The following is a 115343-nucleotide window of genomic DNA, read 5'->3' as shown; positions in this document are numbered from 1 at the left end:
GTCACCTTCTTCGACACCGCCGACGTCTACGGCGACGGGCGCAGCGAAACGCTCATCGGGCAGTGGATGCGCGCCAACCCCGACTCGGGTGTGACCGTCGCCACGAAAATGGGCCGGCGGATGCCGCAACTGCACGCCAACTACACCCTCGAACACTTCCGCGCCTGGACGGATCGGTCGCGGAAGAACCTCGGTGTCGACACCCTCGACCTCGTGCAACTGCACTGCCCGCCGACGACCGTCTACGGCGACGACGCCGTCTACGACGCCCTCGACACCCTCGTCGACGAGGGGGCGATCGCCGCATACGGGGTCAGCGTCGAACGCGTCGAGGAGGCGCTGGCCGCCATCACCCGCCCGCACGTCGCGACCGTGCAGATCATCCTGAACGCGTTCCGGCTGCGGCCCCTCGAACTCGTCCTGCCGTCGGCGGCCGCCGCCGGCGTCGGCATCATCGCCCGCGTGCCCTTGGCAAGCGGGCTGCTGTCGGGCCGCTTCACCGCCGACACCGTCTTCGCCGCCGACGACCACCGCACCTTCAACCGGCACGGCGAAGCCTTCGACGTCGGCGAGACCTTCTCCGGCGTCGACTACGACACCGGCATCGCCGCCGCAGCCGAGTTCACCGGGCTCGCCGCCGCCGTGCCGGGCGCGAGCCCCGCCCAGGCCGCCCTCGCCTGGGTCGCCGCCCAGCGCGGCGTCTCGGCCGTCATCCCCGGCGCCCGCACCCCCGACCAGGCTCGCGCGAACGCCGCCGCCGGCTCCGTCGAGCTGCCGCCCGGCTTCGCCGACGCCGTCCGCGACCTCTACGACCGCCGCATCCGCGCCGACGTCCACGGGCGGTGGTAGGGGAAGCAATGCCGCAGGACCGCGGGCCGCTTTCGACCGGCGTCGTGCAGGCCCGCTCCGGTACTCGGTCGGCAAATGTAACGGAGTATCATCGCGTATAAGGATTTTTATACGACCTTAGAGAGTGTTATATGGCGCTTCCGACTCCCAACCCGTTCCGCCCGGGCGCCGGGCGAGTGCCGCCCGAACTCGCGGGCCGCGACGCCCTGGTCTCAGAGGTGCAGACTTCGCTCGACGAGGTCGTGCACGAAGGCGAAGGTGGCCGCCCGGTCATCATCTCCGGGCTTCGCGGCGTCGGAAAGACGGTGCTCCTCAACGAGTTCGTCCGCACGGCACAGGACTCGAAGCGCTGGATCGCGATCAAGCTCGAGGCCGTCGCCGGCAACAGCTTGCAGCTTCCTCTCGCGCGTGCCATCCACCAGGAACTCCGCAGCCTGATGACGACAGGCGAGGTCGCAAGAGAGAAACTCATGCGAGCGCTCGCCGCATTCAAGTCGTTCCAGGTGAAGGTCGACCCGTCTGGCACGTACGCCTTCGGGTTCGACGTCGAACCCGTACCGGGTATTGCCGATACCGGTGATTTCCAACAGGACGTCTTCGATCTGCTCGACCAGCTCGGTCGCACCGCTCGCGATCTCGGCATGGGGGTCCTGCTCGCCATCGATGAGTTGCAGAGCGCTCCGAAGTCAGATCTCAACGCCCTGAACGTGGCCCTGCACAATCTCGGGCAGGATCCTCGCCCGGTGCCGGTGAGCTTCATCGGGACGGGGCTGCCGTCACTGCCGTCCGTGCTCTCGGATGCGACGAGTTACGCCGAGCGGTTGTACGACTATCGCACGATCGGCTTGCTCGAGGATGCGGAGGCGCGGGATGCACTCGCGCATCCGGTCGAGCGTCGCGGAATCGTCTGGGAGCCGGCGGCGCTCGACGAAGCTCTGCAGAGCGTGGGCGGTTATCCGTACTTCACGCAGGCGTGCGGGAAGCATGTCTGGGACGTCAGCACCGGCACCACGATCACACGCCCCGACACCCTGATCGGGATCCAGAAGGCTCGTGACGAGGTCGATCGCGGTCTCTACATGTCGCGATGGGATCGAGCAACGCAGGCACAGCGGGCCATGATGAAGGCGATGGCCGAGGATGACGACCGGCCGTCTGCAATCCAAGATCTCGTCATCCGGCTCGGGAAGTCACGCACTAGCGATTTGTCGGTGTCGCGCAAGGAGCTGATCAAGTCCGGCCACATCTACGCGGTCGATCGCGGATTCGTGGCGTTCACCGTTCCTGGCATGGCCGATTTCATCCGGCGTCGGATAGGGGACTTGGAAAGTCGGATAGGGGACTAGGAAAACCGCCGCCGCGCGACACCCGCGACCGCGAGGCTCACGAGGGCGAAGGCGGCGACGACGAGCATCGCGGGCCGCGCGCCGGCGCGATGAGGGGTTCCTCGATCAGTCTGCTCGTGCGATCCCGCCCAATTGGCGGGCGAGCGTCTGCGCACGCTCCGCGGCGCGGTCGATGAGTGTTGCGGCGAAAGCGGCGTCGTCGCCGTGCAGCTGCGCTTCCTCGGCGGCTGCGCTGAATGCATCCGGGAGCCGACCGACGAGATGGCGTGCGCGGTCGATGACCCATTCCTCGGGGAGTGCGAGACCGGCGGCCTCCTGCACGATGTGCCGCGGTTCGATTTCGTACGCCCGGTAGTGCCCCGCGTATGACATCGCGAGTTTCGCCTTGCGGGTGTTGATCTCCGGATAGGCCAGTGCCGAGCCCAGATCGTAGAGCGGCGCGAGCATGGGCCGCCGCCTTCCTGAGACAGGATGCACCAGCGCGTAGTTCTTGGCATGTGCGTCGGTGCCGAGTGCCGCCCAGTTGAACATGGTCGCTTCGAAGAATCGTGCGACCTCTGCGTTGGCCGCCGAGCCGAGGTGCTCGTTCATCGCGGCTCCGATCGCGGCGATACCCGGCCCGCCCTCATTCTGGTATTTCGAAGCCGGATGCACTCCGGTGGCCTGGGCGAAGTCCTCCTGGTGGCGTCGCACGACCGAGTCGCCGGCAGGCGCGCGGTCACGATCGAAGCGGGTGACGACGATCGCAGTTTCCGTGCCGAACCGCATCACCCGGCTCTCGGCCACCCGCAGTCCGAGGACGTGTGCCGCGCGCATGGTCAGATGCTCGTTCAGGTCGCTCCGCGCGAGCCCGGTGATGCCGGGCTTGACGATGTGGGTCGACGCGGTGCGGCCCGTGGCGATGCCCCACCCCGTGTGCGTGCGCACGAGGGTGAACTTCGACTGAGCGCCGGCGAGGGAGAAGTATCCGGCGTCTTGGCCGGGTGCCACCCATGCCGTCGGGTCCCTCCGGAGTTCGCGCAGATGCACGCCGATCTGTTCGTCGCTGATCGGTTCGATGCCGCCGTCTTCGGTGAGTTCGGGCCGGTCGTATTCGTCGCTGTCGAGCAGCTGGACCGCACCGGCGGCATCCAAGCCGACGTTCGCCAGGAGGCCCATCGGCTGGCGGGACGAGACACCGAATCGGCGAGACCAACGTTCGAGGACGTCGCTGTTGTCGGGAAGGAGATTCCACAGATAGTTGCCCGGAGCGCCGCCGCCGTGGCGTCGGCGGCTCTTCGGCATCGACCACGACAATTCCAGGCGCCCGGCGCCGGCCTGCCACGCCCGATCGTATTCGAGCGTGATCTCGCCGCCGTTCGGCAGCTCGAACCAACCGGCACGGTGCCCGTTCAGATATGCGGTGAGTCTCATCGTTCGACCCCGCCCGCTGAGGGTGCGTCCGTGAAGAGGGGATCGGGGTCGGCGGAATCGTCGGCGACAGCGAGGTCCACTTCGAGCTCGAGGACGTCGAGCAGCTTGACGAGACTGTCGAGGTTCGAGCTGCCGGCGTGCCCGGATTCGAAGCGCACCACCCACTGGCGTGCCTTGCCGATGCGTTCGGCGAGGTCGCTCTGGGTCATTCCGAGATCGATGCGCCGGTCGCGCACGATATTGCCCCAGTCGCGTGGCGTGTTGACGAACATCTTCACCCCCGATGCGAGTGTACGACGACTCGTACACATCCGATCATGTACGAATACTCTGACATCGGGTGCGGTGTACGTCAAGTCGTACACGCATCCGCGTCACCCCTGAGCCCCGGTCAGCGAGGGCGCGAACACGAAGAGCGCGACGCCGGCGAGCACCGCGATGCCCGAGGCGCGGAGCACGCTCACCCGGCCGAAGCGATCCACGAGCCGGGTTCCGAAGAAGCGGATCACGGTCATCGCCGCGACGAACGACCCGAAAGCGAGCGCGCCGGTGGCCTCTTCGGCGGCGAAGCCGTCGACGACGGCGAGCGAGAGCCAGGTGTTCGCGGTGCCCTCCGAGAGGGATGCGGCCACGAGCACGAGGCCGAGCAGCAGGGTGCGGGGTTCGATCCACGCCGAGAACGCCGTGCGCAGCGCGGTGCGGCCGCTGACCCGGCCGCCGTGCTCGCCGGCGGTCGGTTCGGTCGCCGGCACGAGCAGCACGAGCCGCAGCACGCCGTCACATCCAGATCGGCGCGGATCGAGGGCATCCGGCTCGTCCACGAAGCGACGACCAGGCCGAACATCGTGAACTGGGTCACCAGGGCCCAGCGGGCGCGGGCGGCCTGGCGGGCCTCGGGGTTCTCGGGCATCGATCCCGAGCGTAGTGGCTGCCGAGACCCCCACCCGGCCGAATACCGCCACCGCTACGCGCGCGGGAACGCGGTGATCCACTCCGGGTCTTCGCCGTGCTCGATGGCGTACGCCCGCGCGTCCTCGCGGGCCTGCTGCCACTCGGCGGCCAGGGCCCCGCCGTCCTCGTCGCTCAGGCCCGTGCGTTCGAGGGCGTCGAGGGCGAGCCGGTACCGGTCGAGGCCGTTCATGAGGAGCATGTCGAACGGGGTCGTCGTCGTGCCGCGTTCGGCGTAGCCGTGCACGTGCAGCTCGTCGTGCCCGTGCCGCCGATAGGTCAACTGGTGGATGAGCGACGGGTACCCGTGGAAGGCGAAGACCACCGGCCGGTCGGCGGTGAAGATGCGGTCGTACGCCTCGTCCGACAGGCCGTGCGGGTGGTGGCGCGGATCCTGCAGCCGCATGAGGTCGACGACGTTCACGACGCGCACGCGGAGCCCCGGCACGCGGTCGGCGAGCAGCCGGGCGGCCGCGATCGTCTCGATCGTGGGCACGTCGCCGGCGCAGGCGAGCACGACGTCGGGGGAGCGGCCCGGGTCGGGGGGCGCCGCGGCATCCACCGGGTGGATGCTCGGGGCGCCCGAAGCGGCCCGGCCCTCCGTCCCGGCCCACTCCCACACCCCGACGCCGGCCGCGCAGTGCTCGCGCGCCTCGTCGAGGCTCAGCCACTGCGGCTGGGGCTGCTTGCCGGCGACGACGACGTTCACGCGGTTGCGGGTGCCGAAGACGTGCCGCATCGTGACGAGCAGCGTATTCGCGTCCGGCGGCAGATACACCCGCACGACCTCGGCGCTCTTGTTCACGACGACGTTCAGGAACCCCGGGTCCTGGTGGGTGAAGCCGTTGTGGTCCTGCCGCCACACATGCGACGACAGCAGGTAGTTCAGCGAGGCGATGTCGCCGCGCCAGTCGACGCCGGCGGCCTGCTCGATCCACTTCGCATGCTGGTTGAACATCGAGTCGACGATGTGGATGAAGGCCTCGTAGCTCGTCAGCAGCCCGTGCCGGCCGCTCAGCAGGTACCCCTCGAGCAGCCCCTGCATGAGGTGCTCGCTGAGGGCCTCGATGACGCGGCCCTCGCGGGCGAGGTGCTCGTCGAGGGGCACGAGCTCCTCGCGCCACACGCGTTCGGTGACGGCGAAGACGCCGCCGAGCCGGTTCGAGAGCACCTCGTCGGGGCCGAAGAGGCGGAACGTGTCGGGGTTGCCGCGGATGACCCGGGACAGCCAGTCGCCGAACACACGGGTGGCTTCGCCGCGGCCGCCGCGGTCATCGCGGTCGACCGCGACGGCGTCGTCGTCGACCGGCGGAAGCGCGAGGGGTTCGCCGAGGCCCGCGTTGGCGTGCGGGCTCGCGCTCATCCGCAAACCTCCGTGGGGGCGGATGCCGCCGAGCGAGGCGACCGGCCGCCCGTCCGAGCCGAACAGTTCCTCGGGGCGGTACGAACGCATCCACGCGTCGAGCATCCGCAGATGCTCCGGGTTCTCGCGCACGCCCGCGAGCGGCACCTGATGGGAATGGAAGGTGCCCTCGACCTGCACGCCGTCGACGATCCGCGGCCCCGTCCACCCCTTCGGCGTGCGCAGCACGATCATCGGCCGGCGCGGCGGCCGGTCGCCCTCAGTGCCGGCGGATGCACCGGATGCACCGCCCCGGGCATCCGCCCACGCCTCCTGGATGCGGTCGTACGCGGCATCCACCGCGGCCGCCATGCGCTCGTGCACCCGCGCCGGCTCCTCGCCGTCGAACCCGCCCGTGACGAGGATCGGCTCGTACCCCGAACCGCGGATGAACTGCACGAGCTCGTCCTCGGGGATGCGCGCGAGGATCGTCGGGTTGGCGATCTTGAAACCGTTCAGGTGCAGGATCGGCAGCACCGCGCCGTCGCGTTCCGGGCTGAGGAACGCGTTGGCCCGCCAGCTGGCCGCCAGCGGGCCCGTCTCGGCCTCGCCGTCGCCGATGACGCAGGCGACGACGAGCCCCGGGTTGTCGAGCGCCGCACCGTAGGCGTGCATGAGCGAGTAGCCGAGTTCGCCGCCCTCGTTGATCGACCCGGGCGTCTCGGGGGCCGCATGGGAGGGGATGCCGCCGGGCGTCGAGAACTGCCGGAACAGGCGGTGGATGCCGCTCGCATCCTGCGACACCTCGGGGTACAGCTCCGAGTACGTGCCGTCGAGCCAGGCGTTCGCGACCACCGCGGGGCCGCCGTGGCCCGGCCCGCACACGAACAGCGTCGGCGTGCCGCGCTCGGCGATGACCCGGTTCAGATGCGCCCACACCAGGTTCAGGCCGGGGCTCGTGCCCCAGTGGCCGAGCAGGCGCGGTTTGATGTCGCCGGGCTCGAGCGGATGCCCGAGCAGCGCATTGCCGCGCAGGTAGATCTGCCCGACGCTCAGATAGTTCGCCGCACGCCACCAGGCGTCGACCGTCGCGAGTGCTTCCCCCGTCGTCCCCACGTTCCGAGCCTACGTGCGCATCGGGTCGGTCGCACCCGCCGAAACGGTTACGCTCGAAGGCGATGTCAGCCCCCACCCCCTCCGCCGCATGATCGGCATCCTCACGGGCTTCGCCGTCATCGGCCTCTCCGTCGTCGTCGGCTACATCACCGGTCGCAGCGGCATCCTCGGCCCGCACGCGAAACCCGTGCTCGCCAAGCTCACCTTCAACGTCCTCGCACCGTTCCTCTTGTTCTCGGTGCTGGCGACGGCCGACGTCGGCGCGCTGTTCTCGAACCTGCTGCCGGTCTCGGCGATCACCGCGATCGTCATCATGCTGATCTCGGGGCTCGTCTCGCTCGCGATCTGGCGCCGCGGGCTGCCGAAGGCGCTCATCTCCGCGCTCTCGGCCGGCTACGTCAACGGCAACAACTTCGGCATCCCCATCGCCGTGTACATGCTGGGCGACGCCGCCTATTCGGCGCCGATCGTGCTGCTGCAGCTGCTCCTGTTCGCCCCCGTCACCCTCGCCGTGCTCGACGCGACCGTTCGCGGCCGCACCTCGGTGCGCGCGATCGTCGTCGGAACGATCACGAACCCCATCATCGTCGGCTCCCTCGCCGGCCTCATCGTCGCCCTCTCGGGCCTCGAACTGCCGGCGATCGTCCTCGACCCCATCGAACTGATCGGGCATGCGGCGGTGCCGGTCATCCTCATCTCCTTCGGCATGTCCCTCACCGGGCAGCGGCTGCTGGAGCCCGGGACCGGGCGCCGCGACGTGCTCTTCGCGAGCGCCCTGAAGCTCTTCGCGATGCCCGTCGTCGCCTACCTCGTCGGCCGCTTCGTGTTCGGCCTCGACCACCATGCGCTGTACGCGGTGACGGTGCTGGCCGCCCTGCCGACGGCGCAGAACGTCTTCAACTTCGCCCAGCGTTACGAGACGAACGAGGTCGTCGCCCGCGATACCGTCTTCATCACCACGATCGGCTCGCTGCCCGTGCTGTTCGTGATCGGCCTGCTCTTCGCCGCCTGAGGCGGCATCCATGCGGCAGACTCGAACGATGGAACTCCTGGATCGCGCGCCGCACCCGTACGACGCCGACGCGATGTACGACGCGTTCGTGGAGTGGGCCGAGTCGCGCGGGTTCGCCCTCTATCCCGCGCAGGACGAGGCCGTGATGGAGATCGTCGGCGGCTCGAACGTGATCCTGTCGACCCCGACGGGCACCGGCAAGTCGCTCGTGGCCGTCGCCGCGCACGCCACGGCCGTCGCCCGGGGCGGGCGGTCCTATTACACGGCGCCGATCAAGGCGCTCGTCAGCGAGAAGTTCTTCCAGCTCGTCGAGATCTTCGGCGCCGCGAACGTCGGCATGGTCACCGGCGACAGTTCCGTGAACGCGGATGCGCCGATCGTGTGCTGCACCGCCGAGATCCTCGCGAACCTCGCCCTGCGGCAGGGCGAGCACGCCCCCGTCGACCAGGTCGTGATGGACGAGTTCCACTATTACGGCGACCCGGAGCGCGGCTGGGCGTGGCAGGTGCCGCTCATCACGCTGTCGCATGTGCAGTTCGTGCTCATGTCGGCCACGCTCGGCGACACGACGGCCATCGCCGAGGACCTCGAGCGCCGCACGGGCCGGGCCACCGCCGAGGTCACGGGCGTCGAACGGCCGGTGCCGCTGCATTTCTCGTACGCGAAGACGGCCGCGCAGGAGACCGTCGAGGAGCTCCTGGAGACCCGGCAGGCGCCGATCTACATCGTGCACTTCTCGCAGGCCGCCGCCCTCGAACGCGCGCAGGCGCTCTCCTCGATCCGGGTCGCCACCCGCGAGCAGCGCGACGAGATCGCCGCCGCGATCGGCGACTTCCGGTTCACGACCGGGTTCGGCAAGACGCTGTCGCGGCTGGTACGGGCGGGCATCGGCATCCACCACGCGGGCATGCTGCCGCGCTACCGTCGGCTCGTCGAGACCCTCGCCCAGCGCGGCCTGCTCCGCGTCATCTGCGGCACCGACACCCTGGGCGTCGGCATCAACGTGCCGATCCGCACGGCCCTCATCACCGCCCTCGTGAAGTACGACGGGCAGCGGATGCGGCAGCTCTCGGCGCGCGAGTTCCATCAGATCGCCGGGCGTGCCGGCCGCGCCGGGTTCGACACCGCCGGCACCGTCGTCGTGCTCGCCCCCGAGCACGAGATCGAGAACGAGCACGCCCGCAAGAAGGCCGGCGACGACCCGAAGAAGCTGAAGAAGCTCGTCCGCAAGAAGGCCCCGGCCGGGCAGGTCACCTGGACGGAGGCGTCGTTCGACCGCCTCGTGGATGCCGACCCCGAGCCCCTGCAGCCGCAGCTGACGATGACGGCGGCGATGCTCATCAACGTCATCGCGCGCGGCGGCGACGCGCTCGGAAACATCCGCCGCCTCGTCTTCGACAACCACGAACCGCGGGCCCGGAAGTTCGCGCTCGCGCGGCGGGCGATCGAGATCTTCCGTACCTTGAAGACGGCGGGCGTGGTCGAGTTCGTGCCCCGAGCGGATGCCGGGGCCCCCGCCGACGAGCCCGCACCCGGCCTGGGCATCGGCGTCCGCCTCACCGTCGACCTGCAGGCCGACTTCGCGCTCAACCAGCCGCTGTCGCCGTTCGCGCTCGCCGCGATCTCGCTGCTCGACCCGGAGGAGCGGGCCGGGGCATCCGCACCCGAACCCGGCGGGGTCGGCACCGGCCACTACGCGCTCGACGTCGTCAGCGTCATCGAATCGACCCTCGACGACCCGCGCGCGATCCTGTCGAAGCAGGAGTTCCGGGCGCGCGGCGAGGCGGTCGCGGCGATGAAACGCGACGGCATCGAGTACGACGAACGCATGGAACGCCTCGAGGAGGTCACGTACCCGAAGCCCCTCGCCGAACTGCTCGAGCAGGCCTTCGAGACCTTCGCGGGCGGCCAGCCGTGGGTGCGCGACTTCGAGCTCAGCCCGAAGTCGGTCGTGCGCGACATGTTCGAGCGGGCGATGTCGTTCACGGAGTTCGTCTCCTTCTACCAGCTGGCCCGGAGCGAAGGCCTGGTGCTCAGGTACCTCTCCGATGCGTTCCGCGCGATCCGGCAGACGGTGCCGGAGGAGGCCAAGACCGAGGAGCTGCACGACGTCATCGAGTGGCTCGGCGAGCTCGTCCGGCAGGTCGACTCCTCCCTCGTCGACGAGTGGGCCGAGCTCGTCGACCCGTCCCGGCATGTGGATGCGGGCGGCGTCGTCGTGCCGCCAGCGCCGCCCTCGGTCGTCGGCAACCGGCGCGCGTTCACGGTGCTCGTGCGGAACGAGCTGTTCCGGCGCGTGCAGGCGGCCGCGTTCGAGCGGGAGGAGGAGCTCGCAGGGCTCGACCCCGACTTCGACTGGCCGGGCGCCCTCGACCGCTACTACGCCGAGCACGACGGGATCGGCATCGACGCGGCGGCGCGATCGGCGGCCCTCGTCGCGATCGACGACGCGGATGCCGCCGACGGCGTCTGGCGCGTCGAGCAGACCATCGCCGACCCGGCCGGGGATCACGACTGGCGGCTGCGGGCGGTCGTCGACCTGCCGGCGTCGGAGGAGGCCGGCGCGGCGGTCGTGCGCACGGAGGCGTTCGTGCGGTTGTGAGGGGCGCCCGGCTGCGGGTGCGGATGCCGTGGGGCGCCGCCGCGGCATCCACCGGTTGCGGTGCTCGCGGCATCCACTCGCCCCGCTGCTCATCTGCGCAGCAGCCCAGTGCGCGACTGCTCATGCGTGGAAGCACGTGAACGGGGCGTGAAATCCGGCCCGACCCCCTTCCGCAGTGTCGGAGGCCCCTCATAGGCTACGGTCAGCGTCCCCTCACCGCGCGTGCACCCGGCGCGCGAGGGGCGGCCGACCCGAACTCCCGAGGAGATCCCCAATGGAGCAGCGCAGCATCCGTCGTTCGTCCGTCGCCGCGGTCATCGCCGCCGGTGCCCTCGCCACCGGCCTGCTCGGGGCGCCACCGGCCTTCGCGGCCGAACCGACCCATACGATCGCCGAGGTCCAGGGCACCGGCGACGCGACCCCGCTGGCCGGGCAGACCGTCACCGTCGAAGGCGTCGTCACCGCCGACTTCCGCACGGGCGGGTACCGGGGCGTCTACCTGCAGACCGCCGGTTCGGGCGGGGTGGATGCCTCCCGCACCGCCTCCGACGGCATCTTCGTCTTCCTCGGCTCGCGCACGCTCGACGCCGACCCGGGCGACCTGGTGCGCGTCACGGGCACCGCGACCGAGTACAACGGGCTCACGCAGATCTCCCTGACGTCCTCCGAAGTCGTCTCCTCCGACGCCGAGCAGCCCGTGCCGACCCCGCTGCCCGAAGACGTCGTCGGCGACGCCCGCGAACTGCTCGAGGGCATGCTCGTCGAACCCGCCGGCGAGTACCGCCTCGCGTCGAGCCACAACCTCTTCAGCTTCGGCGAGCTCTGGCTCGACCCGGGCGAGGAGTTGCCGGTCAAGAGCACCGAGGCCTTCCGGCCCGGCCCCGAAGCGGATGCCGTGGCCGCCGCGAACCGGGCGTCGCGCATCCTGCTCGACGACGGCTGGTCGATCCGGGTCGACAACGCGGCCCACCCGAACGACCAGCCCTACTTCACCGAGGGCACCGTGGTGCGGAACGGCGACCGCGTCGACTTCCCCGACGCCCCCTACGTGCTCTCCTACGGCTTCGACGAGTGGCGCCTCCAGCCGTTGCTGCCGGTCGACAGCGAGAGCGACGAGTCGCTGAAGCCCGGCTTCGAGTCGCTGAACCCGCGCACCGATGCGCCCGAGGACGTGGGCGGCGCCGTCGAGGTCGGCGCGTTCAACGTCTACAACTACTTCACGACCTTCCGCGACGAGGATTCGAACGCCCGCGGCGCCGCGAACGCCGCCCAGTTCGCGATCCAGCAGGAGAAGATCGGCCGGGCCATCCACGGTCTCGGCGCCGACGTCGTCGCCCTGCAGGAGATCGAGAACTCGGTCAAGCTCGGCAAGCCGATCGACTCGGCCCTCGCCGCGCTCGTCGCCCACCTGAACGAGACCGGCGACGAGGAATGGGCGTACGTGCCCACCCCCGCCGTCCTCGACGATGCGGCGATCACCGACTACATCACGAGCGCGATCATCTACCGCGCCGACCGGGTCGCCCCCGTCGGCGACAGCCTCGCCCTCGTCGACGAGACGGTGTGGGACATCGCCCGCGAACCCATCGCGCAGGCCTTCGAAGGACCCGACGGCGAGATCTTCTCCGTCGTCGCGAACCACTTCAAGTCGAAGGGCGGCGACGGCGATGAGCCGGCCGACGGCCAGGGCCACTTCAACGCCGAGCGCGTCGCGCAGGCCGAATCGCTCCTCGGCTTCACCGACGACGTCGCCGAGGCCGCCGGAAGCGACCGCATCTTCCTCATCGGCGACTTCAACTCCTACGCGAACGAAGACCCGATCCAGGTGTTCGCGGATGCCGGCTGGGTCGACCTCGTGCCCGAGCGCACCGACGAGTTCACGTACACCTTCGACGGCGAGCTCGGCTCGCTCGACCACGTGATCGCGAGCCCCTCGGCCGCCGAGCAGGTCCGTGGGGTGGATGTCTGGAACATCAACTCGCCCGAGTGGAGCGACCGCGGCTACGCCTACGGCGCCGCCGATGCGTCGAACCCGTTCCGCTCGAGCGACCACGACCCGATCCTCGTCGGCGTGGGCGGCCCCTCGGGCGAACCGGCCGGCGCCGTCGACATCGACGTCGTGACGATCAACGACTTCCACGGCCGCATCGAGCAGTCCGCTCCGTCGGCCGGCGCCGCGGTGCTCGCCGGGGCCGTCGAGTCGATCCGCGCGGCGAACCCGAACACGATCTTCGCGGCCGCCGGCGACCTCATCGGCGCCTCGACGTTCACCTCGTTCATCCAGCACGACGAGCCCACGATCGAGGCGCTGAACGCCGCCGGGCTCGAGGTGAGCGCGGCCGGCAACCACGAGTTCGACCAGGGCTGGGCCGACCTCCGCGACCGCGTGCAGGGCCTGGCCGACTTCGATTACATCTCTTCGAACGTCTTCCTCGACGGCACCGACGAGACCGCCCTCGCCCCGTACTGGACGAAGACGCTCGACGACGTGACCGTCGGCTTCATCGGAGCCGTCACCGAGGAGCTGCCCTCGCTCGTCAGCCCGGCCGGCATCGCCGAACTCGAGGTGCGCGACATCGTCGACTCCGTGAACGCCGCCGCCGCCGACCTCACCGACGGCGACGACGCGAACGGCGAGGCCGATGTCCTCATCCTCCTCGTGCACGAGGGCGCGGCGACCACGGCGATCGACTCGGCCCTCGGCGACACCCCGCTCGGCCGCATCGTCTCCGGCGTCACGCCCGAGGTCGACGCGATCGTCTCGGCGCACACGCACCTGGCCTACAACCACGTCATCGACGGCCGCCCGGTCGTCTCGGCGGGGCAGTACGGCGAGCGCTTCGGCGTCATGCGGCTCTCGGTCGACCCCGGCACGAAGGAACTGCTGTCGATCTCGAACGAGATCAAGCCGCTGCTGGATGCCGGAGGGGCGCCGCTCTATCAGGCCGACCAGGAGGTCGCCGGCATCGTCGCCGAGGCGAAGGCGGTGGCCGATGTGCTCGGTGCCGAGAAGGTCGGCGACATCACCGCCGACTTCAACCGGGCGCTGCAGCCGGGCACCGATCAGCAGGGCAACCCGACTCTCGTCGAGAACCGCGGCGGGGAGTCGACCATCGGCAACTTCGTCGCCGATGTGCAGCTGTGGGCGGCCGAGCAGACCCGCGATGTCGACGTGGCGTTCATGAACCCGGGCGGCATCCGCACCGATCTGAAGTTCGCCGGCAGCGGCGAGGGCGACGCCGACGGCAACGTCAGCTACCGGGAGGCTGCGAACGTGCAGCCGTTCGCGAACACCCTGACCGTCATGGAGCTGACGGGTGCGCAGATCGTGCAGGTGCTGGAGGAGCAGTGGCAGCCCGCCGAGGCGAGCCGCCCGTTCCTGAAGCTCGGCGTGAGCGAGGGCCTCGAGGTCGTCTACGACCCGGCCGCGGCGGCCGGCTCGCACATCACCTCGGTGCGCCTGAACGGCGAACCGCTCGATGCATCCCGGTCGTACTCGGTGGTCGTGAACTCCTTCCTCGCGGCCGGCGGCGACAACTTCGGCACCTTCGCCGAGGGTGCGAACCGCGCCGACAGCGGCCTCGTCGACCTGCAGTCGATGGTCGACTGGTTCGATGCGCACGCCGATGCGCCGGCCTCGCCCGATCTGCGGCAGCGCTCGGTCGGCATCGCCGTCTCCGAGGCTCCCGCTGGCGGCTTCCGGCCGGGCGACCCGATCACGGTCGACCTCTCCTCGCTCGACTTCTCGACGACCGAACTGCACGCCGACTCCGTGTCGGTGACGATCGGCGGCGTGGAGATCGGTTCGGCCGAGGTCGACAGCGAACTCGTCCCCGCCTCGGACGAGGTCGGCCGGGCGACCGTGACCGGCGTCATCCCGCCCGCGCTCGCCGGCGAGCAGCTTCTCGAGGTGCAGGTCGCCCCGACCGGCAGCCGCGCCGCGCTGCCGATCACCCTCGCCCCCGCCGATCCGGCCGCCCCGACGATCTCGATCGACGTCGACTCGGTGAAGCCGGGCGAGCCGATCACGATCTCCGGCGCGGGCTTCGCCCCGGGCACGGAGGTCGGCGTCGAACTGCACAGCACGCCGGTCGCCCTCGGCACCGCCACGGCCGCCGCCGACGGTACCCTGTCGCTGACCGCGACCGTGCCGCTCGACGTCGCCGCCGGCACCCACACCGTGTACGCCTTCGTCGACGGCATCGCCGTCGCCTCGGCGACCCTCGTGGTCGAGGCCCTCGCCCCGGTCGACCCGACGGACCCGGCCGGCCCGGCCGGCCCCGGCACGGCCGGCACCGGATCGGGCGCGGGCCTCGCCTCCACGGGCGTCGAGCTCGGGTGGGCGGCCTTCGTCGCCCTCCTCGCCCTCGGCTTCGGCACGGCCTTCGCCGCCCGCCGTCGCCCCGCCCGCCGCTGACCGCAGGTGCGAGCCCGGGCCTCCGCCCGGGCTCGCACCTGCACTCGCCCCTCCCGAAGCGCCGCCGTCCCGGCGGCGCTTCGTCGTCGTCCCCGGGCTGCGCCCCGTGTCCACGTTGGAGGTCGGCTCTCCCGTGAGAGGGGCGCGGACTCCCGTGCTCCATAGGGAGGGTCGACCTCCTTCGTGGGGCCAGCGCGCCGGCGCGGCGCGGCAGCGCTCTCGCCAGACCCGACGCACCGCGAGGAGTGCCCGTTTCTCGCCGGATCGGGCGTCTGCCGAATGGCGCACCTCAGGAGTCCCGGTCTCCCGTCGGAATACGAATCTCTCGCGCAGCGCGCCCTTGGAGTGCCGATCTCCCGGACAGCGCGCCCTTGGAGTGCTGGTCTCCCACCGGAGTGCCGATCTCTCGGACGGCGCGCCCTTGGAGTGCCGATCTCCCGCGTAGCGCGCCCTTGGAGTGCCGATCTCCCGTGGGAGTGCCGATCTCCCGGACGGCGCGCCCTTGGAGTGCCGATCTCCCGCGGGAGTGCCGACATTCCGGCACTCCAGCGGGAAATCGGCACTCCTGCGCCGCGGCGCGTCGCTCTTCGCGCCTCCCCAACGGCACTCCTGTGCCCGGCGGCGTGCGGACGGGACGCGCGGCGACGTGGGCATGTGAGCGCCTAGGCTGGAGGCATGCCGCAGTCGACGAACACCCGGGCGCGCCGAGCGCTCCGCGGGCTCTTCGTCGCCGGTGCGGCGGTCGTCTTCGCCTCGGTCGCGCACACGCTCGGCGGCGGCCGTGCCCCGGGCCTCGTCGTCATCGCCCTGACGCTGGCCGCGGCGGTGCCGATCGCGATGCTGCTCGCCCGCCCCGGCCGCCCGGCGCGGCGTCGGCGCACCGTCGTCGCGGCGCTCCTCGCGCAAGCGGCCCTGCACACCCTCTACTCGCTCGGCGGCGGCGGCGGCGGCGGCAGCGGCGGTAGCAGAAGCAGCGGCAGCGGAGGCGCGGGCACCACCGCCGAGCTCGGTGCGGCCACGCTCGGGGCGCCCGCGGCATCCGCACACGTGCACGACCCGCTCGCGGGCCTCGACGCAATCGGCGGCGCCGCACCGTCCGTGTCGGCGGCGGGCGCGCTCATGCTCCTGGCCCACGCGGGCGCCGCGGTCCTCGCGGTCGTCGTCCTCCTGCGGGTGGATGCCGCACTCGATGCCGCGGCCGGCGCCCTCCGGGCTGTCGTCGCCCGCGCGCGTCCGGTGCTCGCGCCGCCTCCGCAGGCGGCCCCGCGCGCCGCATCGCCCGCCGCGCCCCGTCGCGCGCACTCCCTCGTCATCCTGTCCGCTCATCCGCATCGGGGGCCGCCGGCGTTCGTCCCCGCGCACTGACGCGAGCCGATCCGCACCCGTGAACGGGGAGCGGCCGCTCGTGCCGCAGCGCGAGACGACCACTCGACCGGCGGCTCGGCACCCGTGTGCAAGCCGACGGCACCCGATTCCGGACAGATCTAAGGACACACCCATGCACATCTCCCTTCGCCGTACCCTTCCGCTCGGCGCCGCAGCGCTCGGCGCGGGCGCCCTCCTCGCCCTCGGCACGCCGCTCGCCGCGAGCGCGCATGTCACCGTCGACCCGTCGAGCACCGCGGCGGGCGGCTACGCCGTGCTCGATTTCTCGCTCGGCCACGGCTGCGAGGGGTCGCCGACGACGACGCTCACGATCGACATCCCCGAGGGCATTGAGTCGGTGACCCCGCAGATGAACCCGAACTGGACCGTCGAGAAGGTCGCCGACGGCGACGCCGTCCGCCAGGTCGTGTACCGGGCCGTGACGCCCCTCGAAGACGGCTTCCGCGACACGGTTTCGGTGCAGGTGCGCCTGCCGGAGGACGCGGCGGGCGAGACGCTCGAGTTCCCGGTGCTGCAGGAGTGCACCGAGGGCGAGACGAACTGGAACGAGCCGTCGGGCGACGGCGCCGAGCCCGCGTCGCCGGCGCCGGTCGTGCACGTGACCGAGGCGGTGGCCGACCCGCACGGCGGCCACGGTGCGGCGGGTGCCGGCAGCACGGATGAGGCGACGGCCGGCACGAGCGAGGCGGCGGACGAGACGCCGGTGGATGTCTTCGCCCGCGTCGCCGGGATCGGCGGCCTCGTGCTCGGGGTCGTCGCGCTCGTCGTGGCGCTGACTTCACGCCGCCGCGGGGCGGCCTTGTGAGCGGCGGGGCCCGTCGGTTCGCCGGTGCGAAGCCGCGCGGCATGCGCGCGCCCGCGGGGCGTGCCCGCGCGAACCGCCGCACGGCGAATGGTGACCCGGTCAACCACGACGCGGCGAACGGCGACTCGGCGGACGGCGACCCGGTGAACCACGACTCGGCGAACCACGACTCGGCGAACCGCCACGCAGCGAACCCCACCCGGGCCGACCGCGACCCGGCGAACCATGCTCCGGCCGGCCCGCCGCGGGGCGGCGCCGTGATGCATACCGCCTGGCGGTCGCTGACCGCGGGCCTGCTGCTCGGCGCGGTCGTGGCCGCGGCGGGCCTGGCGATCGCGGCGATGCCGGCCCTCGCCCACAATTCCCCGGTATCGTCGTCGCCGGCCGAGGGCTCGACGGTCACGGCGCAGCCGGGCACGGTGAGCCTGACGACGAGCGATGTGCTCCTCGACCTCGGCGACGGGGGAGCGGGCATCGACGTGGTGGATGCCGCGGGCCTCCACTATGCGACGGAGTGCGCCGTGATCGACGGGCCGACCGTCGAGGCGGCTGCGGCGCTCGGCGAGCCGGGGGAGTACACGGTGAAGTGGCGCGTGGTCTCGGCCGACGGGCATCCGATCTCGGGCGAGTTCGCCTTCGACTGGCGGCCGGCGGCGGGCGTGGAGCTCGCCGAGGGTTCGACGGAGCCGGCGTGCGAGGTCCTGCGCGACGGTGCGGGCGACGGCGGTGCGGGCGACGGCGGCGCCGATGACGCGGTGGATGCCGGTGACGCGGCGGATGCCGGCGACTCGGCCGACTCGGCCGGCATCCCCGGCGAGGTCTGGTGGATCGGCGGCACCGTGCTCGCCGTCGTCGTCGCCGGCGGGGTGACGTGGATGCTCGCCCGCCGGCGTGTCGGCGGTGATGGTTAGGCTCGGGGGGTGACTTCGATCCCCCTGCCCGAGCCCTGGGACCCGGATGCGTTCGCGCCCCCGGAGGACGAGTTCGCGCCGCCGCCCGACGACTGGGACGCGCCGCCCCCGCCCGACGACCGGTTCGACACGGTCGCCGCAGGGCCGGGCGGCGGTCCGGGGGCCGGCGGCGCGGCATCCGCTGCGGGAGGCCGAAGCCCGGGCCGGGCGGCCCCCGCCCGCTTCGGCACCGCCCTCGAGGCGCTGCACACGGTCTTCGGGTACGAGTCGTTCCGCGGCGAGCAGGCCGAGATCATCGCTCAGCTGGCCGGTGGCGGCGACGCCGTCGTGCTCATGCCGACGGGCGGCGGCAAGAGCCTCTGCTACCAGATCCCGGCGCTGCTGCGCGAGGGCACGGGCGTCGTCGTGTCGCCCCTCATCGCGCTCATGCACGATCAGGTCGAGGCGCTCACGCGCAACGGCGTGCGCGCCGCGTACCTGAACTCGAGCCAGCACCCGGGCGATCGAGCCGAGGTCGAGCGGGCGTTCCTCGCGGGCGAGCTGGATCTGCTCTACATCGCGCCCGAGCGACTGAACACCGAGGGGGCGAAGTCGCTGCTGTCGCGGGGGCGCGTCGCGCTGTTCGCGATCGACGAGGCGCACTGCGTGTCGCAGTGGGGCCACGATTTCCGGCCCGACTACCTCGCGCTCGGCGAGCTCGCCGAACGCTGGCCGGACGTGCCGCGCATCGCGCTGACGGCGACGGCGACGGAGGCGACGCACCGCGAGATCACCGAGCGGCTCGCCCTCGGCGACGCGAGGCATTTCGTGGCGAGCTTCGACCGGCCGAACATCCAGTACCGCATCGCGCCGAAGGCGGAGGTGCGCAAGCAGCTGCTCGATTTCGTGCGCAGCGAGGGGCGCGACGCCGACGGCAACCCGGTTTCGGGCATCGTCTACGCGCTCTCGCGGGCGAGCACGGAGAAGTTCGCGGGCTACCTCGCCCAGCACGGCGTCGATGCGATGCCGTACCACGCGGGCCTCGACGCCGAGACGAGGCGCCGCACACAGGATCGCTTCCTCCGCGAGGACGGCGTCGTGATCGTCGCGACGATCGCGTTCGGCATGGGCATCGACAAACCCGATGTGCGCTTCGTCGCGCATGTGGATCTGCCGAAGTCGGTCGAGGGCTACTACCAGGAGACGGGTCGCGCCGGCCGCGACGGTGCGCCGGCGACGGCATGGCTGGCCTACGGGCTGCAGGACGTCGTCCAGCAGCGCCGCATGATCGACCAGAGCCCGGGCGACCTCGCGTACCGGCGCCGTCTGCAGTCGCATCTCGATACGATGCTCGCCCTGTGCGAGACGGTGAGCTGCCGCAGGCAGAACCTGCTGGCCTATTTCGGTCAGCGTTCCGAACCGTGCGGCAACTGCGACACCTGCCTCGAGCCGCCCGCGTCGTGGGACGGCACGATCCCCGCGCAGAAGCTCCTGTCGACCGTCGTGCGCCTGCAGCGCGAGCGCGGGCAGCGGTTCGGCGCCGGCCACCTCATCGACATCCTCCGCGGCAAGCGCACGGCGCGCGTCGAGCAGTACGGGCACGATGCCCTGTCGACGTGGTCGATCGGCGGCGACCTGTCGGATTCGCAGTGGCGCAGCGTCGTCCGGCAGCTCCTCGCGCAGGGGCTGCTGCAGGCGAAGGGCGAGTACGGCGTGCTGGAGATCACGCCCGATGCGACGCCCGTGCTCGCCGGCGAACGGCAGGTGTCGCTGCGCACCGAGCCCGAGCGGCAGGTCCGGTCCGAGCGGCGCAAGGCGCCGGCCGCGGTGGATCTCGAACCCGCTCAGCTGGAGCTCTTCGAAGCGCTGCGCGCCTGGCGGGCCGGCGAGGCGCGCGAACAGGGCGTGCCGGCGTACATCGTCTTCGGGGATGCGACGCTGCGCGCGGTCGCCGTCGCGAAGCCGGCGAGCCTCGCCGAACTCGACGGCATCACCGGCATCGGTGCGAAGAAGCTCGAGGCCTACGGCCAGGCGCTCGTCGACACGGTCGCCGGGCACGCCTGACGCTCCGCCCCGGCGCCGCAGGCGGCGCCCCACCATCGCGGCGGGCGCCGCAGAGCACCGCCGCGGCGGCGGGTGCGCTGCCGGATCGGATGCCCGCGGCATCCACTCGCGATACGATCGGGAGCAACGCAGGCGATCGGGGGGATCGATGAGCGGGATACTCGGGCCGACGCGGCCGATCGGGGTCACGGTCGTGGCCGCACTCGTCTGGATCGGCGCCGTCATGGACGTCGTCGCCGGCATCCTCGTCTTCGCGCTCCTCGGTGCGCCCGAGCTCGCCGAGGAATACGGCGGCACCGGCGGGCTCGTCTCGCTGGCGATCGCGTCGATCCTCTTCGGCGTCGCCGCGTTCATCGTGGGGTTCGGGCTGCTGGCCGGCAACCCGGTCGCCCGGCTCGCGATCACGGTGCTCGAACTGTTCTCGATCGGGATCTCGGTGTGGCATTTCGCGATCGACCCGAACGCGGTGTGGAGCGAGCTCGTGAGCATCCTCATCGCGATCGCGATCGTCGGGCTGCTCTGGGTCGGGGATGCCGGCCGCTGGTTCCGCCAGCTCGCCCCCGACGAGCCGGACGATCCGAAGCTGCGGTGACGCAGACGCAGACGCAGACGCGGGCTCGGCGACAGGGCGCCTCGGCATCCACCCGCCTTGTCGATGACATGACAGCGCGGCGGCCTCGACTTGTGCGGATCCTCAACGCTGTGCGAGGCGTTCCGCCGCCCGTTTGTCGCCGCCGCACCGTTCGCTACCGCCTCCGAAACACCGGGCATAGCGTGGAATGACCTCCTCCAGATCTCAACGAAGGGCAGACACCGACGATGGTTGACACGGCCTCACGTCCCACCGGCGCCCAGGGCGCCACGGCATCCACGACCCCGGCGAAGGGCTCCCGGCCCGGCCCGAAGGTCGACGTCGAGGCGCTCGGCCGGCAGCTGCTCGGCACGTGGGCCGACATCCGCCTCGCCTCACGCGAGCGGGCCGCGATGCCCGAACTGCAGCGCATCGAGGGCCAGAGCATGGAGGAGCACCGCGAGCGCGTGCTCGCCCAGCTGCAGATCCTCGTCGACATGGGCGCCATCAGCCGCGCCTACCCGAAGGAGCTCGGCGGCGAAGACGACCACGGCGGCAACATCGCCCAGTTCGAAGAGCTCGTCATCGCCGACCCGAGCCTGCAGATCAAGGCGGGCGTGCAGTGGGGCCTGTTCGGGGCCGCGGTGCTGCACCTCGGCACCGAGAAGCACCATAAGAAGTGGCTGCCCGACATCATGAGCCTGAAGCTGCCGGGCGCGTTCGCGATGACCGAGACCGGTCACGGCTCCGACGTCGCCGCGATCGGCACGACCGCGACCTACGACGAGGAGACGCAGGAGTTCGTCATCGACACCCCGTTCCGCGGGGCGTGGAAGGACTACCTCGGCAACGCCGCCCTGCACGGGCAGGCCGCGACCGTGTTCGCCCAGCTCATCACGAAGGGCGTCAACCACGGCGTGCACTGCTTCTTCGTGCCGATCCGTACCGCGAACGGCAACTTCAAGAAGGGCGTCGGCGGCGAGGACGACGGGCTGAAGGGCGGACTGAACGGCATCGACAACGGTCGCCTGCACTTCACGGGCGTCCGCATCCCGCGCGAGAACCTCCTGAACCGTTACGGCGACGTCGCCCCCGACGGCACGTATTCGAGCCCCATCGCGAGCCCCGGCCGCCGCTTCTTCACGATGCTCGGCACGCTCGTGCAGGGTCGCGTCTCGCTCGACGGCGCATCCACCGCCGCGTCGGCGATGGCCCTCACGATCGCGATCACGTATGCGACGCAGCGCCGCCAGTTCAATGCCGCGAGCGAGACCGACGAAGAGGTGCTGCTCGACTACCAGCGCCACCAGCGCCGCCTGCTGCCGAAGCTCGCGACGACGTATGCGCAGACCTTCGCGCACGACGAGTTCCTGCAGAAGTTCGATGCCGTCTTCAGCGGCAAGGCCGACACGGACGCCGACCGGCAGGACCTCGAGACGGTCGCCGCGGCCCTGAAGCCGCTGTCGACGTGGCACGCGCTCGAGACGCTGCAGGAGGCCCGCGAGGCCACGGGCGGCGCCGGCTTCCTCGCCGAGAACCGCATCGTCGGCCTCCGTCAGGACCTCGACATCTATGTGACCTTCGAGGGCGACAACAACGTGCTCCTGCAGCTGGTCGCCAAGCGCCTGCTGACCGACTACTCGAAGAAGTTCGCGAAGGCGGATGCCGGGGCGCTCGCCCGCATGGTCATCGCCCAGACCGCCGAGAAGGCCTACCACGGCTCGGGCCTGCGCCGCCTCGGCCAGTCGGTCTCGGACTTCGGCTCGACCGGCCGTTCCGTCAAGGAGCTGCGCGACCCCGAGATGCAGCGGGAGCTGCTCACCGACCGGGTCGAGACGATGATCGCCGGCATCGCCGGTCGCCTGCGCAACACGAACAAGATGTCGCCGGCCGCTGCGGCCGCCGCGTTCAACCGCAACCAGGACGAGCTCATCGAGGCCGCCCGCGCCCACGGCGAGCTCCTGCAGTGGGAGGCGTTCACGCGCGGCCTCGCAGAGACGAAGGATGCCGGCACCAAGCAGGTGCTCACGTGGCTCCGCGACCTCTTCGGCCTCGGCCTCATCGAGAAGCACGCCGCCTGGTACCTCATCAACGGCCGCCTCTCGGCGCAGCGCGCGCAGTCCGTGACGGCGTACATCAACCGTCTGCTGGAGCGCCTGCGCCCGTACTCCCTCGACCTGGTCGACGCGTTCGGCTACTCGCCGGAGCACCTGCGGGCGAAGATCTCCTCGGGCGCCGAGCAGGAGCGCCAGGACGAGGCGCGCGCCTACTACGCCGAGCAGCGTGCGAACGGCACCGCCCCGATCGACGAGAAGACCCTCGTCAAGAAGGCCAAGAAGAAGTAACGCTCGAGACAGCGGCCCGCTCTCTCAGGGGGCGGGCCGCTTCGTCGTGCGGCGGGTGCCGCGGGGTGCGGATGCCGGGGGTCGCCGCGACCGGCGGGGTGCGGATGCCCTGGGTCGCCGCGACGTGGCGGGGTGCGGATGCCCCGGCGCGCTCAGTCCTGGGCGGGCGGCTTCATGATGGCGCCGGCCGCGAGGCCGACGGCGAGGCCGGCGGGCAGCCAGAGCCAGAACTGGGTGACGAGGCTGATGACGACGCCGACGATCGCGCCCACGACGACGCCGGCGATGATCTGACGGCGGCGCGCCGCCGGGTCGGGCTGCGAAGATGCCATGCCACAAGCCTACGTGCCGCATCCCGGGCGGGTCGCCGGGCGCGGCCTGCGCCGCGGAGTGCGGGGCCGGGCTCAGTGCTCCGCGGCATCCACTCGCGGACTCAGATGAGGCCGAGGGCCCGCACCGCTTCGCGTTCCTCGGCGAGTTCGGCGACGGAGGCCTCGATGCGGGCGGCCGCGAAGGCGTCGCGTTCGACGCCCTGGACGATGTGCCAGGCGCCGTCGAAGGATTCGACGGGGAACGAGCAGACGAGCCCCTCCGGCACGCCGTAGGAGCCGTCGGAGACGACGCCGGCGCTCGTCCAGCCGGCTTGCGTGCCGGCCGTCCAGTCACGCATGTGGTCGACGGCGGCGGATGCCGCCGACGCCGCCGAGGAGGCGCCGCGCACCTCGATGATCTCGGCCCCGCGGTTCGCGACGCGGGGGATGAAGGTCTCGACGAGCCATTCGCGGGCGCCGTCGGCTCCTTCGAAACGGTTCTCGAGCAGCCCGGTGACGGGGTCGCCGGCCGCGGTTGCGTGGGCGAGGTCGGGGTACTGGGTCGCGGAGTGATTGCCCCAGATCGCGACGTCGCGGATGCCGCCGACGGGGGTGTCGAGGGCGATCGACAGCTGCGCGAGGGCCCGGTTGTGATCGAGGCGCGTCATCGCGGTGAAGCGGTCGGCGGGCACGTCTGGGGCGTGGGCGGCGGCGATGAGCGCGTTCGTGTTCGCCGGGTTGCCGACGACGAGCACGCGCACGTCGTCGGCGGCGTGGTCGTTGATGGCCTTGCCCTGGGGGCCGAAGATGCCGCCGTTGGCTTCGAGCAGGTCGCCGCGTTCCATGCCGGCGGTGCGCGGGCGGGCGCCGACGAGCAGGGCGACGTTGGCGCCGTCGAAGGCTCGCGCCGCGTCGTCGTACACCTCGACGCCGGCCAGCAGCGGGAATGCGGAGTCCTGCAGCTCGAGGGCGGTGCCCTCGGCGGCCTTGACGCCCTGCGGGATCTCGAGCAGCTGCAGGCGCACCGGCGTGTCGCCGAACATCGCTCCGGAGGCGATGCGGAAGAGCAGCGCGTAGCCGATCTGGCCTCCCGCGCCCGTGATGGTGACCGTGATCGGGTGACTCATGTTCCGAGCCTACGCCGGGCGGCCCTGGCGGGGAACCGCGCACGGCACCGGGGTCGCGGAACGCCGCAGCCCCGACGGCGGTGCCCGCGGAACGGCGCGGCCCCGGCGGCGCGGCTCTTCCCCGCATCCACCCCGCTCGGTAGCGTGAGCCTATGCGAGACATGTATCCGGAGATCGAGCCTCTCGAGACCGGCATGCTCGACGTGGGGGACGGACAGCACATCTATTGGGAAGTGTCCGGCAACCGCGACGGCAAGCCGGTCGTCTTCCTGCACGGCGGCCCGGGGGCGGGCACAGCGCCTGCGCACCGGCGCCTGTTCGATCCGGAACGCTACCGGATCGTCCTCTTCGACCAGCGCGGCTGCGGCCTCAGCATTCCGCATGCGAGCGAGCCGGGCGCGGATCTGTCGACGAACACGACGTGGCATCTCGTGGCCGACATGGAGCGGTTGCGCGAGCATCTCAGCATCGACCGCTGGCAGGTCTTCGGCGGGTCGTGGGGCAGCTCGCTCGCGCTCGCCTATGCCGAGACGCATCCGGAGCGGGTGACCGAGCTCGTGCTGCGCGGCATCTTCACGCTGCGGCGCGAGGAGCTCGACTGGTTCTACGAGGGCGGGGCGTCGGCGGTGTACCCGGACCTGTGGGAGGACTTCCTGGCGCCGGTGCCGCCGGTGGATCGCGCCCATCTCATCGACGCGTACGCGCGGCTGCTGACCGACCCCGACCCTTCGGTGCACCAGGGTGCGGCGATCGCGTGGGCCAGATGGGAGTCGTCGACGATCACCCTGCTGCCGCAGATCGAGACGGTCGCCCGCTTCACGGCGCCTGAGTATGCGACGGCGTTCGCGCGCATCGAGAACCACTACTTCCGCCACGGCGGGTGGTGGGAGGAGGGGCAGCTGATCCGCGATGTGGATCGCATCCGCCACATCCCCGCGGTCATCGTGCAGGGCCGCTACGACATGTGCACGCCGATGATGACGGCCTGGGATCTGCACCTGGCCTGGCCCGAGGCGCGGTTCGAGGTCATCGCCGATGCGGGGCATGCGTACGACGAGCCGGGCATCCTGGCTGCGCTGATCGCGGCGACGGACCGCTTCGCGGGCGAGGGAGCGGCGATGGCGGACGAGGATGCGGACGAGGACGTTGACGAGGACGCGGACGAGGAGGCGGACGAGGAGGAGCGCGAGGACGACGTCGACCCGGATGACGACGACGAAGGCGAGCGCGAGGACGACCTCGACCCCGACGAAGACGACGAAGACGACGAAGACGAAGATGACGATGACGATGACGACCGTGATGACGACGATCGCTGACGCGGCCCGGGGGTGCTGAGGCGGCCGGCCATGACGTTCGATCCGAACGCCGACATCAGCCGGGGGCGGGTCTCCAGGCGCGGCCGCACGGCCGGAATCACGGCGGCCGGCGGCGGCATCGGCGTCGTCGTGATCTTCCTGCTCTCGCAGCTGTTCGGGGTGGATCTCAGCGCCTTCGTCGGCGGAGGCCAGGCCGGCGGCGGGGCGACGGGCGGCGAGGAGATCGCCCTGGAGGAGTGCCGCACCGGCGCCGACGCGAATGCGAGCGTCGAGTGCCGGATGAAGGGCGCGGCGGCCTCCCTCGACCAGTACTGGGCGGCCGCGGCCCCCGAGGTCGGCATCGCCTACGCCTCGCCGCAGAACGTCGTGCTGTTCGAGGATCAGGTCTCGACGGGGTGCGGGGCGGCGAGCGCGGCGACGGGCCCGTTCTACTGCCCGCCCGACGAGACGATCTACATGGACGTCGATTTCTTCGGGGAACTCCGCACCCGCTTCGGGTCGAGCGGCGGGCCGCTCGCGGAGATGTACGTCGTCGCGCACGAGTGGGGCCATCACGTCCAGAACCTCGCCGGCATCCTCGACGCGACTCGCGACGGGCTGACCGGCGCCGATTCGAACGCGGTGCGCACGGAGCTGCAGGCCGACTGCTTCGCCGGCGCGTGGGCGGGCGACGCATCCGACCCGCGCGAGGTGGGCGGCACGCCGCTGCTCGAGCCGGTCACCGAGGCGCAGGTGGCGGATGCCCTGAGCGCGGCCGCCGCGGTCGGCGACGACCGCATCCAGCAGGCCGCGCAGGGCGAGGTCTCCCCGCACACCTTCACGCACGGCACGAGCGAGCAGCGTCAGCGCTGGTTCACCGCCGGCTACGAGCGGGGTGCGGCGGCGTGCGATACCTTCTCGGTGCCGGCCGGCGGCCTGTAGCCGGTGGATGCCCGGGCGCCCCGGCCTCAGCGTTGCTCGCGGCGGGCGGCGCGCCGTTTGGCGAAGACGTAGCCGACCGCGCAGCCGGCGGCGAAGACGATGAGGGCGACGAGCCACAGCGGCACGGTCACGGTGATCCACAACAGCGACATCGTCGTCGTCTGCCAGGCGATGCCGTTCTGGATGATGAACACGACGGCGAGCACGATCAGCAGGATCGCGACCCAGCGCTGTTTCAGCCATTCCAGGAACCGGTTCGGCGGCGAACCGGGCGTACTCTGCCGACCGATGTCGTCCGTCATGGCCGCTCCCTCGCCTCGTCGGCCTCAGCATAGCGAGCGGCACGGGTGTCTGCGGTGGATGCGGCGCTCGCGGCATCCACTCGGGGCGTCGCGGGGCGTGCACCCCGCGAACCGAGGGTCGCCGATATCGCGAGCACGGCGAGGCCGGCGGCGAGCATCCCGATCCCCGCCCAGGCGCCGGGCACGAGCGTCTCGTGCAGGAGCAGGAGGCCGAGCAGGCTCGCCGTCAGCGGTTCGGCGAGCACGAGCGTCGACACGACGGGCGGGCGGAGCGAGCGCAGCCCGGCGGCGTAGAGCAGGTAGGCGAGGGTCGTCGTCACGAGGCCGAGCCAGAGGGCCATCGCGAGCCCGCCTGGCCGGGCGAGCCAGGCGGTATCGCCGCCGAGCAGCACGGGAAGCGAGGCGAGCGCGGCCAGGCCGAAGACGGCGCCCATCGTGCCGGCCGGGCTCCAGCCGCGTTCGAGGAGCCCCTTGCTGGTCACGGTGTAGACGGCGTACGAGGCGCCGCCGCCGATGGATGCCGCGAGGCCGGCCGGATCGGCGGCGGCCCCGTTGCCGTCGCCGGCGAAGGCGAGCATCGCGATGCCCGCGGTGGCGATGGCGGTCGCCAGGAGCCAGAGCCCGCCGGGGCGGCGGCCGGTGACGGCCCAGTCGAGGGCTCCGGTGATGACGGGCGCCGAGCCGAGGGCGACGACGGTGCCGACGGCGACGCCGTTCGCGGCGGTTCCGGCGAAGAATGCGGGCTGGTAGGCGAACACGCCGGCCGCGCCGATGCCGACGAGCAGCCATGCGGGCGTCCGGCCGAGGAGGCCGGGGGAGCCGGGTCGGGTGGATGCCGCGCCGAGCGCCCGGCCGGCCGAACGCCGCCGCCGGAACCGCAGCACCCCGGCGATCGTCGCGAGCGCCGCCCCGCCGATGAGCACGCGCGCCGCACCGACCGAGAGCGGGTCGGCCGCCGGACCGAGAGCCTGTGCGGTGCCGGTCGTGCCGAAGCAGACGGCGGCGAGCAGGACGAAGACGATGGGGCGCACGGCGTCATTGTTCCACGCCGTGCGCCGCCGTCTCACCAGGTCGAGTCGCCGCGCGTGACCGCGTCGAAGCCGCCGTCGATGAAGACGACCTGCCCGGTCACGTGCGTGTTGACCTCGCTCGTGAGCCAGACCAGCAGCTCGGCCGGCGCGGCGGGCCCCATGGGGCCGTTCAGCGGCATCGGCACCGACTGCAGCACCTGCTCGCGGCCTTCCGGGGTCGCCATGAGCGGCTCGGTCATGGGCGTCAGCACGATGCCCGGCGCGATCGCGTTCAGCGGGATGCCCGCGCCGGCCCACGCCTCGGTGGGCGCCTGCCGGCGGAGCCAGCGGGCCAGGGCGCGCTTGGAGGTCGGATAGTTCAGGTAGCCGATCTCGGGCCCGGAGTCCTCGAGCTCCTTGCCGCGGCCGAGCGCCTCGGCCTCGGTGCCCGACTCGATCGCGTTCAGCAGGCGTTCGTCGAACGGGCCGATCGAGGTCATCGAGGCGACCGTGGCCGCCCGCGGCGCATCCGATTTCGCCAGCAGCGGCCGCAGCCCCTCGAGGGTGGCGACGGCGCCGTAGTAGTTGACGGCGACCGTCGCGGCGATGGGCGCCGACAGCCCGGCGACGGCGACGACGCCGTCGAGCACACCGCCGGAGAGCTCCGTGGCCCGGCCGATGACGTCGTCGCGGCCGGATGCGGTCGTCAGGTCGACTTCGATGTCGGCGTTGCGCAGGTCGACGCCGATCACGCGGTGGCCGCGTTCGAGCAGCAGATCGCGGGTCGCGCGGCCGATGCCGCTTGCGGCTCCGGTGACGAGATAGCTGCGGGTCATGACGTTCCTTCCGAGTCGCGTGCAGTGGATGCCGGTCGCGGATGCTCGGGTATGACCGTGCGTTCAGGGTACCGCGTATGCGAGGATCGACGCGAGCGATCGGGGGGTCGATGGGGGACGAGGCAGGGGCGGCATCCGCACCCGAGGGCACCGGCCCGGCACCCGTCGAGCCCGGCCCCGACGGGCTCACCGCGGCCCAGGCCGCCGAGCGGATGCGCGCCGGCCTCGCCAACGCCGCCGCCGACGCATCCAGCCGCAGCGTCTGGTCGATCCTCCGCGCGAACGTCTTCACCCTGTTCAACGCGATCGTCGTCACGGGGTTCGCGATCCTCCTCGTGCTCGGCCACTGGCAGGACGCCCTGTTCGGCCTCGCCGCCCTCGCCAATGCCGTCATCGGCGTCACGCAGGAATACCACGCGAAACGCTCCCTCGACCGGCTGGCGCTCATGCACGCCCCGCGCGCCCGCGTCGTCCGCGACGGGCGGACGCAGGAGCTCGCCGTCGCCGACGTCGTCCGCGACGACCTGCTGCTGCTCCGCGCCGGCGACCAGGTCACCGCCGACGGGCGCATCCTCGCCGCCACCCGGCTCGAGGTCGACGAATCCCTGCTCACGGGCGAATCCGATCCGGTCGACAAGCAGCCGGGCGACGCCGTCCTGAGCGGGTCGATCGTCGTCGGGGGCGAGGGATCCGCCGTCGTCACCACCGTCGGCGCCGACTCGTTCGCCGCGCGCCTGGCCTCCGAGGCGAAACGGTTCTCGCTCGTGAATTCGGAGCTGCGCTCCTCGGTCGACCGGATCCTGAAGTGGATCACCTGGGCGATCTTCCCGATCATCCTCATCGTCGTGAACGCGAACATGCAGGCCGCGGGCGGCTGGGCCGAGGCCATCGCCGGCGGCGCGTGGAACTCGGCCGCGGTCGCTTCGATCGCCGCGGTCATCGCGATGATCCCGCTCGGGCTCGTGCTCATGACGAGCATCGCCTTCGCCGTCGGCGCCGTGAAGCTCGGCACCCACAACGTGCTCGTGCAGGAGCTGCCCGCCGTCGAAGGGCTCGCTCGCGTCGACGTCATCTGCCTCGACAAGACGGGCACGATCACGAGCGGCGAGGTCGTCTTCGACGAAGCCTTCCCCCTCGGCGGATCGCAGCCGACCGGCTGGCGGCTCGCCCTCGGCTGGGCCGGCGCCGAGCCCGACGCGAACGCCACGGCGCGCTGCCTGGCCGAGGAGTTCCCCGCAGATCCCGCGCTGAAACCGGTCGCCCGCATCGAGTTCTCCTCGGCACGCAAATGGTCGGCGGTGTCCTTCGGCGGCCCCGCCGAGGGCACCTGGGTGCTCGGCGCCCCCGAGTTCGTCCTCGGAGACGGCCCGCACGGGGCGGCCGCACACGAGGCGACCGCCCTCGCCGGCAGGCTCGCCGCCGACGGCCGCCGCACCCTCCTGCTCGCGCACAGCGCGCACGTGCTCGGCGCCTCGGAGGCGGATGCCGGTGCGCTCCCGCATCAGCTCGCCCCCGTCGCCGTGCTCACCTTCCGCGAGGCCGTGCGCGGCGACGCCGCCGAAACCCTCGCCTATTTCGCCGAGGAGGGCGTCGGCGTCCGCGTCATCTCGGGCGACGACCCCCGCACCGTCGCCGCCGTCGCCCGCGAGGTCGGCCTCGACGCCGGCAACGGCTACGACGCCCGCGAGCTGCCCGACGACGACGCCGCGCTCGCCGAGGTGCTCGAGCAGCACCTCGTGTTCGGCCGGGTCACGCCGGCGCAGAAGAAGCGCATGGTGCACGCCCTGCAGGCGAACGGCCACACCGTCGCGATGACCGGCGACGGGGTCAACGACGCCCTCGCGATCAAGGACGCAGACATCGGCATCGCCATGGAGTCCGGGTCGGCGGCGACGAAGGCCGTCGCCCGCATCGTGCTGCTCGATTCGAAGTTCTCGCACATGCCGGGCGTCGTCGCCGAGGGGCGGCGGGTCATCGCGAACATCGAACGCGTCTCGATGCTGTTCCTGTCGAAGACCTCGTACGCGATCTCGATGTCGGTGCTCTTCGGCATCCTGCTGTGGCCCTTCCCGTTCCTGCCGCGGCAGCTGTCGATCACCGACGGGCTGACGATCGGCATCCCCGCGTTCCTGCTCGCGCTGCTGCCGAACGCGAGGCGCTATGTGCCGGGGTTCCTGCAGCGTTCGCTGTCGTTCGCGATCCCGGCGGGCCTCGTCGTGGCCGTATCCATCGCGATCGTCTCGGGCCAGGCCCGCGCCGGCGGCGACGGGGAGGACGCGGTGCGCACCGCCTGCATGACGACGCTCGCGCTCATCGGCCTCTGGATCCTCGTCGTGCTCTCGCGCCCGTTCACATGGATCAAGGCGGGCGTCGTCGTCGCGATGTACGCCGGCCTCGTGCTCGTCTTCCTGATCCCGTGGCTCGTCGACTTCCTCGAACTGGCATGGCCGTCTACCGACACGATCGTCGATGCCGTCATCGTCGTGCCGATCGCCTGCGTGCTCATCGAGGTGCTGGGCTTCTGGCATCGGCGGCGCTTCGGCACCGCCTCGGAGGTCGCCGACCGGCCGCATCCCGTGGCGAAGATGCGCGAACGCCGTGCGGCGGAGCGGGACTGACTCCGCCGCACGGCGTGCATGGATACCGGTGCGCCCCGGCATCCGCTCATGAACCCCGCCCCGGCCCGCGCAGGGGCCGAGCGGGATCCGCTCAGTGGTCGAGCACGGCCGATAGGAACGCGCGCGTGCGCTCCTCCTTCGGGTCGGTGAACATGACCTCGGGGCTGGCCTCCTCGACGATGTGCCCGCCGTCGAACATGAGCACGCGGTTCGACACGTCGCGCGCGAACTGCATCTCGTGGGTGACGATGAGCATCGTGATGTCGGTCGTCTCGGCGACATCGCGCAGGATGCCGAGCACGTCGCCGACGATCTCGGGGTCGAGGGCGCTCGTGACCTCGTCGAGCAGCAGGATCTCGGGATCCATCGCAAGCGCGCGCGCGATCGCGACCCGCTGCTGCTGCCCGCCCGAGAGCTCGAGGGGGTGCGCGTCGGCCTTGTCGGCGAGCCCGACCTGCTCGAGCAGGCCCATCGCCTTCTCCTTGGCGGCCTTCTTCGAGAGCCCGAGCACGTGCACGGGCGCCTCGATGATGTTCTCGATGACCGTCATGTTCGGGAACAGGTTGAACTGCTGGAACACCATGCCGATCCGCTTGCGGATCTCGTTCTTGTGGCGCTCCTTGAGCTCGACGCGCTTGCCGCCCCGCTCCTCGTGGGTGAGGGGCTGGCCGTCGATGAAGATGTAGCCGCCGGTGGCCTCCTCGAGCGTCATGACGAGGCGCAGGATCGTCGTCTTGCCCGAGCCGGAGGGGCCGATGAGGGTGACGCGGTCGCCCTTGTTGACGGTGAAGTCCAGGTTTTTCAGGACGACGTGGTCGCCGAAGCGCTTCTCGACGTCCTGGAAGCGGATGGCCTGGTCGAAGTCGGCCGGGGCGAGGGAGATCGAGCGGGTGTCGGGGCCGGTTTGTGCCGGTTCGGTCTCGGAATCAGGATGCGAAAGCAAGACGCTTCTCCAATCTGCGGATGAGCAGCGAGGTCGGGTAGCTCGCGAGCAGGAAGATCACGCCGCAGAGGGTGATCGGCTCGAGGTAGCTGAAGTGGTTGCCGCCGAAGACGAGACCGGCCTGCACCATCTCGACGACGCCGATGGTGAGCAGGAACGGGGTGTCCTTGAACATCGCGATGGCGTAGTTGCCGAGCGAGGGGATCGTCTGGCGGAGGGCCTGGGGGATGACGACGGCGAACCAGGTGCGCCGCTTCGGCAGCGACAGGGCCGTCGCGGCCTCCCACTGGCCGGCGGGCACGCCCTCGATGCCGGCGCGGTAGACCTCGGCCATGTAAGTCGCGTAGTGGATGCCGAACACGACGATGCCGATCGTCAGCGGCGGCACCTGCAGGAACAGGTAGTACGCGAACAGCAGCTGCACGATGAGCGGCGTCATGCGGATGAAGTTCATCACGAAGGTGACGACGGCCGTGACGGGGGCGGGGGCGACGTAGCGCACGATGGCGACGACGAGGCCGAGCACGGCGGCGATGGCGGTGCCGAGCACGGTGACGACGAGGGTCGCCTGGAAGAAGCCGGCGAGCAGCGCGGGCAGCGACTCCCACGCGAAGCTCCAGTTCCACTGCGGTCCGGTCATGCGGCGGTCTCCCGTTCGGGGTCACGGGTGGGGGTGCGGAAGCGCAGCGCCTCGCCGAGCGATTCGCCCCGGCCGAGGCGGTGCTTGGCGCGCACCTCGAGGGCGTTCATGATGAGGGTCAGCGCGTAGGCCATCGCGAAGTACAGGATGAGCCCGACGCCGTAGGCGAAGAAGGTGTCGGTGTCGACGCGGAGCTTGTTGATCTCGACGGTCAGGTCGACCATCGTGATGGTGCTCACGATGGCGGTGCCCTTCAGCATGAGGATGAGCAGGTTCGTGAGCGAGGGGATCATGAGGGCCCACGCCTGCGGGAAGATCACGCGCCACAGCCGGCCCATGGGGGAGAGGCTGAGGGCGACCGTGGCCTCCCACTGGCCGGCGGGCACCGCGTTCAGCGAGCCGCGGACGACCTCGGCGCCGTAGGCGCCGTAGTTCAGGCCGAGGGCGAGGATGCCGACGAGCATCGCGGGCATCTCGACGCCGAACAGGGGCAGCACGAAGAACAGCCAGAACAGCTGCACGACGAGCGAGGTGCCGCGGAAGAATTCGATGACGGCCCGGGCGAAGCCGCGCGCGACGATGTTCTTCGATCCCGCGAGGAGCCCGAGGCCGATGGCGATGGCCATCGCCAGGAGGGCGCCGCCGACGGTCAGCTCGAGGGTGATGAGCATCCCCTCGAGGATCCGTGGCAGCGCCGCTCCCAGCGCGGCGAAGTCGGAACCCATCGTCAGCCGAGGTCTCCGGCGCAGAGCTGCTCGGTGGTGAGGTCGGCCGGCGGCAGGTTCTCGGCGGTGAAGCCGAAGTCGCCGACGAGGTCGAGGTAGGACTGCTCGTCGGCCGTGATCTCGCCGAGCGCCTCGTTGTAGGCGTCGAGGAGCTTCGTGTCGGCCTTGCGGAAGACGGTGGATCCCGCACCGATCTGGGCGACGCCGTCGATCTCCTGCACGAAGGCGTCGGTGGTCTCGACGCCGGCGTCGGGCGCGTTGTCGGCCATCCAGTTCAGCGAGATCGCCGTCATCGCGAAGGCGTCGGCGCGGCCGTTGGCGACGGCATCCATCCCGTCCTGCGCGTTGGCGACCGACTGGGGGTTGGAGATCCCGAGCTTCTCGGCGTAGCCGGCTTCGATGCCGCCGGAGAGCACGGCGAGCTTCACATCGCCGGCTTCCTTGACGGAGTCGAGGTCGGTGAGCTTCTTGGGGTTGCCCTCGGGCACCATGAGCGCCGTCGTGTACATGATCTCGGGGTCGCTGAAGGCGGCCTGCTCGCAACGCTCGGGCAGGATCGACATGCCCGCGCTGATGGCGTCGAAGCGGCCGGCGTTCAGGCCGGGGATGAGCGAGTTCCAGTCGACCTCGACGACCTCGACCTCGTCGATGCCGAGTTCGCTGAAGATCTGCTCGTGCATGGCGATGGTGGCGCCGGTGGGCTCGCCGTCCTCGACCCAGGAGTAGGGCCGTTCGTCGGCGATGCCGACGGTGATCTTGCCGGCGTCCTGCAGCTTGGCGAGCGTGTCCTCGCCGCCGCCGGATGCCTCGCCGCCTCCTCCGCCGGATGCGCATCCGGCGAGCAGGCCCGCGGAGAGCAGGGCGGTGGCGGTCAGTGCGATGCGCGACTTCGTGGTCCGCTTCGACATGGTTCCTCTTCTCGGTCTTGGATGAACCGCCGCTCCCGCATGGGGCTCGCGAGGGGGACGGAGCGCGGGGTCGGCTGATCCAGTCCGGATTCGTGATTGCCGCCGCCCACCTTACGACGAGCCGTCGACATTTCCACAATCAGAACGTCGGCATGTACGATTGTCGACAATAAGACAACCGCGGGGGTGGATGCCGTGGACGCGCTCGCGTCCGCCGCGCCCGGCCCGAACCGGGCTCCACGCGTTCCCCGGCGCACCCGCCGCGCGGGAGAATAGACGTCGGGTGGAAGGAGCCGAATGGCCGAGCGAGAGACCGTCGACAAGCCTGCTGCGACGGGCGCCGCGGTATTCCGGGTGCCCCGGGCATCCACCGTCGACCTCATCGCCATCGAGCTGCGGGGTGCCATCTACTCGGGCGCCCTCGCGGTCGGCCGCCCCATCGGCGAGGTCGAGATCTCTTCGCAGCTCGGCGTCAGCCGCGGCCCGCTCCGCGAAGCCACCCAGCGCCTCGTGCAGGAGGGGCTGCTGACCGCCACGCCCGGCCGCGGCCTCCGCGTCAGCATCATCGACGAACGCCACGTGCAGGACGTCTACGACGCCCGCGCCGCCGTCGAAGGCCAGGCCGTGCGCATCATCGTCCGCGACGGCGACGCGGCTCGCGCATCCGCCGCCGACGCCCTCGACGCCGCGCTCGCCGCCCTCGAGCACGCGAGCGCCGGCGACGACGCCCGCGCCATCGGCGACGCCGACCTCGCCTTCCACCGCGCCCTCGTCGACGCGGCCGGCAGCCGGCGCCTCTCCCGCTCCATGTCGACCCTCGCGATCGAGACCCGCATCGCCACCTTCTGCGCTCCCGGCGGCTATTCCGTCCGCAGCGACATCGCCCCCAGCTACCGCGCCCTCATCGACGCGATCCGCGCCGGCGACGCCGAAGCGGCCCAGGCCGCCCTCGACGAACAGTTCGCCGACGCCGTCGCCCGCCTCCGCGGCGAACTGCCCGCCGACGCCCACATCGAAACCGTCGCCGAACCCCCGCCGCCCGCGCCCCCGCCCTCGGCCCCATCTTCGCCGCCGGCGAATAGGCGGGCCCGGGCATCCGCTGCTCGGGCATCCGCGGCCCGGGCATCCGCGGCCCCGGGCATACCCCGTGTCACCACTGGCCCCCGCAGGCGGGCATACTTGCTGAGGCACAACCCGAACCGGCGAGGAGGACCATGCGCGCGGTGCAGTACACGGAATTCGGGGGAGAGCCCCGGCTCGTCGACGTCGATCGGCCCGCCTGCCCGCCGCGCGGCGCGATCGTGCGCGTACGCGCCACCGGCCTCTGCCGCAGCGACTGGCACGGCTGGATGGGCCACGACGAGACCATCGCCCTGCCGCACGTGCCCGGGCACGAGTTCGCCGGCGAGCTCGTCGAACTCGGCGACGAGGTGCCGGCGGATGCCGGCTGGGCGGTCGGCGACCGCGTCACCGCCCCCTTCATCAGCGCCTGCGGCTCGTGCGAGCAGTGCCGCTCCGGCAACGAGCAGGTGTGCGACGCGCAGCAGCAGCCCGGCTTCACCTACTGGGGCTCGTTCGCCGAAGAGGTCGTCGTGCACGAAGCGGCCCTGAACCTCATCCGCCTGCCCGACTCGCTCGGCTTCGTCGAGGCCGCCTCGCTCGGCTGCCGATTCGCGACCGCGTACCGCGCCGTCGTCACGCGCGGCCGCCTGCAGCCGGGCGAACGCATCGCCGTGCACGGCTGCGGCGGCGTCGGCCTCTCGGCGATCATGATCGCGGTCGCCGCGGGCGTCGAGGTGTACGGGGTGGATGTCTCGGACGGTGCGCTCGCCGCGGCCGAGAAGCTCGGCGCGACGCCCGTGCGCGGCGGCGAGGGGGCCGCCGAGCGGGTCGTCGAGGCCTCCGGCGGCGGGGTGGACGTTTCGATCGACGCCTTCGGCAGCACCGACACCTCGCTCGCCTCGGTGAAGAGCCTGAAGAAGCGCGGCCGGCACGTGCAGATCGGGCTCATGGTCGGCGACCACGCGATGGCCGCGATGCCCATGGAAGCCGTCATCGCCGGCGAGCTCGAGATCATCGGCAGCCACGGGATGGCCGTCAGCGAATACCCCGGCATGCTCTCGGCCGTCGCCGAGGAGGCGTTCCGCCCCGTCGAACTCGTGGGCCGCACCATCGCCCTCGACGAGGTGCCCGAAGCACTGGCGGCCATGGGCCGCGCCGGCCAGGCCTCCGGGATGACGGTCGTCGAGCTCTGAGGGCGTGCTAGCGTCGCCACCGGGGGGAGGGGCGCATGGGGGATGCCGGGCCCGCGTTCACGCCGCGGGTGCTGCTGTCGATGTCGCTGCCGGCGATCGTCATCGGGATCGCGTCGGCGCTCGTGCTGTGGCTGCTCGACCGGGCCGCGGCCCTGCTGCAGGCCGGCATCTGGACCGCGCTGCCGGCCGCCCTCGGCTTCGATCCGGCCGCTCCGTGGTGGATCCTCCTCGTGCTCACCGCGACCGGCTTCGCGGTCGGTCTCGTGTGCTGGCTCATGCCCGGCCACGGCGGCCCCGATTCGGCGACGGTCGAACTCATCCAGCCCGCCGTGCCGCTGAAGGTGCTGCCGGGTATCGCGCTCGCCTCGATCATCGGTCTCGCCGGCGGCGTCAGCCTCGGCCCCGAGAGCCCGATCATCGCGATCAACGGTTCGCTCCTCGTCGCGCTCATGGCCCGCTTCGCACCGGGGGTGCCGCCGCGGCTCGCGCTGATGCTCGCGGCATCCGCCACCCTCGGCGCGCTGATCGGCACCCCCGTCGCAGCAGCACTCCTGTTCACGGGCATGGCCGCCGCGATCAAGGGCGAGGGCTCGCTGTGGGACAAACTGTTCCTGCCGCTCGTCGCCGCCGGGGCCGGCACGATCACCTTCAAGCTGACGGGCGCGCCGCCGCTCGCGTTCTCGGTCGGCGGCTACGGCGACCCGCACCCCGTCGACATCCTCTCGGGGGCGGTCGTCGCCTGCGCGACGGTCGCGATCGGGCTCGTCGCGCTGTGGCTGTTCCCGCGGATGCACCGAGCGTTCCACGCGTTGCGGCATCCGCTGCTGATCCCCACCGCCGGCGGACTCGTGCTCGGCGTGCTCGGCATCATCGGCGGGCCGATCACCCTGTTCAAGGGCCTCGAGGAGACGGCAGAGCTGCTCGAGCACCCCGGCAGCCGCTCCTCGGCCGAGCTCGCCGCGATCGCCGGCGTCAAGATCCTCGCCCTGCTCGTGGCGGCGAGCGCGGCGTTCCGGGGCGGGCGGCTGTTCCCGGCGACGTTCATCGGGGTGGCCCTCGGCCTGCTCGCGGTCGCGCTCGTGCCGTCGATCCCGCTGGCCCTCGCGGTCTCATGCGGGGTGCTCGGTATGATCCTCGTCGTCGGCCGAGACGGATGGCTGGCGATCTTCATGGCGGTGACGGTCGCCGGCGATATCGCCGTGCTGCCGCTCTTGTGCGTGATCATCCTGCCGGCGTGGCTCATGGTCTCGCGGGTGCCCGAGTTCCTCGTGCGAGTGGATGCCGGGGGCTCCGCCGCCCCGGAGGCCGCCTGACGGCATCCACCGAGCGCCCGTGCATCGTCGCCCCGGCTCCTGCCGGCCCCGCCTCCTGCCCGCCCCGCACCCTGCATTTCCCAGCGCATCGCCGACCGCATCGGCGTCTCGCAGCCCTACGTCTTCCGCCTGTTCGGCGGGTCCCGCGCCCTGTTCCTCGCCTGCCTCGAGGAGCTCGAGCGGCGCATCCGCCACGCGTTCCGCACGGCCGCCGACTCGGCCGGCGACGCCGACCCGCTCGAGGCGATGGGGGCGGCGTTCCGCGAACTCGTCGCCGACGGCACGGTCGGCGGCCTCTGGTGGCAGGCATGCACCGTGGCGCGCGGCGACGAGGAGGTCGCGGCCCGCTGCCGGTCGATCCTCACCGGCGTGCTGCACGAGACCGGCGAGCTCACCGCATCCACCCCCGCCGAACTCGCCAGCTTCCTCGGCCGCGGCCTCCTCGTCCTGCAACTGCAGACCCTGGGTGTGGATCTCGGCCGCGGCAGCGCGGCCGCCGTCGAATCGCTGCTCGGAACGGAATCCCGATGAACCCCCTCATGCTCCCGATCGCCGCCCTGCAGGGCCGGCGCATGCGCGCGAACACCGTCATGGCCCCGCCTGCCCGCCGACTGGGGCATCGACCTGTCCGGGATCCTCGACGACCTCACTGCCCGCTCGTCGCACGTGTTCGTGGCCGGCATCCCGCCGTTCGAGCGTTTCGAAGCGTTCCCGCGCACGCTTCGCCGCTACCTCGCCGGCCGGGCCGCCGCAGTGGATGCCGTCTCGCGCCGCATCTGCGACCGCCCCGGCGTCACCTGGGTCGACTCGACCGTCGAACTCGATATGGGCCCCGACTTCTTCGCACGCGACGGCTTCCACCCCTCCGCCCTCGGCTACCGCAGCTGGGCCTCCCTCGTCGCCGACGCCGTCCCCGCCTGAGCCGGCGCCGCAGCCGCCTGAGCCCGGCACTGCGTCTGCCTGAGCCCGGCACCCGCCTGAGCCCGGCATCGCACCCGCCTGCGCCCGGCATCGCACCCGCCTGCGCCCGGCACCGCGTCCGTCCTAGCCCTACGGCGTGGCGCGGGGAGCCCACCACGGTTCCGGAGATCGCCACGGATTCGGATGGAAATGCCTGAATCCATCCGAATCCGTGGCGATCTCCGAAGCCCTGGCGGCGTGGAAGCGATTCGTTCCATATACGGGAAGCGGAACAGAAGTGTTCCATCACCTTGCGCCTGCTGCGCTGCTGATGCGGCCGTCGCAGGTCACACGGCCGCAGCCGGGGCGGTGGGATGCGCGAAAGCAGGCTGAACTGGCGGACTGTCACCGAAAGCAGGCCGACGTGACCGGCGGACGACCACGATGGCCTGAATTCAGTTGCAGCGTTCGCGAAGAACGGCTGCACGGAGGCGCCGCCCGCCGCGGGCTCGGAGCTCACCGCGGGCTCGGAGTCGGCCCCGGCCTCGGAACCAGCCCCTGCCTCGGCGCTCACCTGGTCTCGGTGCTCACCCACGGATTCGGAGATCGCCACGGATTCGGATGGATTCGTCCATTTCCATCCGAATCCGTGGCGATCTCCGGAACCTTGGCGGGCATGTAGGGGGGCGTACGCGCGGGCGCGGCGCAGAGGTGCGCAGCAGTAGGGCGAGAGGGCAACGCAGACCGTGGACCGATTTGCAGTGCAGACCGCGGACCGATCGGGCTTAGCTCGCGGCTGATCGAGGCGACGGGCTGTCGGCCCCGGATCTCAGCACACCGGGAAACGAAAAAACCCCCGGCGGGGCCGGGGGTTTCGATGGTGGCTCCGACCGGCATCGATCCGGTGACCTTTCGATTTTCAGTCGAACGCTCTACCAACTGAGCTACAGAGCCTCGGGCAGACGATGCCGCCGCGAGAAGGAGAAAGCCCCTTCTCGTAATGGGAAAGGGCTTGTCGCCTCGGCGACCCTGACGGGACTTGAACCCGCGACCTCCGCCGTGACAGGGCGGCGCGCTAACCAACTGCGCTACAGGGCCAGGAGATATTCAGTTGTACGTTCCGTTCAGTGACCCCAACGGGATTCGAACCCGTGCTGCCGCCGTGAAAGGGCGGTGTCCTAGGCCGCTAAACGATGGGGCCGGAGGTTGTGACTGGCACAACCGCCGACAGCCAAGCATACGTGGTCGAACGCGAGATTCCAAAACGAGGGCGCTGGCCGCTGCAGCGGGCTCGTTCGGAGGGGCGGGGATGCCCCCGGAACGCCCGCCGACCGCGCCCCCGGAACAGGGCCGCGCCGCCCGCGAATCGGGGTCGCGCCAGGGCATCCGCACCCGGAACGGGTTCCCGGCGCGCGGTTCGGAAATCCCCGAGGCGGCCGCCGCGCGTTGTTACCGTGGGTCGCGTTCTTGCCTGAACGAGCGACTCGAGCGGGCCGGCCGGCCCGCCTGGACGGGGAATGCAATGCACCGAATCGCAGCGACCGAGACGGACCGGCGAGCCCGGCCGCCGGCCGGAGCGAGCCCCCGGCACAGGCGCCCCGGCACGAGGCGCCCCGGCACGAAGCCCCGCGCGACGCGCAGCAGGCGCGGCATCGCCGCGATCCTCGCCGCGGTGCTCATCGCGACCCTGCCGAACGTCGCCGGCCCCGCGGCGTGGGCCGCCGACTACCCGAGCTGGGACGACGTCGAGCAGGCGAAGTCCGACACCAAGGCCGGCAAAGAGGCCGTCTCCGAGATCAAGTCGCTCATCGGCCAGCTCGAAGACAACGTCGCCGTCACGCGTGCCGAGGCGGAGCGTCGCACCGATGAACTGTTCGAGGCGCAGCAGGCGTATGACGAGGCGACCCGTCGCGCGGCCGAAATCCAGGCGCAGGCCGATGAGAGCGCCGCCGAGGCTGCCGAGGCGGAGCAGAACGCGGGCCAGGTCGCGGCGCAGCTGTATCGCTCGGGCGGCACCGATCTGTCGGTGAACCTGCTCCTCGAGGGAGCTTCCGAGACCGGCGCGCAGGCGCTGCTGTCCAAGCTCGGCAACATGGAGAAGATGGTCGAGCGCACCTCGGGCATCTACGAAGAGGCCACGCAGGCGCAGAACAACGCCGCGTCCCTCGCCGATCAGGCCGAGGTCGCGCGCGGCGAGCAGGAGAAGCTGCGCAAGGCAGCCGAAGAGGCGCTGCAGCGGGCGATCGCCGCCCAGCAGAAGGCCGAGGCGGCCCTCGCCGAGTCCGAGAAGCAGAAGATCCGCCTCGAAGAGCAGCTGAAGTTCCTGCAGAGCGCCGAGAAGAAGACGGTCGCCCAGTACGAGGAGGGCGAGCGCAAGCGCAAGGAAGAGGAGGAGCGCCGCCGCAAGGAAGAGGAGCGCCGCCGGCAGGAGGCCCTGGAGAACGGCGGCCCGGCGGCTGTCGCGACGAGCGGGTGGGCGCTTCCGGCATCCGGCGGCATCACGGGCGATTACGGGCCGCGAGAGGTCATCTGCGAGAACGGCTACTGCTCCGCTCCGTTCCACTACGCGACCGATATCGGCACGGGATGCTGGGCCCCGATCTTCGCGGCCAACAGCGGCACCGTCGAGTTCGCGGGCTGGTCGGGCAGCTACGGCAACTTCGTGAAGGTGAATCACGGCGGCGGCATCTCGACCGGGTATGCGCATATCGTCGACGGCGGGATCCTCGTCGGGCCGGGCCAGTGGGTCGGAGCGGGCCAGCAGATCGCCTGGACGGGCACCACCGGTGCGTCGACCGGCTGTCATCTGCATTTCGAGGTCTACGAGGGCTGGGATCGGATCGATCCGGTGTCGTTCATGGCCGCGCGCGGGGTGTTCATTGGCTGAGCGGTTCGGTCGCCTCGGTCGCCGCAACCGAGCCGCGGGTGCCCGGCCGGCGGGCCGCCGCCGGCGCACGGCCGCGGTCGGCACGGCGATCGGCGCCGTCACCGCATCGCTCGGCATCGCGGCTCCGGCGCTCGCCGAGGACTACCCGAGCTGGGATGAGATCGAGGCCGCCAAGCAGGACGAACGCGCCACCCAGACCGAGATCGACCGCATCGACGGGCTGCTCGCCGGCCTGCGGGAGGCGTCGGAGGCGGCATCCATCGAGGCGATGAAGGCGGGCGAGGCGTACCGCAAGACGGTCGTCGCCCGCGACGGGGCCGCCGACCGCGAACGCGAACTCCGCGAGCAGGCGGCGGATGCCGAAGAAGCCGCCGAGACCTCGCGGATGCGTGCGGGCCTCATCGCCGCGCACCTCGCGAAGACGGCGGGCGGAGACCTGTCGGCGGCGCTCGTGCTCGCCGAGGAGGATGCCGACGGGCTGCTGCGCGGGCTCGGCACCGCGACGGCCCTCGGCAGGCGTTCGCAGCAGATCGCGGAGCAGGCCGCGCAGGATCGCAATGCCGCCGATTCCCTCGGTGAGCAGGCGGCGGCCGCGACCGCGGAACGTCAACGCCTCGCTGCCGAGGCGGAGGCGCGGGCGGATGCCGCGAACGCCGCCGCGGAACGCGCCGATGCCGCCCTCGCCGAACAACAGCAGCGCTCGACGCAGCTCTACGCGCAGCTCGCACGCCTGAAGGACACGACGGCCGCGCTCGAGCAGGAGCGCGCCGAAGGGCAGGAGCGCGAACGGGCGCTCGCCGCGCAGGCCGAGCGGGAACGGCGCGCCGCCGAGGAGAGCGCGGGCGGGGATCCCGCACCGGCCCCGGGTGCGGGCGATCCGGCACCGGCACCTGGGCCTGCGCCGGCCCCGGCTCCCGGGCCCGCCCCGGCTCCCGCGCCGGCCCCCGCCCCCGACCTCGGGGCGGTCGAGACCGCGATCGCCTTCGCCGCCGCGCAGATCGGCGAACCGTACGTGCTCGGCGGCGCCGGCCCCGACGTCTGGGACTGCTCGGGGCTGTCGATGATGGCATATGCCCAAGCGGGCATCTCCATCGGCACCCACTCGGCGACGAACCAGTTCTCCACGCTCGCCGGGCAAGGCAAGGCCGTCGGCCTCGGCGAGATCCAGCGCGGGGATCTGCTGTTCTGGGGCGGCGACGGCGACTATTACCACGTGGCCATATATCTCGGCGGCGGATCCATCCTCGAAGCCCCGCGCGAGGGTGTTCCCGTGCGCGAGTACTTCATCTGGGGGAGTCCGGCGGCCGCGGCCCGGCCCGCCGGCTGAGCCCGGGTACCGGGTCTCGATACGGCGCCGGCGCGCCTACTCGACCGGCGGGTGGGCATCCCTGTCGGTAGCAGCCCTCCGTCGGTCGAGTAGTGACGCAGGAGCGTATCGAGACCTCCACGAGGCGGGCACCGGGTCTCGATACGGCGCCGGCGCGCCTACTCGACCGGCGGGTGGGACGTGGGTCTCGATACGGCGCCGGCGCGCCTACTCGACCGGCGGTGAGACGTGTGCCTCCTCGACCGCCGGGGGTCAGTGACCGGGGAAGGCCTCGATCGCCTTCTGGATGAGCGCCTCGGCCTCGGCCGCGTTCGCCCAGCCTTCGGTCTTGACCCACTTGCCGGGCTCGAGGTCCTTGTAGTGCTCGAAGAAGTGCTCGATCTCCTTGCGCGTGTACTCGGGGATGTCCTCGACGTCCTGGATGTGGTTCCAGCGCGGGTCGCCGGCCGGCACCGCGATGACCTTCGCGTCGCCGCCGCCGTCGTCGGTCATGTGGAAGACGCCGACCGGGCGCACCTTCACGCCCACGCCGGGGAACAGCGGGTACTCGAGCAGCACGAGCACGTCCAGCGGGTCGCCGTCGTCGCCGAGCGTATTCTCGAAGAAGCCGTAGTCGGTGGGGTAGACGAAACCGGTGTAGAGCACGCGGTCCAGGAACACCCGGCCGCTCTCGTGGTCGACCTCGTACTTGTTGCGGCTCCCCTTGGGGATCTCGATGACGGCGGCGTACTCGCCCATGGTGTCTCCTCGATGCGTGATGGGTCCGTCGGCTGCTTCGCGCGCGCACGGCGCAATAAGGTTACTTGATGCCTTCGCACGCGCCTCAGTCGGATCGGCCGGCCGGCCGGCCGCGCCTCACGCCGCCCGTCGCCGATGTGCGCCGCGCCGTCCGCGACGCCTTCGCCCGTGAGCGGATGCCGGAGGGCTCCCTCGTGCTCGTCGCCCTCTCGGGCGGGGCCGATTCCCTGGCCCTCGCGGCGGCGACCGCATTCGAGGCGCCGCGTGCCGGTCTCACCGCGGGCGCCGTCGTCGTCGACCACGGGCTGCAGGCCGGCTCGGCCGAGGTCGCCGAACGCGCCGCGGCCGCCGCGCGCGGTCTCGGCCTGGGCCCGGTCGAGGTCCGCCGGGTGCGGGTGGATGCCGCGGGCGGCCCCGAAGCGGCGGCGCGCACGGCCCGCTACGACGCCCTCGCGGCCGCGGCCCGCGAACACGGGGCGGCCGCGGTGCTCCTCGGGCACACCCTCGACGATCAGGCCGAGACCGTGCTGCTCGGTCTCGCGCGCGGGGCGGGGGCGGCGAGCCTGCAGGGGATGCCGGTGCGCGCCGAACGCGGCGGCGCCGTGCTGCTCCGGCCGCTCCTCGGCATCCACCGCGCCGACACCCGGCAGGCCTGCCTCGACGCCGGACTCGAACCCTGGGACGACCCGCACAACACCGACCCCGCGTACGCGCGCGTGCGCGTGCGAGAACGGGTGCTGCCCGTGCTCGAGGCCGAACTCGGGCCCGGCATCGCCGACGCCCTCGCCCGCACCGCCGAACAGCTGCGGGAGGACGAGGCGGCCCTCGCCCACCAGATCGAGGAGTTCATCGAGGAGATCGTCGAACCGGCCGAGGCCGGCATCGCCGTCTCGGTCGCGGCCCTCGACGCGAGCCCGGCGGCGATCCGGCAGCGGATCGTGCGCCTCGTCGCCGCGAGCGAGTTCGGCCTGCACCTGAGCCGGGCGCAGACCCTCGACGTCGCCCGGCTCGTCACCGACTGGCACGGGCAGGGGCCCATCGAACTGCCGCAGGGCGTGCGCGTCACCCGCGCCCGCGGGCACCTCGTGTTCAGCACCACCGGTTCGACCGAGATCCTGCCGCACGACCACTGAGCGGACGGGGTCGCGAACCGCCCGCGATAAACTCGACGGGTCGGCCGAACGGGCGAGTCGACGCGAGAAGGGGAGCGCATGCACGCCACCGAGATCGAGGCGGACCTCACCGAGGTGCTCGTCACCGAGCAGCAGATCCACGGCAAGCTCGCCGAGCTCGCCCGTCGTATCGAGGAGGACTACGCCGGCCGCGATCTCCTCCTCGTCGGCGTCCTGAAGGGCGCCGTGATGGTCATGGCCGACCTCGCGCGCGAGCTCGGCTCGCACATCGCGATGGACTGGATGGCGGTCTCCTCCTACGGCGCCGGCACGACCTCAAGCGGCGTGGTGCGCATCCTGAAGGATCTCGACACCGACCTCGCCGGCCGCGACGTGCTGATCGTCGAGGACATCATCGACTCCGGCCTCACGCTCAGCTGGCTGCAGGCGAACCTCCGCTCCCGCGGCGCCGCGAGCGTCGAGATCTGCGCCCTGCTCCGCAAGCCCGACGCCGCGAAGGTCGACGTCGACGTCAAGTACCTCGGCTTCGACATCCCGAACCGTTTCGTCGTCGGGTACGGGCTCGATTATGCGGAGCGGTATCGCAACCTGCGCGACGTCGCGATCCTCGCGCCGCACGTGTATTCCTGACGGCGAGTGGATGCCGGGGCGCCCCCAGCGGCCCTGCCCGCGACTCCGCGCCCGCTGACAGCGAACATGCAGACCCCCTTAAGCAGCGCCACGGTAGCCTGTGACCACCATGAACATGAAGAAGATCCTGCGCGGGCCGGTCATCTACATCCTGCTCGCGGTCGTGGCCGTGTGGATCGGATCCAGCCTCATCACCGCCTCCGGGTTCCGTGAGGTCACGACACAGCAGGGGCTCGAGTTCCTGAAGGACGGCAAGGTCGAGGCCGCCAAGATCGTCGACGGCGAGAACCGCGTCGATCTGACCCTGACGAAGGCCGACGAGGAGTTCGGCGAGCAGGTCCAGTTCTATTACGTGACGCCGCGCGGCGACGACGTCATCGCCGCCGTCGACGAGGCGGCGCCGAAGGAGGGCTTCGACGACGAGGTCCCGCAGCCGAACTGGTTCACCTCGATGCTCGGCATCCTGCTGCCGCTGCTGCTCATCGGCGTCTTCTTCTGGATCATGCTCTCGAGCATGCAGGGCGGCGGCAACAAGGTCATGCAGTTCGGCAAGTCGAAGGCGAAGCTCGTCTCGAAGGAGACGCCGAAGGTCACCTTCGACGACGTCGCCGGCGCCGACGAGGCGCTCGAGGAGCTGAACGAGATCAAGGAGTTCCTGCAGGAGCCGGCCAAGTTCCAGGCCGTCGGGGCCCGGATTCCGAAGGGCGTGCTGCTGTACGGCCCTCCCGGCACCGGCAAGACGCTGCTCGCACGCGCCGTCGCGGGCGAGGCGGGCGTGCCCTTCTACTCCATCTCGGGTTCGGACTTCGTCGAGATGTTCGTGGGTGTGGGTGCGAGCCGTGTGCGCGACCTCTTCGAGCAGGCCAAGCAGAACGCGCCGGCGATCATCTTCGTCGACGAGATCGACGCCGTCGGCCGGCACCGCGGCGCGGGACTCGGCGGCGGCCACGATGAGCGCGAGCAGACGCTGAACCAGCTGCTCGTGGAGATGGACGGCTTCGACCCGAAGACGAACGTCATCCTGATCGCGGCCACGAACCGCCCCGACATCCTCGACCCGGCGCTGCTGCGCCCGGGCCGCTTCGACCGTCAGATCGGCGTCGACGCTCCCGACCTGAAGGGCCGGCAGAAGATCCTCGAGGTGCACTCGAAGGGCAAGCCGCTCGCGCAGGGCGTCGACCTCGAGGTGCTCGCCCGCAAGACGCCCGGCTTCACGGGCGCCGACCTCGCGAACGTGCTGAACGAGGCCGCGCTGCTCACAGCGCGCTCGAACGCGCAGCTCATCGACAACCGCGCCCTCGACGAGGCCGTCGACCGGGTGATCGCCGGTCCGCAGCGCCGAAGCCGCGTGATGAAGGACAAGGAGAAGCTCATCACCGCCTACCACGAGGGCGGCCACGCCCTCGCCGCGGCGGCGATGAACTACACCGACCCGGTGACGAAGATCACGATCCTTCCGCGCGGCCGGGCCCTCGGCTACACGATGGTCATGCCGCTCGAGGACAAGTACTCGGTCACCCGCAACGAGCTGCTCGACCAGCTCACCTATGCGATGGGCGGCCGTGTCGCCGAGGAGATCGTCTTCCACGACCCGTCCACGGGTGCGGCCAACGACATCGAGAAGGCCACGGGCACGGCCCGCAAGATGGTCACCGAGTACGGCATGAGCGCGAACGTCGGCGCCGTCAAGCTCGGCCAGTCGCAGGGCGAGGTCTTCCTCGGCCGCGACATGGGCCACCAGCGCGACTACTCGGAGGAGATCGCCGAGCGCGTCGACACCGAGGTGCGCGGCCTCATCGAGCAGGCCCACGACGAGGCCTGGCAGGTGCTGAACGACAACCGCGACATCCTCGATCACCTCGCCGCCGAGCTCCTCGAGCACGAGACCCTCGACCACAAGCAGATCGCCGAGATCTTCACGGACGTCAAGAAGCTGCCCGAGCGGCCGCTGTGGCTCTCGAGCGACAAGCGTCCGGTCTCCGACATCCCGCCGATCACCTTCCCGAAGGAGAAGATGCCGATCGACGAGGGCATGGTCGACGGCGGCATCGACTCGAAGCAGCTCCCGATCGACGGCAAGACGCCGCGTTCGAACCCGAGGCCCGCGACGGCGTGAGCCGTGGGAGGATGATCACCCGCCGACCCGAGGAGCTGTGACGATGGCCGAGATCGACCGGGAGCGCATCGCCGGCGCCGTCCGCGAGATCCTCCTCGCGATCGGCGAGGATCCGGCCAGGCCCGGCATCGCCCGCACTCCCGAACGCGTCGCGGACGCCTATGCCGAGTTCTTCAGCGGGCAGGGCGTCGACCCGGTGGCGCTGCTGGCCGACGCCGTGCCGATCGGGTCGACGGATGCCGGCATCCCGGCGACCTCCGATGCGGTGCTGCTGCGCGACATCGCCTTCCGCTCGATCTGCGAGCATCATCTGCTGCCGTTCGTCGGCACCGCCCATGTCGCCTACCTGCCGAACGAGCGCGTCGTCGGCCTCGGCCGGGTGCCGGCGGTCGTCGAAGCCCTCTCGAATCGCCCGCAACTGCAGGAGCGGCTGACGGAGGAGATCGCCGACGCCCTCGTCGCCGGCCTCGACCCGAAGGGCGTGCTCGTCGTCCTCGACGCCCGGCACCGCTGCGTGACGACGCGCGGCAGCCGGCAGGAGCGCAGTTCGACGGTGACGATCGCCAGCCGCGGCGTGCTCGCCGAGCCGGCCGAGCGCGCCGAGATCATGGCCCTGATCGGGGGTGCCGATGCCTGAGGTGCAGCCCGGGGCGGTGCGGCCGCTCGTGATGGGCGTCGTGAACGTGACGCCCGACTCCTTCAGCGACGGCGGCCGCTGGTTCGACGAGGAGCGGGCCGTCGCGCACGGGCTCGAGCTCGTCGCCGCCGGCGCCGACATCCTCGACGTCGGCGGCGAATCGACCCGGCCCGGTGCCCCGAGGGTGGATGCCGCCGAGGAGCTCCGCCGGGTCGTGCCCGTCATCCGTGCCTTCGCCGAACGCGGGCTTCGGGTGAGCGTCGACACGATGCGTGCGGCGACCGCCGAGGCGGCCGTCGCGGCCGGCGCCGACATCATCAACGACGTTTCGGCGGGGCTCGCCGACGAGGCGATGGGCGGCATCGCGGCCGAGACGGGCGCCTGGTACGTCGCCATGCACTGGCGGGGCCATTCCGACCGCATGGACGAGCTCTCCGACTACGGCGACGTCGCCGTCGAGGTGCGCGACGAGCTCGCGGTGCGGGTGGATGCGCTGCTGGCCGCCGGGGTGGATGCCGGCCGCCTCATCCTCGACCCCGGTCTCGGCTTCTCGAAGCGGGGGGCGCAGAACTGGGAGCTGCTCGGCCGCCTCGACGTGCTCGCCGGGCTCGGCTACCCGATCCTCGTCGGGGCGTCGCGCAAGCGGTTCCTCGCGGGTGTGCTGCCCGAGGGTGCACCGGTGCTGGAGCGCGACCTGCCGACGGCGGTCGTGAGCGTGCTGTCGGCGCAGGCCGGAGCATGGGGGGTGCGCGTGCACGACGTGGGCGGCACCCGTGCTGCGCTGGACGTGCTGGGCGCCTGGGAGGGCGGTCGTCGTGGCTGACCTGCTGACCCTCACCGGCCTCAGGGTGCAGGCCCATCACGGCGTGTTCGACTTCGAGCGCGAGCAGGGGCAGCCGTTCGTGATCGACGTGCGCTGCGCGCTCGACCTCGCCCCGGCCGCCGCCGGGGACGAGCTGGCCGCGACCGTGCACTACGGGCAGCTCGCCCAGCAGATCCACGACGCCGTCGCCGCCGACCCCGTCGACTTGATCGAGACCGTCGCCGAGCGGGTCGCGGCCGTCGTGCTCGCCCACGACCCGGTCACCGAGGTCGAGGTCACGGTGCACAAGCCCGAGGCGCCCATCCCGGTCGCCTTCGACGACGTGTCGGTCACGATCGTGCGGAGGCGGGCGTGACCGCGGCGGAGCAGGCCGGCCCGGGCCGCGGCGAGTCGCGGGCGGTCATCGCCTTCGGCGCGAACCTCGGCGAGCGGCGCGCCACCCTCGAGGCGGCGATCGACGAACTCGGCGGCACCGCCGGCATCCGCCTGCTGGCCGTCTCGCCGTCCTACGAGACGGTGGCGATCACCGATGCGGGTGCGGATGCCGCCGCGCCCCGCTACCTGAACGGCGTCGTGCTCGTCGCGACGACCCTCGAACCCCTCGAACTGCTCGACGTGCTGCAGACCCTCGAGCACGCGCACGGGCGCGTGCGCACCGAGCACTGGGGGCCGCGCACCCTCGACCTCGACCTCATCGACGTCGACGGCATGATCCTCGCAGGCGAGCGGCTGACGCTCCCGCATCCGCGCGCCGCCGAGCGCGCCTTCGTCCTGCAGCCGTGGCTCGACGTCGAACCCGACGCCGAGCTGCCGGGGTTCGGCCCGATCGCAGCGCTCCGCCGGGCGGCGAAGGACGAGATGACGCCGGTGGGCGACGAGATCGGGGTGCGGCCGTGAAGCGCACGCATCCGAGCACCGTCATCGCCTTCATCGGCGGCGGCGTGGTGCTCGGCTACCTCATGGACCTCGCGATCGTCGCCGCGGGCCGGCACGCGCTCGTGCCGCCGATCTCGCTGCCGATCACGCTCCTCATCATCGGCGCGGTCGTCGCCGCGCTGGCCTGGCCGATCCGCCGGGCCGTCACGGGTGCGTCGAAGCGGCGGATCGAACCGTTCCGGGCGATGCGGATCGCCGTGCTCGCGAAGGCGTGCAGCGTGAGCGGTGCGCTCGTGCTCGGCATGGGGCTCGGTATCCTGGTGTTCCTGCTGACCCGCACGGTCGTCAGCACGGGGGACGTGTGGCTCGCCGTCGGCACCGCCGCAGGCGCCGCGGCGCTCACGGCGGGCGGACTCCTCGCCGAGTGGTTCTGCACGCTTCCGCCGCCCGAGGATCCCGACCAGGAAGAGCACGCCCATGCCTGACCCCGCCCCCCACGACGACGTGCCGGGCTCCGAGGTCCCCGCCGGCGCGCAGCCCGACGGGGAGCCCCTGCACGAGGCGGAGCCGCCGGCATCCGCACCCGTCGATGCCGACTGGCGCCGGGTCTCGCCGAAGTTCGTCGTGGTCGAGGTCATCGGCTCGCTCATCACGCTCGCGGTCGTGATCGCCGGCGCGCTCCTCGCCTACTTCCTGCTCGGCTTGCACTGGGTGCTGTGGCCGGGCATCGCCGTCGTCGCCCTCATCGTCCTCGCGATCGCCTTCGAACCGCGGCGGGTGCGCTCGATCGGCTATCGTCTGCGCGAAGACGATCTGCTCTTCCGGCGCGGCATCATGTTCCAGCGCCAGGTCGCCGTGCCCTACGGCCGCATGCAGCTCGTCGACATCAACCGGGGGCCCGTCGCCCGTGCCCTGGGCCTTGCCGAACTGAAGTTCGTCACGGCCGCCGCGGCGACCGGGGTCACCCTGCCCGGGCTTCCGCAGGAGGAGGCGGAGCGGCTGCGCGACGAACTCGTCGCGCTCGCCGAGTCGCGCCGGGCGGGGCTGTGACCGCGCCCGAACCGGGCGCACCGGGCGCACCGGGCGCTTCCGCGGGCCTCGCGGACGGCGAATGGCACCGCCTGCACCCGGCGAGCCCGTTCCTGCGCGGCGGGCTCGTGTTCCTCGCGATCGCCGGCTTCGTCATCGCGAACCTGCGCGAACGGCTCGTGGAGTTCTTCTTCGGCGTCTTCGGCGCCCCGTCGCCGTGGGGCGACGAGGTGAGCGAATGGGAAGAGGAGCAGTGGGCCGAGGACCCCGTCGGCGCCGTCGTGTCGCAGGGCTTCGTCGGCTGGGCGCTGCTGGCCGTCCTCGTCGTGGTGATCGCGGTGATCGCCGGCTATGCGCTCGCCTGGCGCATGCACAGCTTCCGCATCACCGGCGACGCCGTCGAGGTGCGCAGCGGCATCGTGTTCCGCTCGCACCGCAGCGCCCGCCTCGACCGGGTGCAGGGCGTGAACGTCACCAGGCCGCTGTTCGCCCGCCTGTTCGGCGCCGCCAAGCTCGAGGTCGCCGTCGCCGGGGAGTCGGCGAATGTGACGCTCGCCTACCTCGGGTCCGCGTCGGCAGACGGGCTGCGGCGCGACATCCTGCGGTTGGCGTCGGGGGCGCGGGCCGCCCGCGGCGGCGCGCGGGGGCGACCCGACGCCGCGGTGGATGCCGCTTCGCCGATGGATGCCGCGTCGGCACCCCTCGCGGGCGCACCCGCGGCGCCCCTCGCGCCCGGCGGGGGCGGCGAGCCGGGGCATCCACTCGGCGGCACGCCCGAGACCGCCGAGGAGCGGCGCCGGCTCGATGCGGCCCGCGGTTTCGTGAACGCCCGCGTCGACGACTTCCTCGCCCCGGAACTCGACCCCGACCTCGCACCCCCGGAATCGGTCGTGCACCTGCCGCTCGGCCGCGTGTTCGCCTCGACGGCGCTCGGCGGCGCCTTCATCTGGCTGCTCGTGATCATCGGCGTCATCGTGTGGGGCATCGTGGCGGGCACCCCGTGGGTGCTGTTCTCCTTCGTGCCGGCCGCGATCGGCGTCGTGAGCTACGCGTGGTCGCGTATCACCCGTTCGCTCAGGTACACGATCGCCGGCACGCCCGACGGCGTCCGCATCGGGCACGGGCTGCTGTCGACGGGCAACCAGACGATCCCGCCCGGCCGCGTGCACGCGGTGCGGGTGTCGCAGTGGCTCCTGTGGCGGCCGTTCGGCTGGTGGATGATCCAGGTGAACCTCGCCGGCATGACGGCGACGAACAACGATCAGGGCTCCCGCTGGACGGTGCTGCCGGTCGGCACCGCGGAGGATGTGCGGCGCGTGCTCGAACTGCTGCTGCCGGGCCAGGAACTCGACGGGCTCGTGGATGCCGGCCTCACCGGACGGGGGAGCGGCGACGGGTACACGGGCGTGCCGAAGCGGGCGAGATGGCTCCGGCCCTTCTCGCGGCGGCGGATCGCGTGGGCGCTCGCCGAGGGCACGGTGCTGTTCCGTACCGGGGCGCTCGTGCGGGCCCTCGTGCTCGTGCCCCTCGCCCGCATGCAGTCGGTCGCCGTCGCTCGCGGGCCGCTGCAACGCGCGCTCCGGCTCGCCGGGGTGCGCGTGCACACCGTCGCGGGGCCGGTGACCCCCGAGCTGCCGGCCGCCGACGAGCTCGAGGCCGCCGCGCTCTTCGAACGCCTCGCCGTCGACGCCGTCGTCTCGGCCGAGATGGAGGACGCACGGGCGGCAGGACCCGAGCTGCCGGTCGGGCGCACCGGAGAAGGAGCGGCGCGCGATGCCGGGATCTGAACAGCGGGCCGGACGCCTCGGCGTCGGAACCATCGGCGCCGGACGGGTCGGCGCCGTGCTCGCCACCGCCCTCGCCGGCGCCGGGCACGCCCTCACGGGCATCTCCGCCGTCTCGGAGGCGAGCCGCGAACGCGCCGAGGCGATGCTGCCGGGCGTCCCCGTGCTGCAGATCCCCGAGATCGTCGAACGCAGCGAACTCGTCCTCCTCGCCGTTCCGGGCGACGAGCTGCCGGGCCTCGTCGAGGGCCTCGCCGACGCCGGCCTCTGGCAGCCCGGCCAGCTCGTGCTGCACACGAACGCCGCACACGGCACCGACGTCCTCGCCCCCGCGATGCGCGCCGGGGCCATCCCGCTCGCCCTGCACCCGGCGATGTCGTTCACGGGCACGAGCATGGATCTCGCCCGCCTCCACGGCAGCTGGTTCGCCGTGACCGCACCGGGCCCGGTGCTGCCGATCGCGCAGGCCCTCGCCGTCGAGATGGGCGGCGAACCCTTCGTCGTCGCCGAGGCGGACCGGCCGGCCTACGCCGAGGCGATCGAGACGGCGGTGTCGTTCTCGACGGCGATCGTCGACCAGTCCGCCGGCATCCTCTCGCGCATCGGCGTCGAAAGCCCCGGCCGCGTGCTCGCGCCCCTCGTGCGCAGCAGCGTCGACCGGGCGCTCGCCCGCCACATCGGCGACGCGATGCCGCCCGACGGCATGCCGGGCGAGGATACGATCGGGTGATGGATGCCGGAGCCGCCCCCGCCGTGCTGACGACCATCGCCGAGACCCGCACGCGCATCGCCGCGTTCCGCCGGGAGCGACCCGGGGCATCCATCGCCCTCGTGCCGACCATGGGGGCCCTGCACGACGGCCACCTCGCCCTCGTCCGCGAAGCGAAGCGCCTGGCCGACCGCGTCGTCGTGTCGATCTTCGTGAACCCGCTCCAGTTCGGCGCCGGCGAAGACCTCGGCCGCTACCCGCGCACCCTCGATGCCGATGTCGCCCTCCTCGCCGCCGAAGGCGTCGACCTCGTCTTCGCACCGAACGCGGCCGAGATGTACCCGGACGGCTCCGCCGGCACCACCGTGCACGCCGGCCCCATCGGCGACCGCTACGAGGGCGCCGCCCGCCCCGGCCACTTCGACGGCGTGCTCACCGTCGTCGAGAAGCTCCTCGGCATCGCGAGCCCCGATATCGCGGTGTTCGGGCAGAAGGACGCCCAGCAGCTCCATCTCGTCGGCCGCATGGTCGCCGACCTCGACCTGCCCGTCGAGATCGTGTCGGTGCCGATCGTGCGCGAGCGCGACGGCCTCGCGCTCTCCAGCCGCAACCGCTACCTCTCGCCCGAGGCCCGGCGCGCGGCGCTCGCGCTCGCCGAATCGCTGCAGGCGGCGACCCGTGCGGCCGGCGGCGGCGTCGACGAACTCCTCGCCGAAGGCATCGCCGCCTTCGGGGACCACGACGACGTCGAACTCGACTACTTCGTCGCCGTCGACCCCGAGACCTTCCTGCCCGTCGACGACGGCTTCCGCGGCCAGGCCCTCGTGCTCGTCGCCGCCCTTGTCGACGGCACCCGCCTCATCGACAACACGACGATGTCGATCGGCTGACGCGCCCGCCACCGGGCGCGCCGATTAGGCTGGGAACACACCATTTCGGTGTGCCGCGGCATCCACACCCGCACACGTACCCCCACCCGCAGAGAGAGAACGATGGCCGAACCGCACGACGCCCAGCACGAGCCGACCGCGGAGGAGATCGCCGCAGCCGAGATCTCCGAGCAGAAGGCCGTGCGACTCGCCAAGCGCGAACGGCTGAACCAGGCGGCCGAGGACCTCGGCGGCGGCGCCTACCCCGTGCGGGTCCCCGTCACCGACACGATCCCCGCGCTCCGCGCCCGCTTCGCCGGCCTCGAAGCCGACCACGCGACCGGCGAGACCGTCGGCGTCGCCGGCCGCGTCGTCCACCTCCGCAACACGGGCAAGCTCTGCTTCGCGGCCCTCCAGTCCGGCGACGGCAGCCGCATCCAGGCGATGGTCTCGCTCGCCGAGGTGGGTGAAGCATCCCTGGCCGAATGGAAGGAACTCGTCGACCTCGGCGACCACGTCTTCGTCGCAGGCGAGGTCATCACGAGCCGCCGCGGCGAGCTGTCGATCATGGTGCGCGAGTGGCGCATCGCGTCGAAGGCCGTGCTGCCGCTGCCGAACCTGCACTCCGAACTCTCCGAGGAGATGCGGGTCCGCAACCGCTACCTCGACCTCATCGCCCGCGAACAGTCCCGCAAGAACGTCCTCGACCGGGCTCGCGTGAATCAGAGCCTGCGATCCACCTTCGACGAGCTCGGCTTCGTCGAGGTCGAGACGCCCATGCTGCAGGTCATGCACGGCGGCGCATCCGCCCGCCCCTTCGTCACGCACTCGAACGCCTTCGACACCGAGCTGTACCTGCGCATCGCGCCCGAGCTGTACCTGAAGCGCGCCGTCGTCGGCGGCATCGACCGCGTGTTCGAGATCAACCGCAACTTCCGCAACGAAGGCGCCGACTCGACCCACTCGCCCGAGTTCGCGATGCTCGAGGCGTACGAGGCCTACGGCGACTACTCGACGATGGCCGGGCTCACCCAGCGACTCGTGCAGGATGCCGCCCTCGCCACCCAGGGCACCCTCGAGGTGACCTGGGCCGACGGCACCCTCTACGACCTCGGCGGCGAATGGGACCGCATCTCGATGTACGGCTCGCTGTCCGCGGCCCTCGGCCTGGGCGCCGGCGAGGAGATCACCGCCGCAACGCCGATCGAGACCCTGAAGGGGCTCGCGGATGCCGCGGGCATCGAGATCGACCACCCGCTGCCCGGCAAGTACGTCGAGGAGCTCTGGGAGCACCACGTCAAGCCCGGCCTCGACCGGCCCACCTTCGTCATGGACTTCCCGCTCGACACCTCGCCGCTCGTGCGCCAGCACCGCTCGCTGCCGGGCGTCGTCGAGAAGTGGGACCTCTACATCCGCGGATTCGAGCTCGCCACGGGCTACTCGGAGCTCGTCGACCCCGTCGTGCAGCGCGAACGCTTCGTCGAGCAGGCCAAGCTCGCCAGCGCCGGCGACCCGGAGGCGATGCGCCTGGACGAGGAGTTCCTGCGGGCGCTCGAGTTCGGCATGCCGCCCTCGGGCGGGATGGGCATGGGCATCGACCGGCTGCTCATGGCCATCACGGGCCGCGGCATCCGCGAGACCATCCTCTTCCCGCTCGTGAAGTGACCCCGACCCCAGCCGAGGAGCGCCGACCGTGAGCATGCCCGACTTCCTGCCGAAGGACGAACTGTCGCCGAAGAAGCCCGACCCGAACCGGCCCTCGAACACGCGCATCGCCATCTGGATCATCGTCGGCGGCATCGGCGTCTACCTCCTCGGCTCGGGCCTGTGGGGGATCCTCGGCGGGTGACGGCTGCCGGGGCGCGCCGCGCGCTGCCGCCGCGCTGCGCCGCTGTGTGCACCGAAAACAGGCCGAACCGGCTGGCTGTCACTGAAAGCAGGCCGAATCGACATCCGGCCGCCCGCCGTGGCCTGCGCTCACGACGCGCGCCGCCGCGCCGGATGATGTCGGAGGAGCTCCAGTACGACGGCGACGCAGCCGTCGAGGTCGAACATCACCTGGTCGTACCCGAAGCGGTGCCAGCGGTAGCCGCGTCGCACGAGCGCCGCATTCCGGAGGCGATCCGCTCTCGCCTGCTCCGGCGAATCGTGGTACTCGGCGCCGTCGGCCTCGACGACGAGCCATCCGTCGATCACGAGGTCGACGCGGCCGACGCCGTCGATGCGCACCTGGACCTCGACACGGAGTCCTTCGCGGAGGAGCGCGAGACGGAGCTTCGTCTCGATCCCCGACTCGGCGCGACCGTCGATCGAGCGCCAGAGCCGGCGGACCCGTCGCGGCAGGGCAGCGACCGCCTCGCGTAGTTCGGCGCGGGTCAGTAGGCGCAGCTGCAGCACGCTGTCGAGGGTTGCAACCGCGTCGTCATCGGCCATGTGCGGCAGGGCCTGCCGGAGCGCGTCCGCGACGGACACCCGCCAGGGCGCGTATGGATCGACGTGCAGGCTGCGGCAGTATATGCGGCGGTCCCCCGGCGCGAGCGGCGGCAGTCGGGATGCCGAGTGCGGCGTGGCGATGGTCGCGGTGCGCGGCCGCTCGGTCACCCATACTCCGAGACTGTGCAGTGCGCTCGCACCGCCGAGTACACCCCGCGCCCGCACGGCGCGGACCGCGGCATCCATCGCGCGATCCGACGCGACCCACGACCGTGCCACCACGCGGAGGTGCCCGGCCGCGACGGCATTGCGAATGGCGCTCGGCGAGTGGCCGAGACCGAGCAGCGTGCGGCGACGGACGAGGCCGCCGTGGAGATCGACGTCGGCGATGAGTTGCATGCGACCATGGTGCGCCGCCGTAGCCCGCGGATGGGCGAGAAGCGGGGATCTGCGGATGAGGGCGAACCGCGGGCGACGTGTGGAGGAGGAATGCGGTGGATGCCGGTGCGGGCGGAGCCTGTACGGAAAGCAGGCCGGACCGACCGGGTGTCACCGAGAGCAGGCCGGATCGACCCTGCTGGCCACCCTGTGGCCTGCTTTCGGTGCGCTCCGGCCGGGCCCGGCGAGGATGCCCGACGGGCGGGCGGATGCCGTCGCGGCGGGCCAGGGCATCCACTCGGCGGCCGGCGCGGTGCGCGCGGATATCCGCACCCCGACCGCTGGGCGTTCTCCGAGCGAAACTCGCGTAGGCTGAGGGGGTTATGGACGACTTCTGGGCGAATGCGATCTGGTCGCTGGCGCCGACGGTGCTCGTCGGCCTCGTGTTCTGGTTCGTGATGCGGGCGCTGCTGCGCGCCGACCGCACCGAGCGCAAGGCGTATGCCCGCATCGAGGCGGAGGAGCGCGCCAAACTCGGTCTCGATCGTCCGTGACATGCGGCTCTCGGGGGAACAGCTCGCACTGATCATCGCTGGCATCGTCCTGCTCGTCGACATGATCGTTCGTGTCATCGCGGTCATCGTCGTGCCCCGGAACCGCCGCCCGACGGCGGGCATGGCGTGGCTGCTGGCGATCTTCTTCCTGCCGGTCGTCGGCGTCCTCACCTTCCTGCTGATCGGCGACCCGAAGCTGCCCAGGCACCGGCGTCGCAAGCAGGCGGAGGTGGATCGGGTGATCCGCGAGTCGACGCACGGCATGGAGCGGGTGAGCGATTCGGATCGCTGGCCGGAGTGGTTCGAGGGGATCGTGCGGATGAACCGCCGGCTCGGGGCGATGCCGCTGATCGGATCGAACGGGGCGAGTCTCATCGCCGACTATCGCGGCTCGCTGGATGCGATGACGGCGGCGATCCGCGGTGCGCGGCGGTATGTGCACGCCGAGTTCTACATCCTGGCGAGCGATGACACCACGGAGGGCTTCTTCCGTGCGCTGGAGGATGCGGTGGCGCGCGGGGTGCGGGTGCGGGTGCTGCTGGATCATGTGGCGTCGATGCGGGTGCGGGCCACCTATCGGCGCACGATCCGCCGCCTGAAGCTGATGGGCGCCGAATGGCATCTGATGCTGCCGGTGCAGCCGTTCCGCGGCAGGTATCAGCGGCCGGACCTCCGCAATCACCGCAAGATCCTCATCGTCGACGGCGAGATCGGCTTCACGGGGTCGCAGAACATCATCGACCGCGGCTACCACAAGCGCATTTCGCGCAAGAAGGGGCTGAAGTGGAAGGAGCTGATGGCCCGGGTCGAGGGGCCGATCGTCAGCGGGCTGGACGCGTTGTTCCTCTCCGACTGGTACCTGGAGACGGACGAGCTCATCGAGCAGGAGGACATCCGCGCGTTCGACCAGCCGGGCAAGGCGCAGGATCTCGATTGCCAGGTCGTGCCGAGCGGGCCGGGGTATTCGACCGAGAACAACCTGAAGCTCTTCCTCGCCCTGCTGTATGCGGCGCGTGAGCGCATCATCATCACGAGCCCGTATTTCGTGCCCGACGAGTCGATGCTGTATGCGATCAGCGGGGCGACGCAGCGGGGGGTGCACGTCGAGCTGTTCGTCTCGGAGCTCGGCGATCAGGCTCTCGTCTACCACGCCCAGCGTTCGTACTACGAGGCGTTGCTTCGGGCGGGGGTGCGGATCTACATGTACCGGGCCCCGTACATCCTGCACGCGAAGCACTTCACGATCGACGACGAGGTCGCCGTCATCGGCTCGAGCAATATGGACATCCGCTCCTTCGAGCTGAACATGGAGGTCTCGCTGCTCGTGCGGGGCTCCTCCTTCGTCCGCTCGATGCGCCGCGTCGAGGACGAATACCGTCGCGACAGCCGTGAGCTGACCCTCGACGAGTGGATGCAGCAGCCGCTGCGCTCGACGGTGCTCGACAATCTGGCGCGCCTCACTTCGGCCCTGCAGTAGGGCGCGCGGGCCGGGCCGGGGAGGCGGGCCGGTCTCGAAACGCCGGGGCGGGCTCCTTCCCCTGGGTCGCGGGTTTCCGATAGCGTGGGCGAACGGCGACTCGGGGGAGGGCGACGTGCACGTCAGAGTGCAGGGGGATCGGGCTGCGGGCGCGCGCGTGCGCAAGGCCGTCATCGGGACGCTCGGTGCGCTCGCGATCCTGGGCACGATCCTCGTTCCGCTCGCACCCCAGTCCCCGGCGCCGAAGGCGGAGGCCGCGACGTTCCCCTCGGGGCTGCAGACCGGGTTCCAGATCGACGGGAACAAGACCGCGAGCGGCAACCTCCCGAACGAGTTCGACTGGGATGATTTCCTCGTCCCGCAACCCACGGCGACGCAGACGCCGACGTTCCGGCCGACCCAGCCGTATCAGACGGCGGGCGGGCTCCAGTCGACGGGCATCTTCGACGGCGCCTTCTACTGGGACGACGGCATCTACGGCAACTGCGACGGCCGGCGGGACCTGACGGCGAACGCGGGCAGCCAGACGGTGGACACGAATCCCTGGGTCGCTGCGCCGGCGAACGTGAACGACAAGGGCAACCTCTGCAGTGCAGGCTATGCCGTCGAGGCGCTCTCGGATGAGACGGGGCTTCGCCATTTCATCCTCTACGGCTACTTCACGCGACGCACCGGCGGCAACTCCGACACGGCGACGTTCACGGTCTTCGACGGCGGCGAACTGACCGCAGACGGTCGGAGCATGCGCTGCGACGACGTGCTGCTCGATATCGACTGGGCGTCGAGTGCGGCGAGCTTCCGCGAGTGGCGCCCGAGCCTGAACGACGGATGCGCGAACCCGGACGGACCCGGCACCTGGGTGCTCTCGGACCGGGACGACGATTTCGCCTTCGCCCTGGGGCGGCGCACCGAGGCCCCACCGGTCGGCAACAACCAGGAGCGGACCTTCGCCGAGTACGCCATCGACCTGACGACCGCCGGCTTCTTCGGCGACGAGGAGTGCAGCAGCTACTCGGTCACCGATCTGCTCAGCCGATCGTCGACGAGCACCTCGTCGAACCTCTCCGATATCTTCAGCAACATCCCGTCGCTCGAGATCTCGAACTGCGGAACCCTCTCGGTGACGAAGGAGACGCCGGCCGGCGACACGGGCGACGAGTTCGAGTACACGATCACGAACGAGAGCTCCCAGGGCGTGCTGCAGCCCGGCGTCGACCCCCCGATCGTCGACACGATCCGTGCCGGCGAGACGAACGTCTACGAGAACGTGCTCTCGAGCAACCTGCTGCACATCGAAGAGACCGGGGTGCCATGGCCGTGGGGGCTCACCGGGGCGAAGTGCGTCTACGTCGACCAGATCGGCGTCGAGCACGAGATCGATGTGACCGATCCGTCGACGCCGTTCATCCTGCTCGGCGAAGGGCGCACCGATTGCACCCTCACGAACGATGCCGCCCTGGTCACGGTCGCGAAGGCGACGGATCCGTCGGGCGCGCAGCATGCGGGCAGCAGGCAGGAGTTCGCGTTCGAGACCGAGTACGTCAACGCCGACGGCGAGCCCGACGTCTTCGAAGACACGCTGATCAACGGCGGCAGTTCCTCCCATGCGGTCGCCGCCGGGTCGCCTGTGACCATATCGGAGACGCCGGTCGACGGGTGGATGGAGCCGACGTACTCGTGCACGGACGGCACCGCCGGCGCGGGCTACAGCGTCCAGGTCACCCCCGTGGCCGGGCAGAACGTCGAGTGCACTTTCGCGAACACGCAGCTCGCCTCGATCACGATCGAGAAACGCGTCCCGACCGTGCATGCGGGCGAGGAGTTCGAGTTCATCCCGAGTTGGAACGGGCCGTTCACCTTGACGCCGAACACGCCGGCCCCGGGCGGCACGGTCGTCTCCGACTCGGAGACCTTCCTCGTCGAACCGGGCACGTACACCGTGGAGGAGGCGGCCCGAGACGGCTGGGTCCTCTCCGACCTGGCGTGCTGGGACGATCCGTACGGCTACGAGGAGGAGTTCGACGTCACCGACCCGAGCATCGAGTTCACGGTGCGGCCCGGTTCGGATATGAACTGTTCCTTCTCGAACGTCGAACTCTCGTCGACGCTCATCGTCGAGAAGACCACGGAGCCGATGGTGCAGTGGGACGAGGACTTCCCGTTCGCCGTCACCGGGCCCGACGAGTTCGACGAGGAGTTCACGCTCAACACGATCGAGGACGACTGGAGCTGGGTCTCCGAGCACATCCCGCCCGGCGAGTATCAGATCACCGAAGACGTCCTGCCGGGCTGGAACGTGGCCGACATCACCTGCGAGCGCGCCGACGGCGAGCCCGTCACCTGGGACTGGGACGGGCAGAGCGGCACCGTCGACGTGACCATCGATGACGATGCCGTCGTCACCTGCCTCTACACGGACCGCGCCGACCTCGCCCGGGTGAACCTCACGAAGACCGTCGACGATGTCGCCGCCGAGTTCGACTGGGCGTTCGACGTCGCCCTGTCACCGGCTCCCGAGACGGACCCGCCCCAGCCCGGGGAGGTGACGCTCGCCGGCGAGGGCCCGGGCACGGCAGCCACCGCTTGGACGGATCTCCTGCCCGGCCAGCAGTACACCATCCGCGAGACCGAGCAGTCCGGCTGGGACATGGGCGCGATCACCTGCACCGACCAGAACGGGGATCCGGTCGGCGACGACGATGCGGACGACCTCGTCGTCACCTTCACCGCCGAGGTCGGGCAGGTGATCGATTGCGGTATGACGAATCTCGGCGAGACCTCCTCGCTCACGCTGCACAAGATCTCCAGCGGTATCGCGCCCGACTACGCGTGGGAGTTCGACATGCAGATCCGGCCGGTTCCCGAAGGCGAAACCGACCCGAAGACGCTGAGCGGCGTCGGCCAGCAGGCGGTCACGGTGAGCTGGGCGAATCTCTTGCCGGGGCAGCTGTACCAGGTCACCGAGATCGGCCTGCCGGACGAGGTCACGCAGCAACTCGGTGCGACATGCCAAGGCGTCGCACCGATCGAGAACGGCTTCGAGTTCACCGCGCCGCTCGCCGCGAACATCTTCTGCGACCTCACCAACTTCACGGAACCCTCGGCCGGGACCATCACGAAGACGGTCGGCACCAGCGACGGCGACGGCTCGTTCGAGTTCGAGTTCCTGAACCTCGACGACCCGGGTGCCGAGGCCGTCGTGATCGGGGTCGATACGCTCGGCGGCACGGCTACGCAGGACCTGCCCGGGCTCGTTCCCGGCGTGCGGTACTCGCTCGTCGAACGCGACCAGGCCGCGTGGATCGAAGGGCCGATCACCTGCATCGTCACCCCGTCGGATCCGGATGCCGAGCCGTACCCCATCAGCCCCGCGGAGATCGTGCTCGATGTCGGCGATTCGGTCGCCTGTTCCGCCGAGAACGAGCTCGCTCCTGCCACGATCACCTTCGCGAAGATAGTCGCCGGGGTCACCGGCGACTACGAGTGGTCGTTCCCCGTCACGCTGACCCCGCCGGAGGGCGTCGAGATCGACGACCCGGAGCAGACGGTCCGTGGAACGGGCAACAGCTCGGCCTCCGTGTCGTGGGCCGACCTCGAGCCGGGTGTGTACACGCTGGAGGAGATCGTCCCCGAGGGCTGGGACGTCGGCGCGATCAGCTGCGGGCGAGTCGGCGGGGCGCCTCGGGCCGTCGTGACGCTCGAGATCGAGGCCGGATCGTCCTACGCATGCACGGCGCACAACACCGCTCAGCCGGCGTCGATCACCGTCCTGAAGAACGTGAGCGGAGTCGGCGAGGACGTAGCGTGGGCCTTCGACCTCTCGATCTCGCCCGTCCCCGCCGAGCAGCCCGGTACCGTGACCCTCAGCGGCACCGGACCCGGTGAGGCCGACAGCGATCACACCTGGGTGCTGCTGACGACCGGCGAAGTCCACACCATCAGCGAAACGATCCCCGACGGGTGGGAAGGCACTGTGACGTGCCGCGACGGGGGGTCCGCGGTCGCGATCATCGTGGAGCCCGGCGAGGACATCGTCTGCGTCGCCGACAACCATCCGCTCCCCGTGACCGGCACGATCACCAAGACCACCGTCGGCCACGGGGACGGCGACACCGACGGCTTCGATTTCATCCTCGACACGGTGCCGCAGGCCGAACCGCCGGATCCGCAGACGATCACCGTCGAAACCACCGGCGGTACCGGGTCGGCGCCGCTCGACGGACTCATGATGCCGGGCGTGACCTATACGCTCTCCGAAGACGTGCCCGACGGCTGGCAGCAGACCGAGCCGCTCGTCTGCGAACGCACCCCGCTCGGCGGCGGCGAACCCGATGAGCTCGACCTCACCGGCTTCACCGTCGAGGCCGGCGACTCGATCGCGTGCACGACGGAGAACACCAAGAACGGCCGCGTGATCCTCTTCAAAGAGGTGCACGGCGTCGGTGAGCCGCGCAGCTTCGACTTCACCAGCACCATCCCGGGCGGGGAGGCATTCACCGTCGAGGACGTCGAGGAGGGCGATCTCGTCCCGACGGAATTCGACGATGTCGCCCCCGGCACGTACAACTTCACCGAGCTACCGGATCTCGATCCGGGCGGAGACCCGGTGACCGTGCTCGCCGACCTCTCGTGCAACGACGTCGCCGGCGATCCGGCGAGCCGCAGCATCGACTTCACGGTGCTGCCGGGGCAGACCGCGCTCTGCTACTTCACCAACGCGGTGCCCGGCACGATCGTCCTCATCAAGCGTTCCGTGCCGGTGCCGGACTTCGACCAGTCGTTCCCGTTCGCGTTCAGCGGCCCCGACGGGCCCATCGAGGACTTCACCCTCAACTCGGACTCGTCGCAGGCGCCGGACTTCGCGCTGCGTTCGTGGACGAACCTCGACCCCGGCACCTACGTCCTCGACGAAGGCGTGACCGAGGGGTGGACGCTGGATGCGCCCGGCACCTTCTGCAACAACCCCGATATCGACTGGGAGCTCGACCCGGCCGAGGCGAGCATCACGATCCCGCTCGGCCTGGGGGAGGTCATCACCTGCTTCTTCTCGAACCGGGCGATCACGCCGACGGTCTCCGTGACGAAGAGCGTCGACGGACTCGCCCCGGGCACGCCGTGGTCGTTCCCGATCGCGATCAGCCCGCCCGCAGGTGTCTCGCCCGGGCCGACGCAGACCGCGACGGACGCGGAACCGACGGTCAACTGGACCGGGCTGACCCCCGGTCGTACGTACACCCTCACCGAGACGGCCGCCGGATACGACTCCGTGTGGGACTGCGGCATCCCCGATCTGAACGGGGACGGGCCCGGATTCCAGTTCGTCGCGACTCCGGGGCTCGAACTCGAATGCTCGCTCGTGAACACGGCCCAGCCGGCAACGCTGACGATGACGAAGACGGTCACCGGGATCGCCGGGGACCTCCCGTGGAGCTTCCGGTTCACGCTCTCCCCCGACGAAACGACGTCGGAGAATCCGCAAGACATCCAGGGTACGGGCCCGACGACGAGCCCGGCGGGCCCGGCGACGTGGGAGGATCTCGTCCCCGGGCAGACCTACATCATCGACGAATCGGGTCAGACGGGCTGGGCGCGGAGCATCATCACCTGCAACGGGGTGCCGGGCACGTCCGTCGGCCAGTTCGTCTTCACCGCCGAACCCGGCCAGACGCTCGCATGCACGACGCAGAACCTCGGTCAGGCGACCGCCGTGCAGGTGCAGAAGCAGACCGTGGGCGTCGACGATTCGGTGCCGTGGCAGGTCCAGATGACGATCTCCCCGGGCGTCAGCGTCGAACCGACCCGCACGCTCCGCAACCCCGGCGTGCGGAGCACGAGCTGGTCGCCGCTGATCCCCGGACAGCGTTACACCATCACCGAGGGCGACATGCCAGGGTGGAGCCTCGAGTCCTTCACCTGCGTCGGCGTCGAAGACCTCGATCCCGGACCGTCGGTGAGTTTCATCGCGCCGATCGGGGTGCAACCGCTGTGCACCGCCGTGAACCGCGCAGACCCGGCTTCGGTCTCGGTGACGAAGAGCGTGAGCGGAGTCGACGACGACTACCCGTGGGAGTTCGAGATCGGATTGTCGCCCGATGCGACACCGGCCGGTTCGCAGACCGTCGGCAACGGGGAAGGGCAGAGCGATACCGCCGAATGGACCGGGCTCATTCCCGGATCGACATATACCTTGACCGAGGAGGATCTGCCCGACGGCTGGTCGAGCGAGGGGTTCACCTGCAACGGGCACGAGGACCTCGAGCCCGAGGCGGACGGCTTCCAGTTCACGGCCGGCATCGGCGAAGCGGTCGAGTGCGGCATCGACAACCTGGCGGATGCCGCGAGCGTGTCGTTCGAGAAGACGGTGAACGGTGTCGCCGACGAGTACGCCTGGGAGATCCCGATCACCCTCGACCCCGAGGCGGGCGGCAGCGGCACGCAGATCGCCGAAGGCGAGGGCAGCACGCAGACGAACGAAACCGAATGGTCGAGTCTCGTGCCCGGCACGGAGTACTCCCTTTCGGAAGAGCTGCCGGACGGCTTCGAGCAGGACTCGTTCACCTGCAGCGGCAGCGTGCAGGGCGAACTCCAGCCCGAAGGCTTCACCCCCGCGCCGGGCGAGGAGATCGCGTGCGCGGCCGTGAACACGGCCCTGCCCGCCAGGGCTGAGATGAGCAAGACGGTCGACGGCGTCGCCTCGGGCTACATCTGGAGCGCGGCGTTCGAGGGGCCCGGGCCGGGCCAGAACGTTCAGGGGATCGGTTCGACGACCGCCGGTCCGGCCACGTGGTCCGGCCTCGTGCCGGGTCAGCGTTACGAGATCACCGAGAATCGCGCCGGCTGGCTGCCGCAGGGCTTCGAGTGCGACGGCATCGACGACTACGAGGTGCTCGAGGACGACGAGGGCGTCTACGGCGTCGCCTTCACCCCGGGCCCTGGTGACGAAATCGTGTGTATGGCGCACAACACGGCCCAGCCCGCGACCGGCAGGCTCACCAAGACCGCCATCGGCGGCGACGGCACCTTCTCGTTCGAGCTGACCGGCACCGATCCGGGCCAGGATCCGCCCGTCGACGACCCGCCGCCCCTCCCTGACGTCGACATCACGTTCGACGTGACCACGAACGACGGCACCGGCACCACCGAACTGCCCCCGCTCATCCCGGGCATGCAGTACCGCCTGGTCGAGCTCGTGCCCGACGGGTGGCAGGTCGATCAGGCTCTCGTGTGCACCGTCTCTCCGCTCGGCGGCCAGCCCAGGGACATCGACCCGGCAGAAGCGTTCAGCGTCTCCCGCGGCGACCGGCTGTCGTGTTCGGTCGCGAACGCGAAGCTTCCCGAGATCACGGTCGTCAAGCTCGTCGAGGGCGCCGATTCGACGTTCGACTACACGACGACGAACCTCGCCGACGAGCAGTTCGGCATCACCACGACCGACGGCAGCGGGTCCGCGACGTTCACCGGCCTCCAGCCGGGTACGTTCACGGTCACCGAGCAGCCGAAGGCCGGGTATGAGAACACCTCGCTCAGCTGCATCGGCGGGCAGACGAGCATCGACGGCGTGACGGCGACGATCATCGCCGGCTACGGCGACGAGGTCGTCTGCACCTACCGCAACACCGAGTGGGGAGCGGTGCTCGTCGACAAACGCACCGATCCGGCCGGTGCCGCGCGCGACTTCGCGTTCGAGTGGTCGCGCGAGGGCGGCGAACCGACCGGCTTCGAGCTTGCGGACGGCGAGGAGTACCTCACCCCGCCGATCGAGCCGGGGCTGGTGACCGTGAGCGAGTCGGCCGCACCGGGCTGGGAGCTCGCCGGGCTCGTCTGCCGCGGTTCCAGCGGCGAGCCCGTGTACGACGGTGCGTCGGCGACGGTGCTCGTCGCGGCCGGCGACCTCGTGCGCTGCAGCTACGAGAACGCCCGCACCGAGCGGCTCGTGGTCGACAAGACGGTCTCGTCCGAGCCCGTCCTGATCGCCGCGAACACGTACCGCATCGGCTACGAGCTCACGGTGCGGAACCCGGGCGGCGACGAGCTCGTCTACGACCTCGAGGATCGGCTCGCGTTCGGCGACGGCATCGAGGTGCTGCGGGCGGTCGCGGTCGGCCCGGACGGCGTGAGCGTCGACCCCGCCTGGAACGGGGTGGATCGCTCGCGCCTCGTGGGCGGCGCGAGCATCCCGGCCGGCGCCGAGCACGTGTACCTCGTCACCGTGGATGCGCGGGTGCCGGCGGGACTGAGCGACGAGGCCCGGCGGTGCGCGAGCGGATCCGGCCCCGCCGCGGCCGGCGGCTTCCTGAACTCGGCCGCGGTCTCGGTCGACGGCATCATCGACGGCACCGCCGAGGCGTGTGCGGACGCCCCTCGCCCCGGCCCGACGCCCGGGCCGACGCCCGGCCCGACGCCGGGTCCGATCCCGCCGACGGGCGTCGATCCGCTTCTGCCCGGCCTGTTCGGCCTCGCCCTGCTCGCCGCGGGCCTGCTGCTCTTCCGCCGCCGCCGTCGCGCGTAGCTCGGGCCCTACGAGCGGGGCCGCAACCGAACCGTCGGCAGCGCCGGCGCCGGCAGCGGGTCGCCGTCGTAGCCGGCGACGGTGCCGAAGAGACCTGCCGGGTCACCGCCGCCGATGACGTCGCCCTGCCAGCGTTCGCGGAACGCGGCGATCTCGTCGTGGCTGCGGCCGATGAAGTTCCACCACATCACGATCTCCTCGCCGAACGGTTCGCCGCCGATGAGCACGATCCGCACCGGACCGTGCTCGGCGCGCACGCGCACCCCGTCGTGGCCTGCGGGCACGAACGCGAGTCGGGTGCGTTCGACGTCGAAGCTGTGGCCGGTGTGACCGACGTGGTCGGCATCGGCCGGGCGGTCGTCGCGCTCGTGCTCGTCGGCGCGCACCGTGACGGTGGCCGGTCCGGCATCCACCAGCAGCCCGTGCTCGAAGGACTCGTCGAAGTCGAGCCACGCCTCGCCGCCGGCCGGCAGGTCGATCTGCGCGGCGAGCAGCGGCGAGTACACGGTGACGTCGGTGCCGTGCCCGGCGAAGCGCCCGACGAACACGCGGGCGGTCGCGTCGTCGAGGTCGAACGGGGCGGTGTCGGCGTGCTCGAAGCGGGGCGCGGTGTCGCGGGAGCCGGCCGGCAGCACCGTCCACAGCTGCACGCCGTGCAGGGTCGTCGTGGCCGGCGTCGACACCTCGGAGTGCGAGATGCCGCGCCCGGCGGTCATGAGGTTCACCCCGCCTGGCCGCACGAGCGCGTGGCTGCCGAGCGAATCGCGGTGCTCGACCTCGCCGTCGAAGAGCCAGCTGACGGTCTGCAGGCCCGTGTGCGGATGCGGGGGCACGACCATCCCGCCCGTCGCCGACACGTCGTCGGGGCCGTAGTGGTCGGCGAAGCACCAGGCGCCGATCGTGGTCCGCCCGCGCTGCGGCAGGGTGCGGTGCACGGTCATCGCCCGCGGCCCGCCGAGGGGCACCTCGCGCGGTTCCAGGATCTCCACGCGTGCGCGGGCCGCCTCTTCGGGCGGGCAGACGAGTTCGTCGGGGTGCGCCTCGAGGTTGCTCATACGGCGAGCGTACGCCCGGCGCCCGCGCCGGTCGCGGAGCCGGGGATAGCATGTGGTCATGGCTATCTCCGTGCGTCGTTCCGTGTTGGCTGCCGCGGCTGCGGCCTCGGTTCTGCTGCTGTCGGCGTGCGCGCCAGGCGGCGGGGCGATCGAGGACTTCTCGGGGCTTCCGGCCGAAGCCGAGGGCGCCGAGGGCACGATCGGCGAGCCGCAGGCGGTGTGGCTCGAGAGCGGCGGCAAAATCGCCGTCACCCTTTATGGCAGCTCGACGTGCCCGTACGTCGGCACCGACATCCGCGTCGTCGACGACAAGACGGCCGGCAACACGGTCGCCGTCGACGTCCCGGCGCTGCCCGAAGACCAGGCGTGCACGATGGATCTCGTGCCGCACACGACCGTCTTCTGGACGCCGATGAACGTCACCACCACCCAGGACCTCACCGTCCAGGTCATGGACGAGACCCTGACGATTCCCGTCAAGTAGGGCGACTCCGCCCGGCCGTCGGCCCCCCGCCGGCCCGGCGTCCGGGCCGTAGCGGCCGGCATCCGCCCGCTGCTAGCGTGCACGCGTGGATCTCTTCGCCGACATGGCCGAAATCTTCCCCCTGATGCGCGGCGGCGGCGGTTTCCTCGTCGCGATCGGACTCGGGATCCTCGTCGGCACCTTCGGCGGGCGCAGGTGGCGCATCGTCTGGCTCATCGCCGGCGCCGCGCTCGGCATCGTCATCATGGCCGTCGGCGGGGCGACGAAGCTCATCTTCGCCGGGCTGCCGTACCCGCCGATCTGGCAGTGGGTCGTGCTCGGCGTCGCGTTCCTCGTCGAGGGCTATCTCGTGAGCGTCGTCGTGCGGAAGCAGCCCGACATGGACTCGCGCGGGTTCTGGATGTGGATGCTCTTCGCCGTCGGCGTCCACTTCCTCATCCTCGGCGTCTCGCACGGGCCCGTCTGCGCCGCGCTCGCGATCGTGTGCATGGCCAACGCCCTCATCGGGCTGCGTGCGACGGGCGTCGATTTCCGCGTGTTCTGGGCGATCGACGGCGTGCTGAAGATCCTCGCCGGAGCCGGGATGCTCTGGCTCAGCTACCGCTGAGGCGTCATCAGACGAGGCCCCGCGTCTCTTCGGCGAGGCGGTCGCGTTCGCCTTGCAGGCGCCGCCCGACCTCGAACACGCCCACGACGACGGCGAGCGCCATCGCCCAGCCGAACGAGGAGAGGTCGAGACCGAGTGCGAACGACGCGAACGCCTCCCCGTTGTCGGGGCCGACCGAGGTGAGCTCGCGCTCGCCGAGGAAGCGGATCGCTTCGGCCCGGCCCATCGCGGTCGTGAGCTGGGAGCCGAGCCCGTTGAGGAGGACGAGGATCGCGACGCCGCCGATCACCGGCGGCACCGCCCGCGCGAACGGTCGCTCGCGGACCACCCGGGCGCACAGCCAGGCGACGACGAGTGCGAGGCCCGCGGTCGTGATCGACGCGAGCAGGGGTTCGGTCGCCAGCAGCCAGCGCGCCGCGGCCGGTAGCCCCTCGATCACGAGGGTCGCGCTGTCGTAGCGGGCATCGGCGACGCCGGTGACGCCGTCGGTGATCGGCGGCCGGGAGGCGTTGCCGATCGGCATCCCGGCCACCGTCGTGGCGGTCGCGATGATCGTCTGCACGACGGTCATGATCGCGGAGACGAGCGCGAGCGCCGCGACGACGAGGGCGCCGCCGATCACGAGGCTGAGGAGCGTCACACCGAGCCGCGACCCGCCCGGACCGCCGGTGGCGGGGGCGGTGCGGCGGAAGCGCCATACGGCGAAGCCGCCGGTGGCGACCATCGCGAGGACGATGGCGAGGATGACGAACGTGAAGGTGTCCAAGATCGGGGCGGCTTTTCGGATGAGTGTGCGGGAGCGGTGCGGTGGATGCCGGCATCCACCCGTCTAGCGCCGGTCGACTTCGAGGAGGTCGCCGACCTCGCAGCCGAGGGCGTCGCAGATCGCCCTGAGCGTCGAGTAGCGGATGGCGCGCGCCCGGTCGTTCTTCAGCACGCTGAGGTTCACGACGCTCACGCCGACGAGTTCGCTGAGGCGCGTGAGCGTCATGCCTCGTTCGGCGAGCAGTTCGTCGAGCCGGCAGTGGATGCCGGATGCGCCCTCCTCGGCGTCGGCCGGCGTCATACGAGGCCCTCGGTCTCCCGCTGGAGGCGGTCGCCGACGACGAAGACGGTGCCGAGGAGCGCGACGATGAAGCAGCCGAGGATATAGGGGAACGGCTCCATGGAGATGACGACGTTGTCGAATTCGCGGTCGGAGATCCGGGCGAAGGCGGTGTTGGCGGCCATGTTGCCGAAGAACGGGACGGCGGCGCTGCCGAGGAGGCCGACGATGCCGGCGGTGGCGGCGAGCGCGGTGTTGCGGCGCGAGAACACGGTGCCGCGGAGGATCCCGCGGCTGAGCAGGAGGAGGCAGACGACGACGGCGACGACGGTCGCGGCCGCGATGAGCTGCTGCAGCACGATGACCGCGATGCCGATGGGCGGCAACGAGGGAACCGTGAGGTATGCCGAGTCGAGCTCGACGGGCAGGGCCGTGCCGCCCGGGCCGATCGGTGCGTCGACGAGGTCGCCGGCGAACTCCGCGTAGACGCGCACGTCGCGGTTCGGCAGCACCTCGATGATGCGCGCCACGGCGCCCCGGATCGAGGCGGCGGCGATGATCGCGCCGGCGACCATGAAGATCCAGATGGCGACGGTGTCTCCCCGGCTCTGGCGGGTGACGGCGGTGTCGGTCACGACGAACCCCCTAACGAATAACGATAATAACGACAATCGATAGGCTATGGATGCCGGACGGCGACGTCAAGCCCGAAGCGACACCGAGCCCCGGCATCCCGCGCCGCGGAGGTGCGCCCACGGCGAACACCGGCGCGATCCCAGGGCCCGCTCGTTACGCTCTTGTGTAACGGGGTCACCACCTGCCAAGGCTCCGGAGGAGTGACGAATGTTCGAGAGATTCACCGACCGTGCCCGTCGGGTCGTCGTCCTGGCTCAAGAAGAAGCCAAGATGCTGAACCACAACTACATCGGCACCGAGCACATCCTGCTCGGCCTCATCCACGAAGGCGAGGGCGTCGCCGCGAAGGCCCTCGAGTCGCTGAACATCTCGCTCGACGCCGTGCGCGAGCAGGTGCAGGACATCATCGGCCAGGGCCAGCAGCAGCCCACCGGGCACATCCCCTTCACGCCCCGCGCGAAGAAGGTGCTCGAACTCTCGCTCCGCGAGGCGCTGCAGCTCGGCCACAACTACATCGGCACCGAGCACATCCTGCTCGGCCTCATCCGCGAGGGCGAAGGCGTCGCCGCGCAGGTGCTCGTCAAGCTCGGTGCGGATCTGAACCGCGTCCGCCAGCAGGTCATCCAGTTGCTCAGCGGCTTCCAGGGCAAGGAGCAGGTGCAGGTCGGCGCGAACGAGCAGGCGGCCCCGCAGGGCGGCTCCCAGATCCTCGACCAGTTCGGCCGCAACCTCACCCAGGCCGCGCGCGACTCCAAGCTCGACCCCGTCATCGGGCGCGAGAAGGAGATCGAGCGGGTCATGCAGATCCTCTCCCGCCGCTCGAAGAACAACCCCGTCCTCATCGGCGAGCCCGGCGTCGGCAAGACCGCTGTCGTCGAGGGCCTCGCCCAGGCCATCGTCAAGGGCGAGGTGCCCGAGACGCTGAAGGACAAGCAGCTCTACTCCCTCGACCTCGGCTCGCTCATCGCCGGCAGCCGCTACCGCGGCGACTTCGAAGAGCGCCTGAAGAAGGTCACGAAGGAGATCCGCACCCGCGGCGACATCATCGTCTTCATCGACGAGATCCACACCCTCGTCGGTGCAGGCGCCGCCGAAGGCGCCATCGACGCGGCCTCGATCCTGAAGCCGCTGCTGGCCCGCGGCGAACTGCAGACCATCGGCGCGACCACGATCGACGAGTACCGCAAGCACTTCGAGAAGGATGCTGCGCTCGAGCGCCGCTTCCAGCCCATCCAGGTCGCCGAGCCCTCGCTGCCCCACGCGATCAACATCCTGAAGGGCCTCCGCGACCGCTACGAGGCGCACCACAAGGTCTCCATCACCGACGGCGCGATCGTCGCCGCCGCGAACCTCGCCGACCGCTACGTCTCCGACCGCTTCCTGCCCGACAAGGCCATCGACCTGATCGACGAGGCCGGCGCCCGCCTGCGCCTGTCGATCCTGTCGAGCCCGCCCGAGCTCCGCGAATTCGACGAGAAGATCGCCGTCGTCCGCGCCGCGAAGGAGACCGCGATCGAGGACCAGGACTTCGAGAAGGCCGCCTCGCTCCGCGACGAGGAGAAGAACCTGCTCGGCGAGCGCCTCCGCCTCGAGAAGAAGTGGAAGTCGGGCGACATCGCCACGACCGCCGTCGTCGACGAGGGCCTGATCGCCGAGGTGCTCGCGCAGGCCACAGGCATCCCCGTGTTCAAGCTCACCGAAGAGGAGAGCTCGCGCCTCGTCTTCATGGAGAAGGCGCTGCACGAACGCGTCATCGGCCAGGAGCAGGCGATCTCCGCGCTCGCGCGCACGATCCGCCGCACCCGCGCCGGGCTGAAGGACCCGAAGCGCCCCTCGGGCTCGTTCATCTTCGCCGGCCCCACGGGCGTCGGCAAGACCGAGCTCGCCAAGGCGCTCGCCGAGTTCCTCTTCGACGACGAGGCGGCGATGATCTCGCTCGACATGTCGGAGTACGGCGAGAAGCACACGGTCTCGCGCCTCTTCGGCGCCCCTCCCGGCTTCGTCGGCTTCGAGGAGGGCGGCCAGCTCACCGAGAAGGTGCGGCGCAAGCCGTTCTCGGTCGTGCTCTTCGACGAGATCGAGAAGGCCCACCCCGACATCTTCAACTCGCTGCTGCAGATCCTCGAAGAGGGTCGGCTCACCGACGGTCAGGGTCGCGTCGTCGACTTCAAGAACACCGTCATCATCATGACGACGAACCTCGGCACGAAGGACATCGCCGGCGGCCCCGTCGGCTTCACCGTCGAGGGCGACACGCAGAACGCGTACGAGTCGATGCGCGCCAAGGTCAACGAGGAGCTGAAGAAGAACTTCAAGCCCGAGTTCCTGAACCGCGTCGACGAGATCATCGTGTTCCCGCAGCTCTCCAAGCCCGAGCTGCTGCAGATCGTCGACCTGTTCATCAAGCGCCTCGCCGAGCGGATGCTCGACCGCGACATGACGATCGAGCTGACCACGGCCGCCAAGGAGCGCCTCATCGAGGTCGGCTTCGACCCGACGCTCGGCGCCCGGCCGCTGCGCCGCGCCGTGCAGCACGAGGTCGAAGACCGCCTCTCCGAGAAGATCCTGCACGGGGAGCTGAACTCCGGCGACCACGTGCACGTCGACTTCCAGAACGGCGAGTTCGTCTTCACGACCACGCGCCGCGAACTGCCCGTCGCGGTCGGCGTCAACGCGAACGCCGCGCTCGGCACGGGGCCGGCGACGCCGGACCTCGCCGCATCGGGCGACTGAGCCGAGCGTTTTCGACGGGGGTGGATGCCTGAGGGCATCCACCCCCGTCGTCGTCTGCACGTGGCGCTCCCGTGCTGCGGTGCTGCGGTGCTGCGGTGCTCCCGCGCTGCCGCGCTGCGTCGCAGCAAGTCGTCGCCGCCATGGATTCGGAGATCGCCACGGAATCGGATGAATCCCGGTCTATCCATCCGAATCCGTGGCGAACTCCGATTCCGTGGTCGCCGCTGCGACGGCGGCCGGCCTCGGGCGGCGCCCACTGGCTCGGCCGCCTTGTGGCGGCGCCCACTGGCGGCCCACCGCGCTCGCCCCGCCGCGCGCCGGCGCCAGTCGGCGCGCCCCGCCCGCGGCACCGCATCCCGGGCACCCTGTGAGCGCGCCCACTTTCTCCGCGCGCCCCGCGCGCCCTCCGCGCGCTCACCGTGCTCCGCCTCCCCCGTGCGCTCGCCGCGCGCTCACCGTGCTCCGCCTCCCCCGTGCGCTCGCCGCGCCCACCCCTGGCGGGTGGCACCGCCATGGATTCGGAGATCGCCACGGATTCGGATGAATCCCGGTCTATCCATCCGAATCCGTGGCGAACTCCGATTCCGTGGTCGCCGCTGCGACGGCGGCCGGCCTCGGGCGGCGCCCTCACAGAGCGCCCGACGCGGGTGGGCGCCGTGCTCGCCGTACGATGAACGGATGGATGAGATCACCGTGCGCCGTGCGCGCACGAGCGACGTGCCCGCGATCAGAGCCATCGTCGATCCGCTCGTCGATCGACGCATCCTGCTCGGCAAGGAATGGGTCGAACTCTACGGCGCCGTCCAGGAGTTCCGGGTCGCCGAAGCCGGCGGAGCCCTCGTCGGCTTCGGCGCGCTGCACGTCATCTGGGAGGACCTCGGCGAAGTGCGCACCCTCGCCGTCGCCGACGCCTGGCTCGGCCGCGGCGTCGGCCACCGCCTGCTCACCGCGCTCGAAGAAGACGCCCGCGAACTCGGCCTCAGCCGGCTGTTCTGCCTGACCTTCGAGACCGGATTCTTCGGCCGGCACGGCTTCGCCGACATGGGCGCCGAAACCGTCGATCCCGAGGTCTATGCCGAGATCGTGCGCTCGAGCGACGACGGCATCGCCGAGTTCCTCGATCTCGCCCGGGTGAAGCAGAACACCCTCGGCAACACGCGGATGATCAAGCAGCTCGGCTGAGCTGAGCCGCACCGAGGCATCCACTCGCCATCCCGGCGCGGCAGCCCACTCGTCCGCTCGACGTCGGGTCAGTGGTCTCGACCTGGTTTCTGTCTGCTCTGGTGGCGGCGCGGCATCCAGTCACCGTGGCGGCGCGGCATCCGCTCGCCGTGCCGGCGCGGCATCCGCTCGCCGCGCCGGCGAGGCATCCACCCGTCGTCGTGGCCGCCCGCCGTGTCGAGGCGACCGCCTGACCACCGCGGTATGCACTGCCGAGCTGCGGCTGCACGCACCGGCGCGCCGCGCGAGGATACCCGGAAACGCGGGCGACACGCCGTACGCTGGCAGCATGTCGACGATCCGCAAGCCGGTCGGACCGCAGTCGCCGAAGGTGTACTGGCGGCGCCGAGCGGTCGTGCTGCTCGGCCTGATCGCCGTGATCGCCATCATCCTCCTCATCGTGCTGCGCCCGGGGTCGGGCGACGGAGCCGAAGGCGAAGCGCCGAAGACGCCGTCGGCGGCGCCCGTCGACCAGTCCACGATCCCCACCGAGCCGACCGCCGTCGACGGCGACGCGTGCAAGGCGAAGCAGGTGCAGGTCGAAGCCGTCACCGACGACACCGAGTACGCCGCCGGAGAGCAGCCGCAACTGTCGGTCACCATCACGAACACCGGCAAGAACGTGTGTGTGCTGAACGCCGGCACCGCAGCCCAGGTCTTCACCGTCACGAGCGGATCCGAGACGTACTGGACCTCCACCGACTGCCAGCTGGACCCGGTGGATGCCGAGGTCTCGCTCGCCCCCGGAAAACCGATCTCCTCGAGCGCACCCATCGTCTGGGACCGCACCCGCTCCGCCCCCGACAGCTGCGACAGAAAGCGCGACGCCGCCCCCGCTGACGGTGCCTCCTACCACCTCACCGTCACCGTCGACGGCGTCGAATCCGCCGAAACCAAGCAGTTCATGCTCTTCTAAGCGCGCGCCGCACGCATCCGCCCCTGCCCGTACCCACCCCCTCCTTGCGCAATTCAGGAGTGCGCGCGTGTCGCGGGCGCCCCAGCCGCATGGGCGGATGCAACACGCCGTGCGCACTCCTGCATTGCGCAGAGAAGGGGGCGGGTGAGAGGGCGGTGACGGGGCGGGCCGGGCGCGGCAGGTGCACGGCAGGTCCGGGGGCCGTGTCGGGCAGGAACCCGGGGCGCCGTGGAGCCGGGCGGTGCGAGAGAAACGGACTCCGGTCGGTGGAGGGGGTACAGGAGTGCCGATCTCCCGCCGGAGTGCCTGGATTCCGGCACTCCGGCGGGAGTTCGGCACTCCTTGGTCGGCACTCCTTGGTCGGCGGTCCGGGTTCGGCAGTGCGCAGCGGCTCGGGCGGGGAGCGCGGGCGAGACCCGTAGGCTTGATCGCATGGCGCAGCGCAAGAAGGCCCCCAAGGGGGCGCCCGTCGAGTTCCGGTCGCAGGCGCTCGCCGAAGCGCTCGAGAAGCAGGACATGGCGGCCGTCGCCCTCGCGCTCCGCAACGGCAATACCGTCGTTCCGCTCGTGAAGCCCGGCCCGCGCGACAAGCCGCTCGACGGCGGCGAGGTCTGGACCTACCGCGATCCGCGCACCGGCGACGTCGCTCTGCTGCTGTTCAGCGACGCCGCGAACAAGCCCGAAAACCTGCCGCCCGCCGTCGGACTGCAGAGCCCGGCGTGGCTCCGCACGTTCCTGAAGCGCCACGAGCAGACGATCACGACCGTCTTCCTCGACATCGCCGGCCCCCACCCCATGCAGGCGCCGCCGGCGGAACTCCTCCGCGTGCTCGAGGCGTAGCGCGCTCCGCCGCCGCGGCGAAGCGCAGCTTGCATGCCGCGACGTGCTGTCGGGGTGTGGATGCCGCGGCGCGGCCGGGCGCCGCCGTCGAGGTCGCCTGCGGCAGCCGGTGCGGGGGGCCGCCACCGTTTCGGAGATCGCCACGGATTCGGATGAATGAGGCTGAATCCATCCGGATCGGTGGTGATCTCCGAAGTGGTGGTGATGAGGTAGAGCGCGCGGCCGGGCGCCGCGGCGCGCGCGCTCAGAACGCGGCGTCGAGTTCGCGTTCGCGGGTGCTCGTGGCCGCGCGCATCGCGTGGGCGACTGCGGCGCGCACGCTGCCGGCCTCGACGTCGAGGAGGGTCGTGTAGCCGAGCCGCCTCGCCTCCGAGGCGCGTTGTTTCGCGGCGGTCACCGGGCGGATCTCCCCGGCGAGGCTGATCTCGCCGAAGGCGGCGAGGGTATGGGGCACGGCGGCGTCGCGCATGGCGGAGGCGATCGCGACCGCGATCGCGAGATCCGCCCCCGGCTCGATGAGGCGTACGCCGCCCACGGTGGAGACGTACACGTCGCGTTCGCCGAGGCCGGAGAGCCCGGCGCGCCGCTCGAGGACGGCGAGGATCATGGCGACCCGCGAGGGGTCGACGCCGTTGACGACGCGGCGCGGTTGCGGCGCCTTCGTCGCGACGACGAGGGCCTGCACCTCGACGGGCAGGGCGCGCCGGCCTTCGAGGGCGACGGTCACGCAGGTGCCGCTGACCTCGCTGCGCCCGCTCGACAGGAAGAGCCCGGACGGGTCGGGCACTTCGGCGATGCCGTCGCCGGTCATCTCGAAGCAGCCGACCTCGTCGGTCGGGCCGAAGCGGTTCTTCAGCGCGCGCACGAAGCGCAGCGCGGTCTGCCGGTCGCCTTCGAACTGGCAGACGACGTCCACGAGGTGCTCGAGCAGGCGGGGGCCGGCGATCGTGCCGTCCTTCGTGACGTGCCCGACGAGCAGCAGCGGCAGCTGTCGTTCCTTCGCGACGCGGATGAGGGTGGATGCGACCTCGCGCACCTGGCTCGGCTGGCCGGGCAGCCCGTCGCTCGCGGAGCTCGAGACGGTCTGCACCGAGTCGACGACGAGCAGCTCGGGGGAGACCTGGTCGATCTGCCCGAGGATCGTCGCGAGGTCGGTTTCGGCGGCGAGGTAGAGCCCGTCGTGGAGGGCGCCGGTGCGGTCGGCGCGGAGGCGCACCTGGGCGACGGATTCCTCGGCGCTGACGTAGAGCACGCGGCGACCGGATGCCGCGGCGCGCGCGGCGACCTCGAGCAGCAGCGTCGACTTGCCGACGCCCGGTTCGCCCGAGAGCAGGATCGCGGCGCCGGGCACGATGCCGCCGCCGAGCACGCGGTCGAACTCGCCGACGCCGCTCGGCCGGTGGGCGGAGTCCTCGGCGCGGATCGAGGAGATCGGCTGCGCGGCCCGAGAGGCCGGCACGGCAGCCGCCTGCACGGAACGCACGATCCCGGTCTGCTCGGCGGCCTCGACGACGGTGCCCCACTGCTGGCATTCGGCGCAGCGGCCGACCCATTTGACGGTCGTCCAGCCGCACTCGGTGCAGCGGTAGGGGGAGGTGCTTCGGGCCATGGTGCGAGCGTAGCGGGAGCCTCCGACACGGTTGCGCCCGGGCATCCGCACCCGCTCGGAGACGTCGCGCCGGGGCATCCACACCCGCGTCAGGGCCCGCGATCGGCGGTGTGGATGCCGGCCCGCGCTCGTTTTGGACGATGCGGCTCCGTCGGATAAACTCGTCGGCGGTACCGTGTCCGAGCGGCCTAAGGTGCAACTCTCGAAAAGTTGTGTGGGTGAAAGCCCACCGTGGGTTCAAATCCCACCGGTACCGCCACACGCCCCCGTTGCATGCAGCGGGGGCGTTCCGCATGTCGGCGCGGGGTGCGTCCCCGGCACCCGGTAATGTGTCACGCGGCACCCCGTGAGAGAGAGGACGCCGATGGCGCCCAGTGCGATCCGCCCGATGGAGCCGCAGCAGAGCCTGCGTGCACTGGTCGGCGAGGCGCTTTCCTCGGAGATCATCTCCGGTGAGCTCGCACCCGGAACCCTGCTCACCGTCCCGACGCTCGCGGCGCAGTTCGATGTGTCGGCGACGCCGGTTCGCGAGGCGATGCTGGATCTCGAGGGGCGCGGCTTCGTCGAGCCCGTGCGCAACAAGGGCTTCCGCGTCACCGAGGTGAGCGATGAGACGCTGCGCGACCTCGTCGAGGTGCGCCAGCTGCTGGAGCCGCCGGCGATGGAGGAGCTCGCCCGGCGCTTTCCGCACGATGAGTTGCCGGCGTTCGAGACGCTTGCGGCGGCCATCGTCGAGGGCGCGCGGAGCGGCGATCTGCGGGTGTACCTGGAGGCGGATGTGCGCTTCCATCTCGGGCTCACGCGTCTGCTCGGCAACCGTCTGCTCGTCGATACGATCGCCGATCTCAGGTCGCGCACGCGGCTCGTGGGGCTGTCGGCGATGCTCGAGACGAAGCATCTGAGCGAGTCGGCGGCCGAGCATCATGTGCTCCTGCAGCATCTCGCGGACGGGGATGCCGCGGCGGCGGGCGAGCTCATGCGCCGCCATATCTCGCACACTCTCGGGTGGTGGTCGGGGCGCCCGGAGGGCGAGCCCGCGTCCGTCCCGGAGTGAGCATCGGCGGCGAGTGGATGCCTCGCCGCCGGGTCGAATGGATGTCTTCCATCCGCACGCGATGTGTGACATATTACTGATGACCCCGCATCGAAAGGAGCCGCAGTGACCCCCGACGTCCTCGTCGTCGGCGCCGGCATCGTCGGCGCGGCCTGTGCACGCGCCCTCGCGGCATCCGGTGCGCGCGTCACGGTCGTCGATCGTGCCGCGCCGGCCTCGGGCACGAGCGCGAAGGGCGAGGGCAATCTGCTCGTCTCCGACAAAGGCCCGGGGCCCGAACTCGAGCTCGCGAGGTTCGCCGCCGGGCTGTGGCCGGCGGCCGTCGCCGAGCTCGCCGATGAGCTGGGCGACGGGTTCCCCTCGCTCGAGTACGAGCGGAAGGGCGGGCTCGTCGTCTCGACGACGGATGCCGGTGCCGCTCCGCTCCTCGACTTCGCCGCGACGCAGCGCGCCGCCGGCGTCGACGCCCGTGCGATCGATCCGGCAGGCGCCCGCGAACTCGAACCTTGGCTGACGCCCGGCGTCACGGCCGCCGTCCACTATCCCGAGGACGCCCAGGTGCAGCCGGTGATCGCCGCCGAGGCCCTGCTCGCCTCGGCCAGGCGACACGGCGCAGAGGTGCGTGCGGGTGTGGATGCCGCGGGCGCGCTGCTCGGCGCCGACGGGCGACTCGCCGGCATCCGCACCGCCGCCGGCGAACGCCTCGAAGCCGGCGCCGTCGTGCTGGCCGCCGGGCCCTGGTCGGGGGCCGTGTCGGCGGCGTTCGGCGCGCCGGTGCCGGTGCGGCCGCGGCGAGGCATGGTGCTCGTGACGAGCCGCATGCCGCACCGGGTGTTCCGCAAGGTCTACGACGGCGACTATTTCGACGCGACCCAGTCGGGCGATGCGGCCCTGCAGACCTCGGCCGTCGTCGAGTCGACGGCTGCCGGCACGGTCCTGCTCGGCTCGAGCCGGCAGCAGATCGGCTTCGACGATCGGATGCGGCCGGCGGTGCTCGCGGCGATCGCGGCCCGCGCGATCCGGCTGTTCCCGTTCCTCGCCGAGGCGCAGATCATGCGCGCCTACGGAGGGTTCCGGCCGTTCGTGCCGGATCACCTGCCGATCATCGGCGAGGATCCGCGGCTGCCCGGGCTCTGGCATGCCTCGGGGCACGAGGGCGCCGGTATCGGGCTCTCGCTCGCGACCGCCGAGATCGTGGCGGCGGGCATCCTCGGGCTGCCGGAGCCGTTGGAGGCCGCCGCGTTCCGGCCCGGGCGGGCGGGGCTCCTCGCCGCGGATGCCAGGTCGGATGCGGAGGCGGATGCCGCGCGCGCCGCGGCATCCGGAGGAGCGGGCGCGGCGACCTCCGGAGGAGCGGGCGCGGCGACCTCCGGAGGAGCGGGCGCGGCGACCTCCGGAGGAGCGGGCGCGGCGGCCGCAGCCCCCGGCCGAACGGAGGCCCCATGACCGCACGCATGATCCCGGCCGCTGCCGATCCCGCCCGCCCCGCGGCGACCCGGCCCATCGCGATCACGGTCGACGGCGAGACCGTCGCCGGCGTCGCCGGGCAGACCATCGGCGGCATCCTCCTCGCCGCCGGTCGCGGCAGCTGGCGCACGACCTCGGCCGGCGGCCGCCCGCGCGGCGTGTTCTGCGGCATCGGCGTGTGCTTCGACTGCATCGTCACCGTCAACGGCCTCCGCGATGTGCGCGCCTGCCGGCGTCGGGCCGCCGAGGGCGACGTCGTCCAAACCCAGCACGACGCCTTGCCGGGTGCGGTCTCATGAGCGAGGTGCTCGTCGTCGGCGCCGGCCCGGCCGGGCTCGCGGCCGCCGTCGCCGCCCGGGAGCGCGGGGCGCGCGTCGTCCTCCTCGACGGTGCGGATGCCGCGGGCGGCCAGTACTGGCGGCATCTGCCCCCCGAGCGCCCGGCGGCGCGCGAGGCGCGCCTGCACCACGGATGGGCGGCCTTCGAGCGGATGCGCGGCGCCCTCGAACGCGACGACGGGTGCGAGCTGCTCTTCGGCGCCCACGTCTGGGCGATCGAACGGGACGACGACGGTGCGCCCGTCGTGCACGCCCTCATCGGCGACGTCGACGGGGCCGGGCGCACGCCCCGCGTCTTCCGGCCGTCCGCCCTCGTGCTCGCCACCGGCGCCCACGACCGCACCCTCCCGTTCCCCGGCTGGGATCTTCCCGGCGTCACGACCGCCGGCGCGGCCCAGGCCCTCGCGAAGGGCGAACGCATCGCGATCGGCGAACGCGTCGTCGTCGCCGGGGCCGGCCCGTTCCTGCTGCCGGTCGCCGCTTCGCTCGCCGCGACGGGCGCCCGGGTGCTCGGCGTTTTCGAGGCAGCGGGCGTCGGCGCGCTCGCACGCGGATGGCTCGCGAACCCGGCCGGGCTCTTCGGCGCCGCGGGCAAGGCCGCCGAGCTCGCCGGCTACGCGGCCGGGCATGTGCGCCACGGCATCCCGTATCGCACCGGGCGGGCCGTCGTCGCCGCGCACGGCACCGATCGCGTCGAGGCCGTCACGATCGCGCGAGTGGATGCCCGGTGGCGCCCCATCCCGGGAACCGAGACGCGCGTGGCCGCCGATGCCGTGTGCGTGAGCCACGGCTTCACCCCGCGCCTCGAGCTCGCGATCGCCGCCGGCTGCGCGCTGACGCCCGGCCGCTTCGTCAGCGCCGACGAGGCGCAGCGCACGAGTGCGCCCGGCGTCTACGCCGCCGGGGAGATCACCGGCATCGGGGGAGCGGACGCCGCACTCGCCGAGGGGCGCATCGCCGGGCACGTCGCCGCCGGCGGCGCCCCGGGCGACGCCGCACTGACGCAGGCGCGACGGCGCCGGGCGGTCATGCAGGGCTTCGCCGGCCGCATCGAGGCCGCCCACGGCATCCGCCCCGGCTGGACGGGCTGGCTCCGCGACGACACCGTCGTGTGCCGCTGCGAGGAGGTGCCGGCCGCTCGCATCCGCGCGACCTCGGCCGCCACCGCGGGCGCGGGGCTGCGCTCGATGAAGCTCGCCACCCGCGCCGGCCTCGGCATCTGCCAGGGCCGCGTGTGCGGGCGCACCGTCGAGGCGCTGCTCGCGGCATCCGCACCCGGGGCGACGCCCGAGCCGCCCGCCGCGTGCGGTGCGCTCCGCGAAGTCGACGACGCGGACGCCTGCGAGCCCGCCCGCGATGCCGACAGCCTCGAAGCGGCCGGCACCGACCGCCGGCCGATCGCCGTGCCCGTGCGGCTCGGCGAGCTCGCGGCATCCACCGGCCCCCGAAACACCGACCCCGCACCACCGACCCCCGAACGACGAAGCACCCCTCCGGAAGGACCACATGACCAGCAAGACCCTCGACCTCGGCGGCGTCATCGTCGCGACGACCCTCGCGTTCCGCGAGGACGACTCGGCGCCCGCCGGCCTCGCCGTCGACTACGACCGCTTCGCCGCGCACTGCGACTTCCTCATCGGGAACGGATGCCGCGGCGTCGGCCCGAACGGCTCGCTCGGCGAGTACTCGAGCCTCACCGACGACGAGCGCCGCCGCGTCGTGCAGACCGCCGTGCAGACCGTCGCCGGCCGCGGCCTCGTCGTCGCCGGCGTGCACGGCGTCGGCTGGCACCAGGCGGTGCAGTGGGCCGAATACGCGAAGGAGGACGGCGCGGACGCCGTGCTCGCGCTGCCGCCGACGATCTACCGCGCCAACCGCAGCGAGGTCGTCGAGCACTACACGCGCCTGAACGAGGTCGGCCTGCCGATCATGATGTACAACAACCCCTTCGACACGAAGGTCGACCTCACGCCCGAGCTCATCGCCGAACTCGCCCAGCTCGAGAACGTCGTGGCCGTCAAGGAGTTCTCGGGCGATGTGCGCCGCGTGCTCGAGATCACGGAACGCTGCGACATCGACGTCATCGCCGGCGCCGACGACCTGCTCTTCGAATCCCTCGTCGTCGGGGCGACGGGCTGGTTCGCCGGCTACCCCAACGCGTTCCCGAAGGAGGCCGTCGAGATCTACACCCTCGCCGCCTCAGGGCGCATCGAAGAGGCCCGCGAACTGTACCGGCACCTCGTGCCCGTGTTCCGCTGGGACTCGAAGACCGAGTTCGTGCAGGCCATCAAGCTCTCCATCGACATCGCCGGCGGCAGCTACGGCGGCCGCACCCGCCCGCCGCGCGGCCCGCTCGCCCCCGAGCAGGAGGCCGTCGTCCGCCGCGACACGCAGGCCGCCCTCGACTACCTGGCGAGCCGGTAGTCTCGGCGGGGAACGGCGAGGAGGACGCATGCGATCGACACGCGTGATCTCGGCCGTCGACTCGCACACCGAGGGGATGCCGACGCGTGTCGTCACGGGCGGCGTCGGCGTCATCCCCGGGGCCACCATGAACGAGAAGCGCCTGCACTTCATGGCGCACCTCGACGAGCTGAGGCTCTTCCTCATGAACGAGCCGCGCGGGCACGCCGCGATGAGCGGCGCGATCCTGCAACCGCCGACCCGGCCCGACTGCGACTGGGGCGTCGTCTACATCGAGGTCTCCGGCTGCCTGCCGATGTGCGGGCACGGCACCATCGGCGTCGCGACCGTGCTCGTGGAGACCGGCATGGTCGCCGTCGCCGAACCCGTCACCGAGATCCGCCTCGACACCCCGGCCGGGCTCGTCGTCGCCCGGGTCGACGTCCGCGACGGGCGCGCCGAGTCGGTGACGATCGAGAACGTGCCGAGCTACGCCGACGCGCTCGACCGCACGATCCAGGTGCCCGGCTACGGCACCGTGCCGTACTCGATGGCCTTCGGCGGCAACTTCTACGCCATGGTCGACCTCGACGACGTCGGCCTGCCGTTCGACCGGACCCGCCAGCAGGACATCCTCCAGGCGGGCCTCGCGATCATGCGCGAGATCAACGAGCACGCCGCGCCGCGGCATCCGCTCATCGACGGGCTCGACCACTGCCATCACGTCGAGTTCATCGCCCCCGGCTCCGATGCGCGGCACTCGCGGCATGCCATGGCCATCCACCCCGGATGGTTCGACCGCTCGCCCTGCGGAACGGGGACCTCGGCGAGGATGGCCGAACTCCACGCACGGGGCGAACTGCCCCTCGACACCGATTTCGTGAACGAATCGTTCATCGGCAGCCGCTTCATCGGCCGGCTCGTCGCCGAAACCGAGGTCGACGGCCGCCCCGCGGTCGTGCCGACCATCACCGGCCGGGCATGGGTGACCGGCATGGGGCAGTACCTGCTCGACCCGTCCGACCCGTTCCCCACCGGGTTCCGGTTCTGATCCGGCATCCACCCCGGCCGCGAAACGCCGAACCGTCCCACGACACGGAACCATCCCACGACACGAAGGAGAAGCGCATGACCCAGGACCTCGAAGCGATCCTCACCGCCGCCGACGCCGCCGCACGCTCGTTCGCCGACACCGAGCCGCACGCCCGCGCGAAGGCGCTGGTGGCGGTCGCCGACGCTCTCGAGGCGAACGCCGACGAACTCGTCGGCATCGCGATGGACGAGACCGGTCTCGGCGAACCGCGCCTGCGCGGCGAACTCACCCGCACGGCCGTGCAGCTGCGACTGTTCGCCGACACCGTCGTCGCCGGCGCCTACCTCGACGTGCGCATCGATGCCGCCGACCCCGGCTTCGTGCTCGGCGTGCGCCCCGACGTGCGGCGCTACCTCGTGCCGCTCGGGCCCGTCGTGAACTTCGCCGCCTCGAACTTCCCCTTCGCGTTCTCGGTCGCCGGCGGCGACACCGCATCGGCGCTCGCGGCAGGCTGCCCCGTGATCCTGAAGGGCCACTCCGGCCACCCCGAGCTCTCCAGGCGTACCGCCGAGGTCGTCGCCGACGCGCTCGCCGGCGCCGGGATGCCTGCGGGCACCTTCCAGCTCGTCACCGGGCAGGAGGCCGGCGTCGCCGTACTGAAGGATGCACGGGTGAAGGCCGGCTCCTTCACCGGGTCGATCCCGGCCGGCCGCATGCTGGCCGATATCGCCGCTGCAAGGCCTGCCCCGATCCCCTTCTTCGGCGAACTCGGCAGCGTGAATCCCGTGTTCGCCACGCAGGCGGCGATCGACGAACGGGGCGCGGTGATCGCCGCAGGCTACGTCACGAGCGTGTCGGGCTCGGCCGGGCAGCTGTGCACGAAGCCCGGGTTCCTCTTCCTGCCGTACGGGCACGGTCTCGACGAGGCGATCGCGTCGGCGGCCGCCGAGGTGGCGCCGCACCGAATGCTGAACCCGCGGATCGCCGCCGGTTATCGGCAGCGCCGCGAGGTGATCCTCGGCACCCAGGGCGTGCGCGTCATCCATGCCGGCGACATCGAGATCCATGGCGACGGCCAGGGATCGGCGACGCCGACGATCGTCGCCGTCTCGCTCGAGACCCTGCTCGATGAGCGCGACACGCTCCTCGAAGAGGCGTTCGGTCCGCTCTCGATCCTCGTCGAGCACGGTGCGGATGCCGCGCTCGCCGAACTCGTGCCGCAGCTCTTCGAGGGCAACCTCACGGCGACCGTGCATGCGGGCGGCGATGAGGCCGGCGGGGCGCTGGAGGCCCTCGTGCGGGTGCTCACCGAGCATGCCGGGCGGGTGCTCTTCGACGGTTGGCCGACGGGGGTCGCCGTGACCCCGGCGATGCAGCACGGCGGGCCGTGGCCGGCGACCACGAACGACTCCTCGACGTCCGTGGGCACGGCCGCCATCACGCGCTTCCTCCGGCCCGTCGCCTACCAGGGCGCGCCGGAGGCGCTGCTGCCGGCGCCGCTCAAGACGGCGAATCCGTGGGGTGTCCCGCAGTCGTTCTCACCGGCCGGCGAGTCGGTGCATTGGGGCTCGAAGGCGTAGCCGGCACGTACGCCACCCCCCGATGGAGGGCCGATCCCGAGAAAATTTGGGTCTTCCCGATGTCGGTGGGTCTCTGTAATGTGTCACACAGCAGAACGGCGGGCGTCGACCCGAAGCGCCCGCCGTTCGCCCTCCACAGCGTCCCGATCCGGAAGGCAAGACCGATGTCGTTCACCCCCAACAGGCGCCGCCCGCTCGCCCCGGCGGCCGCGCTCGCGGCTGCCGCAGCCCTCCTCCTCGCCGGCTGCTCCGGCGGCATCGCCGGCGGCGACGAGGGCGGCGACGGCGACGCGTCCGGCCCCATCAAGCTCGGTATGCTCGCTCCGTTCTCCGGCTCGGAGTCGGCATTCGGCGACTACATGAAGAACGGCGCCCAGATGGCCGTCGACGAGATCAATGAAGACGGCGGGGTCGACGGGCGCGAGCTCGAACTCGTCGTCGAAGACGACGCGTGCGACGCCACGGCATCCGTCGCCGCAGCGAACAAGCTCGTCGCGGCCGGTGTCGAGGCCTCCGTCGGCGGCTACTGCTCGGGCGCGACCCTGCCCGTGCTGCCGATCTTCGACGAGGCCGGCGTGCCCATGGTCATCCCGGCCGCCAACTCGAACGCCCTCGTTGAGGCCGGCCTCGACACCGTCTTCCTCATCAACGGCACCGGCACCCAGCAGGCCCAGGCGACCCTGGAGTACGCCCTCAAGGTCGGCGCGACGCGCGTGGCCGTGCTGAACGACAACACCGACTACTCCAAGGACCTCGCGGACTCCTTCGTCGAGCAGGCCGAGGAGGAGGGCACGATCGAGATCGTCCTCGACCAGTCCGTCACCCCGGGTGAGAAGGACTACTCGGCCAACGTCAAGAACGTCATCGGCTCCACGCCCGACTTCGTGGTCTGGACCGGCTACTACCAGGAGGGCGCGCTCATCACGCGCCAGCTCATCGACGCCGGCTACGCCGGGCCGATCCTCGTCGGCGACGGCAGCGTCGACAAGAAGTTCGCCGAGATCGCCGGCGCCGGCTACACCGAGAACGTCGTCGGCACCTTCACCCAGACGCCCGACATGCTGAAGGGCGCCGAGGAGTGGATCGCCTCCTACGAGGAGGCCTTCGGCGAGGCGCCCGGCCCGTACTCGACGCAGTCGTACGACGCGGTGCGCGTGGTCGCCGAGGCGATGAAGAACGCCGGATCGACCGAGACCGACGCCGTCGTCGAGGGCCTGCGCGGCCTGGACGGCTTCCCGGTCTTCTCCGGGCCGCTGACCTTCACCGACGAGGGCACGCTCTCCAGCGGCGGCTTCGCGATCGTCTCCATCTCCGAAGACGGCACCTTCGTGCTGAAGGACGACCTGCAGGACTGACGGACGACGGGGGCGGATGCCGGCCGGCATCCGCCCCCCGCCCCCGCACGCTCATGGGATTCTTCACCGACGACCTGTTCCAGCTCGTGTGGAACGGCCTCTTCGTGGGGTCGTTCTACGCCCTCGTCGCGCTCGGCTACAGCATGGTGTACGGCATCATCAAGCTGCTGAACTTCGCGCACGGCGACATCTACATGCTCGGCGCCTTCATCGCCTTCGTGCTCCTCGGCTCGACCATCGGGCTCATCGGCGAGGCATCGCTGCCGGTGCTCCTCCTCGTCCTCCTCATCACGATGATCCTCACCGGCGGCATCGGCATGTTCGTCGAACGCGTCGCCTACCGTCCGCTGCGCGGATCCCCGCGCCTCGCCGTGCTCATCACCGCCGTCGGCGTCTCCTTCGCCCTCGAATACGGCATCCGGCAGATCTTCGGCCCCTCGCCCGAGGTGTTCCCGTTCCGGCTCTCCGGCGGCTCCTTCGACGTGCTCGGCGGTCGCGTCTCGGTCACGCAGATCGTCCTCATGGTCATCGCGGCCCTGCTCATGTGGGTGCTGCAGCTCTACGTGATGCGTTCTCGTGAGGGCCGGGCGATGCGCGCGATCGCGCTCGACCCGCAGGCCTCGCTGCTCATGGGGGTGAACGTCAACCGGGTCATCTCCCGCACCTTCTTCATCGGCTCGGCGCTCGCCGGCGCCGCCGGCGTCATGGCGGGCGCCTACTACGGCTCGATCGACTTCCTGATGGGCTTCACGATCGGGCTGAAGGCCTTCACCGCGGCCGTCATCGGCGGCATCGGCAACCTCTACGGCGCCATGCTCGGCGGGCTCGTGCTCGGGTTGCTCGAGTCCTTCGGCACCTTCGTGCTCGGCGGCGAATGGCGCGACGTGTTCACCTTCGCGTGCCTCATCCTGTTCCTGTCCATCCGGCCCACGGGGATCCTCGGGGCCCGCGTCGCGGAACGGATGTGATCATGGCCGCACCGAAGACCCGGGACGCCGCCGCGCACGGCGCCTACATCGCCGCGCCGGCACCGTTGCGCCCGCGCCCCGCCCCGCTGTCGGGGCTCCTCGCCCCGCAGCGCTTCATGAACGGACTCGGCCTGCTGCTGTTCATCGCGGCGCTCGCCCTGCCCTTCATCACCGCCTCGCCGTATGTCATCTCCATCCTGACCTCGGCGTTCATCTACGTCATGATCGCGATGGGGCTGAACGTGGTCGTCGGCTACGCGGGCCTGCTCGACCTCGGCTACATCGCCTTCGTCGCGGTCGGCGCGTACACCTCCGGCATCCTCTCCACCCAGCTCGGCTGGTCGATGCTCGAGACGATCCCGGCGGTCGTCGTCGCCTGCATCCTCGCGGGCATCGTCATCGGCGGCCCGACGCTCCGCCTCCGCAGCGACTACCTCGCGATCGTCACGCTCGGCTTCGGCGAGATCATCCGCATCACGGCGACGAACCTCGACGTCACGGGCGGTGCGAGCGGCATCCACGGCATCCCCACCTGGTCGTTCTTCGGGTGGTCGTTCGCCGACGGGCTCGACCTCGGCGGCATCCACTTCAGCGCGAAGATCCTCTTCTACTACTTCGTCGTCATCGTCGCCCTCGGCCTGGCGACCGTGGGCGCCGCCCGGCTCTCCCGGGGCAAACTCGGCCGCGCGTGGAAGTCGATCCGCGACGACGAGGACGCCAGCGAGGCGATGGGCATCAACGGCTACACGACGAAGCTGTCGGCGTACATCATCGGTGCCGTCTGGGGCGGCCTCGCCGGCACCCTCCTCGCGACGCACCTCAGCGCGATCTCCCCGCCCTCCTTCGAGTTCCTGTATTCGGCGCTCATCCTCATGGCGGTCGTGCTCGGCGGCATGGGCTCGACGCCCGGCGTCATCATCGGGGCCCTGTTCGTCTCGCTCGCGCCCGAGTTCCTGCGCGAGTTCAGCGAGTGGCGCTACCTGATCTTCGGCGTCCTGCTCGTCGTCGTCATGATCTTCCGTCCGTCGGGGCTGTGGCCGGCGAACGCGGTGCTGCCGTTCCTGAAGCGGCGCAAGCCGCCGGCCGAGGCCGTCGCGGGGGCGGATGCCGCGGTGCCGTCCGACGCTGCGGCGCGGCCCCATGCCGCAGTGGATGCCGTGGCGCGGCCCGATGCGGAAGGGGCTCCCGATCCGGCCGGACAGGATCCCGAATCCACGCCGCCCGACGTTTCCCCGGCGGCCCCCGCCGCGCCCGAACAGGAGGAGGTCCGATGACCGCGGCGACCGAGGTGCGTGCCGGCGAACTGCTGCTGAGCGTGCAGAACCTCGCCGTCCGATTCGGCGGCGTGCGTGCCGTCGACGGGCTGAGCTTCGACGTGCACGCCGGTGAGATCGTCTCGGTCATCGGCCCGAACGGCGCCGGCAAGACGAGCGCGTTCAACTGCATCACCGGGTTCTACCGGCCGAGCGACGGAACCGTGCGCTTCGCCGGTGAGGAGATCACGAGGCTCCGGCCGTCGGCGATCACGAAGAAGGGCATGGCGCGCACCTTCCAGAACCTACGACTTTTCCACGACATGACCGTGCTCGACAACGTGAAGACGGCCATGCACTCCAGGCTTCGCGAGAACGTCATCGATGCCCTGCTGCACACTCCGCGCTACCGTCGCGCCGAAGCCCAGTGCACCGAGGATGCGCGCGGCTGGCTCGACTTCGTCGGGTTCCGGCACGACGAGGACCTCCTCGTCACCCAGCTGCCCTACGGCGAGCAGCGCCGCCTCGAGATCGCGCGCGCCCTGGCATCCGGACCCCGGCTGTTGCTGCTCGACGAGCCCGGGGCGGGCCTGAACCACCGCGAGAAGACCGAGCTCATGGGGCTCATCCGCCGCATCCGCGACCTCGGCGTCGGCATCGTGCTCATCGAGCACGATATGGGGCTCGTCATGGAGGTCTCGGAACGCGTCGTCGTGCTGAACTTCGGCAAGGAGATCGCCGACGGCACCCCGGCCGAGGTCAAGGCCGACCCGGCCGTCATCGAGGCCTACCTCGGGTCGGAGGAGGACGAATGAGCTCGCTCGTGATCGACGGCGTCGATCTCTTCTACCACCGCGTGCAGGCCCTCGACGGGCTGAGCCTCGAGGTCGCCGAGGGCGAGATCGTCGCCCTGCTCGGCAACAACGGCGCCGGCAAGACCTCGACCCTGTCGATGATCTCGGGCCTCGTACGGCCGAAGGCGGGCACCGTGCGCTGGGGCGACCGCGACCTCGCGAAGCTGCACCCGTGGGACATCGTCGGCGCCGGGCTCCTGCACATCCCCGAGGGGCGACGCATCTTCTCGACGATGACGGTGCACGAGAACCTCCTCATCGGCGGCTACCTCGTGAAGGATCAGCGCCTCATCCGGCAGCGTGCCGACGAAGCGTACGAGCTCATGCCGCGCCTCGCCGAGCGCAGGGCCCAGCAGGGCGGCACCCTCTCGGGCGGCGAGCAACAGATGCTCGCCCTCGGCCGCGCCCTCGTCGGCGGGCCGAAGCTGCTGCTGCTCGACGAACCCTCGATGGGCTTGGCCCCGCTCATCGTCAAGCAGGTGATGGAGATCATCCAGCGGGTCAACGAGCAGGGGACGACGGTACTGCTCGTCGAGCAGAATGCCCGGGCGGCGCTGCGCATCGCCGACCGCGCCTACGTCATCGACGGCGGCCGGGTCACGATGTCGGGGCCGGCGGCCGAGCTCGCCGAGGATTCCCGCGTCATCGAGGCCTACCTGGGAGCGTGAGGGATGGCGACGCGTAGGCTCGGAGGCATGGGTGAAGAGCGGTTCGATGCGGATGTCTACGCCGGCCGGCTGGAGCGTGCAGCCGGCCTCGCACGCGAGGCGGGCCTCGACGCCGTGTTCGTCGCCCCGGGGCCGGATCTGCAGTATCTGACCGGGTCGCGCGCGAGCACCTTCGAACGCCTCACGGTGCTCGTCGTGCCCGCCGAGGGGCCGCTCGCGCTCGTCGTACCGCGCATGGAGCTCGCCGCGATCCGCACCTCCGCGGTCGGCGAGCTGCCGATCGAGGTGCGCGAATGGGTCGACGGCGACGACCCGTACGCGCTCGCCCTCGCAGGGCTCGGCGCCGGCATCCGCACCGCCGTGTCCGAGACGATGCCCGCCCTGCACCTCGTGCCGCTCGCGGCTGCCGCGGGTTCCGCGCCGGAGCTCGCAACCCCGGTGCTGCGGCGCTTGCGGATGGTGAAGGATGCCGCAGAGATCGCCGCGCTCCGTCGGGCGGGCGACGCGATCGACCGCGTGCACGCGCGTGTCGGCGAATGGCTGCGCCCGGGTCGCACCGAGCGCGAGGTCGCCGCCGACATCGCCCGCGCGATCGTCGAGGAGGGGCACACGGCCGCGGACTTCGTCATCGTCGGCTCCGGGCCGAACGGCGCCGACCCGCACCACGAGGTCTCCGACCGGGTGGTGCAGACCGGCGAGACCGTCGTCGTCGACATCGGCGGGCCCGTCGAACCCGGCTACTTCTCCGACAGCACGCGCACGTATGTGATCGGGGCGGCCCCGGCATCCGTCGCCGACGCCTACGATGTGCTCGAGCGGGCGCAGCAGGCCGCCTTCGACGCCGTGCGGCCGGGCGCGAGCGCCGAGTCGGTGGATGCCGCGGCGCGCTCCGTCCTGGCCGAAGCCGGTCTCGCGGACCGCTTCATCCACCGCACCGGGCACGGCATCGGGCTCTCGGTGCACGAGGAGCCCTATATCGTCGCCGGCGAGACGATCGCGCTGGAACCCGGGATGGCCTTCAGCATCGAGCCCGGCATCTACTTCCCGGGGGAGTGGGGCGCACGCATCGAGGACATCGTCGTCGTCACCGAGCACGGCGGCGAACGGCTGAACACGCGGCCGCACGGGCTCGTCGAACTCTGAGGCGGGCGGTGCTGCGCGCGAAGTCGCGCCGGGAACCGTCGGCGACGGCGTGAGAGGATAGGGGGCGCAGCCGGCATCCACCGTCGGCATGCAGCCATCCTGCCGCACCGGCACCCGTACCCACCCGAGGAGGATCGCGTGATCGAAACGCCGACCCCGACCTCGGTGACGGGCCTGCTGCAGTTCCTCGGCCAGCTCGCCGAACTCGCGATCGCCTCGAACGCGCATCTCGCGCTCGTCGTCCTGGGCCTGGTCGGCGTGGCCGCGACCGCGGTGCTGCTGACCGTCCGGGTCATGCCGGCGCTCGTCTCCGCCGATCCCGCGGGGGCCGCGACGCGCCTGCGGCAGACCGTCGACCCGTCCCGCCTGCTCTCGCAGAGCGACCCGGATGCGCCCGGGCGCGTCCGCCCGCGAGCCCCGGGGCTCGCCTTCGCGGCCGCGTAACCGCACCGTTCCGCCCGGCGGCCGATCCGCCCCGTGCCTCGTGCGTGCTCGCGCGGCCAGATGCACCCATCCGCATCCGACCGCGAAGGAACCTCCCGTGAACATCTATGCCTTTCCGCCCATCGCCGCCGTCATCGACGGCGCCTACCGCCTCCTCATGGGGCTCGCCGACCTCATCCACCCCGTCGCCGGTGCCGCCGCGAGCGCTGCGGCGATCGTCCTCGTCACCCTGATCGTCCGCGCGGCGCTCATCCCCGTCGGCGTCTCGCAGGCCAAAGCCGAACGGATGCGGGCGAAGATCGCCCCCAAGCTCGCCGAACTGCAGCGCAAGCACAAGGACGATCCGGAGCGCCTGCAGCGCGAGATGATGGCGCTGTACAGCGCCGAGGGCACCAGCCCGCTCGCCGGCTGCCTGCCGATGCTCGTGCAGATCCCCGTCGTCGGCGTCATCTACGCCCTCTTCATCCTGCCGACGATCGCGGGCCATCCGAACGAGCTGCTCGGCCACACCCTCGGCGGTGTGCCGCTCGGCGACAGCCTCGCCGGCCAGCTCGCGAGCGGCACCTTCGAGCCGGCGTCGGCGATCGTCTACGGCGTCGTCATCCTCGGCATCGCCGCCGTCGGCGAGGTCACCCGCCGCGTGTTCCGGCCGCAGACGCCGACGATGCCGACCCCGGCCCCGGCCGCGACCCCGGCCCCGGCCCCGGGGGCGAAGGGCCCGGCGACTCCGCCCGCCGGGCTCACCACGGCGCTCGGCGTCCTGCAGTTCCTCACCGCGGTGATCGCGATCTTCGTGCCGCTCGCCGCCGGCATCTACCTGTTCGTCACCGTGGCCTGGACCCTCGGCCAGCGCGTCGTTCTGCGCCGCGTGTACCCGCCGCTCGTGCAGCCCGCGACGGCCTGACCCGGTGCCGGCACCGCCCTCCGTTTCGCCGAGTGGATGCCGTCACGCGCCGCCGCTCCTGCGGGTGCCCGCTTCTGCGCAATGCAGGAGCGCAGTCGTGTCGCGGGCGGTGCTGCCGCATGGCGGGGCGCGACACGCCGTGCGCGTTCCTGCATTGCGCAGAACGGGCGCCGCAGTGCCGGGGTGTGGATGCCGGTGCGCTCTGTCGGTGCGGAGCCGGTGCGCCCGGGCGGGTGTGGATGCCGTCACGCGCCGCCGCTCCTGCGGTGCCTGTGACCGGGCCGGATCGCTGGCCGGTTCAGCTACGTCGGCGGCCGTGCGAGCCCGGTCGGCCGCGGCGGTGCGCGGCGCGCGGGTTCCGGCTCCCGCGTGGCGACGTTCCGCTGCGTGTGCCGTGCGTGCCATCGGCGGCGCTCCCGCGGGAACGGCGCGACCCACCGGTGCCCGCACTGGCGCCTTCGGCATCGCCCGCGGCATCCGCTCCACGCGAACTGCGCGCCGTGCGGCCCCGCACGACCGCGACGAACTCCTGGATGTCGGTGTCGTCGCGCTCGACGCGCCACACGAGGGCGATGCGTGTCGGCGCGCCGTCCGAGAGCGGCCGGGCGACGATGTCGCGGCGGGCGTGCAGCCGCGCGAGCGCCTGCGGCAGCACGGCGATGCCGGTGCCCGCGGCGACGAGTTCGAGGAGCATCGCCGGGTCCCCCTGCTCCGGCGCGCGGTCGAGCCCCTCGAGTTCGGCGATGGTGAAGGCATCTGTGTCGGCGAGGGGGTGGTCCTTCGCCAGGACGACGACGGGCGCCTCCTCCCAGAGCCCGACCCGGTGCAGCCCCTCGGTGTCGGCGGGTGCGGCGTCGGCCGCCTGCCGGATGAACGCGAGATCGGCCTCGCCGGCATCGAGCGCGGTGCGCTGCCGCACCTCGTCGACCCGCTGCGCGTCGAGCGGCAGCTCGGGTCGCAGCTCGGCCCACACGCGCAACCATTTCGCCGGGTTCACCCCAGCGACGTAGTCGAGCCGAAGCATCCGCACCCCCTCATTCCGCATCCCAGGCTATTCTCCCTGCGCAATGCAGGAGCGCACCCGTGTCGTGGGCAGTGCTGCCGCATGGCAGGGTGCGACACGCCGTGCGTGTTCCTGCATTGCGCAGAAACGAGCGGTGCGGTGCCGGGGTGTGGATGCCGGTGCGCCCTGCTGGGTGCGGAACCGGTGCGCCCTGCTGGGTGCGGAACCGGTGCGCCCGGTCGGGTGTGGATGCCGGTGCGCCCTGCTGGGTGCGAACCGGTGCGCCCGGCCGGGTGTGGATGCCGGTGCGCCCTGCTGGGTGCGAACCGGTGCGCCCGGTCGGGTGTGGATGCCGGTGCGCCCTGCTGGGTGCGGAACCGGTGCGCCCGGTCGGGTGTGGATGCCGGTGCGCCCTGCTGGGTGCGGAACCGGTGCGCCCGGTCGGGTGTGGATGCCGGTGCGCCCTGCCGCGCCGACCCGGCGAGCGCATGTGCCGGTCTCCTGCGCAATGCAGGAGCGCACCCGTGTCGCGGGCAGTGCTGCCGCATGGCAGGGTGCGACACGCCGTGCGTGTTCCTGCATTGCGCAGAAACGGGCGCCGCCGTGCCGGTGGGTCGGCGGGCGCGGAGGCCGGGGCGCAGCCCCGCGCGGCGGCTGCCCGGCTTCGCGGGTTACGCTCGAGGGATGAGCGCCTCCCAGACCATGAAGCCGGCCACGGCCGCGAAGAAGCTCGGCATCCTGCTGGAGGCGACTCCCGAGGAGTTCCGCACCGGAACCGTGAGCCGCGACGAGCTCGCCGCCCTGCAGGCGGACCCGCCCGAGTGGCTGGCGACGCTGCGCCGCGAGGGCCCGCACCCGCGCCCGGTCGTCGCCGCCAAACTCGGCGTCTCGAATTCGGGCCTCGCGCGCGCCGGCATCGACGACGCGCTCACGACCGCCGAGATCAAGGCGCTGCTCGCCGCGCCGCCGGAGTGGCTCGTCGCCGAGCGGGCGACGCAGGCGGCGGTACGCGCCGAGAAGATCCGCGTCAAAGAGCGCGACGCGGCTCGCGCGGCTCGCTCCGACGAGGACTGATCGCCTCGCGCGGCGGGCGTATCGAAGGCCTCGATACGCGCCTGCGGCGCTACTCGACCGACGAGCATCGCGCCGCCGGTCGAGTAGCTCGCGCAGCGGGCGTGTCGAGACCCACCGCACCACGAGCAGGTCTCGATACGCGCCTGCGGCGCTCCTCGACCGACGAGCATCGCGCCGACGGTCGAGTAGCTCGCGCAGCGGGCGTGTCGAAGGCCTCGATACGCGCCTGCGGCGCTCCTCGACCGACGAGCATCGCGCAGCGGGCGTATCGAAGGTCTCGATACGCGCCTGCGGCGCTACTCGACCGACGAGCATCGCGCCGCCGCCTACGCGTACCGCTCGCGCAGGAAGGCGACGAGTTCGCGCAGTTCGAGCTCGGAGATCTGGTGGCCGACTCCCTCGTAGATCCCGGCGGTGAGGCTCGCATGCTCCGGCAGCCAGTGCTGGGTATGCGCGACGGCCGCCGCCGGGATCACCTCGTCGGCGGTGCCGCGCCCCCAGAACACCGGCGGGGCGATGCGTGCGAGCTCCTCGTCGCCGGGTTGCGCGTCGTCGAGCGCGAAGCCGGCGAGCACGGCGGCGAAGGCGAAGCGTTCGGGCCGGGCGCGCAGCAGTTCGATCGCGATCGCGCCGCCCTGCGAGAAGCCGAGCAGGCCGACCGGGGTCCTGGCATCCACCCGCTCGTCGAGCCAGGCGAGCACGGCCCGCACCGCGGCATCCGCACCCCGCCGCCGCGCGAGCGTCTGCTCGGGCGCGAGCAGCGAGCCCGGCGCGCCGAGCGGGAACCACGCGTAGCCGTACCCGGCGGGAAGCGGCGCGCGCAACGACGCGACCACGGGCTCCAGCGGCAGGTACGGCGCGAGCCCGAACAGGTCGGATTCGTCGGAGTTGTACCCGTGCAGGAGCAGCAGCACGGGGCGGCCGGTGCGGTCGTCGCCGGCCGCCGACCAGAGCACGGCACGGTCGTCGAGGGTGGGATCGGGCATGCGGCTCCTTGTTCGCGGGCGGGCTTCCATCATCCCCGAGTGGATGCCCCGGCGCGCCGTCGCGGCAGGCTCAGCCGGCATCCGGCTCTCGCCCCGCACCGCCGACGCGCACCCGCACCGCACCGCCGACGCGCCCCTGCGCGACAATGGGAGCCATGAGCGTACGCACCCCGGACCCCGACTGGACGCCGGACGAGCCCGCGCGGAGTCCGAACCCCGGCTGGCTGAGCGATATCGAGCTCGCGCAGGTGCGCGGGCGCTTGCCGCTGCTCTACGTGGAGGCCGTGCCGGTGCGCGTCGACGGGCTCGGGCAGGTCACCGAGGTCGGCGTGCTGCTCAGGGCGAATGCGGTCGGCGAGATGACGCGCACCCTCGTCTCGGGGCGGGTCATGTACGGCGAGACGCTGCGGGATGCGCTCTTCCGGCATCTGGAGAAGGATCTCGGGCCGATGGCGTTCCCACTGCTGCCGGCGAGCCCGGTGCCGTTCTCGGTCGCCGAGTATTTTCCGCTCGCCGGCATTTCGCCGTTCACCGATGAGCGCCAGCATGCGGTCTCGCTCGCGTACGTCGTGCCGGTCACCGGCACGTGCGAGCCTCGGCAGGACGCCCTCGAGGTGACCTGGGTGACGCCGGAGGAGGCCGCCTCGCCCGCGCTCGGCGCCGAGATGGAGGGCGGACGCGGGGTGCTGCTCCGCCAGGCCCTCGCCTCGGTCGGCCGCCTGCCCTGAACCGGGTCGCGCCCCTATGCCTCCACCGCCGCCCCGAGCGCTTCGAGGTACCCCCGCGCGAGCCGCGGGCCGTCGACGGTGAGGGCGACGTCGACCGGCGTCCACGATTCGGCGATGCCGTGCTCGACGTCCTCCCCGAACAGCGTCCGCCGGTCGACGATCGTCTGACCGCGGGAGCCGCCGGCGAGTTCGACCCGCAACGGCAGGCGCGCGGTGCCGAGCGCGTCGGGGTCGGCGATCGCGCACACCGCACCGGCATCGCCGAGCCCGCCGGTGTAGTCGGCGGGGCGCCCGTCGACGAGGGTGAAGCGGTGCTGCAGGAGCTGCCCGACGAGTCGCCCGAGGGGGTCGTCGCCGCCGGTGAGGGCGTCGGCGAGCGACTCCGGCACCGCCGGCTCCGAATACACGTCGAGGCCGTACATCAGGCACGGCACACCCGAGTCGACGACGATCGCGGCGGCTTCGGGGTCGTGCCACACGTTGAACTCGGCGACCGCGGTGGCGTTGCCGACGGATGCCGAGCCGCCCATGAAGACGATGCGTTCGACGCCGGCGGCGACCTCGGGGTATGACCGAAGCAGCAGGGCGAGGTTCGTCTGCGGTCCGAGGGCGACGAGGGTCACGGGTCGCGGCGAGGCGAGGATCGTCCGGCGCATGAGGTCGAGGGCGCCGAGCGGATCGGCAGCGCGCGGCGCATCCGGCAGGACGATGCCGCCGAGCCCGTCGGAGCCGTGCGCTCCGGCGGCGGGCCGCGGCCGTTCGATGAGGGGGCGTGCCGCGCCGGCGGCGACGGGCACCTCGTCCGCCCCGGCCGCGTGCAGCACGGCGAGCGTGTTCCGTGTGACCTGTGCCAGCGATGCGTTGCCGGACACGCAGCTCACCGCGAGCAGGTCGAGCCCCGGATGCCGTGCCGCGAACAGCAGAGCGAGGGCGTCGTCGACACCGGTGTCGACGTCGAGGATGACGGGGATCGCGCCGGAGTCCGGGCCGCCCGGGCTCACTCGAACGCCCGGTTGCCGACGAAGACGTCGTGCGGGTCGACGCGGGCCTTCACCTCGCGGAGCCCTTCGACGGTGCCGGCGCCGTAGGCGGCCCCGTACCCGTCGCCGGGGGAGAGGAACGAGGGCAGGGAGTGGCCCGTCCACGATTCGCCGACGGCCTCGCGGAGCGTCCCGATCGCGGCCTGCTGCGCATCCGGCGGGCCGAACGCGATCGTGTGGAGCACGAAGGGCTCGGCGACGGCTCCGGCGACGGCCGCCGGGCCCTCGTCGCGGGCCATGGCCCCGCCGAGCACGCGGACGTCGAACCCGACGAGCGCAGCCGCCTCGGGCCGGTCGAAGACGTCGAGCACCCGCTCGACGAGGGCCGTGTCGGCGTCGGCGAGCAGCCCCGACCATCCGCCGGCCGGGCTCGGATCCGTGGGCTCGTCGGCGACCTCTTCGAGCGCCTCGATGCCGAAGGAGCGCAGGCGTTCCTGCACGACGGTGCCGGCCGCCCGCACGGGCGCCAGCACGGCCTCGGTGGTCGCGGCATCCGCCCGCGAGACGACGTCGACCTGCACGACGCGGCGCCCGCGCAGCTCCTCGGGCACGACGGGGGCATCGGGGAACCGCATGAACCCCGTGTGGATCTGCACCGACTCGGGGGCGGCCCGCCCGGCATCGAGGGCGGACGCGATGACGGCCGCCGCCTGATCCGGGGCGAAGACGAGCCGGCCGCCGTAGAGCATCCGCTCGAAGTCGAGCCCCACTTCGAGCCGCGTGACGGCCCCGAACGCCCCGCCGGCGCCGCGGAGCGCCCGCATGAGATCGGGGTCGTGCTGGTCGTCGATGCGCAGCAGCTCGCCGTCGGCGGTGAGCATCTCGACCGCGCGCAGCGACCTGGCCGCGGGGCCGAGGCTGCGCGAGAACCACGAATGGCCGCCGCCGAGCAGCAGGCCCGCGACGCTCACGACGCCGCTCGAGCCGGCCGGGGCGATGAGGGCGCTGCCGGCCAACTCGCGGAGCAGGCGGTTCCACCGAACACCGGCCCCGATGCGCGCCGTGCGCGAGTCGAGGTCGACGAGCACGTCGTCGAAGGCGTCGGTGCGCACCAGGATGCTGCCGGCGAGCGAGCCGTTCGCGCCGTGCCCGGAGGGCTGCACGGCGACGGTGAGCCCGCCGTCGCGGGCGGCGCGCACGACCGCCCGCAGCTCTTCGACCCCGGCGGGCACGGCGACCGCCTCGGGGCGTTGCTCGACCGCGAGCGCCCAGGGCGCGCGGGCGGCGTCCCACCGCGCATCCCCGGGCCGGATGAGGCGTTCGCCGAGCTCGGCGGCCAGCGGGTCGAGAGCGGTCTGGTCGGTCATCGGTTCCCCTTCGATGCCGCGGGCGCACGCGGCCCGCTCGGCTCTCACCAAACTACGGCGACCCTCCGACATGCGGAACGCCCCGGCATCCGCCCGCAGCGAACAGTCGCCGAGCGGATGCCGAGGCGCACCGGCCGGCCTGGTGCCTCAGCGCACCAAGCGCACCTCGTGGATCTCCTCGCCGAGGAACGGCACCGTCTGCGCGGCGCCGTCGGCCGCGAACCCGTTGCGTCGGTAGAAGCCGTGGGCGCGGGGATTGTCCTCGGCCACCCAGAGGTAGACGGGCTCGTCGCCGCAGGCGGCGTCGAAGAGCTGCTGCCCGATGCCCGTGCCGTGGTAGGCGTCGAGGAGGTAGATGAACTGCAGCTCGCGCGCCCGCGGCGGCTCCTCGTCGCGGGCCGGGCCGGCGCCGACGAAGCCGACGATCTCACCGCCGACGACGGCGGCGAACTGGGCGTACTCCTCGCCGCGCTCGGCGAGGTGGTTCCAGAGCTCGCCCATGCGCCGCGGTGAGAGCCGCTCGAACGCGGCCGCGCTGATGAGGTGGTCGTAGGTCTCGTGCCAGCAGCTCGCGTGGACGCGGCCGAGGGCCTCGGCATCCGTGTCCCGGATGGGTCGGACGATGACATCGGCAACAACATCGGTGCTCATATCGGCAGACTAGGCCAGCGCGCGCGGCAGAGGAAATCGAGGGCTGTCGCACGCACGCCCGCGCCTCAGGACCGCAGTTGGGGTGTGCCGGAGGTCTGCTTCGCGAGCGACCGGAAGACGCTGAAGGTGCCGAGCGCGGCGAACAGCACCGACAAGAGGATGTCGACCGTGTACGACGACCACAGTTCGGGGTTGTCGAGGAGGTTCACGCGGTACAGCCACCAGAACTCCGCATCGAAGAAGACGGCGGGGATCTCGTATTCGAGCACGGAGGCCATGTCCCAGGCGACGCCGGCGAAGAACGCGAGCACGAGGGTCACGACGGTCGTGGCGACGACGACCCACATCCCTGCGCGCGTCACCAGGCCGCGGGATCCGAACCGGTAGAGCAGGAGGGCCAGCCAGGCGACGCCGAACGCGACGATGGCCGAGATGAATCCGGCCTGCCAGAGCAGCACCCAGGCGGCGATGCCGGCCGGCACGGTGAGCGCGGCGAACGCGATGCCGCGGGCGACGTTGGGGCGGGCCGCGGCCGGGTCGGCGGCAGGGGTGGATGCGGGTGCGGATGCCGAGCCGGGTTCGGGTGCGGATGCCGGTGCGGGTGCGGATGCCGCGGCGGCGCTCGGCCCCGTGGCCGTGACGGGCTCGTCGGCGGGCTGTGCGGGCTGGGTTGCGGGTTCGGTCATGGGGAGGCCTTCGGGACGGCGGCGCACGGTCGGGAACCGGACGCCCTCCCGTCCGAACGCCTCATCGTGGCAGCAGCGGGCCGCGCGGATCAATACCCCCGCTCGGGGGTCATCCGCACCGGCCGCGGCATGCCGCCGCACGCGCATCCGCACCCCCGCCGCAGGCTGCCGCCCGCCCGCAGCGGTGCCCGGAGCCCCCTTGCCACCCGTGCCCGCCTGGCTAGGCTGGATGCCGGGGGGATCATGATCGAATCACGCGGCACCATCGCGCTCGTGCTCACCGCGGCGAGCGCGCTCGCGCTCAGCGCCTGCACGGGCGATGCGGCACCGACGGACTCGCCGAGCGACGAACCGGCCACCGAGCCGCCGACGACCGAGCCTCCGGGCGACGACCCGGTCGCCCTGTGGCGGGACTTCGAGAAGTTCAACGCGCTTCCGCGCGACGCCTTCTACGATGCGCAGCCGAACGGCGAGGCCGGCACGCTCATCGCCGTCGAGGCCTTCGACGGCTGGAAGCTGCCGGATACGCTCATGCACCGCATCGTCTACAACTCGGTGGACACCGACGGCGACCCGGTCGCCGCCTCGGCGGCGGTGCTCGTGCCGTGGGGGCCCGTGCCCGACGGCGGGTGGCCGGTCGTGGCCTGGGGGCACGGCACGAGCGGCGTCGACCCGAGCTGCGCGCCGAGCCTGCTGAAGGACCTCTACTATCCCGAGATCATGCTCGCGCTCCTCGCGAACGGGTACGCGGTCGTCGCCACGGACTATTCGGGGCTCGGTGCCGGCGACGGCCACGAGTACATCTCGATGCCGGCGAACGCCGACGACCTGCGCTATGCCGTGCCGGCCGCCCGCGAGGCGGTCCCGGAGCTGTCGGAGCAGTGGGTCGCGATGGGGCATTCGCAGGGTGGGCAGGCGGCCTGGGGGGCTGCGTCGCGCACCTCGGACGACGGCGCGGTCGACGGGCTCGTCGGTGCGGTGGCCCTGGCCCCGGCGACGCCGCTGGATCTCATGACCGAGCAGGATCTGCGGGCTCCGGGGATGGGCGTGTACCTGCCGTACGTCGCCGCGTCGCTCGAGCTGCAGTTCGGGGTCGACCGCGAGGACGTGCTGAGCGAGGCCGGCCTCGCCGCCTACGACGACGTCGTGGCCTCGTGCCTGCCGGTCGCGATGGCGATCGTGGGGGAGGAGGCGACGATCGAGGCGTTCGCGGACCCAGACTGGCTGGGGGTCGCGGCCGCCGAGACCCTCGCCGAGCGCAACGTGTACACCGATACGACCCTGAAGGTGCCGCTGCTGGCGGTCGCCGGCGCCGAGGACATGGCCGTGCCGGCGCATACCGTGCAGACGGTGGTGGATCGCCAGTGCGAGACGGGCGGCACCGTCGCCTTCCGGACCGTCGACGGCGACCATGACGAGATGATCGGGAACGCGTTGCCGGACATCATCGAGTGGATCGGGGCCCGCTTCGCGGGCGAGGAGGCCACGGGCGGCTGCTGACCGGAGCCTCCGACGCGGCTTCGGCCCAGGGCTTCGACGCGGCTGAGGCCGCGGCTTCGGCCGGGTGGATGCCGCGGCGCACCGGAACCCGGGCGCCGCGGCATCCGCTCATGGCCCGGCCGGCTCAGCCCTGCGCGCGGCGGTTCGTGCGGGGGTTCCGGTTCGGCGTGACGACGTCGCCGACGCGGATCGGGCGGCGCGCGGTGCGGGAGGCGTTCCGCTGTGCACCGGTCGTCTGCGCGCCGCGGCTGTGGCCGGCGCCCTGCTTGGGGGCGTGCGCCTTGGCCTCGGCGGGGCGGCCCGAACGGTCGCGCTTCGGAGTGGAGGGGGAGTCGGGGCGGTCGCGGCGGGCGCCCTGCGAAGCGCCCTGCTTGGGCGCGGCCTGCCCCTGGGAGCGTCGGGCCTTCTTCCGCTGCGCGTTGGCACCCTGCGACGTGCCGCCGCCGCCCTGCGGCTTCGCCTGCCGCGGCGCGGGCTTCACATAGGCGGCGACCTCGCCGACGAGCGCGGCGACCTGCGGCGAGGCGGAGGTGACCTGCGCCGGCGTCACGGTGATCGCGGCCTTGCGGAGGAGCTTCTTCAGGTCGTCCATCTGCGCGGGCAACGCGATCGTGACGACGTCGCCGGCCGAGCCGGCGCGTGCGGTGCGGCCCGAACGGTGCAGGTACGCCTTGTGCTCCATCGGCGGGTCGACGTGGATGACGAGTTCGACGTCGTCGATGTGCACGCCGCGGGCGGCGACGTCGGTGGCGACCATGACCTTCACGGATCCGTCGCCGAAGGCGGCGAGGTTGCGGTCGCGCTGCGGCTGCGAGAGGTTGCCGTGCAGGTCGACGGCGGGGATGCCGGCATCCGTCAGCTTCTTCGCGAGCTTCTTCGCGTGGTGCTTGGTGCGCATGAAGAGGATGCGCCGGCCGGTGCCGGACGCGAGGGTCTTCACGAGCTCGTTCTTCTGGTCGGTGTCGGCGACCTGGAAGACGTGGTGCGTCATCGCGGCGACCGGCGAGGTGGCCTCGTCGACCGAGTGCAGCACCTCGTTCTGCAGGTAGCGCTTGACGAGCTTGTCGACGCCGTTGTCGAGCGTCGCCGAGAACAGCAGCCGCTGGCCGCCGCGCGGGGTCTGGTCGAGGATGCGCGTGACGACGGGTAGGAACCCCAGGTCGGCCATGTGGTCGGCCTCGTCGAGCACGGTGATCTCGACGGCGTCGAGGTGCGCGAAGCCCTGCTTGATGAGGTCTTCGAGGCGGCCGGGGGTCGCCACGACGATGTCGACGCCGCCGCGCAGCGCCTCGACCTGGCGCTTCTGGTTGATGCCGCCGAAGATCGTGGTCGCGCGCAGGCCCGCCGCGGCGGCGAGGGGTTCGATGGTCGCGGTGATCTGGGTGGCGAGCTCGCGGGTCGGCGCGAGGATCAGGCCGGTGGGGCGGCCGGCACGGCGGCTGCCGGCGAGCGGGCCCGACAGGCGCGCGACCATGGGGATCGCGAACGCGAGGGTCTTGCCGGATCCGGTCTTGCCGCGGCCGAGCACGTCGCGGCCGGCGAGCGTGTCGGGCAGGGTGTCGACCTGGATGGGGAACGGTGCGGTCTTGCCGTCGGCCGCGAGGGCGGCGACGAGGGCGGAGGGCACGCCGAGCGTGCTGAAGGTGTGGTCGGTCACGGGATGCCTTTCGGGCAGAAGGCTCGGGCGGCGCATGGCACCGGGAGCTGGTGGCGAAGGCGGAAGATGTTCCGCATCCGATCGCCGCATGAAGAATCGACGGGCCTTCGGGCCCGGAAGAAGCGTTCTACGACGCAGGCGGCGCATTCGTCGCGCCGGCCGAGTCGAGCATAGTGCACGCGGCTGGGCGGATGCCGTGCCCGCACCCGGCATCCGCTCACCGGCGCCGAATAGACTTCCAGGCCGGAACCACGAGGGGGATGCGGGTGAGCGAACGCGAGCTTGAGCGGGAGCGCGAGGTCGTCGAGGCGCTGTACGCGCGCCTCGACGAGCAGCGGGACGAAGCGGCCCGGCGGCTGTCGAAGGTGCGCGCCGAGCGGGTCGGCGGCAACCATCAGGCGCGCAGCGAGCGCGACGCTTTCGCCCGCCTGCACGAGGATCGCCTCGCCGAGCTCCGCGAGGTGGATGCGCGGCTCGTCTTCGGCCGGCTCCTGCTCGAGCGGGGTGCGGATGCCGGTGGCGCGGTGGATGCCCCGAGCGCACCGGATGCGCCGCGCGCCGCGGTGCACGCGGCATCCACTGCGGGCACGGAAGCCCCGCCCGCGGCATCCACCCCCGAACGGCTCACGCGCCCCGAGCTGCGCTACATCGGCCGCATCGGCCTGCGCGACGCCGAGCAGCGCGCGATGCTCCTCGACTGGCGCGCCCCACAGGCCGCCGCGTTCTACCGCGCCACCGCCGCCGAACCGCTCGGCGTCCGTGCCCGCCGCCACCTCGCGCTCGCCGGCCGCGAGCTCGTCCGCATCGACGACGAGGTCTTCGACGACACCCTCCTCGGCGGCGACGAGACCGTGCAGGGCGAGGGGGCGCTGCTCGCGGCGATCACCGCCCGGCGCGGCGGCCGCATGCGCGATATCGTCGCGACCATCCAGGGCGAGCAGGATCGCATCATCCGCTCCGAGCTGCGCGGCGCCCTCGTCGTGCAGGGCGGCCCCGGCACCGGCAAGACCGCCGTCGCCCTGCACCGGGCCGCCTACCTCGCCTACGCGAACCGCGAGCGGCTCGGCCGCAGCGGCATCCTCGTCGTCGGCCCCTCCGACGCGTTCCTGCAGTACGTCGAGGCGGTGCTGCCCTCCCTCGGCGAGACGGGCGTCGTCATGCGCTCGCTCGGCGAGCTGTACCCGGGCGTGGACGCCGCGGCCGAAGATCCGCCCGCCGTCGCCCGGCTGAAGGGCTCCAGGCGCATGGCCGCCCTCCTCGCCCGCGCCGTGAAGGCCCGCCGGATCGTGCCCGACGGCCCCCGCACGATCGAGGTCGACGGCGAACGCCTCACGGTGCGACCCGAGCTCATCCGCACCGCGATGCAGAAGGCCGAGCGGCGCGGCAAACCGCACAACGTCGCCCGCGTCACCTTCGTCAAGCACGCCCTCGACGCCCTCACCGAGCGGCTCGCCGCCCAGCTCGTGAAGGGCGGGGCGACCGTCGACGACGCCGACCGCAAGGTGCTCCGCGAAGACCTCCGCACCGCCTACGACGTGCGCGTGCTGCTGAACACGGCCTGGCTGCCGCTCAGCCCCGAGAAACTCCTCGGCGACCTGTACGCGCGCCCCGCATGGCTGGCCGAACTCACCCGCGACTGGCGGGAGGAGGATCGTGCGCTCCTCGCCCGCGAGCGGCGCGCCCCCTTCACCGTCTCCGATGTGCCGCTGCTGGACGAGGCCGCCGAACTCCTCGGCGAGATGCCCGACGATCGGCAGGCCGCCCGGGCCGCCGCCGATCGCGCCCAGCACGGCCGCGACCTCGAGCATGCGCGGGCGGCCATCGCCGACGCCGGCGCCGAGGGCGTCGTGGATGCCGAACGCCTCGTCGCCGGGTTCGCCGGGGGCGGCGACGGGCGAACGACCGCCGAACGCGCCGCCGCCGACCGCGGCTGGACGTACGGGCACATCGTCGTCGACGAGGCCCAGGAACTCAGCTATATGCAGTGGCGGCTGCTCGTGCGGCGCTGCCCGCTGCGCTCGTTCACGATCGTGGGCGACATCGCACAGGCCTCCTCGGCGGCATCCGCCCGCTCATGGCGGCAGGCCCTCGACCCGCACTTCCGCCAGTGGCGGCAGGAGCGACTCACCGTCAACTACCGCACCCCGGCCCGCATCACGCGCGTCGCCGAGCGCTTCGCGGCCGCCGAGGGGCTGGCGATCACGCCGACCGAGTCGGTGCGCGAGGGCGAGCATCCCGTGGCTCGGGTGGATGCCGCAGGCGCCGACCTCGTGCCCGCGCTCCTCGCCCTCCTCGCCGACGACCCGCGCGCGGATGCCGGCATCGCCGCCGAGGAGGCCGGAACCCTCGCCGTCATCGCCCCCGCCGCAGACGCCGACCGGGTGGCCGCGGCGCTCGCCGAAGCGCTCGGCACCGTTGCAGTCGGCACCGTCGCGGTCGGGCGCGGTTCGGCGGGTCTCGGCCGTCCGATCGCGGTGCTCGCACCCGACGAGGCGAAGGGCCTCGAGTTCGACGAGGTCGTCATCGTGGATGCCGCGCGCATCCTCGCCGGCGCCGCGCGCGGCGTCTCCGCGCTCTACGTGGCCGCCACCCGCGCCACGCAGCGCCTCACCCTCCTCGGCCCCGCCCCGGCCGCCCTCGCCGAGCCCTGACGCGCGCCCCGCGCATCCACCCCGCCCGCCTGCACCTCTGCGCACTCACCCCGCGCACCCGCCCCCGCGCACCCACCCCTGCACCCGCACCCCGCACCCCATCACGTTCCGGGGGTCATATCCCGCCACGAAAACCGCGTTCGGCCCGCCTTTCTGTCGGGATATGACCCCGGGAAGCGGAAGCACCGGCGCGCAGGGGCGCGGCGGGGCGGGAACGCAGCAGCGCGCAGACCGGGCGGGACCACGGGCCGGTCTCGTAGACTCGCGTCATGGCGGACGGACTGTGGTGGGTGCCGTCGCTCCTCGTCTTCGGAGCGGCCCTCGTCGTCGTGATCGTGATCGCCGTCGCCGCACGCCGGGCCGGGGCGAAGCGGCGCATCGCCGAGTCGGAGCGGCTCTCGGCGAGCGAACGCGGTGCGAAGGCGCTGCTCGTGCGCACCGACAACGCCCTGCGCGAGGCGCTCGACGAGGCTGCGTTCGCCGAGGCGCAGTTCGGGCGGGTCGAGGCCGCCGAGTACCGGCGCACGATCGAGCAGGCCGGCGGGTGGCTTCGCGAGGCGTTCCTGCTGCAGCAGCGACTCGACGACGCCGAGCCCGACAGCCCCGAGGAGCGTCGCAGCTGGACGGTGCGGATCACGGGCCTCTGCGACTCCGCGCTCGCCGCCCTCGAGCGCATGGGTCGCCGCGTGGACGAGCTGCGCGCCGCGGAACGCGGCGTCGGCGACGAGGGGCCGGTGCTTCGGGAAGAGCTCGAGCGGCTCGGCGCCCGCACGACCGCCGCGCAGAACGAGCTCGACCGGCTCGTGGGGCGGTATGCGCCGACGGCCCTCACGGGGTTCCGGGATGCCGTGGCGCGCACTTCGGCGCTGCTCGCCGAAGCCGGGGCCGCTCTCGAGGAGTCGCTCGGCCGTGCCGGGGAGCGCCGCCCGGCGGCCGCCGCATTCGAACAGGCCGCCGCGAAACTCGGCCGTGCCGGTCGCGAGCTCGAAACCGCCGAACGCGCTGAGCTCGAGCTGGCCCAGGCGCAGACCGACGCCCGCATCACCGCCGCCGAACTCGACGGCGAGCTCGAGCAGGCCCGCCGCGAGCGGGAGCGCCTGGAACCCGTCGGTCCGGCAGCGGCCCTCGACGCGGCGATCGAGGAGGCCGCGCTCGGCCTGGCGGCCCGCGGCGACGCCGTCGCCGATCCGCTCGCCGACGGGGAGCGCCTCGAGGGCGTGCGGGCGCGGCTCGAGGCCGCCCGGCATGCGGCGCGTGCCGCGCAGGGCCGTCTCGACGGCGCCCGTTCGGCACTCGACGGAGCCATCCGCATCGCCCGCGGTCAGATCGCCGTCGCCGATCACGCGATCGCCCGCTCGCGCGGCCGCATCGGGGCGGAGGCGCGCACCCGGCTCGCCGAGGCCGAACGCCAACTGGCGATGGCGCTGGACGAGGCCGATCCCGTCGCCGCGCTCGACGCCGCCCGCCGCGCCACGAGCCGCGCGAACGACGCCGAGGCCCTCGCCCGCTACGACGCCGCCTTCTGAAGGTCCCCCGTGCGCCCGTCGCGGGCCGTCATACGCGCGGTGCGGGGCGGGGTGCCGGGGTAGCCTGTCGCGGTGACCGACGCACCCGACCCGCTCGCCCAGTCCCGCTATCAGGTCCGCTTCGACTGGGGCCGCCCGGGCGCGGCGCGGCTCGCTGGCGAGGCGGACGTCCTCGTCCTCGTCGACGTGTTCACCGCGACGACGGATGCCGTGCTCGCCGTCGAAGCCGGCGCATCCGCTCCGGCCGGCGAACTCGCCGAGCTCGCGGGGTCGGGGGATCGCCTCGTGCTCGCCGCCGCGCTCCGCAACCGATCGGCGGTCGCGCGTTTCATCCTGGGCGAGCAGGAACGGCAGGGCCGGCGTCTCGCGGTCGCGATCATCGCCGCGAGGGCGACGGATGCCGACGGGCACCCCCGATTCGCGGTCGAGGACCAGTTGGGCGCAGGTGCCGTCGTCGAAGCACTCGTCGCGCTCGGCATCGACCACACCTCGCCCGAGGCCGCCGTCGCCTGCGCGGCCTTCGAGGGCCTGCGGAACGCGACGACGCACCTGACGGGGGCTTCGGCCGGCGGGCTGGAACTGGCCGCGGCGGGCCGTCGCGACGAGGTGCGCCGCGCGGTGCGCATCGACGAGAGCGAGGCCGTGCCGCGCCTGGACGGCGCCGGGTTCCGCGCGGCCTGACCGGCCCGCGCCGGCGCCCCGCCGGGCACGACGCGGCTCCGCCCTTCGCCGGGCAAGCCCCCGCGCCTCGAGCACGGCCGGCGAGCCCCGACCCGGTCTCGACGCCGCGACCCCGGCAACGCGTCAGGCGGCCGGCTTCGACCCCTCGGCGTCCGGCGCGGAGGCGTCGTGCGGGTCGGCGTCGGCGAGCGCTCCCGCCATGGCCCGCGAGGGCGGTGTGGACGTCTCGATGGCGCCGCGGATGGCCGCGCGCAGGGCATCCGCCCGTTCGCTCGTGCGCGGTGGCTTCGGCTCGGGCTCCTCGAACACGGGCAGGGGCGTCGAGCCGGCCTGCTCCTCGGCGGTGCGTTTGGCGCGTTCGCGGTGCGCGCGCACCTTCGCCCGGTTGCCGCAGCGCTGCATGGAGCACCAGCGGCGGGTGCCGGCGCGGGAGGTGTCGAGGTAGACGATGCCGCAGTCCTCGGCGCCGCAGACGCGGATGCGTTCGAGGCCGTCGGGTGCGAGCAGGCCGACGGCGTCGCGTGCGATGGTCGACAGGGCGCGGGCGACGGGATGCACCGAGGCGCCCGCTTGGCGGCTGCCGCCGGCCAGGCCCGGGGCGAGGTCGGGGGTCGCGGCGAAGAGGTTCACGAGGTCGATGTCGGCGATCGCACCGGGTTCGTGCCGGCTGGCGGCGAGGGCGAGGCGGCCGATGGCGTCGCGCAGCGAGATCGCGTCGAGGCGTTCGCGCGGCCGGCTCGGGGCGAGGGGCATCGGCACGCGTTCGGCGAGCCAGGCGTCGAGGGTTTCGGGGCTCGTCAGGCGTTCGGCGGGGCCGCCGGGCATGCCGCCGGTGTACGCGAAGTCGAGCGCGAACGATCCGGAGTCGAACCACCACCGCATGCCGTCATCGGCGACGAGCCACTGGCCGACGGGAACGGAGACGGTGGAAACGGGCACCCCAGCACTGTATTGCCTTCCGGGGGTCGGGGTGGCTGCAGCGCCCGGTGCGGGGTGCTCAGGCGCCGCTTGCGGCGCGCTGCCGCATGGCCGGCGTGATCTCGCGCCGTATCCAGGAGATGAGGTTGGCGGGGTCGAAGCCGCGTCGGCAGAGGCCGCAGCTGAGCGGCCGGGTGGGGCTGCGGTAGCGATAGTGTTCGTGCCCGGCGGGGCAGCGGCCGACCCAGGGGGCCAGTTCGTCGGCGATGCGGCCGTCGTGGGTGCGCCGGCCGGTGTAGCCGATCTCGCGGGCGACCTTGCGCCAGGTGGGGCCGTGGGCGGCGCGCGGGCCGGCGAGGGCGTGGGCGACTTCGTGCAGCAGCACCTGGTGGATCTCGTCGTCGTCGTAGCGTGCGGCGAGGTACCGGGAGACGGTGATGCGCCCGGTCGTGTAGTTGCAGAGGCCGGCGCGCTTCTTCGCGTGGTCGAAGCCGAAGCTCCACACGGCCGGATCGAGGTGCAGCTCGATGAGGGCCTCCGCCCAGTGCCGCACCCGGTTCAGATCCGCCATGGAACCGAGGATAATGCCGCCCGGCGACATTCCGTGAGGACGCTTCCAGCGTGTGTCCGGCTCGCTCCCGGGTGGTGTTCGGGCGGGTGGATGCCGGTTCGCACCGCTCGTCGGCGGCCGTAGCCGCTCAGATCGACGATCCGAGGCGGCCGAGCGGGGCGCGGATGGCGCGTGCGGCGGTCTCGCGGTCGACGGTGCCGACCATGCGGAGCCATTCGATCGCGGCGCGGCGTTCGGCCAGCAGCCGGGCGCGTTCTTCGGAGGGGAGGGCCTGCACGGCGGCGTCGATGCGCTGCTCGCGGTCGAGGCGGTCGCCGGCCGGTTCGGCGGGGCGGGCCGGCAATCCGTCGGGCAGTGCGCGAACCGCACGGCGTTCGGCGATCTCGGCGACGACGCCGAGGACGGCGGCGAGCGCAGCGACGGCGGCCCATGCCGGCCAGCCGGGCACGCCCTGGCGGACGCCGACGACGATGATGCCGGCGAGCATGAAGGCCGACAGCAGCGCGCTGCCGCCGCCGATGCCGCTCGTGCCGGGGCGGCCCCGTGCGGCGGAGACGAGCAGGGCGATCTGCACGCAGATGCTCACGATCGCCGAGGCGCCGGCGACGGGGATCGCGGCGGCGCCGTCGACGTCGACGATGCCGAAGGCGTCGCCGCGGAGGGTGGCGATGCCCCAGATCGGCGCCCAGACGACGGCGAGGGCGATGACGCCGGCGATGACAGCGACGGTGCGGCCGAGGACGGTGACTACGGGGTTCCGGCGGCGCACGCCGTAGGCGGCGTCGCCGAGGAGCCGCAGGAGTTCGTCGTGGCCGCGCAGCACGTGGGCCTCGAGCTCGTCCCAGGGCACGCGCCCGCCGCGCGGCAGGGCTTTCGCCCAGTCGCTCGCGGTTGCCGGGGCCGTGCTCATGCGGCCGGTCCGAACGTCGGCCAGGTCTCGAGGTCGGCACGGGTGCCGACCTCGCCGGGCAGGGGGATCGAGTGCCATTCGTCCTCGCCCGAGCCGAGGCGGAGGGTGCGCACGAAGGCCCGCACCTCGTCGACGACGACGGCGAACAGCTCGGGGATGGTGGCGTCGAGGGTGGCGAGCACCATGAGGCCTTCGTCGAGGAAGAGGTGCTGGGTGCCCATCAGCAGGTCCTCGGCCTCGCCGGGCAGGGGAGCGCTGTGCACCCATTCGTAGCCGGGCCCGAGACGGGCGCCGGTGAACTGCTCGACGTGCGAGAGCTGCTCGGCGCGGAGCTCGGAGGCGACCGCGCCGCGATCGGGCGCCTCGGAGACCTCGACGCGCACGAGCACCGCTCCGGGCACCACGGGCGGCCAGTACTGCAGCACGAGTCCATCGCCCGGGCCGCGGAGCTCGAGGGCGTGGGCGACCATGTGCGGCACGAGTTCGTCGCTCGGGCGGTCCCAATGGGCGGAGGCGACCCGGGCGGTCGCGGTCGCGGCATCCAGCCATGCGGTCCGCTGCGGTTCGACGAGCCCGGCGGGCACCGTGATCCAGCGGGCGGGGTCGGCCTCGGCGGTGAGCTCCATGCCGCTCACGGCCGGGCCCCTGCCGCTCGGGCGCCGGCCGGCATCCACCGCAGCGTCGACACGTGCGCGTCGATCGTGAAGCGCACCGCGGTCAGCAGCGGGTCGTCGTCGGGCGTGGTCGTCTCGTGCGGCATGACGGCGGTCAGCAGCAGCGCGCGGGATCGCTTCGTGCCGGGTACCGGGGTGAGGTAGCGCACCGTGGTCAGGCCGATCCGCACGCCGTCCTGCGTGACCTCTTCGCGTTTCTCCTGCCGGACGAATCGCTTGTCGTCGCCGAGCGGCGTCGCCCCGTCGCCGATGAGATGGGCGACGTAGTCGTCCATGCCGACGCCGACGGGCGCGGTCTGGATCGCCGCGGTGAGGGAGGCGGGGATGAAGGGGCGGTCCTCGTCGCTTTCGAGCTGCATCATGATCGCGACGCCGCGGTTCTTCCGCAGGTTCTCGAACGCCTGCTGGATCGTCGAACGGGTCGTGGCCCAGAGATCGGGCCGGTGTGCGGTCATGAGGCGCGCCTTGGCCGCTGCGAGCACGGCGTCGCGCGATGCGTCGCTCGCATCCATGCGCACCCAGCCGTCGGGCAGCATCATGGTGAATTCGGGGTCGGGTTTCGCACCGAGGGCGGCACGCAGGTCGTCGCTCACGCGGGCAGTCTACTTTCCGCCGAGACGCGACCAGAGGCCTTCGCCGGTGCCGTAGCTGAGGCCGGAGTTGACGCGGGTGAGGGCCGTCCACATGCCGCTGACGACGATATTGGCCGGGGCGGCGCTGTTCAGCGTGCCGGCCGCTTTGCCCGTGAAGAAGCGGGTGATGCTGTCGACGAGGCGCCCGTCGGTGCCGTGGTTGCGGGCGAACTGGGCGAAGCCGTTCTTGAAGCCTTCGACGACCGAGCCCGAGAAGCGGAACGCCGAGGTTCCCGAGCCGAAGATCGTGGAGACCTCGGTGCGGATCAGCGAGCGGCCGGCTCCGGTCATCATGCCGCCGAGCGCGTCGTCGGCGATGCCCGTCCAGCTCTTGCCGAGGCTGCCGAAGGGGATGACGGCGATCGCGGCGATGATGACTTCTTTCCAGCCGGCGTCGCCGCGGATCTTCTGATAGATCGTGAGCGCAAGGGTGGCGATCGAGACGATGGCGACGAGAGCGGTGATGAGCGGTCCGCCGATGATGATCGAGGCGACGAGCAGGGCGAGGCCGACCCATTTCAGCACCTCGAGGGCGCCGGCGACGAAGCCGTCGACCTTGTCCCAGAAGCCGTCCTCGATCTTGCCGTCGAGGATGGTTCCGACCCGGTCGGCGGCCTGTTCGAAGGCGTCCTCCCAGGTGTCGTAGTCCTCGTCGAAGAGTTCCGCCTCGGCTTCCCACCTGTCGTAGGCGGCCTGCTTGTCACGGTCGTCGTCCGCTGCGGCATCGGCCTCGGGGCTGTCGGGTTCGGGGGCGCCCCAGCTCGGCCGATTGCCTTCGAGGAACCCGGGCAGGGCGAGGTAGGCGTTCCAGTACTCTTCGCAGTTGTCGACGTGGCCCTTGATCTTGGGCTGCACGTCCTCGAGCACTCGCCCGTAGTCGGCGACGACGGGCCCCGTCGGTTTGTACATCTCGCCGGCGCGCTTCAGTTCGCGGTAGACGTCGCCGACGACGTCCTGCAGCTCGTCGACGGCGAGGCCCTTCTGCCCGTCGGCGCCGTCGGCGATCCGCTGCAGCAGCTCGGCGCTGTCGATCATCTCGGTGCCGAGGGTCTCGATCTGGTCGCCGCGTCTGATGATGGTGCCGGGCGTGCCCGCGACCGTCTCGATGTCGCGTCTCCTGGGGGATTGCTGCATGTCCGCTCCTCAGCTGGTGCCGATGTCGATGCTCGTGTGGGTGCCCGTCCGGGGTGTCGGGTGCGGTGCCCCGGGTGGATGCCGGGCGTGCCCCGAGTGGATGCCGGCGCGCGCCGGCCCCGCTCAGCCCGTCGTGGTCTGCCGGTCCCACTCCGTGAACCCGTCGAGCACGCCCTGCACATGCTCCTGGACCTTCTTGGTGTCTTCGGCGAGGTTCTTGCGCTTGTTGTTCCAGCGGTCCTCGAAGTCTTCGACGGCTTC

96 protein-coding genes, 4 tRNA genes and 3 pseudogenes (2 of these 103 only partly in view) are annotated in these 115343 nt (G+C 71.9%); 66 read left to right on the top strand and 37 right to left on the bottom strand.

The genetic code is table 11. From position 1 onward, the window contains the following. Positions 1-849 carry the 3' portion of an aldo/keto reductase gene (locus G127AT_RS05185; protein WP_210900745.1) on the top strand. 138 nt of this gene lie to the left of the window's left edge, so 849 of the gene's 987 nt are visible here — the last part of the coding sequence; its start codon lies off the left edge, out of view; it ends in the stop codon at positions 847-849. A gap of 131 nt (positions 850-980) precedes the next feature. Next, a complete protein-coding gene (locus tag G127AT_RS05180; protein WP_210900744.1) occupies positions 981-2195 on the top strand; it encodes an ATP-binding protein in 1215 nt (404 codons plus the stop codon). Between the two features lie 105 nt (positions 2196-2300). Here G127AT_RS05180 and G127AT_RS05175 read toward each other — a convergent pair whose 3' ends face one another. The 4 genes from G127AT_RS05175 to G127AT_RS05160 all read right to left on the bottom strand — a co-directional run bounded on the left by G127AT_RS05175 (position 2301) and on the right by G127AT_RS05160 (position 7014). After that, complete coding sequence (locus G127AT_RS05175; RefSeq protein ID WP_210900742.1) at positions 2301-3608, bottom strand: type II toxin-antitoxin system HipA family toxin; 1308 nt, start codon at positions 3606-3608, stop codon at positions 2301-2303. Then, complete coding sequence (locus G127AT_RS05170; protein WP_244857910.1) at positions 3605-3880, bottom strand: helix-turn-helix transcriptional regulator; 276 nt, start codon at positions 3878-3880, stop codon at positions 3605-3607. The genes G127AT_RS05175 and G127AT_RS05170 overlap by 4 nt, the downstream gene beginning before the upstream one ends. 102 nt (positions 3881-3982) lie before the next feature. Then, complete coding sequence (locus G127AT_RS05165) at positions 3983-4381, bottom strand: MFS transporter (RefSeq protein ID WP_210900733.1); 399 nt, start codon at positions 4379-4381, stop codon at positions 3983-3985. 191 nt (positions 4382-4572) lie between these two features. Continuing rightward, entirely contained in the window at positions 4573-7014 is a 2442-nt protein-coding gene (locus tag G127AT_RS05160; RefSeq protein ID WP_210900731.1) for a phosphoketolase family protein, read from the bottom strand. Positions 7015-7027: 13 nt separating this feature from the next. Here G127AT_RS05160 and G127AT_RS05155 point away from each other — a divergent pair, with 13 nt between their 5' ends. The 9 genes from G127AT_RS05155 to G127AT_RS05115 all read left to right on the top strand — a co-directional run bounded on the left by G127AT_RS05155 (position 7028) and on the right by G127AT_RS05115 (position 23106). Then, the gene (locus tag G127AT_RS05155) at positions 7028-8026 is read left to right on the top strand and encodes an AEC family transporter (protein WP_342344059.1); all 999 of its coding nucleotides are present in this window, start codon (positions 7028-7030) and stop codon (positions 8024-8026) included. Positions 8027-8054: 28 nt separating this feature from the next. Beyond that, a complete protein-coding gene (locus tag G127AT_RS05150) occupies positions 8055-10628 on the top strand; it encodes a DEAD/DEAH box helicase (RefSeq protein WP_210900729.1) in 2574 nt (857 codons plus the stop codon). A gap of 274 nt (positions 10629-10902) precedes the next feature. After that, positions 10903-15045 (top strand): ExeM/NucH family extracellular endonuclease, encoded by a 4143-nt coding sequence (locus G127AT_RS05145; protein ID WP_210900727.1) that lies wholly within the window; start codon positions 10903-10905, stop codon positions 15043-15045. 675 nt (positions 15046-15720) lie between these two features. Further along, positions 15721-16410: a hypothetical protein gene (locus G127AT_RS05140; protein ID WP_210900725.1), complete on the top strand. Its 690-nt coding sequence runs from the start codon at positions 15721-15723 to the stop codon at positions 16408-16410. 133 nt (positions 16411-16543) lie between these two features. Further along, positions 16544-17236, top strand: coding sequence for a YcnI family copper-binding membrane protein (locus tag G127AT_RS05135; RefSeq protein ID WP_210900723.1), 693 nt, complete (start codon positions 16544-16546; stop codon positions 17234-17236). 41 nt (positions 17237-17277) lie between these two features. Beyond that, entirely contained in the window at positions 17278-18147 is an 870-nt protein-coding gene (locus G127AT_RS05130) for a copper resistance CopC family protein (RefSeq protein WP_210900721.1), read from the top strand. Between the two features lie 9 nt (positions 18148-18156). Next, complete coding sequence (gene recQ, locus G127AT_RS05125) at positions 18157-20190, top strand: DNA helicase RecQ (protein WP_425305883.1); 2034 nt, start codon at positions 18157-18159, stop codon at positions 20188-20190. Positions 20191-20338: 148 nt separating this feature from the next. Next, positions 20339-20782, top strand: a complete 444-nt coding sequence (locus G127AT_RS05120; RefSeq protein ID WP_210900719.1) for a hypothetical protein — start codon at positions 20339-20341, stop codon at positions 20780-20782. Positions 20783-21009: 227 nt separating this feature from the next. Continuing rightward, positions 21010-23106, top strand: a complete 2097-nt coding sequence (locus G127AT_RS05115) for an acyl-CoA dehydrogenase family protein (RefSeq protein ID WP_210900717.1) — start codon at positions 21010-21012, stop codon at positions 23104-23106. Positions 23107-23258: 152 nt separating this feature from the next. On the opposite strand, the gene G127AT_RS05110 is transcribed toward G127AT_RS05115, so the two are convergent. Together G127AT_RS05110 and G127AT_RS05105 are read right to left on the bottom strand one after the other, a co-directional pair. After that, entirely contained in the window at positions 23259-23438 is a 180-nt protein-coding gene (locus tag G127AT_RS05110) for an HPP family protein (protein ID WP_210900715.1), read from the bottom strand. 101 nt (positions 23439-23539) lie between these two features. Then, a complete protein-coding gene (locus G127AT_RS05105) occupies positions 23540-24544 on the bottom strand; it encodes a malate dehydrogenase (RefSeq protein WP_210900713.1) in 1005 nt (334 codons plus the stop codon). Between the two features lie 152 nt (positions 24545-24696). Between G127AT_RS05105 and pip the strand changes: the two are divergent. Beyond that, positions 24697-25647 (top strand): annotated as a pseudogene (pip, locus tag G127AT_RS05100) (prolyl aminopeptidase); the annotation flags it as partial. A 246-nt stretch (positions 25648-25893) separates the two neighbouring features. After that, on the top strand, positions 25894-26784 hold the full coding sequence (gene ypfJ, locus G127AT_RS05095) for a KPN_02809 family neutral zinc metallopeptidase (RefSeq protein WP_210900709.1): 891 nt from the start codon (positions 25894-25896) through the stop codon (positions 26782-26784). Positions 26785-26810: 26 nt separating this feature from the next. On the opposite strand, the gene G127AT_RS05090 is transcribed toward ypfJ, so the two are convergent. The 3 genes from G127AT_RS05090 to G127AT_RS05080 are packed head-to-tail and all read right to left on the bottom strand — an operon-like array spanning position 26811 to position 28932. Further along, positions 26811-27086 (bottom strand): LapA family protein, encoded by a 276-nt coding sequence (locus G127AT_RS05090; RefSeq protein ID WP_210900707.1) that lies wholly within the window; start codon positions 27084-27086, stop codon positions 26811-26813. After that, complete coding sequence (locus tag G127AT_RS05085) at positions 27083-28117, bottom strand: EamA family transporter (protein WP_210900705.1); 1035 nt, start codon at positions 28115-28117, stop codon at positions 27083-27085. The genes G127AT_RS05090 and G127AT_RS05085 overlap by 4 nt, the downstream gene beginning before the upstream one ends. A 32-nt stretch (positions 28118-28149) precedes the next feature. Next, positions 28150-28932, bottom strand: coding sequence for an SDR family oxidoreductase (locus G127AT_RS05080; RefSeq protein ID WP_210900703.1), 783 nt, complete (start codon positions 28930-28932; stop codon positions 28150-28152). Positions 28933-29042: 110 nt separating this feature from the next. Here G127AT_RS05080 and G127AT_RS05075 point away from each other — a divergent pair, with 110 nt between their 5' ends. Beyond that, positions 29043-31550, top strand: coding sequence for an HAD-IC family P-type ATPase (locus G127AT_RS05075; protein WP_210900701.1), 2508 nt, complete (start codon positions 29043-29045; stop codon positions 31548-31550). Between the two features lie 91 nt (positions 31551-31641). Here the strand turns inward: G127AT_RS05075 and ehuA are convergent, their stop codons facing one another. The 4 genes from ehuA to ehuB are packed head-to-tail and all read right to left on the bottom strand — an operon-like array spanning position 31642 to position 34766. Further along, entirely contained in the window at positions 31642-32433 is a 792-nt protein-coding gene (gene ehuA / locus G127AT_RS05070) for an ectoine/hydroxyectoine ABC transporter ATP-binding protein EhuA (protein WP_280527618.1), read from the bottom strand. A gap of 43 nt (positions 32434-32476) precedes the next feature. Further along, positions 32477-33133, bottom strand: coding sequence for an ectoine/hydroxyectoine ABC transporter permease subunit EhuD (ehuD, locus tag G127AT_RS05065; protein ID WP_210900699.1), 657 nt, complete (start codon positions 33131-33133; stop codon positions 32477-32479). Then, positions 33130-33858, bottom strand: coding sequence for an ectoine/hydroxyectoine ABC transporter permease subunit EhuC (ehuC, locus tag G127AT_RS05060; RefSeq protein ID WP_210900697.1), 729 nt, complete (start codon positions 33856-33858; stop codon positions 33130-33132). Before ehuC ends, ehuD begins: the two co-directional genes overlap by 4 nt. Positions 33859-33860: 2 nt before the next feature. Beyond that, positions 33861-34766: an ectoine/hydroxyectoine ABC transporter substrate-binding protein EhuB gene (gene ehuB, locus G127AT_RS05055; RefSeq protein WP_210900695.1), complete on the bottom strand. Its 906-nt coding sequence runs from the start codon at positions 34764-34766 to the stop codon at positions 33861-33863. A gap of 297 nt (positions 34767-35063) precedes the next feature. Here ehuB and G127AT_RS16360 point away from each other — a divergent pair. From G127AT_RS16360 to G127AT_RS05030, 5 genes and pseudogenes are all read left to right on the top strand, one after another. Beyond that, positions 35064-35663 (top strand): annotated as a pseudogene (locus G127AT_RS16360) (GntR family transcriptional regulator); the annotation flags it as partial. A 317-nt stretch (positions 35664-35980) separates the two neighbouring features. After that, complete coding sequence (locus tag G127AT_RS05045) at positions 35981-37021, top strand: zinc-dependent alcohol dehydrogenase family protein (protein WP_210900693.1); 1041 nt, start codon at positions 35981-35983, stop codon at positions 37019-37021. Positions 37022-37056: 35 nt separating this feature from the next. Next, on the top strand, positions 37057-38334 hold the full coding sequence (locus G127AT_RS05040) for an ion channel protein (protein WP_210900691.1): 1278 nt from the start codon (positions 37057-37059) through the stop codon (positions 38332-38334). A gap of 246 nt (positions 38335-38580) precedes the next feature. Beyond that, entirely contained in the window at positions 38581-38865 is a 285-nt protein-coding gene (locus G127AT_RS05035) for a hypothetical protein (protein ID WP_210900690.1), read from the top strand. Between the two features lie 69 nt (positions 38866-38934). Further along, positions 38935-39255, top strand: coding sequence for a GDSL-type esterase/lipase family protein (locus tag G127AT_RS05030; RefSeq protein WP_342344067.1), 321 nt, complete (start codon positions 38935-38937; stop codon positions 39253-39255). An 857-nt stretch (positions 39256-40112) separates the two neighbouring features. Here G127AT_RS05030 and G127AT_RS05025 read toward each other — a convergent pair. The 3 genes from G127AT_RS05025 to G127AT_RS05015 all read right to left on the bottom strand — a co-directional run bounded on the left by G127AT_RS05025 (position 40113) and on the right by G127AT_RS05015 (position 40435). Then, positions 40113-40188 (bottom strand) — tRNA-Phe (locus G127AT_RS05025). A gap of 70 nt (positions 40189-40258) precedes the next feature. Then, positions 40259-40332: transfer RNA gene (locus G127AT_RS05020), tRNA-Asp, on the bottom strand. A gap of 30 nt (positions 40333-40362) precedes the next feature. Further along, positions 40363-40435, bottom strand: a tRNA-Glu gene (locus tag G127AT_RS05015). Positions 40436-40756: 321 nt separating this feature from the next. Between G127AT_RS05015 and G127AT_RS05010 the strand changes: the two genes are divergently transcribed. Both G127AT_RS05010 and G127AT_RS05005 read left to right on the top strand, forming a co-directional pair. Then, positions 40757-42121, top strand: coding sequence for a peptidoglycan DD-metalloendopeptidase family protein (locus G127AT_RS05010; RefSeq protein ID WP_210900687.1), 1365 nt, complete (start codon positions 40757-40759; stop codon positions 42119-42121). Then, entirely contained in the window at positions 42114-43448 is a 1335-nt protein-coding gene (locus G127AT_RS05005; protein ID WP_210900685.1) for a C40 family peptidase, read from the top strand. The genes G127AT_RS05010 and G127AT_RS05005 overlap by 8 nt, the downstream gene beginning before the upstream one ends. Before the next feature lie 252 nt (positions 43449-43700). On the opposite strand, the gene ppa is transcribed toward G127AT_RS05005, so the two are convergent. Next, a complete protein-coding gene (ppa, locus tag G127AT_RS05000; protein WP_210900682.1) occupies positions 43701-44186 on the bottom strand; it encodes an inorganic diphosphatase in 486 nt (161 codons plus the stop codon). A 68-nt stretch (positions 44187-44254) separates the two neighbouring features. Between ppa and tilS the strand changes: the two genes are divergently transcribed. The 14 genes from tilS (at position 44255) to G127AT_RS04930 (ending at position 56641) form a co-directional block, all read left to right on the top strand. Further along, positions 44255-45319, top strand: coding sequence for a tRNA lysidine(34) synthetase TilS (gene tilS / locus G127AT_RS04995; RefSeq protein ID WP_210900678.1), 1065 nt, complete (start codon positions 44255-44257; stop codon positions 45317-45319). A gap of 78 nt (positions 45320-45397) precedes the next feature. After that, complete coding sequence (hpt, locus tag G127AT_RS04990; protein ID WP_210900674.1) at positions 45398-45949, top strand: hypoxanthine phosphoribosyltransferase; 552 nt, start codon at positions 45398-45400, stop codon at positions 45947-45949. Positions 45950-46058: 109 nt separating this feature from the next. Then, positions 46059-48065 carry an ATP-dependent zinc metalloprotease FtsH gene (gene ftsH, locus G127AT_RS04985; protein ID WP_210900669.1) on the top strand — a complete coding sequence of 669 codons (2007 nt, stop codon included), beginning with the start codon at positions 46059-46061 and terminating at the stop codon, positions 48063-48065. Positions 48066-48108: 43 nt separating this feature from the next. Next, positions 48109-48702 (top strand): GTP cyclohydrolase I, encoded by a 594-nt coding sequence (folE, locus tag G127AT_RS04980; protein WP_210900666.1) that lies wholly within the window; start codon positions 48109-48111, stop codon positions 48700-48702. Next, positions 48695-49525 (top strand): dihydropteroate synthase, encoded by an 831-nt coding sequence (gene folP / locus G127AT_RS04975; RefSeq protein ID WP_210900663.1) that lies wholly within the window; start codon positions 48695-48697, stop codon positions 49523-49525. The genes folE and folP overlap by 8 nt, the downstream gene beginning before the upstream one ends. After that, positions 49518-49880 carry a dihydroneopterin aldolase gene (gene folB, locus G127AT_RS04970; protein ID WP_210900660.1) on the top strand — a complete coding sequence of 121 codons (363 nt, stop codon included), beginning with the start codon at positions 49518-49520 and terminating at the stop codon, positions 49878-49880. Before folP ends, folB begins: the two co-directional genes overlap by 8 nt. After that, positions 49877-50422, top strand: a complete 546-nt coding sequence (folK, locus tag G127AT_RS04965) for a 2-amino-4-hydroxy-6-hydroxymethyldihydropteridine diphosphokinase (protein ID WP_210900657.1) — start codon at positions 49877-49879, stop codon at positions 50420-50422. The genes folB and folK overlap by 4 nt, the downstream gene beginning before the upstream one ends. Next, the gene (locus G127AT_RS04960; RefSeq protein ID WP_210900654.1) at positions 50419-50886 is read left to right on the top strand and encodes a DUF3180 domain-containing protein; all 468 of its coding nucleotides are present in this window, start codon (positions 50419-50421) and stop codon (positions 50884-50886) included. The genes folK and G127AT_RS04960 overlap by 4 nt, the downstream gene beginning before the upstream one ends. Then, entirely contained in the window at positions 50879-51451 is a 573-nt protein-coding gene (locus G127AT_RS04955) for a PH domain-containing protein (protein ID WP_210900651.1), read from the top strand. Before G127AT_RS04960 ends, G127AT_RS04955 begins: the two co-directional genes overlap by 8 nt. Further along, entirely contained in the window at positions 51448-53217 is a 1770-nt protein-coding gene (locus G127AT_RS04950; protein WP_210900648.1) for a PH domain-containing protein, read from the top strand. Before G127AT_RS04955 ends, G127AT_RS04950 begins: the two co-directional genes overlap by 4 nt. Then, complete coding sequence (locus tag G127AT_RS04945) at positions 53204-53944, top strand: Rossmann-like and DUF2520 domain-containing protein (RefSeq protein ID WP_210900646.1); 741 nt, start codon at positions 53204-53206, stop codon at positions 53942-53944. The genes G127AT_RS04950 and G127AT_RS04945 overlap by 14 nt, the downstream gene beginning before the upstream one ends. Beyond that, positions 53944-54813 carry a pantoate--beta-alanine ligase gene (gene panC, locus G127AT_RS04940; RefSeq protein ID WP_210900643.1) on the top strand — a complete coding sequence of 290 codons (870 nt, stop codon included), beginning with the start codon at positions 53944-53946 and terminating at the stop codon, positions 54811-54813. The genes G127AT_RS04945 and panC overlap by 1 nt, the downstream gene beginning before the upstream one ends. 102 nt (positions 54814-54915) lie before the next feature. After that, positions 54916-56457, top strand: coding sequence for a lysine--tRNA ligase (gene lysS / locus G127AT_RS04935; protein WP_210900640.1), 1542 nt, complete (start codon positions 54916-54918; stop codon positions 56455-56457). Between the two features lie 28 nt (positions 56458-56485). Beyond that, positions 56486-56641, top strand: a complete 156-nt coding sequence (locus tag G127AT_RS04930) for a hypothetical protein (RefSeq protein ID WP_210900637.1) — start codon at positions 56486-56488, stop codon at positions 56639-56641. Positions 56642-56769: 128 nt separating this feature from the next. Here G127AT_RS04930 and G127AT_RS04925 read toward each other — a convergent pair whose 3' ends face one another. Then, positions 56770-57624 (bottom strand): endonuclease domain-containing protein, encoded by an 855-nt coding sequence (locus tag G127AT_RS04925; protein WP_210900634.1) that lies wholly within the window; start codon positions 57622-57624, stop codon positions 56770-56772. A 362-nt stretch (positions 57625-57986) separates the two neighbouring features. On the opposite strand from G127AT_RS04925, the gene G127AT_RS04920 reads away from it, so the two are divergent. From G127AT_RS04920 to G127AT_RS04910, 3 genes are all read left to right on the top strand, one after another. Continuing rightward, positions 57987-58157: a hypothetical protein gene (locus G127AT_RS04920; RefSeq protein ID WP_210900631.1), complete on the top strand. Its 171-nt coding sequence runs from the start codon at positions 57987-57989 to the stop codon at positions 58155-58157. A 1-nt stretch (position 58158) separates the two neighbouring features. Further along, positions 58159-59634, top strand: coding sequence for a cardiolipin synthase (cls, locus tag G127AT_RS04915; protein WP_210900628.1), 1476 nt, complete (start codon positions 58159-58161; stop codon positions 59632-59634). A gap of 115 nt (positions 59635-59749) precedes the next feature. Further along, positions 59750-68143 carry a prealbumin-like fold domain-containing protein gene (locus G127AT_RS04910; RefSeq protein WP_210900625.1) on the top strand — a complete coding sequence of 2798 codons (8394 nt, stop codon included), beginning with the start codon at positions 59750-59752 and terminating at the stop codon, positions 68141-68143. An 8-nt stretch (positions 68144-68151) separates the two neighbouring features. Here G127AT_RS04910 and G127AT_RS04905 read toward each other — a convergent pair whose 3' ends face one another. After that, on the bottom strand, positions 68152-69198 hold the full coding sequence (locus G127AT_RS04905; RefSeq protein WP_210900622.1) for a pirin family protein: 1047 nt from the start codon (positions 69196-69198) through the stop codon (positions 68152-68154). 58 nt (positions 69199-69256) lie between these two features. Between G127AT_RS04905 and G127AT_RS04900 the strand changes: the two genes are divergently transcribed. Next, positions 69257-69682: a hypothetical protein gene (locus G127AT_RS04900; RefSeq protein WP_210900619.1), complete on the top strand. Its 426-nt coding sequence runs from the start codon at positions 69257-69259 to the stop codon at positions 69680-69682. A gap of 85 nt (positions 69683-69767) precedes the next feature. After that, the gene (locus tag G127AT_RS04895; protein WP_210900616.1) at positions 69768-70289 is read left to right on the top strand and encodes a DUF6609 family protein; all 522 of its coding nucleotides are present in this window, start codon (positions 69768-69770) and stop codon (positions 70287-70289) included. 7 nt (positions 70290-70296) lie between these two features. Here the strand turns inward: G127AT_RS04895 and G127AT_RS04890 are convergent, their stop codons facing one another. The 3 genes from G127AT_RS04890 to G127AT_RS04880 form a co-directional block, all read right to left on the bottom strand. Next, positions 70297-71055, bottom strand: a complete 759-nt coding sequence (locus tag G127AT_RS04890; RefSeq protein ID WP_210900614.1) for a hypothetical protein — start codon at positions 71053-71055, stop codon at positions 70297-70299. Between the two features lie 63 nt (positions 71056-71118). Next, positions 71119-71355, bottom strand: coding sequence for a helix-turn-helix domain-containing protein (locus tag G127AT_RS04885; RefSeq protein ID WP_210900611.1), 237 nt, complete (start codon positions 71353-71355; stop codon positions 71119-71121). Continuing rightward, on the bottom strand, positions 71352-71969 hold the full coding sequence (locus G127AT_RS04880; RefSeq protein ID WP_210900608.1) for a hypothetical protein: 618 nt from the start codon (positions 71967-71969) through the stop codon (positions 71352-71354). Before G127AT_RS04880 ends, G127AT_RS04885 begins: the two co-directional genes overlap by 4 nt. Positions 71970-72177: 208 nt before the next feature. Here G127AT_RS04880 and G127AT_RS04875 point away from each other — a divergent pair, with 208 nt between their 5' ends. The 4 genes from G127AT_RS04875 to G127AT_RS04860 all read left to right on the top strand — a co-directional run bounded on the left by G127AT_RS04875 (position 72178) and on the right by G127AT_RS04860 (position 77680). Further along, on the top strand, positions 72178-74703 hold the full coding sequence (locus G127AT_RS04875; RefSeq protein WP_210900605.1) for an ATP-dependent Clp protease ATP-binding subunit: 2526 nt from the start codon (positions 72178-72180) through the stop codon (positions 74701-74703). A gap of 678 nt (positions 74704-75381) precedes the next feature. Next, positions 75382-75885, top strand: coding sequence for an amino-acid N-acetyltransferase (locus tag G127AT_RS04870; protein ID WP_210900602.1), 504 nt, complete (start codon positions 75382-75384; stop codon positions 75883-75885). 328 nt (positions 75886-76213) lie between these two features. After that, positions 76214-76840 carry a hypothetical protein gene (locus G127AT_RS04865; RefSeq protein WP_210900599.1) on the top strand — a complete coding sequence of 209 codons (627 nt, stop codon included), beginning with the start codon at positions 76214-76216 and terminating at the stop codon, positions 76838-76840. A gap of 432 nt (positions 76841-77272) precedes the next feature. Continuing rightward, positions 77273-77680 carry a dehydrogenase gene (locus G127AT_RS04860; protein WP_210900596.1) on the top strand — a complete coding sequence of 136 codons (408 nt, stop codon included), beginning with the start codon at positions 77273-77275 and terminating at the stop codon, positions 77678-77680. 244 nt (positions 77681-77924) lie between these two features. Here G127AT_RS04860 and radA read toward each other — a convergent pair whose 3' ends face one another. Further along, the gene (radA, locus tag G127AT_RS04855; RefSeq protein WP_210900593.1) at positions 77925-79289 is read right to left on the bottom strand and encodes a DNA repair protein RadA; all 1365 of its coding nucleotides are present in this window, start codon (positions 79287-79289) and stop codon (positions 77925-77927) included. 169 nt (positions 79290-79458) lie between these two features. Here radA and G127AT_RS04850 point away from each other — a divergent pair. The 16 genes and pseudogenes from G127AT_RS04850 (at position 79459) to G127AT_RS04780 (ending at position 94753) form a co-directional block, all read left to right on the top strand. Then, a tRNA-Ser gene (locus tag G127AT_RS04850) sits at positions 79459-79548 on the top strand. Between the two features lie 105 nt (positions 79549-79653). Further along, positions 79654-80343 (top strand): GntR family transcriptional regulator, encoded by a 690-nt coding sequence (locus tag G127AT_RS04845; protein WP_210900590.1) that lies wholly within the window; start codon positions 79654-79656, stop codon positions 80341-80343. A gap of 105 nt (positions 80344-80448) precedes the next feature. Further along, on the top strand, positions 80449-81789 hold the full coding sequence (locus G127AT_RS04840; RefSeq protein WP_244857748.1) for an NAD(P)/FAD-dependent oxidoreductase: 1341 nt from the start codon (positions 80449-80451) through the stop codon (positions 81787-81789). Further along, the gene (locus tag G127AT_RS04835; protein WP_210900587.1) at positions 81786-82109 is read left to right on the top strand and encodes a (2Fe-2S)-binding protein; all 324 of its coding nucleotides are present in this window, start codon (positions 81786-81788) and stop codon (positions 82107-82109) included. Before G127AT_RS04840 ends, G127AT_RS04835 begins: the two co-directional genes overlap by 4 nt. Further along, positions 82106-83038 (top strand): annotated as a pseudogene (locus tag G127AT_RS16000) (NAD(P)/FAD-dependent oxidoreductase); the annotation flags it as partial. The gene G127AT_RS04835 and the pseudogene G127AT_RS16000, both read left to right, overlap by 4 nt. Positions 83039-83654: 616 nt before the next feature. Continuing rightward, positions 83655-84572: a dihydrodipicolinate synthase family protein gene (locus tag G127AT_RS15995; protein WP_244857747.1), complete on the top strand. Its 918-nt coding sequence runs from the start codon at positions 83655-83657 to the stop codon at positions 84570-84572. Positions 84573-84600: 28 nt separating this feature from the next. Then, positions 84601-85602, top strand: coding sequence for a proline racemase family protein (locus G127AT_RS04825; protein ID WP_210900584.1), 1002 nt, complete (start codon positions 84601-84603; stop codon positions 85600-85602). Positions 85603-85679: 77 nt separating this feature from the next. Next, positions 85680-87164 carry an aldehyde dehydrogenase (NADP(+)) gene (locus G127AT_RS04820; protein ID WP_210900581.1) on the top strand — a complete coding sequence of 495 codons (1485 nt, stop codon included), beginning with the start codon at positions 85680-85682 and terminating at the stop codon, positions 87162-87164. Positions 87165-87328: 164 nt separating this feature from the next. Next, positions 87329-88519 (top strand): branched-chain amino acid ABC transporter substrate-binding protein, encoded by a 1191-nt coding sequence (locus tag G127AT_RS04815; protein ID WP_210900578.1) that lies wholly within the window; start codon positions 87329-87331, stop codon positions 88517-88519. A gap of 53 nt (positions 88520-88572) precedes the next feature. Then, positions 88573-89487 carry a branched-chain amino acid ABC transporter permease gene (locus G127AT_RS04810; protein ID WP_210900575.1) on the top strand — a complete coding sequence of 305 codons (915 nt, stop codon included), beginning with the start codon at positions 88573-88575 and terminating at the stop codon, positions 89485-89487. 2 nt (positions 89488-89489) lie between these two features. Beyond that, the gene (locus G127AT_RS04805) at positions 89490-90761 is read left to right on the top strand and encodes a branched-chain amino acid ABC transporter permease (protein ID WP_210900572.1); all 1272 of its coding nucleotides are present in this window, start codon (positions 89490-89492) and stop codon (positions 90759-90761) included. After that, on the top strand, positions 90758-91555 hold the full coding sequence (locus tag G127AT_RS04800) for an ABC transporter ATP-binding protein (protein ID WP_210900569.1): 798 nt from the start codon (positions 90758-90760) through the stop codon (positions 91553-91555). Before G127AT_RS04805 ends, G127AT_RS04800 begins: the two co-directional genes overlap by 4 nt. Further along, positions 91552-92262 (top strand): ABC transporter ATP-binding protein, encoded by a 711-nt coding sequence (locus G127AT_RS04795; RefSeq protein ID WP_210900566.1) that lies wholly within the window; start codon positions 91552-91554, stop codon positions 92260-92262. Before G127AT_RS04800 ends, G127AT_RS04795 begins: the two co-directional genes overlap by 4 nt. Before the next feature lie 27 nt (positions 92263-92289). Then, positions 92290-93405, top strand: coding sequence for a M24 family metallopeptidase (locus G127AT_RS04790; RefSeq protein WP_210900563.1), 1116 nt, complete (start codon positions 92290-92292; stop codon positions 93403-93405). Positions 93406-93543: 138 nt separating this feature from the next. Further along, positions 93544-93849: a DUF6412 domain-containing protein gene (locus G127AT_RS04785; RefSeq protein WP_210900560.1), complete on the top strand. Its 306-nt coding sequence runs from the start codon at positions 93544-93546 to the stop codon at positions 93847-93849. Between the two features lie 97 nt (positions 93850-93946). After that, positions 93947-94753, top strand: coding sequence for a YidC/Oxa1 family membrane protein insertase (locus G127AT_RS04780; RefSeq protein WP_210900557.1), 807 nt, complete (start codon positions 93947-93949; stop codon positions 94751-94753). Positions 94754-95051: 298 nt separating this feature from the next. Here G127AT_RS04780 and G127AT_RS04775 read toward each other — a convergent pair whose 3' ends face one another. After that, positions 95052-95777, bottom strand: a complete 726-nt coding sequence (locus G127AT_RS04775) for a LysR substrate-binding domain-containing protein (protein ID WP_210900554.1) — start codon at positions 95775-95777, stop codon at positions 95052-95054. A 663-nt stretch (positions 95778-96440) separates the two neighbouring features. Here G127AT_RS04775 and G127AT_RS04770 point away from each other — a divergent pair. After that, a complete protein-coding gene (locus G127AT_RS04770; RefSeq protein ID WP_244857746.1) occupies positions 96441-96830 on the top strand; it encodes a DUF5997 family protein in 390 nt (129 codons plus the stop codon). A gap of 326 nt (positions 96831-97156) precedes the next feature. Here the strand turns inward: G127AT_RS04770 and G127AT_RS04765 are convergent, their stop codons facing one another. Then, positions 97157-97816, bottom strand: a complete 660-nt coding sequence (locus G127AT_RS04765) for an alpha/beta hydrolase (RefSeq protein WP_210900552.1) — start codon at positions 97814-97816, stop codon at positions 97157-97159. A gap of 155 nt (positions 97817-97971) precedes the next feature. Here G127AT_RS04765 and G127AT_RS04760 point away from each other — a divergent pair, with 155 nt between their 5' ends. Next, positions 97972-98544, top strand: a complete 573-nt coding sequence (locus G127AT_RS04760) for an NUDIX hydrolase family protein (protein ID WP_210900549.1) — start codon at positions 97972-97974, stop codon at positions 98542-98544. A gap of 14 nt (positions 98545-98558) precedes the next feature. On the opposite strand, the gene G127AT_RS04755 is transcribed toward G127AT_RS04760, so the two are convergent. The 4 genes from G127AT_RS04755 to G127AT_RS04745 form a co-directional block, all read right to left on the bottom strand. Further along, positions 98559-99545, bottom strand: coding sequence for a nucleoside hydrolase (locus tag G127AT_RS04755; RefSeq protein WP_244857745.1), 987 nt, complete (start codon positions 99543-99545; stop codon positions 98559-98561). Beyond that, a complete protein-coding gene (locus tag G127AT_RS15990) occupies positions 99542-100891 on the bottom strand; it encodes an FAD-binding oxidoreductase (RefSeq protein ID WP_244857744.1) in 1350 nt (449 codons plus the stop codon). Before G127AT_RS15990 ends, G127AT_RS04755 begins: the two co-directional genes overlap by 4 nt. A gap of 147 nt (positions 100892-101038) precedes the next feature. Beyond that, positions 101039-101542, bottom strand: coding sequence for a GNAT family N-acetyltransferase (locus tag G127AT_RS04750; protein ID WP_210900543.1), 504 nt, complete (start codon positions 101540-101542; stop codon positions 101039-101041). 65 nt (positions 101543-101607) lie between these two features. After that, entirely contained in the window at positions 101608-102228 is a 621-nt protein-coding gene (locus G127AT_RS04745) for a hypothetical protein (RefSeq protein ID WP_210900540.1), read from the bottom strand. Positions 102229-102471: 243 nt separating this feature from the next. On the opposite strand from G127AT_RS04745, the gene G127AT_RS04740 reads away from it, so the two are divergent. Continuing rightward, complete coding sequence (locus G127AT_RS04740) at positions 102472-103728, top strand: alpha/beta hydrolase family protein (RefSeq protein WP_210900537.1); 1257 nt, start codon at positions 102472-102474, stop codon at positions 103726-103728. Positions 103729-103852: 124 nt separating this feature from the next. Here the strand turns inward: G127AT_RS04740 and G127AT_RS04735 are convergent, their stop codons facing one another. Then, positions 103853-105385: a DEAD/DEAH box helicase gene (locus tag G127AT_RS04735; RefSeq protein WP_210900534.1), complete on the bottom strand. Its 1533-nt coding sequence runs from the start codon at positions 105383-105385 to the stop codon at positions 103853-103855. A gap of 260 nt (positions 105386-105645) precedes the next feature. Here G127AT_RS04735 and G127AT_RS04730 point away from each other — a divergent pair, with 260 nt between their 5' ends. From G127AT_RS04730 to G127AT_RS04720, 3 genes are all read left to right on the top strand, one after another. Continuing rightward, the gene (locus tag G127AT_RS04730; protein ID WP_210900532.1) at positions 105646-108036 is read left to right on the top strand and encodes a HelD family protein; all 2391 of its coding nucleotides are present in this window, start codon (positions 105646-105648) and stop codon (positions 108034-108036) included. Positions 108037-108305: 269 nt separating this feature from the next. Further along, on the top strand, positions 108306-109562 hold the full coding sequence (locus G127AT_RS04725) for a hypothetical protein (protein ID WP_210900529.1): 1257 nt from the start codon (positions 108306-108308) through the stop codon (positions 109560-109562). A gap of 72 nt (positions 109563-109634) precedes the next feature. Further along, positions 109635-110243: a 2-phosphosulfolactate phosphatase gene (locus G127AT_RS04720; RefSeq protein WP_210900527.1), complete on the top strand. Its 609-nt coding sequence runs from the start codon at positions 109635-109637 to the stop codon at positions 110241-110243. A gap of 123 nt (positions 110244-110366) precedes the next feature. Here G127AT_RS04720 and G127AT_RS04715 read toward each other — a convergent pair whose 3' ends face one another. The 7 genes from G127AT_RS04715 to G127AT_RS04685 all read right to left on the bottom strand — a co-directional run. Then, positions 110367-111182: a CGNR zinc finger domain-containing protein gene (locus G127AT_RS04715; protein ID WP_244857742.1), complete on the bottom strand. Its 816-nt coding sequence runs from the start codon at positions 111180-111182 to the stop codon at positions 110367-110369. A 58-nt stretch (positions 111183-111240) separates the two neighbouring features. Further along, positions 111241-111732 carry a SprT-like domain-containing protein gene (locus G127AT_RS04710; protein WP_210900524.1) on the bottom strand — a complete coding sequence of 164 codons (492 nt, stop codon included), beginning with the start codon at positions 111730-111732 and terminating at the stop codon, positions 111241-111243. A 127-nt stretch (positions 111733-111859) separates the two neighbouring features. Beyond that, positions 111860-112642, bottom strand: a complete 783-nt coding sequence (locus G127AT_RS04705; RefSeq protein ID WP_210900521.1) for a hypothetical protein — start codon at positions 112640-112642, stop codon at positions 111860-111862. Further along, positions 112639-113277, bottom strand: a complete 639-nt coding sequence (locus G127AT_RS04700) for a hypothetical protein (RefSeq protein ID WP_210900518.1) — start codon at positions 113275-113277, stop codon at positions 112639-112641. Before G127AT_RS04700 ends, G127AT_RS04705 begins: the two co-directional genes overlap by 4 nt. Beyond that, on the bottom strand, positions 113274-113909 hold the full coding sequence (locus G127AT_RS04695) for a hypothetical protein (protein ID WP_210900515.1): 636 nt from the start codon (positions 113907-113909) through the stop codon (positions 113274-113276). The genes G127AT_RS04700 and G127AT_RS04695 overlap by 4 nt, the downstream gene beginning before the upstream one ends. 9 nt (positions 113910-113918) lie before the next feature. Then, the gene (locus tag G127AT_RS04690; RefSeq protein WP_210900512.1) at positions 113919-115082 is read right to left on the bottom strand and encodes a hypothetical protein; all 1164 of its coding nucleotides are present in this window, start codon (positions 115080-115082) and stop codon (positions 113919-113921) included. 123 nt (positions 115083-115205) lie between these two features. Beyond that, positions 115206-115343, bottom strand: partial view of a hypothetical protein gene (locus G127AT_RS04685; RefSeq protein WP_210900508.1) — the end only. 156 nt of this gene lie beyond the right edge of the window; 138 of the gene's 294 nt are visible here — the last part of the coding sequence; the start codon falls outside the window, past its right edge — the gene reads right to left on this strand; it ends in the stop codon at positions 115206-115208.

It is taken from the genome of Agromyces archimandritae, assembly GCF_018024495.1.
Taxonomy (GTDB): Bacteria; Actinomycetota; Actinomycetes; order Actinomycetales; family Microbacteriaceae; genus Agromyces; species Agromyces archimandritae.
The sequence above is the reverse complement of the archived record's forward strand: the minus strand, read 5'-3'. Positions and strand labels throughout refer to the sequence as shown.

Coding starts and splice junctions, on each gene's coding strand:
- G127AT_RS05180 (WP_210900744.1), top strand. CDS start 981: ATGGCGCTTCCGACTCCCAACCCGTTCCGCCCGGGCGCCGGGCGAGTG.
- G127AT_RS05175 (WP_210900742.1), bottom strand. CDS start 3,608: ATGAGACTCACCGCATATCTGAACGGGCACCGTGCCGGTTGGTTCGAG.
- G127AT_RS05170 (WP_244857910.1), bottom strand. CDS start 3,880: ATGTTCGTCAACACGCCACGCGACTGGGGCAATATCGTGCGCGACCGG.
- G127AT_RS05150 (WP_210900729.1), top strand. CDS start 8,055: ATGGAACTCCTGGATCGCGCGCCGCACCCGTACGACGCCGACGCGATG.
- G127AT_RS05145 (WP_210900727.1), top strand. CDS start 10,903: ATGGAGCAGCGCAGCATCCGTCGTTCGTCCGTCGCCGCGGTCATCGCC.
- G127AT_RS05140 (WP_210900725.1), top strand. CDS start 15,721: ATGCCGCAGTCGACGAACACCCGGGCGCGCCGAGCGCTCCGCGGGCTC.
- G127AT_RS05135 (WP_210900723.1), top strand. CDS start 16,544: ATGCACATCTCCCTTCGCCGTACCCTTCCGCTCGGCGCCGCAGCGCTC.
- G127AT_RS05130 (WP_210900721.1), top strand. CDS start 17,278: ATGCGCGCGCCCGCGGGGCGTGCCCGCGCGAACCGCCGCACGGCGAAT.
- G127AT_RS05120 (WP_210900719.1), top strand. CDS start 20,339: ATGAGCGGGATACTCGGGCCGACGCGGCCGATCGGGGTCACGGTCGTG.
- G127AT_RS05115 (WP_210900717.1), top strand. CDS start 21,010: ATGGTTGACACGGCCTCACGTCCCACCGGCGCCCAGGGCGCCACGGCA.
- G127AT_RS05110 (WP_210900715.1), bottom strand. CDS start 23,438: ATGGCATCTTCGCAGCCCGACCCGGCGGCGCGCCGCCGTCAGATCATC.
- G127AT_RS05105 (WP_210900713.1), bottom strand. CDS start 24,544: ATGAGTCACCCGATCACGGTCACCATCACGGGCGCGGGAGGCCAGATC.
- ypfJ (WP_210900709.1), top strand. CDS start 25,894: ATGACGTTCGATCCGAACGCCGACATCAGCCGGGGGCGGGTCTCCAGG.
- G127AT_RS05090 (WP_210900707.1), bottom strand. CDS start 27,086: ATGACGGACGACATCGGTCGGCAGAGTACGCCCGGTTCGCCGCCGAAC.
- G127AT_RS05080 (WP_210900703.1), bottom strand. CDS start 28,932: ATGACCCGCAGCTATCTCGTCACCGGAGCCGCAAGCGGCATCGGCCGC.
- G127AT_RS05075 (WP_210900701.1), top strand. CDS start 29,043: ATGGGGGACGAGGCAGGGGCGGCATCCGCACCCGAGGGCACCGGCCCG.
- ehuD (WP_210900699.1), bottom strand. CDS start 33,133: ATGACCGGACCGCAGTGGAACTGGAGCTTCGCGTGGGAGTCGCTGCCC.
- ehuC (WP_210900697.1), bottom strand. CDS start 33,858: ATGGGTTCCGACTTCGCCGCGCTGGGAGCGGCGCTGCCACGGATCCTC.
- ehuB (WP_210900695.1), bottom strand. CDS start 34,766: ATGTCGAAGCGGACCACGAAGTCGCGCATCGCACTGACCGCCACCGCC.
- G127AT_RS05045 (WP_210900693.1), top strand. CDS start 35,981: ATGCGCGCGGTGCAGTACACGGAATTCGGGGGAGAGCCCCGGCTCGTC.
- G127AT_RS05040 (WP_210900691.1), top strand. CDS start 37,057: ATGGGGGATGCCGGGCCCGCGTTCACGCCGCGGGTGCTGCTGTCGATG.
- G127AT_RS05035 (WP_210900690.1), top strand. CDS start 38,581: ATGGGGGCGGCGTTCCGCGAACTCGTCGCCGACGGCACGGTCGGCGGC.
- G127AT_RS05010 (WP_210900687.1), top strand. CDS start 40,757: ATGCACCGAATCGCAGCGACCGAGACGGACCGGCGAGCCCGGCCGCCG.
- ppa (WP_210900682.1), bottom strand. CDS start 44,186: ATGGGCGAGTACGCCGCCGTCATCGAGATCCCCAAGGGGAGCCGCAAC.
- tilS (WP_210900678.1), top strand. CDS start 44,255: ATGCCTTCGCACGCGCCTCAGTCGGATCGGCCGGCCGGCCGGCCGCGC.
- hpt (WP_210900674.1), top strand. CDS start 45,398: ATGCACGCCACCGAGATCGAGGCGGACCTCACCGAGGTGCTCGTCACC.
- ftsH (WP_210900669.1), top strand. CDS start 46,059: ATGAACATGAAGAAGATCCTGCGCGGGCCGGTCATCTACATCCTGCTC.
- folE (WP_210900666.1), top strand. CDS start 48,109: ATGGCCGAGATCGACCGGGAGCGCATCGCCGGCGCCGTCCGCGAGATC.
- folP (WP_210900663.1), top strand. CDS start 48,695: ATGCCTGAGGTGCAGCCCGGGGCGGTGCGGCCGCTCGTGATGGGCGTC.
- G127AT_RS04955 (WP_210900651.1), top strand. CDS start 50,879: ATGCCTGACCCCGCCCCCCACGACGACGTGCCGGGCTCCGAGGTCCCC.
- G127AT_RS04945 (WP_210900646.1), top strand. CDS start 53,204: ATGCCGGGATCTGAACAGCGGGCCGGACGCCTCGGCGTCGGAACCATC.
- panC (WP_210900643.1), top strand. CDS start 53,944: ATGGATGCCGGAGCCGCCCCCGCCGTGCTGACGACCATCGCCGAGACC.
- lysS (WP_210900640.1), top strand. CDS start 54,916: ATGGCCGAACCGCACGACGCCCAGCACGAGCCGACCGCGGAGGAGATC.
- G127AT_RS04925 (WP_210900634.1), bottom strand. CDS start 57,624: ATGCAACTCATCGCCGACGTCGATCTCCACGGCGGCCTCGTCCGTCGC.
- G127AT_RS04920 (WP_210900631.1), top strand. CDS start 57,987: ATGGACGACTTCTGGGCGAATGCGATCTGGTCGCTGGCGCCGACGGTG.
- cls (WP_210900628.1), top strand. CDS start 58,159: ATGCGGCTCTCGGGGGAACAGCTCGCACTGATCATCGCTGGCATCGTC.
- G127AT_RS04905 (WP_210900622.1), bottom strand. CDS start 69,198: ATGAGCAACCTCGAGGCGCACCCCGACGAACTCGTCTGCCCGCCCGAA.
- G127AT_RS04900 (WP_210900619.1), top strand. CDS start 69,257: ATGGCTATCTCCGTGCGTCGTTCCGTGTTGGCTGCCGCGGCTGCGGCC.
- G127AT_RS04885 (WP_210900611.1), bottom strand. CDS start 71,355: ATGACGCCGGCCGACGCCGAGGAGGGCGCATCCGGCATCCACTGCCGG.
- G127AT_RS04875 (WP_210900605.1), top strand. CDS start 72,178: ATGTTCGAGAGATTCACCGACCGTGCCCGTCGGGTCGTCGTCCTGGCT.
- G127AT_RS04870 (WP_210900602.1), top strand. CDS start 75,382: ATGGATGAGATCACCGTGCGCCGTGCGCGCACGAGCGACGTGCCCGCG.
- G127AT_RS04865 (WP_210900599.1), top strand. CDS start 76,214: ATGTCGACGATCCGCAAGCCGGTCGGACCGCAGTCGCCGAAGGTGTAC.
- G127AT_RS04860 (WP_210900596.1), top strand. CDS start 77,273: ATGGCGCAGCGCAAGAAGGCCCCCAAGGGGGCGCCCGTCGAGTTCCGG.
- radA (WP_210900593.1), bottom strand. CDS start 79,289: ATGGCCCGAAGCACCTCCCCCTACCGCTGCACCGAGTGCGGCTGGACG.
- G127AT_RS04845 (WP_210900590.1), top strand. CDS start 79,654: ATGGCGCCCAGTGCGATCCGCCCGATGGAGCCGCAGCAGAGCCTGCGT.
- G127AT_RS04835 (WP_210900587.1), top strand. CDS start 81,786: ATGACCGCACGCATGATCCCGGCCGCTGCCGATCCCGCCCGCCCCGCG.
- G127AT_RS15995 (WP_244857747.1), top strand. CDS start 83,655: ATGACCAGCAAGACCCTCGACCTCGGCGGCGTCATCGTCGCGACGACC.
- G127AT_RS04825 (WP_210900584.1), top strand. CDS start 84,601: ATGCGATCGACACGCGTGATCTCGGCCGTCGACTCGCACACCGAGGGG.
- G127AT_RS04820 (WP_210900581.1), top strand. CDS start 85,680: ATGACCCAGGACCTCGAAGCGATCCTCACCGCCGCCGACGCCGCCGCA.
- G127AT_RS04815 (WP_210900578.1), top strand. CDS start 87,329: ATGTCGTTCACCCCCAACAGGCGCCGCCCGCTCGCCCCGGCGGCCGCG.
- G127AT_RS04810 (WP_210900575.1), top strand. CDS start 88,573: ATGGGATTCTTCACCGACGACCTGTTCCAGCTCGTGTGGAACGGCCTC.
- G127AT_RS04805 (WP_210900572.1), top strand. CDS start 89,490: ATGGCCGCACCGAAGACCCGGGACGCCGCCGCGCACGGCGCCTACATC.
- G127AT_RS04800 (WP_210900569.1), top strand. CDS start 90,758: ATGACCGCGGCGACCGAGGTGCGTGCCGGCGAACTGCTGCTGAGCGTG.
- G127AT_RS04795 (WP_210900566.1), top strand. CDS start 91,552: ATGAGCTCGCTCGTGATCGACGGCGTCGATCTCTTCTACCACCGCGTG.
- G127AT_RS04790 (WP_210900563.1), top strand. CDS start 92,290: ATGGGTGAAGAGCGGTTCGATGCGGATGTCTACGCCGGCCGGCTGGAG.
- G127AT_RS04775 (WP_210900554.1), bottom strand. CDS start 95,777: ATGCTTCGGCTCGACTACGTCGCTGGGGTGAACCCGGCGAAATGGTTG.
- G127AT_RS04770 (WP_244857746.1), top strand. CDS start 96,441: ATGAGCGCCTCCCAGACCATGAAGCCGGCCACGGCCGCGAAGAAGCTC.
- G127AT_RS04765 (WP_210900552.1), bottom strand. CDS start 97,816: ATGCCCGATCCCACCCTCGACGACCGTGCCGTGCTCTGGTCGGCGGCC.
- G127AT_RS04760 (WP_210900549.1), top strand. CDS start 97,972: ATGAGCGTACGCACCCCGGACCCCGACTGGACGCCGGACGAGCCCGCG.
- G127AT_RS15990 (WP_244857744.1), bottom strand. CDS start 100,891: ATGACCGACCAGACCGCTCTCGACCCGCTGGCCGCCGAGCTCGGCGAA.
- G127AT_RS04750 (WP_210900543.1), bottom strand. CDS start 101,542: ATGAGCACCGATGTTGTTGCCGATGTCATCGTCCGACCCATCCGGGAC.
- G127AT_RS04745 (WP_210900540.1), bottom strand. CDS start 102,228: ATGACCGAACCCGCAACCCAGCCCGCACAGCCCGCCGACGAGCCCGTC.
- G127AT_RS04740 (WP_210900537.1), top strand. CDS start 102,472: ATGATCGAATCACGCGGCACCATCGCGCTCGTGCTCACCGCGGCGAGC.
- G127AT_RS04730 (WP_210900532.1), top strand. CDS start 105,646: ATGCGGGTGAGCGAACGCGAGCTTGAGCGGGAGCGCGAGGTCGTCGAG.
- G127AT_RS04725 (WP_210900529.1), top strand. CDS start 108,306: ATGGCGGACGGACTGTGGTGGGTGCCGTCGCTCCTCGTCTTCGGAGCG.
- G127AT_RS04710 (WP_210900524.1), bottom strand. CDS start 111,732: ATGGCGGATCTGAACCGGGTGCGGCACTGGGCGGAGGCCCTCATCGAG.
- G127AT_RS04705 (WP_210900521.1), bottom strand. CDS start 112,642: ATGAGCACGGCCCCGGCAACCGCGAGCGACTGGGCGAAAGCCCTGCCG.
- G127AT_RS04690 (WP_210900512.1), bottom strand. CDS start 115,082: ATGCAGCAATCCCCCAGGAGACGCGACATCGAGACGGTCGCGGGCACG.